This window comes from Pseudomonas sp. GW821-FHT02B10, assembly GCF_059421865.1.
Genome location: NZ_JBWKVU010000012.1, coordinates 55278 through 170620 on the forward strand (window position 1 = coordinate 55278; position 115343 = coordinate 170620).

79 protein-coding genes, 1 tRNA gene and 3 pseudogenes (2 of these 83 cut by a window edge) are annotated in these 115343 nt (G+C 65.3%); 46 read left to right on the top strand and 37 right to left on the bottom strand.

The window, feature by feature from the left end:
• The 5 genes and pseudogenes from AC07VU_RS23235 to qhpG form a co-directional block, all read left to right on the top strand.
• Positions 1-158, top strand: a pseudogene (locus AC07VU_RS23235) (hypothetical protein); it begins 230 nt to the left of the window's first position.
• Between the two features lie 501 nt (positions 159-659).
• Positions 660-2576 carry a sigma-54-dependent Fis family transcriptional regulator gene (locus tag AC07VU_RS23240; protein WP_495030550.1) on the top strand — a complete coding sequence of 639 codons (1917 nt, stop codon included), beginning with the start codon at positions 660-662 and terminating at the stop codon, positions 2574-2576.
• A complete protein-coding gene (locus tag AC07VU_RS23245; protein WP_495030551.1) occupies positions 2576-4294 on the top strand; it encodes an ABC transporter ATP-binding protein in 1719 nt (572 codons plus the stop codon). Before AC07VU_RS23240 ends, AC07VU_RS23245 begins: the two co-directional genes overlap by 1 nt.
• On the top strand, positions 4284-4961 hold the full coding sequence (qhpE, locus tag AC07VU_RS23250; RefSeq protein ID WP_495030552.1) for a subtilisin-like serine protease QhpE: 678 nt from the start codon (positions 4284-4286) through the stop codon (positions 4959-4961). Before AC07VU_RS23245 ends, qhpE begins: the two co-directional genes overlap by 11 nt.
• Positions 4958-6265 (top strand): flavin-dependent monooxygenase QhpG, encoded by a 1308-nt coding sequence (gene qhpG / locus AC07VU_RS23255; RefSeq protein ID WP_495030553.1) that lies wholly within the window; start codon positions 4958-4960, stop codon positions 6263-6265. The genes qhpE and qhpG overlap by 4 nt, the downstream gene beginning before the upstream one ends.
• Positions 6266-6486: 221 nt before the next feature.
• Here the strand turns inward: qhpG and AC07VU_RS23260 are convergent, their stop codons facing one another.
• Both AC07VU_RS23260 and AC07VU_RS23265 read right to left on the bottom strand, forming a co-directional pair.
• The gene (locus AC07VU_RS23260) at positions 6487-8388 is read right to left on the bottom strand and encodes an amidohydrolase (protein ID WP_495030554.1); all 1902 of its coding nucleotides are present in this window, start codon (positions 8386-8388) and stop codon (positions 6487-6489) included.
• Positions 8389-8621: 233 nt separating this feature from the next.
• The gene (locus AC07VU_RS23265) at positions 8622-10112 is read right to left on the bottom strand and encodes an aldehyde dehydrogenase family protein (protein WP_495030555.1); all 1491 of its coding nucleotides are present in this window, start codon (positions 10110-10112) and stop codon (positions 8622-8624) included.
• A 231-nt stretch (positions 10113-10343) separates the two neighbouring features.
• Here AC07VU_RS23265 and AC07VU_RS23270 point away from each other — a divergent pair, with 231 nt between their 5' ends.
• Positions 10344-10733: an MliC family protein gene (locus AC07VU_RS23270; RefSeq protein ID WP_007921876.1), complete on the top strand. Its 390-nt coding sequence runs from the start codon at positions 10344-10346 to the stop codon at positions 10731-10733.
• A 211-nt stretch (positions 10734-10944) separates the two neighbouring features.
• Positions 10945-11388: a hemerythrin domain-containing protein gene (locus AC07VU_RS23275; RefSeq protein WP_007921878.1), complete on the top strand. Its 444-nt coding sequence runs from the start codon at positions 10945-10947 to the stop codon at positions 11386-11388.
• A gap of 238 nt (positions 11389-11626) precedes the next feature.
• Here AC07VU_RS23275 and AC07VU_RS23280 read toward each other — a convergent pair.
• The 4 genes and pseudogenes from AC07VU_RS23280 to AC07VU_RS23295 all read right to left on the bottom strand — a co-directional run.
• Positions 11627-12571 (bottom strand): annotated as a pseudogene (locus AC07VU_RS23280) (methyl-accepting chemotaxis protein); the annotation flags it as partial.
• Between the two features lie 354 nt (positions 12572-12925).
• A pseudogene (locus tag AC07VU_RS23285) lies at positions 12926-13192 on the bottom strand (PAS domain-containing protein); the annotation flags it as partial.
• 235 nt (positions 13193-13427) lie between these two features.
• Positions 13428-13832 carry a DUF1090 family protein gene (locus tag AC07VU_RS23290; protein ID WP_495030556.1) on the bottom strand — a complete coding sequence of 135 codons (405 nt, stop codon included), beginning with the start codon at positions 13830-13832 and terminating at the stop codon, positions 13428-13430.
• Between the two features lie 130 nt (positions 13833-13962).
• Positions 13963-14628 carry an HAD family hydrolase gene (locus AC07VU_RS23295; protein ID WP_495030557.1) on the bottom strand — a complete coding sequence of 222 codons (666 nt, stop codon included), beginning with the start codon at positions 14626-14628 and terminating at the stop codon, positions 13963-13965.
• Positions 14629-15062: 434 nt separating this feature from the next.
• On the opposite strand from AC07VU_RS23295, the gene peaA reads away from it, so the two are divergent.
• The 4 genes from peaA (at position 15063) to peaD (ending at position 19630) form a co-directional block, all read left to right on the top strand.
• Positions 15063-16643 (top strand): quinohemoprotein amine dehydrogenase subunit alpha, encoded by a 1581-nt coding sequence (gene peaA, locus AC07VU_RS23300; protein WP_495030602.1) that lies wholly within the window; start codon positions 15063-15065, stop codon positions 16641-16643.
• Positions 16644-16723: 80 nt separating this feature from the next.
• A complete protein-coding gene (gene peaB / locus AC07VU_RS23305) occupies positions 16724-18157 on the top strand; it encodes a quinohemoprotein amine dehydrogenase maturation protein (RefSeq protein WP_495030558.1) in 1434 nt (477 codons plus the stop codon).
• A gap of 1 nt (position 18158) precedes the next feature.
• Positions 18159-18482: a quinohemoprotein amine dehydrogenase subunit gamma gene (gene qhpC, locus AC07VU_RS23310; protein WP_007921889.1), complete on the top strand. Its 324-nt coding sequence runs from the start codon at positions 18159-18161 to the stop codon at positions 18480-18482.
• Between the two features lie 23 nt (positions 18483-18505).
• Complete coding sequence (gene peaD, locus AC07VU_RS23315) at positions 18506-19630, top strand: quinohemoprotein amine dehydrogenase subunit beta (protein WP_495030559.1); 1125 nt, start codon at positions 18506-18508, stop codon at positions 19628-19630.
• An 87-nt stretch (positions 19631-19717) separates the two neighbouring features.
• On the opposite strand, the gene AC07VU_RS23320 is transcribed toward peaD, so the two are convergent.
• A complete protein-coding gene (locus AC07VU_RS23320; protein ID WP_274304178.1) occupies positions 19718-20119 on the bottom strand; it encodes a lysozyme inhibitor LprI family protein in 402 nt (133 codons plus the stop codon).
• A 192-nt stretch (positions 20120-20311) separates the two neighbouring features.
• Here AC07VU_RS23320 and AC07VU_RS23325 point away from each other — a divergent pair, with 192 nt between their 5' ends.
• From AC07VU_RS23325 to AC07VU_RS23335, 3 genes are read left to right on the top strand one after another with little or no spacing between them, the layout of a single operon-like run.
• Positions 20312-20767 (top strand): SRPBCC family protein, encoded by a 456-nt coding sequence (locus tag AC07VU_RS23325; RefSeq protein ID WP_274304177.1) that lies wholly within the window; start codon positions 20312-20314, stop codon positions 20765-20767.
• A gap of 52 nt (positions 20768-20819) precedes the next feature.
• Complete coding sequence (locus tag AC07VU_RS23330) at positions 20820-21116, top strand: ArsR/SmtB family transcription factor (protein ID WP_007921897.1); 297 nt, start codon at positions 20820-20822, stop codon at positions 21114-21116.
• Between the two features lie 15 nt (positions 21117-21131).
• On the top strand, positions 21132-21938 hold the full coding sequence (locus tag AC07VU_RS23335) for an aminoglycoside phosphotransferase family protein (RefSeq protein ID WP_492571941.1): 807 nt from the start codon (positions 21132-21134) through the stop codon (positions 21936-21938).
• A 222-nt stretch (positions 21939-22160) separates the two neighbouring features.
• On the opposite strand, the gene AC07VU_RS23340 is transcribed toward AC07VU_RS23335, so the two are convergent.
• Entirely contained in the window at positions 22161-22565 is a 405-nt protein-coding gene (locus tag AC07VU_RS23340; protein ID WP_495030560.1) for a GFA family protein, read from the bottom strand.
• 508 nt (positions 22566-23073) lie between these two features.
• On the opposite strand from AC07VU_RS23340, the gene darA reads away from it, so the two are divergent.
• From darA to darC, 3 genes are all read left to right on the top strand, one after another.
• Positions 23074-24015, top strand: coding sequence for a 2-hexyl, 5-propylresorcinol biosynthesis aromatase DarA (gene darA, locus AC07VU_RS23345; protein WP_495030561.1), 942 nt, complete (start codon positions 23074-23076; stop codon positions 24013-24015).
• A 7-nt stretch (positions 24016-24022) separates the two neighbouring features.
• Positions 24023-25174, top strand: coding sequence for a beta-ketoacyl synthase DarB (gene darB, locus AC07VU_RS23350; RefSeq protein WP_274304173.1), 1152 nt, complete (start codon positions 24023-24025; stop codon positions 25172-25174).
• A gap of 80 nt (positions 25175-25254) precedes the next feature.
• A complete protein-coding gene (gene darC, locus AC07VU_RS23355; protein WP_146021800.1) occupies positions 25255-25512 on the top strand; it encodes a 2-hexyl-5-propylresorcinol biosynthesis acyl carrier protein DarC in 258 nt (85 codons plus the stop codon).
• Between the two features lie 89 nt (positions 25513-25601).
• Here the strand turns inward: darC and inhA are convergent, their stop codons facing one another.
• Positions 25602-26288, bottom strand: a complete 687-nt coding sequence (inhA, locus tag AC07VU_RS23360) for an isonitrile hydratase (RefSeq protein ID WP_007921933.1) — start codon at positions 26286-26288, stop codon at positions 25602-25604.
• A gap of 114 nt (positions 26289-26402) precedes the next feature.
• On the opposite strand from inhA, the gene AC07VU_RS23365 reads away from it, so the two are divergent.
• Positions 26403-27395: a GlxA family transcriptional regulator gene (locus AC07VU_RS23365; RefSeq protein ID WP_274304172.1), complete on the top strand. Its 993-nt coding sequence runs from the start codon at positions 26403-26405 to the stop codon at positions 27393-27395.
• Here AC07VU_RS23365 and AC07VU_RS23370 read toward each other — a convergent pair.
• From AC07VU_RS23370 to AC07VU_RS23390, 5 genes are all read right to left on the bottom strand, one after another.
• The gene (locus AC07VU_RS23370) at positions 27381-28283 is read right to left on the bottom strand and encodes an alpha/beta fold hydrolase (RefSeq protein WP_495030562.1); all 903 of its coding nucleotides are present in this window, start codon (positions 28281-28283) and stop codon (positions 27381-27383) included. The genes AC07VU_RS23365 and AC07VU_RS23370 overlap by 15 nt on opposite strands.
• A gap of 124 nt (positions 28284-28407) precedes the next feature.
• Positions 28408-28878, bottom strand: coding sequence for an isochorismatase family protein (locus AC07VU_RS23375; RefSeq protein WP_007921939.1), 471 nt, complete (start codon positions 28876-28878; stop codon positions 28408-28410).
• A 102-nt stretch (positions 28879-28980) separates the two neighbouring features.
• Positions 28981-30801, bottom strand: coding sequence for a glycoside hydrolase family 15 protein (locus AC07VU_RS23380; RefSeq protein WP_495030563.1), 1821 nt, complete (start codon positions 30799-30801; stop codon positions 28981-28983).
• Positions 30794-31594, bottom strand: a complete 801-nt coding sequence (locus AC07VU_RS23385; RefSeq protein WP_102680836.1) for a glucose 1-dehydrogenase — start codon at positions 31592-31594, stop codon at positions 30794-30796. Before AC07VU_RS23385 ends, AC07VU_RS23380 begins: the two co-directional genes overlap by 8 nt.
• Before the next feature lie 96 nt (positions 31595-31690).
• A complete protein-coding gene (locus AC07VU_RS23390; protein ID WP_495030564.1) occupies positions 31691-32548 on the bottom strand; it encodes a hypothetical protein in 858 nt (285 codons plus the stop codon).
• 114 nt (positions 32549-32662) lie between these two features.
• Here AC07VU_RS23390 and AC07VU_RS23395 point away from each other — a divergent pair, with 114 nt between their 5' ends.
• On the top strand, positions 32663-33856 hold the full coding sequence (locus tag AC07VU_RS23395; RefSeq protein ID WP_274304166.1) for an MFS transporter: 1194 nt from the start codon (positions 32663-32665) through the stop codon (positions 33854-33856).
• Positions 33857-33859: 3 nt separating this feature from the next.
• Here AC07VU_RS23395 and AC07VU_RS23400 read toward each other — a convergent pair whose 3' ends face one another.
• Positions 33860-34996: a cupin-like domain-containing protein gene (locus AC07VU_RS23400; protein ID WP_495030565.1), complete on the bottom strand. Its 1137-nt coding sequence runs from the start codon at positions 34994-34996 to the stop codon at positions 33860-33862.
• A 195-nt stretch (positions 34997-35191) separates the two neighbouring features.
• On the opposite strand from AC07VU_RS23400, the gene AC07VU_RS23405 reads away from it, so the two are divergent.
• A complete protein-coding gene (locus tag AC07VU_RS23405) occupies positions 35192-35932 on the top strand; it encodes a thioesterase II family protein (protein WP_053262023.1) in 741 nt (246 codons plus the stop codon).
• A 345-nt stretch (positions 35933-36277) separates the two neighbouring features.
• Here AC07VU_RS23405 and AC07VU_RS23410 read toward each other — a convergent pair whose 3' ends face one another.
• Positions 36278-37261, bottom strand: a complete 984-nt coding sequence (locus tag AC07VU_RS23410) for a siderophore-interacting protein (RefSeq protein WP_495030566.1) — start codon at positions 37259-37261, stop codon at positions 36278-36280.
• A 177-nt stretch (positions 37262-37438) separates the two neighbouring features.
• Between AC07VU_RS23410 and AC07VU_RS23415 the strand changes: the two genes are divergently transcribed.
• Positions 37439-51652 carry a non-ribosomal peptide synthase/polyketide synthase gene (locus tag AC07VU_RS23415; RefSeq protein WP_495030567.1) on the top strand — a complete coding sequence of 4738 codons (14214 nt, stop codon included), beginning with the start codon at positions 37439-37441 and terminating at the stop codon, positions 51650-51652.
• Positions 51653-51655: 3 nt separating this feature from the next.
• Positions 51656-63568: a non-ribosomal peptide synthase/polyketide synthase gene (locus tag AC07VU_RS23420; RefSeq protein WP_495030568.1), complete on the top strand. Its 11913-nt coding sequence runs from the start codon at positions 51656-51658 to the stop codon at positions 63566-63568.
• Positions 63569-63868: 300 nt separating this feature from the next.
• Here the strand turns inward: AC07VU_RS23420 and AC07VU_RS23425 are convergent, their stop codons facing one another.
• Both AC07VU_RS23425 and AC07VU_RS23430 read right to left on the bottom strand, forming a co-directional pair.
• On the bottom strand, positions 63869-66268 hold the full coding sequence (locus tag AC07VU_RS23425) for a TonB-dependent siderophore receptor (RefSeq protein WP_495030569.1): 2400 nt from the start codon (positions 66266-66268) through the stop codon (positions 63869-63871).
• 153 nt (positions 66269-66421) lie between these two features.
• Positions 66422-68074, bottom strand: a complete 1653-nt coding sequence (locus AC07VU_RS23430) for a cyclic peptide export ABC transporter (RefSeq protein WP_150052367.1) — start codon at positions 68072-68074, stop codon at positions 66422-66424.
• Between the two features lie 186 nt (positions 68075-68260).
• Here AC07VU_RS23430 and AC07VU_RS23435 point away from each other — a divergent pair, with 186 nt between their 5' ends.
• On the top strand, positions 68261-69088 hold the full coding sequence (locus tag AC07VU_RS23435; RefSeq protein WP_495030570.1) for a N(5)-hydroxyornithine transformylase PvdF: 828 nt from the start codon (positions 68261-68263) through the stop codon (positions 69086-69088).
• 128 nt (positions 69089-69216) lie between these two features.
• Here the strand turns inward: AC07VU_RS23435 and pvdO are convergent, their stop codons facing one another.
• From pvdO to pvdM, 3 genes are read right to left on the bottom strand one after another with little or no spacing between them, the layout of a single operon-like run.
• Positions 69217-70116, bottom strand: coding sequence for a dihydropyoverdine dehydrogenase (gene pvdO, locus AC07VU_RS23440; protein WP_053262017.1), 900 nt, complete (start codon positions 70114-70116; stop codon positions 69217-69219).
• Between the two features lie 44 nt (positions 70117-70160).
• A complete protein-coding gene (pvdN, locus tag AC07VU_RS23445; RefSeq protein WP_495030571.1) occupies positions 70161-71453 on the bottom strand; it encodes a pyoverdine-tailoring periplasmic protein PvdN in 1293 nt (430 codons plus the stop codon).
• Between the two features lie 30 nt (positions 71454-71483).
• On the bottom strand, positions 71484-72833 hold the full coding sequence (gene pvdM, locus AC07VU_RS23450; protein ID WP_274304157.1) for a pyoverdine-tailoring dipeptidase-like protein PvdM: 1350 nt from the start codon (positions 72831-72833) through the stop codon (positions 71484-71486).
• Positions 72834-73051: 218 nt separating this feature from the next.
• Here pvdM and pvdP point away from each other — a divergent pair, with 218 nt between their 5' ends.
• Positions 73052-74677 (top strand): pyoverdine maturation tyrosinase PvdP, encoded by a 1626-nt coding sequence (pvdP, locus tag AC07VU_RS23455; RefSeq protein WP_274304156.1) that lies wholly within the window; start codon positions 73052-73054, stop codon positions 74675-74677.
• A 223-nt stretch (positions 74678-74900) separates the two neighbouring features.
• Here the strand turns inward: pvdP and AC07VU_RS23460 are convergent, their stop codons facing one another.
• The 3 genes from AC07VU_RS23460 to AC07VU_RS23470 are packed head-to-tail and all read right to left on the bottom strand — an operon-like array spanning position 74901 to position 79449.
• The gene (locus AC07VU_RS23460; protein ID WP_495030572.1) at positions 74901-76295 is read right to left on the bottom strand and encodes an efflux transporter outer membrane subunit; all 1395 of its coding nucleotides are present in this window, start codon (positions 76293-76295) and stop codon (positions 74901-74903) included.
• A gap of 7 nt (positions 76296-76302) precedes the next feature.
• Entirely contained in the window at positions 76303-78276 is a 1974-nt protein-coding gene (locus tag AC07VU_RS23465; protein ID WP_495030573.1) for a MacB family efflux pump subunit, read from the bottom strand.
• A complete protein-coding gene (locus AC07VU_RS23470) occupies positions 78277-79449 on the bottom strand; it encodes an efflux RND transporter periplasmic adaptor subunit (RefSeq protein WP_495030574.1) in 1173 nt (390 codons plus the stop codon).
• Between the two features lie 334 nt (positions 79450-79783).
• On the opposite strand from AC07VU_RS23470, the gene AC07VU_RS23475 reads away from it, so the two are divergent.
• The 6 genes from AC07VU_RS23475 to AC07VU_RS23500 all read left to right on the top strand — a co-directional run bounded on the left by AC07VU_RS23475 (position 79784) and on the right by AC07VU_RS23500 (position 87476).
• The gene (locus AC07VU_RS23475) at positions 79784-80266 is read left to right on the top strand and encodes a sigma-70 family RNA polymerase sigma factor (RefSeq protein ID WP_037004888.1); all 483 of its coding nucleotides are present in this window, start codon (positions 79784-79786) and stop codon (positions 80264-80266) included.
• A gap of 131 nt (positions 80267-80397) precedes the next feature.
• Positions 80398-81732: a lysine N(6)-hydroxylase/L-ornithine N(5)-oxygenase family protein gene (locus AC07VU_RS23480; protein WP_277589288.1), complete on the top strand. Its 1335-nt coding sequence runs from the start codon at positions 80398-80400 to the stop codon at positions 81730-81732.
• Between the two features lie 590 nt (positions 81733-82322).
• The gene (mgtA, locus tag AC07VU_RS23485; RefSeq protein ID WP_495030575.1) at positions 82323-85088 is read left to right on the top strand and encodes a magnesium-translocating P-type ATPase; all 2766 of its coding nucleotides are present in this window, start codon (positions 82323-82325) and stop codon (positions 85086-85088) included.
• A gap of 268 nt (positions 85089-85356) precedes the next feature.
• Positions 85357-86073, top strand: a complete 717-nt coding sequence (locus AC07VU_RS23490) for an MgtC/SapB family protein (RefSeq protein WP_007927856.1) — start codon at positions 85357-85359, stop codon at positions 86071-86073.
• 134 nt (positions 86074-86207) lie between these two features.
• The gene (locus tag AC07VU_RS23495) at positions 86208-86627 is read left to right on the top strand and encodes a hypothetical protein (protein ID WP_457274490.1); all 420 of its coding nucleotides are present in this window, start codon (positions 86208-86210) and stop codon (positions 86625-86627) included.
• 369 nt (positions 86628-86996) lie between these two features.
• A complete protein-coding gene (locus AC07VU_RS23500; protein ID WP_274304149.1) occupies positions 86997-87476 on the top strand; it encodes a hypothetical protein in 480 nt (159 codons plus the stop codon).
• A 4-nt stretch (positions 87477-87480) separates the two neighbouring features.
• Here AC07VU_RS23500 and dkgB read toward each other — a convergent pair whose 3' ends face one another.
• The 3 genes from dkgB to AC07VU_RS23515 form a co-directional block, all read right to left on the bottom strand.
• A complete protein-coding gene (gene dkgB / locus AC07VU_RS23505) occupies positions 87481-88284 on the bottom strand; it encodes a 2,5-didehydrogluconate reductase DkgB (protein ID WP_457274489.1) in 804 nt (267 codons plus the stop codon).
• Between the two features lie 225 nt (positions 88285-88509).
• Entirely contained in the window at positions 88510-89049 is a 540-nt protein-coding gene (locus AC07VU_RS23510; protein WP_053262004.1) for a PaaI family thioesterase, read from the bottom strand.
• Positions 89050-89173: 124 nt separating this feature from the next.
• Complete coding sequence (locus tag AC07VU_RS23515) at positions 89174-90082, bottom strand: LysR family transcriptional regulator (protein WP_274306825.1); 909 nt, start codon at positions 90080-90082, stop codon at positions 89174-89176.
• Between the two features lie 108 nt (positions 90083-90190).
• On the opposite strand from AC07VU_RS23515, the gene AC07VU_RS23520 reads away from it, so the two are divergent.
• From AC07VU_RS23520 to AC07VU_RS23560, 9 genes are all read left to right on the top strand, one after another.
• The gene (locus AC07VU_RS23520) at positions 90191-91057 is read left to right on the top strand and encodes a pirin family protein (RefSeq protein ID WP_457274488.1); all 867 of its coding nucleotides are present in this window, start codon (positions 90191-90193) and stop codon (positions 91055-91057) included.
• A gap of 98 nt (positions 91058-91155) precedes the next feature.
• Complete coding sequence (locus AC07VU_RS23525; RefSeq protein WP_007927869.1) at positions 91156-91839, top strand: isochorismatase family protein; 684 nt, start codon at positions 91156-91158, stop codon at positions 91837-91839.
• A 56-nt stretch (positions 91840-91895) separates the two neighbouring features.
• Complete coding sequence (gene ycaC / locus AC07VU_RS23530; RefSeq protein WP_007927871.1) at positions 91896-92522, top strand: isochorismate family cysteine hydrolase YcaC; 627 nt, start codon at positions 91896-91898, stop codon at positions 92520-92522.
• Positions 92523-92955: 433 nt separating this feature from the next.
• Positions 92956-94395: a mechanosensitive ion channel domain-containing protein gene (locus tag AC07VU_RS23535; RefSeq protein ID WP_495030576.1), complete on the top strand. Its 1440-nt coding sequence runs from the start codon at positions 92956-92958 to the stop codon at positions 94393-94395.
• A 202-nt stretch (positions 94396-94597) separates the two neighbouring features.
• Entirely contained in the window at positions 94598-95038 is a 441-nt protein-coding gene (locus AC07VU_RS23540) for a carboxymuconolactone decarboxylase family protein (RefSeq protein ID WP_007927880.1), read from the top strand.
• Between the two features lie 155 nt (positions 95039-95193).
• On the top strand, positions 95194-95946 hold the full coding sequence (locus AC07VU_RS23545) for a tellurite resistance TerB family protein (RefSeq protein WP_101338593.1): 753 nt from the start codon (positions 95194-95196) through the stop codon (positions 95944-95946).
• A 221-nt stretch (positions 95947-96167) separates the two neighbouring features.
• Positions 96168-96701 carry a DUF3087 family protein gene (locus AC07VU_RS23550; protein WP_037035113.1) on the top strand — a complete coding sequence of 178 codons (534 nt, stop codon included), beginning with the start codon at positions 96168-96170 and terminating at the stop codon, positions 96699-96701.
• 221 nt (positions 96702-96922) lie between these two features.
• On the top strand, positions 96923-97708 hold the full coding sequence (locus tag AC07VU_RS23555; RefSeq protein ID WP_150052354.1) for a sulfite exporter TauE/SafE family protein: 786 nt from the start codon (positions 96923-96925) through the stop codon (positions 97706-97708).
• Between the two features lie 453 nt (positions 97709-98161).
• Positions 98162-98548 carry a hypothetical protein gene (locus tag AC07VU_RS23560; RefSeq protein WP_087091742.1) on the top strand — a complete coding sequence of 129 codons (387 nt, stop codon included), beginning with the start codon at positions 98162-98164 and terminating at the stop codon, positions 98546-98548.
• 77 nt (positions 98549-98625) lie between these two features.
• On the opposite strand, the gene AC07VU_RS23565 is transcribed toward AC07VU_RS23560, so the two are convergent.
• Entirely contained in the window at positions 98626-99180 is a 555-nt protein-coding gene (locus AC07VU_RS23565; protein WP_085533917.1) for a UPF0149 family protein, read from the bottom strand.
• Between the two features lie 182 nt (positions 99181-99362).
• The gene (gene ampC, locus AC07VU_RS23570) at positions 99363-100538 is read right to left on the bottom strand and encodes a class C beta-lactamase (RefSeq protein WP_495030577.1); all 1176 of its coding nucleotides are present in this window, start codon (positions 100536-100538) and stop codon (positions 99363-99365) included.
• Between the two features lie 182 nt (positions 100539-100720).
• On the opposite strand from ampC, the gene AC07VU_RS23575 reads away from it, so the two are divergent.
• Positions 100721-101599 carry a LysR family transcriptional regulator gene (locus AC07VU_RS23575; protein WP_274304141.1) on the top strand — a complete coding sequence of 293 codons (879 nt, stop codon included), beginning with the start codon at positions 100721-100723 and terminating at the stop codon, positions 101597-101599.
• Between the two features lie 114 nt (positions 101600-101713).
• Here AC07VU_RS23575 and AC07VU_RS23580 read toward each other — a convergent pair whose 3' ends face one another.
• Genes AC07VU_RS23580 through AC07VU_RS23590 form a run of 3 tightly spaced genes read right to left on the bottom strand, consistent with a single transcriptional unit; the run spans position 101714 to position 104262 of the window.
• On the bottom strand, positions 101714-102298 hold the full coding sequence (locus AC07VU_RS23580) for an isochorismatase family protein (protein ID WP_102680645.1): 585 nt from the start codon (positions 102296-102298) through the stop codon (positions 101714-101716).
• Between the two features lie 58 nt (positions 102299-102356).
• The gene (locus AC07VU_RS23585; RefSeq protein ID WP_274304140.1) at positions 102357-103193 is read right to left on the bottom strand and encodes a pirin family protein; all 837 of its coding nucleotides are present in this window, start codon (positions 103191-103193) and stop codon (positions 102357-102359) included.
• A 10-nt stretch (positions 103194-103203) separates the two neighbouring features.
• Positions 103204-104262, bottom strand: a complete 1059-nt coding sequence (locus AC07VU_RS23590; RefSeq protein ID WP_495030578.1) for an alkene reductase — start codon at positions 104260-104262, stop codon at positions 103204-103206.
• Between the two features lie 102 nt (positions 104263-104364).
• Between AC07VU_RS23590 and AC07VU_RS23595 the strand changes: the two genes are divergently transcribed.
• Positions 104365-105246 carry a LysR family transcriptional regulator gene (locus AC07VU_RS23595; protein WP_053261993.1) on the top strand — a complete coding sequence of 294 codons (882 nt, stop codon included), beginning with the start codon at positions 104365-104367 and terminating at the stop codon, positions 105244-105246.
• A gap of 35 nt (positions 105247-105281) precedes the next feature.
• On the opposite strand, the gene AC07VU_RS23600 is transcribed toward AC07VU_RS23595, so the two are convergent.
• Positions 105282-106169, bottom strand: coding sequence for a LysR family transcriptional regulator (locus AC07VU_RS23600; RefSeq protein ID WP_102680648.1), 888 nt, complete (start codon positions 106167-106169; stop codon positions 105282-105284).
• Between the two features lie 132 nt (positions 106170-106301).
• Here AC07VU_RS23600 and AC07VU_RS23605 point away from each other — a divergent pair, with 132 nt between their 5' ends.
• Both AC07VU_RS23605 and AC07VU_RS23610 read left to right on the top strand, forming a co-directional pair.
• The gene (locus AC07VU_RS23605; RefSeq protein ID WP_274304138.1) at positions 106302-107288 is read left to right on the top strand and encodes a zinc-binding dehydrogenase; all 987 of its coding nucleotides are present in this window, start codon (positions 106302-106304) and stop codon (positions 107286-107288) included.
• 16 nt (positions 107289-107304) lie between these two features.
• A complete protein-coding gene (locus AC07VU_RS23610) occupies positions 107305-107784 on the top strand; it encodes a YybH family protein (RefSeq protein WP_457274482.1) in 480 nt (159 codons plus the stop codon).
• A gap of 130 nt (positions 107785-107914) precedes the next feature.
• Here the strand turns inward: AC07VU_RS23610 and AC07VU_RS23615 are convergent, their stop codons facing one another.
• Positions 107915-109627 carry an amidase gene (locus AC07VU_RS23615; RefSeq protein WP_277589279.1) on the bottom strand — a complete coding sequence of 571 codons (1713 nt, stop codon included), beginning with the start codon at positions 109625-109627 and terminating at the stop codon, positions 107915-107917.
• A 428-nt stretch (positions 109628-110055) separates the two neighbouring features.
• Here AC07VU_RS23615 and AC07VU_RS23620 point away from each other — a divergent pair.
• Positions 110056-110130, top strand: a tRNA-Gln gene (locus tag AC07VU_RS23620).
• A 126-nt stretch (positions 110131-110256) separates the two neighbouring features.
• Here AC07VU_RS23620 and AC07VU_RS23625 read toward each other — a convergent pair.
• Positions 110257-110919: a glutathione S-transferase family protein gene (locus tag AC07VU_RS23625; RefSeq protein WP_277589278.1), complete on the bottom strand. Its 663-nt coding sequence runs from the start codon at positions 110917-110919 to the stop codon at positions 110257-110259.
• Positions 110920-111024: 105 nt separating this feature from the next.
• A complete protein-coding gene (locus tag AC07VU_RS23630) occupies positions 111025-111630 on the bottom strand; it encodes a LuxR C-terminal-related transcriptional regulator (RefSeq protein ID WP_102680653.1) in 606 nt (201 codons plus the stop codon).
• Between the two features lie 113 nt (positions 111631-111743).
• On the opposite strand from AC07VU_RS23630, the gene AC07VU_RS23635 reads away from it, so the two are divergent.
• Positions 111744-113372 (top strand): ATP-binding response regulator, encoded by a 1629-nt coding sequence (locus tag AC07VU_RS23635; RefSeq protein WP_495030579.1) that lies wholly within the window; start codon positions 111744-111746, stop codon positions 113370-113372.
• 81 nt (positions 113373-113453) lie between these two features.
• Here the strand turns inward: AC07VU_RS23635 and AC07VU_RS23640 are convergent, their stop codons facing one another.
• Positions 113454-114344, bottom strand: coding sequence for a LysR family transcriptional regulator (locus AC07VU_RS23640; RefSeq protein WP_495030580.1), 891 nt, complete (start codon positions 114342-114344; stop codon positions 113454-113456).
• A gap of 141 nt (positions 114345-114485) precedes the next feature.
• On the opposite strand from AC07VU_RS23640, the gene AC07VU_RS23645 reads away from it, so the two are divergent.
• Positions 114486-115343: the 5' portion of an MFS transporter gene (locus tag AC07VU_RS23645; RefSeq protein ID WP_495030581.1), read on the top strand. 567 nt of this gene lie beyond the right edge of the window; only the first 858 of its 1425 coding nucleotides appear in the window; the start codon lies at positions 114486-114488; the stop codon falls past the right edge of the window.

The window sequence follows — 115343 nt, forward strand, 5'->3', positions numbered from 1 at the left end:
TTTATCTCAAAAGGGGGGAGTTGAGTGCCGAGGATTTGAACAATTTTCCCCTGCCATTTAAACGAAAGCTGGCGGTGTTGCAGTGGAGCGTTATCGGGCTTCTGGGCTTTGCTGCTCTCCTATGGGTGATTGGCAAAGTTGTAGGTTGGCACCCATAAATCGTGTGTATTTCGGCCTGCCTGCCTGCCTGCCTGCCTGCAAAGCAAAGCAAAGCAAAGCAAAGCAAAGCAAAGCAAAGCAAAGTGGCAGTGGCCCGTACAAGTGCGCCTGTCTCGGCGAATGCATCTGTAGCCTCGGCCTGGCAGTGCTGATTGCTGTGGTTGTGAGATTGCTTCGCGGGCAAGCCTCGCTCCTACGGAAACAGCAGTATCCGTAGGGCGGCAGGGCGGTGCTCGATGGCCCGCGATGGGCGATAACGCGGGTGTCTCCTTTGCGCCATACGGCTCTTGCCATCCGCTTTACGTTAACGTCAAGATGCTCCGGCGCGGTTTGTCCCGTGGCGCAGGTTTTGCTTCTGTGAATGGCAGGGCTGGCCAGGGGCCAAACTTCCCTTTACTGCCTTCTGAACCGGGTGTAGACATTGCCCATGGCTTGCGTGCCCCTCGCAACCCAAGGGAATGGACCGGGGAGGTGCCGGGCGGACCGATTCGGAGCGCTTGATGACCCTTATAAAAACAACAACCGGCGAGCTGCAGCACCAAGCCGGGCTGGCCCGCAGAAAGCTCCATCTGGAAGGCGCAGTCCCCGATGGCGTATTGCGTGCGGAAATCGATGCGTCATGGCGGCGCAGCCTCAGCCATGGCGTGCACTTCAATGGCCAGCCGGAGTTGACCCTGGAATCCGGCGCCAGCCTCGAGGTGCTGCTGGCGAGCAATCGCCTGCTGCTCGACGCGGCGATACCCGCCATCGACTACCTGGCCGAGCGCCAGGGCCAGGACGGCCTGATTATCCTGGCCAATGCCGACGCCACCATTCTGTCGATCGAAGGCCGGGCCGACCGGCTCAAGGGCAGCGGCGTGCAAGACATCACCCTCGGCGCCTGCTGGAGCGAAGCCACCCGTGGCACCAATGCCCTGGGCACGGCGCTGGTGGAAGCGCGCACCACCCTGATCGACTGCGGCGAGCATTACCTGGACCGCCTGAGCCCTTTTTCCTGCACCTCGGTGCCCATCCACTGCCCCCAGGGCGAGATCCTCGGCGTGCTCGACCTGACCCGCGAAGGCCCGCTCGGCCGCATCCACGACAGCACCGCGCTGCTGAGCATGGCGGTCAGCCAGATCGAGAGCCGGGTGTTCAACAACAGCTTTCCCGAGCAGATTGTCCTGGCGTTCCACAGTCGTCGGCAGTATCTCGAATCGCCGTGGCAAGGCTTGCTCGCGGTCAGTCTCGGCGGGCAGATCCTGGCGGTCAGCGCCCAGGCCTGCCAGTTGTTGCGCGCCGAGCGTTCGGCACTGGTGGGGCGGCGTTGTGAAGAGTTTCTCGGCGTGGATGGCGTGCAACTGCTCGGCCGTTTGCAACAGGGCGGCATCGGCAGCCTGCAGACCGCCAAGGGCGAGTTTTTCTACAAGACCCTGCGCGCCCCGCAACGCTCGATCAACCTCAGCAGCGTGCCGCGCGGCACGTCGAAAAGCGCCCCCAGCCAGGCGCAGCCCGACCCGCAACTCGACACCCTGGCCGGCAGCAACAGCCGTTATGCCCGTGCCTTGCGCATGGCCCGGCAGGGCCTGGCCAATGCCTTGCCGGTGTTGCTGCTGGGGGAAACCGGCACCGGCAAGGAAGTCATCGCCCGCGCCCTGCACCTGGCTGGCAGTCGCGCCGACAAGCCCTTTATCGCGGTCAACTGCGCGGCGATCCCTGAGGGCCTGATCGAGTCGGAGCTGTTCGGCTATCGCGAGGGCGCCTTCACCGGTTCGCGCCGTGGCGGCATGATCGGCCGCCTGCAACAGGCCCATGGCGGCACCCTGTTCCTCGATGAAATCGGCGATATGCCGCTGGCCTTGCAGGCGCGTCTGTTGCGGGTGTTGCAGGACCGCAAGGTAGCGCCGCTGGGCGCCGGCGAAGAGCAGGACATCGATGTGGCGCTGATCTGCGCCACCCACCGCGACCTCAAGCAGCAGGTGGCCGACAAGCAGTTTCGCGAGGACCTGTTCTACCGGGTCAACGGCATCAGTGTGATGCTCCCGGCGCTGCGCGAGCGCGAGGACTTCGACGCGTTGCTGGACGTGCTGCTGGCCAAGCTCGGCAGCCCCGGCGCGGCCCTGGCCGAGGACCTGCGCCAGTTGCTGGCCGGCTATCACTGGCCGGGCAATATCCGCCAGCTGGAGATGGTCCTGCGCACCGCCCTGGCCATGCGCGAGGCGGGCGACGCGGTCCTGGGCCTGGAGCACCTGCCCGACAGCATGCTCGACGATCTCAACGCCAGCGAACGCCCGGCCAGCGGCAGCATCCGCGAGAACCAGCTGGAGCTGATCCGCCAGGCGCTGGACAGCCACCAGGGCAATGTCTCCGCCGCCGCCGATGCCCTGGGCATCAGCCGCGCGACCCTGTACCGCAAGCTCAAGCAGTTGCGCAGCTGATGTCGCGCTTGCTCAGCCGGCTGGTGGACAGCCCCGACCCCGCGGCCCTGCAAGCCGCCTTGCGCTGGCTGTACGGGTTTGTCCGCCCGCAGCGCCTGGCCATCGCCGGGTTGCTGGCGCTGTCGGTCTGCGCCTCGTTACTGGTGCTGGTGCAGCCGTGGCTGACCAAGCTGCTGATCGACGACGGCCTGCTGGCGCGCAATTTCCCGATGCTGGCGTGGATCGCCGGGCTGATGATTCTCGCCGGGCTGCTGGGCACCGCGCTGTCGGGCATCAACCGCTACCTGCACACGCGCCTGTCGGGGCGGATCCTGTTCGCCCTGCGCGACGACCTGTACCGGCATTTGCAGCGCCTGTCGCCGGGCTTCTACGGCCAGCGGCGGATCGGCGACCTGATGTCGCGGCTCGATGGCGACGTCGCGGAGATCCAGCGTTTTGCCGTCGATTCGCTGTTCTCCGCGGTGTCCAGCGTGATCGGCCTGGTGGTGGCCCTGGCGCTGCTGGTGACCCTGTCCTGGCAGCTGTCGCTGCTGGCGCTGCTGCTGATTCCGCTGGATGTGCTCTGGCTGCGCTGGATGCGGCGCAAGGTCGAGCGCGATGTGCGGCAACTGCGCGAGCGTTCGGCGGACATGTCGTCGTTCATGGTCGAGACCCTGCCGGTGATGAAGTTCATCCAGAGCGCCGGCCAGCAACAACGCGAAGCGCGGCGCCTGGAACGGTTGGGGCAGGGCTACATGAGCCAGTTGCTGCGCCTGCAGGTCAGCGAGTTCTTCACCCAGGCGGTGCCCGGCACCCTGACCTCGCTGTCGCGGGCCTGTGCGTTCCTGATCGGCGGTTATTGGGTGGTGCAGGGCACCTGGCAGCTGGGCGCGCTGATCGCCTTTTCCACTTACCTGGGCATGGCCGTGGGGCCGGTGCAGAGCCTGCTGGGGCTGTACGTGGCGATCCAGCGCATGAGCGTCAGCCTGGGCCGGGTCATGGAGCTGCGCGGCGAACAACCGAGCGTGACCACACCGGCGCAACCGCTGCCGATGCCCAGCGGCGGCGAGCTGTATTTTCGTGATCTGCACTTCAGCCACCCGGGGCGGCCGAGCACCCTGCGTGGCATCGAGGCGCGCATTCCCTATGGCCTGAAGGTGGCCCTGGCCGGCGGTTCCGGGGTCGGCAAATCGACCCTGATCGACCTGCTGCAACGCCACCACGACCCGCAGTCCGGGCAGGTGCTGCTGGACGGTATCGACCTGCGCCAGCTCGACCTGTTCGAGCTGCGCCGGCGCATCGCCGTGGTCAGCCAGGACATCGTGCTGTTCCGCGGCAGCCTGGCCGACAACCTGGCCTACAGCGTGCCCGACGCACCGCGCGCGGCGGTGGCCGAGGTGGCGCGGCTGGCGCAACTGGACAGCCTGATCGAATCGCTGCCCGAGGGCCTGGACAGCCCGTTGGGCGAGCGCGGCCAGCAGCTGTCCGGCGGGCAGAAACAACGGATCGCGATTGCCCGCGCGCTGCTCCAGGACCCCTTGATCCTGGTGCTGGACGAAGCCACCTCGGCGGTGGACGAAAGCACCGAGCGCGAAGTGATCGAGGCCATCGACCGGCTGTTCGCCGGGCGCACGCGGATCCTGATCAGCCATCGGCCCTCGACCCTGGCCGACGCCGACCTGCGCTTCGAGCTGGTGGACGGCGTGTTGCACTCCGTGAAGGTGCCCCATGAAGCCTGAGCTGCGGATCGGCGTGGTCGACAGCGGGCATACGGCCGTGCAACGCTCGCAGGTGGTGGCCGGGCGGCGCTTCTACCTGGTGGAAGACGGGATTGGCGAGGGCAACTTGCGCGAAGACCCCCTCGGCCACGGCAGCGCGATCATCGAGGCGATCAGCGCGCGGGCGCCCCAGGCGCGTTTCTGTGTGGCCCAGGTGTTCGACCAGCGCGGGGTGACCAGCGCCCTGCAGATCGCCAGCGCCCTGGACTGGCTGGTGAGCCAGCAGGTGCGGCTGGTCAACCTCAGCCTGGGGCTGCGCCAGGACCGCCGCCTGTTGCGCGAAGCCTGCGCGGCCGCCCTGGCCCGTGGCGTGCTGTTGTGCGCCTCGACGCCGGCCCAGGGCGAGGGGGTGTACCCGGCGCGTTACCCGGGGGTGCTGCGGGTCACCGGCGATGCCCGTTGCACCCCCGGCGAATGGTCGTGGCTCGACAGCCAGCAGGCCGACTTCGCCGCCTGTGTGCAGGGCAGCCACCCCGGCCAGTCCGGCGCCAGCCTGGGCTGTGCGGCCTTGAGCGGGCATATCGCCCGTTACCTCGGCGAACACCGCGACGCCGACAACCCGCAGGTGGTCCAGTGGCTGCGGACTCACGCCCGCTATCACGGCCCCGAACGGCGCGGCTGGACATGAGGCCGATCCTGGTGCTCGGCGCCGGCCCGGCGGGGGCCGCGGTGGCCCTGGGCTTGCGCCGCCTGGGTTACGCGGTGGCGCTGGTCAGTGAGTGGCGGCGTTTCCCGGCGCTCGAAGGGGTGTCGCTGCGGGTGCTCGAAGCCCTGCGTGGCGCCGGCCTGGGGCGTGGGCTGGAGGCGGCGTTGCAGGCGTCCCAGCGTCAGGTGGCGTGGAACGGCCAGAGCCATGGGCAGAACGTCGAATACCTGCTGGATCGCCCGCGCTTCGATCGCGGCCTGCGTGAGGATTTGCGCGAGGCCGGGGTCGAGCTGATCGAGGGCCGGGTGCTGGAGGTGCAGTCGACGGCGAACGGACATCGGCTGCGGATCGAGGGGCAGGCCGAGCGCCTAACGGATTTTCTGGTGGAGGCCCGAGGGCGCCAGGCGCCTGCATTGAGTAAAGAACTGGGCAAAGGCCTGCGGGGCCCGGAAACGCTCAGCCTGCTCAACCGCTGGCAGGGCGCGCCGGGCAGCACCGCCAGCGCCGTGCACAGCCTGGAAGACGGCTGGGCCTGGATGGCGCGCCAGGCCGACGGCCAGTGTTACTGGCAACTGACGGTGGACGTGGCCAGCGCCGCGCTGCCGGGCAAGGCGCAGTTGCTGGATTACTGCCGCCAGCGCCGCCAGGGTTCGGCCCTGGCGCGGGCGTTTTTCGGCGCCGGGCCGGAGCTTGATGTGCAGCTGCACGCGCGCAGCAGCACGGCGATCCTCTGCCCACAGGTGTGTGGCGCCAACTGGATTCGCGTGGGTGATGCGGCCATGGCCGTGGACCCACTGTCGGGCAACGGTATCTTCCAGTCGCTGTCCTCGGCGTTGCAGGCGCCGGCGGTGATCAACACGCTGCTGCAACGGCCCGAACGGGCGGCCCTGGCGCAGCGCTTCCATGCCCGGCGAGTGGAGCAGTTGTTCCTGCGTTTTGCCCGCATCGGCCGCGATTTCTACGCCGACGAGCAGCGCTGGGCCGAACAGCCGTTCTGGCAGGCGCGCCGGCAATGGCCGGACCGCGAGCCGGCGCATCGCGTCGCGGACTTTTCCGCCCTGCGCATCGAGCGCGCCCCGGTATTGCGCGACGGCCTGGTGGACGAAGCCGAGGTGGTGATCACCCCGGACCAGCCGCTGGGCATCTGGCATGTGCAAGGGGTGGAGCTGGCGCCGCTGTTGCGCCGTTTGCCCAACGAGCCGGCGCAACAGCTGCTGGCGGGCCTGAGCACGGAGCAGGACAAGGCCGTGCGCGGCTGGTTGTTGGGGCAGGGCTACCAGCCTTGAGGCGACGGGGCGGCTTTTGTAGCCGCTGCCGCAGGCTGCGATCGACGGCGCAGCCGCCGCAAAGGCACCAGCGATCGATCGGCGGATGTGTGGCGCCTGGGCGAATGATCGCGAGCAAGCTCGCTCCTACAGAAGATGAGACGCCCTTGTAGGAGCGAGCTTGCCCGCGATCCGCGCAGCGGCCATCCAAACCCCGCCGCCCGGCTTGCGACAGCTGACGATCAGCTATCGGGATTGACGTACACCCGGTGGCCGCCTTTCCAGGTTTCACAGACCTTGATGTCCCTGATGCTGGTGGCCGGTACTTTCTCGTCGAGGGGATCCTGCTCGAGAATCACCAGGTCCGCGAAATAACCGTCCTGCAGGGACCCGGTCCAGCCCTCGGCGTGGCACTGCCAGGCGGCGTCATAGGTGATGGCTTTCAGGGCCTGCTTGCGCGTCAGGCATTCGGCTTCATTGAGGATCGGTTGCAGCCTTGGGTCGTGGACGAACCGCCCCTGGGCATCGCGAATGCCTTCCATCTTGCGGGTCACCGCCTGTTCCATGGAGCGCAGCGGCCCCAACGGCGTTACCGAACAGTCGCTGTGCAGGGTCATTCTCAGGTTATGGTCCAGGGCCGACTGGCACAGGTCGAGCATCTGCTCGGCCTTGCCTTCGAAGATCGCCTGTTTGAAGGCATAGCCCCAGTAGCCGACATGACCGATCAGGAAGCTTGGCGACAGGCCCAGGCGCTGCAGGGTCTGCAGGGTGCCCGCGGTCAGCAGCGAGCAGTGCTCGATGCGGTGGCGTTTTTCCAGGGCGCTGCCGCCCTGCAAGGCCGCCTCGTAGGCTTGCAGGGTGAACTCGATGGCCCGGTCGCCGTTGGCGTGGATCATCAGCGGCCAGCCGGTTTCGATGGCATTGCGTACCACGGTCTTGTAGGCATCGGGTGGGGTGACCGGGGTGTGGTCCTGGTCGCAGAAGTTGAAGTTGCCCACCGGCCGCGTCGCCTCGCAGCAGTAGCGCGTGGCCTGATAACCCGTCAGCCCCTGGTTGGAACCGTCCGACACCAGCTTGACCGAGCCCTGGTAGAAGCGCTTGGCCTGTTCCCGGCTGACCGGCTGGTAGCGCGGCAGCTTGCCGATGGCCTCGGGCGTGCCATCGCAGGCGGCGGCGTAACCGATCCGCAGCTTGCGGGGGCGGGTCAGGAAGTAGGCGCCCAGTACCCGCTTCGACTGGGGGTCCATCATCGCGTCGTAGAGCAGGGTGATCCCGCGGCGCGACGCCTTGTCGAAGTAGTCTTCGAGGTGCTTGAAGATATTGAGTATTTCCAGCTGCTGCCTGAGGGGAATGCTCTTGATGGCGGCCAGCACCTGGGCTTCCTGCAGGACACCGTTGTCGGCCCTGACGCCGGTTTTCTCGAACACCGCATCGCTGGCCGCGGTGTTCAGGTAGGCGGTGTGCATGGACGCGCTGATCAGCAGCATCGGATGCTGCTTGTCGATGGTGTCCAGGTTGCCGATGTCGTCGCCGGGGCCGCAGTGGAAGGTGATGAGTCTGTTCAGGCCGTGGGGTACGACCTGGAAGGGCATCAGCGCCGGATCGACCTGATGGCCGAGGATCCAGGTCGAGTTGTCCTTGGGCAGGTTGGCCTGGATGGTGCTTTTCAACCAGAGCCAGTCATAGGTGGGCCGTAGCCGCTGGTTCTTGTGCTCATCGGGGTTGTCGGTATCGATGGCCCCCAGGTTCAGCCAGCCTTCCATGGCGCAGCTCTGCACGATATGGGCGTGGGGTTCGATCAGGCCGGGCAACAGGGTCTTGCCGTTCAACGACTGCTTTTTGTAGGTGATGCCCAGGGCGTTCATGCGGGCTTCGACGGCGGCCAGGGTGCCGGAGGCGACCACGTCGCCGGCGTGGATGCCCAGGGCCTCGACCCGTTCGTCCATGTTGCCGTCGCGCAAGGGGTAGATGGTGCCGTTGGTAAAGATGATGGACTCGCCGGCCGGTTCCTTGGCCAGCTCATTGGCGTCCTGTGGCTGGCTGGCGGTATGGCTGGCCGGGTCGAGTGTGTCCTTCAGAGCGTTCCAGATGGGGTTGTGGCATCCGCATTGGACCCCGTCGTGATCATATCCATTTGATCCCATGATGCTTCCCTCGGGTTTTCGGTGGTGATGAGGTGTGGGTTGAAGGTGGGTGAGCCTGGCTCGCAGGGCCGCTGTCGAGCCGGCTCGGGCTGAGCGTAGCAGCCGTTCGGGGCGCAGGCCGGGCAGCGGGTCGGCGACCCTGAACCAGTCGTCGGGAGACGCCGGGCAGACCCCGGCGCCGCCGTTGAGGAGCGCTTGCGCGAGTGCGAGGCGCTATGGGCTATCGCGGGTCGTCAGAGCTTGATCAGCACCGATTTCAGCTCGGTGTAATGCTCGATCGCCGCGTAACCCATTTCCCGGCCCACGCCAGACATCTTGTAGCCACCGAACGGCAGCGCCGGGTCGAGGGCGCTGTGGCAGTTGACCCAGACCGAGCCGGACTTGATCCGCGGGATCATCCGGTGCACTGCCGCCAGGTCGTTGGACCAGATGCTCGCGCCCAGGCCGTAGGGGCTGTCGTTGGCCAGGCGCAGGGCATCGGCTTCGTCGTCGAAGGGAATGGCCACCAGCACCGGGCCGAAGATCTCTTCCTGCACCAGCGAATGCTGCTGGTCGACGTCGACTATCACCGTTGGCTTGACGAAATAACCGGGGCCGAACCGCTCGCCGCCACAGGCGAGGGTGGCGCCGCTGTCCCGGCCCATTTCGATATAGCGCCAGACCCGCTCCTGCTGCCGGGCGGAGATCAGCGGGCCCATGTCGACACTGGCGTCCAGGCCGCTGCCGAGTTTCATGGCGTTGGCGATGCCGGCGATATCGGCCACCACATTGTCGAAGTGCTTGCGCTGCACATACAGCCGGGAGCCGGCGCAGCAGACCTGGCCCTGGTTGAAGAAGATCGCGCTGGCGGCGCCGGCCGCGGCGCTGCCCAGGTCGGCATCGGCCATGACGATGGTCGGCGACTTGCCGCCCAGTTCCAGGGTGACCCGGGTCATGGAATCCATGGCGATCTTGCCGATTTCCTTGCCCACCGCGGTGGAGCCGGTGAAGGTCAGCTTGTCCACCCGCGGGTTGTGGGTCAGGGCGGCGCCTGCGGTGATGCCGGTGCCGGTGACCACGTTGAACACGCCGTCGGGGTAGCCGGCTTCCTGCACCAGCTCGGCGAGCTTCAGCGCGGTCAGCGGGGTTTCGTCGGCCGGCTTGAGCACCACGGTGCAGCCGGTGGCCAGGGCCGGGCCGAGTTTCCAGCAGGCCAGCAGCAGCGGGAAGTTCCAGGCGACGATGGCGCCGACCACGCCCACCGCCTCGCGGCGGATGAAACTGTGGAACTGCTGGTCGGGCATCAGCGGCACGGAGACCTCGACGCTGCTGCCTTCGATCTTGGTCGCCCAGCCGGCCATGTAGCGCAAAAAGTCGATGGCCAGTTGCACGTCCATGACCTGGGCCACCGCGGCGCTCTTGCCGTTGTTCAGGCATTCCAGTTGCGCCAGCAGTTCGGCGTCGCGCTGCATCAGGTCGGCGAGCTTCCACAGCAGGTTCTGCCGTTCCCGCGGCCGGGCGCGGCTCCAGGGTGAATCGTCAAAGGCCTGGCGCGCGGCCAGCACCGCGCGGTCGACATCGTCCACCGTGGCCCGCGGCACCACGCACAGTTGTTCGCCGGTGGCCGGGTTGTGCAGCGGCATGGTCTGGCCGTCGGCGGCCTCGACCCATTCGGCGCCGATCAGCATGCGCGGGGCGCGCTGGATAAAGGCGATGGTGGCGGGGAGCAGGGTTGCAATAGCCATGACAGAACCTCTTGTTATGCGTGAGGCGAGGGCTTTCGCAACCGCTGTGCCAGTTTTTAATTGTGATTAACTATATGATTTTAATAATGTTTATTTGCGGTGATGGAAGGGCGGCGGATACAAGCTGTCGCAAATTGCGAATGCCTTGAGACACCCCGGCCTGAACTTATGGGGGCCTGCTTCGTCGTAAAGGGGCCTGTCATGAAGGTGCACTGAACAAGGAGCTGTACATTGAAGATTGCAACGATTCTGGGAACCACCTTGCTGCTGGCGCCGTTGTTCGCCCAGGCCGCGACGACCCCGGCCGAGCCGGAACTGCCGGCGTACCAGAGCAGCCTGGCCAGCTACCGCTGCGAGGGTGGGGTAGAGGTGCAGGCGGCGTACCTGAACATCGATAACGGCGCCTCGTTCGCCACCCTGTATTACAAGGGCCAGCTGATACCGATGCATATCGCCCGCGCCGCCTCCGGCGCGCTGTATGTCGCCGACGACGAGCAGAACAGCTACCGCTGGCACACCCAGGGCGACAGCGGCCTGTTGAGCTTCCTGGAAGCCGACCACACCGCCAAGGAACAGCAACTGCTCAAGGACTGCCAGGAGCAGAAGACCGAGGAGCAGTAACGCCTGGCCCCCATCCGCCTGTAGGAGCCAGCTTGCTGGCGAGAGGTCGGCACGGACCCTCTGGTTTGCGCGTCGAACGCCAGTCCGTCATCGCGAGCAATCGAACGTCGACCGGCTGCTCCTACAGAGGGGGGGCGGCCATTATCTGCGGTTGAACTGCCGTCGAACGGCCAGTGTCTAGTCAAGACAAGCCTGCCGTGGAGAGGTGCCCGTGAACATATTCGAAGCCCTGCGTGAGAGCCATGAACGCCAGCGCGGCTACGCTGCCGAACTGATGCGCACCTCGGGGGACAGCCCCGAACGCAGCGCGGCCTACGCCCAGCTCAAGGCCGAAGTACAGGCCCACGAGACAGCCGAGGAGCGCTTCTTCTACCTGCCGTTGATGGAGCACGACAACGGCGTCGACCTGAGCCGGCACGCGATTGCCGAGCACCACGCGATGGACGAGCTGATGGAGGCATTGGACGACACCGAGATGTCCAGCCCGGCCTGGCTGGCCACGGCGAAGAAGCTGGTGGACAAGGTGCATCACCACCTGGTGGAAGAAGAACAGAAGTTCTTCCAGATGGCCGGCAAGATCCTCGACGACAAGCAGAAGGACCAGTTGGCCAACGGTTACGTGAAGGAGTACCGGCAGCAGTTGGCGGCCGACTGAGACGGCCCTCGAAGAATAAAAAAGCCCGCGCATTGGCGTAATGCCGATCAGTTAAGGCCTTTTGTAAGCGCGAGCTTGTCTCCGGGCGGCGTTCCGACGAAGAGCTCCAGCACACCGCGTTAAACCGGGCAATACGCGTTATCGTTGACGTTTTTCGCGAGCAAGCTCGCTCCTACAGGGTTTGCGCATTACTTGTAGGAGCGAGCTTGCTCGCGATAAACCCGTACACACACCGAACCTAGCGGTTGAAACGCTCCACCAGCGAGTACTGGGTGGTGGCGGTCCGGGTCAATTCCTTGCTCAGTTCGGCCGAGTGATGGGCCTGCTCCGAGGTCTGGTCGGCCAGTTGCGCGATGGTGCTGATATTGCGGCTGATTTCCTCGGCGACCGCGCTCTGCTCCTCGGTGGCCGCGGCGATCTGGGTGGTCATCTCGGTGATGTTGGCCACCGCCTCGCTGATGCCCAGCAGCGCCTGGTCCGCCTCCAGTACCCGGGCCACGCCTTCCTCGGCCTGGCGCTGGCCGCTTTCCATGCTCTGCACGGCGTTTTGCGAGGAACTCTGCAACTGGGTGATCAGCTCATGGATCTGCTGGGTGGATTGCGCGGTGCGCTGGGCCAGCTGGCGCACCTCGTCGGCCACCACCGCGAAACCGCGGCCCATGTCGCCGGCGCGAGCCGCTTCGATGGCCGCGTTGAGCGCCAGCAGGTTGGTCTGGTCGGCGATGCCCTTGATCACATCGACCACGGTGCCGATCTCGTCGCTGTCCCTGGCCAGTTGCGCGACGTTCTGCCCGGTTTCGCCGACCACCTGCGACAGGCGTTCGATGGCTTCGCGGGTATCGCGGGCCACTTCGCGCCCACGGCCGGTCAACTGGTTGGCGGCCTGGGTGGCGTCGGCGGTGCGCTGCACATGGCTGGCCACTTCCTGGGTGGTGGCGGCCATCTGGTTGACCGCGGCGGACACCTGCTCGGTTTCCACCCGCTGGCGGTCCAGGCCACGGGAGCTGTCGCTGGCCAGGGTATCGGAGCGGCTGGCCAGGGCATTGAGCTGTTCGGCGCTGTCCTGCAGGCGGGTGAGGCAGGTTTGCAGCCGCGCGTCCTGGCTGACGAAGGCGGTTTCCAGGCATGCCTGGGGGCCGTGGGCGTCGCTGTACATCTGCGCGATCAAGGGGTCGCAGGTGGACGAGTCGGCCAGTTGCAGCAGGCGCCGGGCGGCGTGGTTCTGGCGCTGCATCGCCAGCAGCGCCAGGGGCACGGAGAGCCCGGCGGCCACCGCCAGCGCCAAAGGCGGGGCCAGCCAGAGGCCGCTCAGGCCACCGGCCAGGCCCGTGGCCAGGAACGGCGCCCAGCCCAGCAGGGCCGGTTGCCAGCGATGCCGGCGGGGGATGGCCGGCTGCTTGCGGTTGAGACGCTGGTAGAGGTCTTGCGCGCGGCGGATCTGTTCGGCGCTGGGTTTGACCCGGACCGATTCGTAGCCGACGATCCGGCTGCCCTCGAAAATCGGCGTGACGTAGGCGTTGACCCAGTAATGGTCGCCGTTTTTCGAACGGTTCTTGACGATGCCCATCCACGGCTGGCCCTGTTTCAGCGCCGCCCACATATGGGCAAATACCGCGGGGGGGACATCGGGGTGACGGACGATGTTCTGTGGAGCGCCGATCAGGTCGTCGCGGTCGAAACCGCTGATGTCGACGAAGGCATCGTTGCAGTAGCTGATGACGCCATGGGCATCGGTGGTGGAGATGAGTTTCTGGTTTGACCCTAAAGCCACTTCACGTTGTGTAACGGGCTGATTGTTTCTCATTTCCAGATTGCTCCCTGTGTCCTACAAAATCCATCGGCACGAGTCAGAACAATCTTAGCTAAATATTAGAAAATTCCTTGCATAACAATTAGTTGCATTCCCATTCGCGAGGAGTTCTGAATACTCCCGAACGGATTTCGCAGGTCGTTGAATCTGTTGGGAAAGTCTGGCGCTGAAGCAGGCCCGGGCTCGCCGAAGCGAGCCGGTGACAACGCTTATCGGGCAAGAAACCGCTTCAGTTGCCGTGGGCGCCAAGGGCGTATTGCAGGACCTGCAGGGCGTGGGTCAGCCGGGCCTTGCGTTTGTCGATGATGCGCGGGTCGCCATAACGCTGCGCGGCGTCGAGTTCCATCTGGCGCAATATCACCTGGTATTCGGCCTGGCGCAGGGGCGGGTTGTGCTCGAAGTGCAGGCCGTCGCAATAGTCGCTGAGCGGTTCCAGCGCCCGTTGCAGGCCGGCCAGTTGGCGCTGCTCAGGGTCGGGCAGGAGTTTCTCCAGGCTGCTCTTGATGGCTTCGCCCCGGGTCAGGCAACTGCTGGTGGCTTCCGGCGGGGCCGGCTCGGGGTCTTCCTGGGCGTGGCCTGTGCTGGCTGCAAGGCCCAGCAGGGCCAGCAGGGGGAGGGCGGTGAGGGCGTTCATGAAGGTCCTTGATACGACAGGCGTGCGGGGCGCTATCTTCAAGAGCCAACGCGCGCCGGACCATCAGACACAACTGAAAAAGCCTAGGGATATTTCTGGGTTTGCCGATCGGACCGGGCAGTGCCCGGTCTCAGCGAGGGCCGAGCATCCGCTCGATCACTGCCCACAATCGCGGGTCGTTGAAGTCCTCGACCACCAGATGCGCACCGGCGGCCAGCAGGGCCTCGGGGCTCTGGCTGGTGGCCAGGCCGACGGTGAAGATCCCGGCCCCGACCGCGGCGGTCAGGCCGGGGATCGAGTCCTCGAAGGCAATCCCGGCCTCGGCGCTGGCACCCAGGCATTCCAGGCCGGTGAGGTAGGGCAGTGGGTCGGGCTTGGCCCGCGGCAATTCCTCGGCCACCAGCACGCTGTCGAAGCGATCGCCCAGCCCCAGCACGTCGAGCATGTGCTCGGCATTGGCCCGTGGCGCATTGGTCACCACGCAGACGGCGATGCCGCGTTCCCGGGCGAAATCCAACAGGCGCAGCAGGCCCGGCATCGGCGTCAGTCGTGGCGACAGCTGGCGAAAGCGCACTTCCTTGCGGTCGGCGAAAGCCTCGTGCTCGGCCACCGAGCGCTGCGCAAACAGGTAGCGGCACATATTGGCATTGGCCTGGCCGCTGACATGGGCCGCGAACTCTTCCTGGGTGAACACCCGGCCCTCTTCCTCCAGCAACAACTGCTGCAACGCCAGCAGGTGCAGTTGGTCGGTGTCGGTCAGGGTGCCGTCGAGATCGAAAAGCAGGGCATTGAGCATGGCGCGATTCCTGTCAGGGCCGGTGGCTGAAGCGGTTAAGCCAGGCATCGTAGCAGCTGCCGAGGAGGGCGCCACAGCCATTTCTCGGGGTGATTCAGAATGCTGTCCCGCCGCCAGCCATCTCTCCCTTCCTGTGCTTAGCTCTCAAGACTCCTCTGCTTTTGCGGGTGTAGGCGGGTCTCGTCTCAGAGTGGAACAGTTGTCGCGAAATTAAACGCGGTCGGCCGGCGGTTGCCTGGGGGATGCGTCCTGGTGTTTCAGCAAGTCCTTGATAAAGAACATTATTTATAAGCTGGCACGCTCCGTGTATTGCTCAACCCAGCCGTTTCTCTTGCCTCCGTGCCCGGCGCCACCGGGCATGGCAGAAACCATAAAAACGACGCACAACAATAATAAAGCTCGCTAATAAAAAGCTCCCTGGAGGTCCGACCTTGATCAAGAGAACACTCCGAGCAGGCACGTCCAGCGGCCTGCTGGCGCTGGCGGTCTGCGCCGCCTTGCATGCCCCTCCCAGCCTTGCCGCGCGCGAGGCCCAGGCCATCCTCAAGGAAACCTGCCAGGGCTGCCATACCCCGGAAACGGGAGGCGGCCTGAGCCGCATCAGCCACCAGCGCAAGACCCCGGAAGGCTGGTTGATGAGCATCGCCCGCATGCAGGTCATGCATGGCCTGCAGATCAGCGACGACGATCGCCGCACCCTGGTCAAATACCTGGCCGACACCCAGGGCCTGGCGCCGAGCGAAACCGACGGCGTGCGCTACGCCCTGGAGCGGCGCTTGAACACGGTGGAGAAGTTCGACGAACAAACCAGCCAGATGTGCGGCCGCTGCCACTCCGGCGCGCGGGTCGCCTTGCAACGGCGTCCGGCCCAGGAGTGGGAACGCCTGGTGAACTTCCACCTCGGCCAATGGCCGTCGCTGGAATACCAGGCGCTGTCCCGCGACCGCGACTGGTTCGACCTGGCGCGCAAGGAGATGGTGCCGCTGCTGGCCAAGCGTTATCCGCTGGACAACCCGGCCTGGGCCAAATGGCTGGCTAGCGCGCCCAAGGCCGAGACCCTGGTGGGCGACTGGAGCTTCAGCGGCCACCTGCCGGGCAAGGGCGAACTGGCCGGGGTGATGAGCGTCGCTGCCGATGGCAACGACACCTTCAAGGTCGGCATCAAGGGCCAGTACGCCGACGGCAGCCCGTTCAACGGCGAGGGCAGCGCGATCCTCTACAGCGGCTACGAATGGCGCGGCAATGTCAGCATCGACGGCGTGAGCATGCGCCAAGTGTTCGCTGCCAAAGGCAATGCATTGCAGGGCCGGATGTTCGAGGCCGAGCACGACGAGCGCGGCCTGGACTTTATCGCCGCCAAGCAGGGCAGCAGTCGTTTGCTGGCGGTGCAGCCGGGTTACCTGAAGGCTGGCGGTGAAACCGAAGTCACCCTGATCGGCAGCGGCCTCAGCGGCAAGCCGAGTTTTGGCAAGGGCGTGGAAGTGCTGGAGGTCATCGAGCAGAGCGCGGAGCGGATCAAGGTCAGGCTCAAGGCGGCCGCCAATGCTCAACCGGGCCTGCGCGACGTCACCGTCGGCACGCTGAAAGGCCCGATGCTGTCGGTCTACAGCAGCATCTCTGAAGTCAAGGTGGTGCCGGAGTTCTCGGTGGCGCGGATTGGCGAGGGTGGCGGTTCGACACCGAAAGTCCAGGGCCGTTTCGATGCCGAAGCCTGGGGCAAGGGCGCCGATGGCAAGCCGTATCGCATCGGCGTGTTCCCGGCGCAGTGGAAGGTCGAGGCCTTCGACGAGCGCGCCAGGGAAGACGAGGACGTCAAGTTCGCAGGCCAGATGCAGGCCGACAGCGGCGTATTCATTCCAGGCGATGCCGGGCCGAACCCGCAGCGCAAGATGTCCACCAACAACGCCGGCAACCTCAAGGTGATCGCCGCCGTCGACGACGCTGGGAAATCCCTGACCGGCGAAGGCCACCTGATCGTCACCGTGCAACGCTGGAACAATCCACCCATCCCCTAAGGCGCGGTCCGTGATTGACGACACCCTTTCGGAATGACCGCGGGCCCCCGCCAAAAGGGGGCCAGCACAGGAGGTTTGCAATGGGCGCTATCTTAAATCTGGTCGAACGCAACCTGCACGAAGTGCAAGTCGATGCCGACCGCATGCTGTTCCATATCCCCAGCAGTTCGCTGTTCGCCAGCGATGCCTTGACCGGCAGCATCATCGATGCCCTGCGCGGGCCGGGCTGCTCTTCCACTGACCTGATCCAGCGACTGGCCAGCCAGTACGACGGCGAGGAAATCAACGAGACCCTGTGCGAGCTGATCGCCCTGGAACTGGTCAGCGACGGCTCGCCACGGACTGAGGAATGGACCGTCAAGCGGGTCGAGCGCACGGCGATCAACACCGTGGTGCTCAACGTCAACACCGGCTGCAACCTGAGTTGCACCTACTGCTACAAGGAAGACCTGGACAAGCCCTCGGCGGGCAAGAAGATGGACGTCGAGACGGCCATCGCCTCGGTGGAAATGCTGCTCAAGGAATCCCCCGACGAGGAGCGTTTCACCGTGGTGTTTTTTGGTGGCGAGCCGCTGAGCAACCGCAAGCTGATCGAGTACATGGTCGACTACTGCGAGAAGCGTTTTCGCGAGGCGGGCAAGTTCGTCGAGTTCGTCATGACCACCAACGCCACGCTGCTCACCGAGGAAACGGTGGACTACCTGAATGCCCACCGCTTTGGCTTGTCGGTGAGCATCGACGGGCCGAAGACCGTGCACGACCGCAACCGCATCACCGTGGGCGGGCAGGGCACCTATGACGTGGTGCGGCGCAAGGCGCAGATGCTGCTGGCGCGCTACGACAGCCGCCCGGTCGGCGCGCGGGTGACGCTGACCACCGGGGTCACCGATGTGGAAACCATCTGGGATCACCTGTTCAACGAACTGGGTTTCGCCGAAGTCGGGTTTGCCCCGGTGACCTCGGGCGACATCAGCAGCTTCAACCTCACAGGCGAAGAACTGATCGAAGTCTTCGCCAGCATGAAGCGCCTGGGCCGGCGCTACCTGGAGGCGGCCCTGGAGCATCGCAATATCGGTTTCTCCAACCTGCACCAGCTGATCACCGATATCCACGAAGGCCACAAGAAGGCGCTGCCCTGTGGCGCCGGGCTGAAGATGCTGGCGGTGGACCACAAGGGTGAGCTGAACCTGTGCCACCGCTTTACCGGCTCATCGCTGCCGACCTTCGGCAACGTGCGCGAGGGCGGGGTGAAGCAGATGGAGCTCAACGACTTCCTGTCCCAGCGCCTGGACCGCAGCAACACCGGCTGCGACAGCTGCCGCATCCGCAACCTGTGTTCCGGCGGCTGCTACCACGAGAGCTACGCCCGCTACGGCGACCCGGCGCACCCGACCTATCACTATTGCGAACTGATGCGTGATTGGGTGGATTTCGGCATCGAGGTCTACAGCCGGATCATGGCCCGCAACCCTGCGTTCATCAGCAGTTACATCACTCCGCGCAAGGCCCACTGATATGAAACATCTCAAGCCGATCAATAACAAAGCCCAGAAGCTGGAACAGGCCGCCGACGAGAACCGTATCGAAGAGGTGGTCGCCATGAGTTCGGTGGCCGGTTGTGCCTCGACCACCGACCCGGGCTGGGAAATCGATGCCTTCGGTGGCGTGTCGTCCTTGTGCCAGCCGATGGAGGCCGACCTCTACGGTTGTTCCGACCCTTGCTGGTGGCCGGCCCAGGTACCGGACATGATGAGCACCTACCCCGACTGGAACAAGGACGCCCAGGCCTCCAACGAGAACTGGCGCAACCTCGGCACCGTGTTCCCTAAAGACAAGTAATCGGTCAGTAGAAGGATTCCAGCATGCGCTTGATCAATGCCTGCGGCCTGGCCGCTTCCGCCGTCCTGGGGGCCTGTTCCCTCAGCGTCCTGGCCGATGACAACAGTGACAAGGCCCTCAACGCCGGCCATGAATACATGGTCACCACCAACTACCCGAACAACCTGCACGTGATCGACCTGGCCAGCGACACGCTGTACAAGACCTGCAAGATGCCCGACGCCTTCGGCCCCGGCACCGTGCAACTGGCGCCGGACCGCAAGGTCGCCTACGTGCTGAACAACCACTACGCCGATGTCTATGGCGTCGAGCTGGACAGCTGCAAGCAGGTGTTCCATGCCAGCATCACCCAGCAGCCGGGGGAGAAGGCGCGCTCGATGTTCGCCTTCACCGTCAGCCACGACGGCAAGGAGCTGTACACCGTGGCCAACCCGACGCTGATGCTCAACGACCGTTATGAGGTCAAGCAGCCGCGGTTGGATGTGTATGCCACCGACGCCGGGCTCAAGGCCAAGCCGGTGCGCAGCTTCCCGGCGCCGCGGCAGCTGACCATCATGCAGAGCGGTGACGACGGCTCGCTGTATGTGGCCGGGGCGGATGTGTACAAGGTTGACGTCAAGACCGGCAAGTTCGATGTACTGATCCCCAGCCGCCACTGGAAACGCCCGAACTACAGCGCGCCGGACGTGCTCTACGTGTGGAACCAGCAGACCTGGCGCCATGATTTCTCGCTGCTCTACACCGCCGCCAAGTTCAAGGATAAGAAACAGGACCCGGCCAGCGCCGAGTACCTGTACGGCCTGTTCAGCATCGACTTGAAAACCGGCAAGAGCGAAACCACCGACTTCGGTCCGCTGACGGAAATCTACTTCAGCGGCATGCGCTCGCCGAAGGACCCGAACCTGATGTTCGGCGTGCTCAACCGCCTGGCCAAGTACGATATCCGGCAGAAAAAACTGCTCCAGGCCGCCACCCTGGAGCATTCCTACTACTGCATTTCCTTCAACAAGGCAGGCAGCAAGATCTACCTGGCCGGAACCTTCAACGACGTGGCGATCTTCGATGCCGACAGCCTGAAGCAGATCGGCAGCATCAAGCTGCCGGGCGGGGACATGGCGATCACCACGGCCCAGGTGTTCGAGCGCTAGCCATCGCGAGCAAGCTCGCTCCTACAGGAACGGCGACGCCCTGTAGGAGCGAGCTTGCTCGCGAAAAATCTAAAGATCGCCGCCGATTCAATTCCCCGGCACCGGGCAGCCGAGGTCGCCTTCCTGGCACTTGAGGTAGGTCTTGAACGCCTCGACCCGGGCCTTGGTCAGGTCGGTGGTGCAGTTGCTGTAGATCAACGGGTAGACGCTGCCACCGGCCACCCCGGAGGCGGCGAACCCGCATTCCGCATCCCGAAAAGCCACCCAGGCGCGCTGGGCGCTGACCAGCAGCTTCTTGCCGTCCGGGTTGTCCTTCAGGCGCTGGGTGATGCGCTGGTAAAGCGTATTCAGTTCCTTGTCCGCCGCCTGGTGCTGCTCGGCGGCGCACTGGTTCATGGCGGCCTGGGTGCTGGCGTTGGCACAATCGGCGGCCTGGGCCAGCGGGGTGAGCAGCAGCGGCGCCAGGGCCAGGAAAATACGTGGGTTCATGCTGATTCTCGCGATGGACGATCAAGGGGGCATCAAGGACGTTTTGCGGGCCGCCCGGTTCTGGTTGGCGACAGCTCTTTGGCCTGCATCCTAGCCCTGACGACGACCGCGTGTCCGTCTTTGCGGAAAAATGCAACTTAAAGGTTGCTCTTCTGCCAGAGCGAGCTAGGGTGTGATCACTGGAGGTGACCCATGAACTCATCAGATCGCATCGAAAGAAAGATCCTGCTCAAGGCAACCCGTGCCCGTGTCTGGGCCGCGCTGGCGAATGCCGAGGCGTTCGGCAGCTGGTTCGGCGTGGCGCTCGCTGGCCAGCGTTTTGTCGTCGGGCAACGCACCCGGGGGCAGATTACCTATCCCGGGTATGAACACCTGGTCTGGGATGTGCTGGTGGAGCGGCTGGAGCCCGAACACCTGTTCGCCTTCAGCTGGCACCCGTACGCGGTGGAGCCTGGAGTCGACTATTGCGCCGAGCCCAGCACCCTGGTGCAATTCGAGCTCGAAGACCTGGACGGCGGCACCTTGCTGCGGGTGGTCGAGTCGGGGTTCGATGGTATTCCACCCGAGCGGCGGCTCAAGGCGTTTCGCATGAACAGCCGCGGCTGGGATGAGCAGATGAACAATATCGAGACCTACCTTGGCCCCTGATACCCCTTCCACATCCCTGCTGCCAGTGGCGGCATCGCTGGACGGCTTGGCCATGATCTTTGCGGCACTGGGCGACGAGACCCGCCTGCGGCTCGTCGCCATTCTGTGTGGCGGCGGCGCCCTGTCGATCAGCCAGTTGACCCTCGGCACCGACATCAGCCGCCAGGCGGTGACCAAGCACCTGCGGGTGCTGGCGCAGGCCGGGCTGGTGCGCGACGCCAAGCTGGGGCGCGAGCGCCTGTGGGCCTTCGAACCGGGCCGGCTGGCCGAGGCTCGGCGCTCGCTGGAGGTGATCAGCCAGCAATGGGATCATGCCCTGGGTCAATTGCAGGCCTTTGTCGAGTCATAACGGAAAGAGTCACGGATGTTCGAGTTTTACCTGAAACGCTGGAACCTGCAGGTCGATGGCGCGCCCATCGTCACCCCTGGCAGCCACTTGTTGCCGGTGCGCCTGGACGATGCGCCGGCGATGCTGAAGATCGCCCTCGACGACGAGGAAAAATACGGTAACCGCCTGATGGTCTGGTGGGCCGGCGAGGGCGCCGCCCGGGTCTACGCGCACCATGGCGATGGTTTGTTGATGGAGCGGGCCATGGGCCGGCGTTCGCTGATGCAGATGGCCCTGGCCGGCGAAGACGACGAGGTCAGCCGGATCGTCTGCGCCAGCCTGGCACGCCTGCATGCGCCACGCGCGACGCCCTTGCCGCCGCTGTTGAGCCTGCAGGAATGGTTCAAGGCCCTGCGCCCGGCCGCCCGGCGCGAGGGTGGGGTTTTCCTGCGCTGCCTGGCCACGGCCGATGAACTGCTGGCTACCCCTCGGGAGCAGGTGGTGCTGCACGGCGATATCCATCACGACAATGTGCTGGACTTCGAGGAACGCGGCTGGCTGGTGATCGATCCCAAGCGGGTCATGGGCGAGCGCGGTTTCGATTTCGCCAACCTGATCTGTAACCCGGACCTGGCGACCAGCAGCGATCCGCGGCGCTTCACCCGCCAGGTTGAGGTCATCGCCCAGGCCGCCGGGCTGGAGCGCAAGCGCCTGCTGCAATGGGTGCTGGCCTATACCGGGCTGTCCGCCGCCTGGTTCCTGGAGGACGGCGACGTACCCAGCGCGGAACACCAACTGCAAGTGGCGGAATTGGCCACCCACGCTCTGGAAGGCGCGGCCTAGGGGTTTTGGCAGGTCGATCTATGGCGAAAGGCTTACATGCGCTGGCTGCTATCTCGCCTGTTGCCGATTGGGCGACAGGCTTAATCTTCACCCACCAACTGCAGCGCAGGACGCGCTCAGGGTCATGGATGACCGACCATGTGCAAGGATGCAGCGACAGGATGTCGTAATGGTCTTGAAAAAACCCCGCTTCGGCGGGGTTTTTTTTCGCCTGTGGAAAAGCTAGAGGTAGCGGGTTTCCTCCGGCACGTTGCCCCAGTTGTCATGGCGCCCATCGGCGTAATGCACCGGGGCCGCAAGCAGCTCCTGCAGGTCGATGTCATCCAGGGTCATCACTTGCACCGCGACATAGTCGCCGCCGATCTCCTGCACATGACCGCGCCCGAAGGGGCGTACGCCGCAATGCTTGCAGAACAGATGATGGGTATTGCCGCTGTTGAACCGATAGTCGCTCAGCGCCTGTTCGCCACTGAGCAGGCGAAAGGCCTTGGGAGCGATGATCGCGTTCCAGTTGCGGGTCTTGCTGCAGATCGAGCAATTGCACTTGTTGGTGCCCTGGCTCAAGTCGATCTCGGCTTCATAGCGCACGGCACCGCAATGACAACTGCCGGTGTAAGTCTTGTGCATGGCAAGGCTCCTGAGGGAAGGCTGGGCCAGAGTGTAGAAGCTGCCCGGACATTAGCGGGAAAACTTTTTGATTAAGGCCAGTAGCCAGTATTGAATGTGCCCTGCTTAGATTAAAAAAGTTCCGATAAGAGCATGTAAGTTCGTCCGTTGGGTAGCACGAAGGGCCTACCAGAGTTGGTAGGTTTACAAGCGTCCGATTGCAGATACAGTTTCAACCAGAAGACGGGTTCTGTCCCACTACAGGTTCTTTCTGTCAAAAACAGGCAGAAAGTATTTGTCATGCGGGGTGGGCGATTTCCGGGTTCAGTTCGTCATCAGGCAGCTGCTCCGGGTGCTGCTGTTTTTGTCGTGCAGCATGTTTTGTTTTTTAAGTTCGACCAGCCACGAATACAGTGCGCGTCTTTCTCGTCGTGCCCAACTTATAAAAACTGCCTTTTATGCTGAAGTTCACATTCAAGTGAATCTCTGGCGTGTCTGTGTGGTTGAAAAGCCAAAGGTCCCCGCACTTATGAAGCATGTTCTTGTGGTTCGTTATTCGCAAAGCGGTCAGTTGAACGACGTGGTCGAAAGCCTGATCTCGCCCCTGAGTTCGACGCGGGAGGTCAAGGTGCATGAGATGGTGCTCAAGCCCCGGGTCGCCTATCCGTTTCCCTGGCCGGTGGGCCGGTTTTTCGACGTGTTTCCCGAGACCGTGCAGCTCAGCCCGCCGGCCATCGAACCGCTGCATACCGATCATCGCGGGCCCTTCGACCTGGTGATCCTGGCGTATCAGGTCTGGTACCTGTCGCCGTCGCCGCTGATCACCGCGTTTCTCCAGAGCGCGGAAGGCAAGCGCCTGCTGGCCGGGCGCCCGGTGGTCACGGTGATCGCCTGCCGCAACATGTGGCTGATGGCCCAGGAGGCGGTCAAGCGCCTGCTGCACGAGGCCGGCGCGCGGTTGCTCGACAACGTAGTGCTGACCGACCGGGCCAATACCTTCGCCACCCTGATTACCACGCCGCGCTGGATGTTCACCGGCAGCCGCGAGTCCTTCCTCGGCCTGCCCAAGGCCGGGATCAGCGCCGAGGATGTCCAGGGCGCCGCACGTTTCGGGCGGGCATTGAATGCCGCCTTGCAGGCCAATAAAGAGCAAGCCGAAGGGCCGATGCTGGCAGGGCTGGGGGCGGCGACCGTCAACCCCGGGCTGATACTCAGCGAGCGGGCGGCCTATAGAGGCTTCACGTTCTGGTCGGGAATAATTTGCCGTTTCGGCAAGTATGGGCAATGGCTGCGGCGACTCTTGCTGTGCCTGTTCATCGTTTATCTATTGTTGGTCATCTTGACTGTCCTGCCTGTTTCACTGGTGTTACGCCGTTTGCTTCATCCCTTTATCCGGACGCGGCTCGATAAGTTACAGCGTTATTACGAGCAGCCGTCCGGTTCGCAACTAAATCTTGAATCCGAAGGGTGAAATCATCATGAGTGAATTGTTTGTCTATATCACGAAAACATCCACTTATATGCCGGGAGAGGCAGTGGATAACGATACGATGGAGAGCATTCTCGGGTATGTAGGCGGGCGACCTTCACGGTCTCGGCAAGTAGTGCTGCGTAATAACGGAATCAAGCAGCGCTATTATGTGCTGGACCCGCAGACCGGTATTCCCCGTTTCACTAACGCGCAAATAACCGCCGAGGCGATCAAGGGCCTGGTGGGCGACGGCTTTACCCTGGACGCCATGGAATGCCTGTCCACCGGCACTACCATGCCGGACCAGTTGATGCCCAACCATGGCGTGATGGTGCATGGCGAACTGGGCAACAAGCCTTGTGAGGTGGTGTCCACCGCCGGTATCTGCCTGGCTGGCCTCACCGCGCTGAAATATGCCTACCTGTCGGTGCTTGCGGGGGCCAGCCGCAATGCCGTGGCCACCGCCTCGGAGGTGCCTTCGCCGGTGCTGCATGCGCGCAATTTCGATGCGGAAAACGAGGCGCTGGTGGCGCAGATGGCAGCCCGCCCGGAAATCGCCTTTGATAAGGATTTCCTGCGCTGGATGCTGTCCGACGGGGCCGGGGCCTTCCTGCTCGAGAACCAGCCACGGGCCGGAGGTTTGTCGCTGCGCATTGACTGGATCGACATCTTCTCCTACGCCAACGAATTGCCGACCTGCATGTACGCTGGCGCGGAAAAGGCCGAGGACGACAGCCTGATCGGCTGGAAGCTGCTGACTCCGGAGGAGTGGGCCTCGCGCTCGATCTTCGCGATCAAGCAGGACGTGCGGCTGCTGAACGAGAACGTGGTGAAGTACACCCTCGGCAAGCCGCTCAAGGAGGTGATGATCAAGCGCAACCTGTCGCCCGAGGCCATCGACTGGTTCTTGCCGCACATGTCATCGGAATACTTTCGCCAGCCGATTGCCGAGTGCCTGGAAAACACCGAACTGGCGATTCCCCAGGAGCGCTGGTTCACCAACCTGTCCGAGCGCGGCAACACCGGCTCGGCGTCGATCTACATCATGATCCACGAACTGCTGGAGTCCGGACGCCTGCACAAGGGGCAGCGCGTGCTGTGTTTCGTCCCGGAAAGCGGGCGCTTCTCCGGCGGCTTCATGCACTTGACGGTGGTCTGAGGCGCCTCGCCAAGGCGCAAGAACCCGGTGGCCGGCGCGGGTCGGCCACTGTTTCGTGGTACGCATCCAACTGCAAGGGAATGAATATGGAAACCCTCGAACAACGCGTGAAAAGAGTGGTGGCGAGCGAACTGGCCGTCGACCTGGCGCAGATCGGCAACCAGGACTCGTTCGTCGAGAACCTGGGAGCAGACTCGCTGGCCCGGGTGGAACTGGTGTCGGCCCTGGAGGCCGAGTTCGACCTCACGATCCCGGACGACGCAGCCGATGGCCTGCAGACCGTGCAGCAGGCGATCGACTACCTCCGACAGGCCAGTGAGCAAGCAGTCCCGGCCTGACGTCGGTTCGTCGAAGATGCGGCCAGGGCTCAGCTGGCCGATAAGGTTGCCCTGGTCCGCATCTTTCTTCAGCTTCTGTAAGCGCCGTCTCAGGCCTGCTGCCACTGCGCCACGACCCTGTCGACGATCTCGCCGCGCTGCTGGATGGAGTTCGCCGCGAGCCGCTGGGCTTGTTCCACCACCGCTTTGGGCGCTGTCTCTGGGCTACCGGCCGCGAACGGCGGAGCCGGGGCGTATTCCAGTTGCAGTTGGACCCGCTGCGCCGTTGCATCGCCGAACAGTTCGCCGGCCAGGGTCAGGGCGAAATCGATCCCGGCGGTAATCCCGCCACCGCTCAACAGGTTGCCATCGCGCACCACGCGTTCCTGTACCGCGATCGCTCCCAGCGCCTCCAGCAAATGGTGGTAGGCCCAATGGGTGGTGGCGCGCCTGCCCCGCAGCAGCCCGGCGGCGCCAAGCACCAGGGAGCCGGTGCAGACCGAGGTGACATAACGCGCCTGCTCCGCCTGCTGGCGGATGAAGTCGAGGGTCTGCGGGTCTTCCATCAACGGCCCGACACCGGCGCCACCGGGGATGCAGATCACGTCCAGTGGCGGGCAATCGGCGAAGCTGGTGGTCGCCTGCAGCACCAGGCCGGTGCTGGCGGTGACCGGCCCGCGCGCCTTCCAGACCAGATGCACCTGCACGTCCGGCAGCGACGCGAGCACATCGTAGGGGCCGGTCAGGTCGAGTTGCTGGACGTTGGGGAACAACAGGAAACCGATCTGCAGCGTCATGGGGTATCTCCCTGGAGAAGTTCGAAGGTGTCCGCTCTTATGTGGCTGGACGGTTCGACTCTAGCGCCCTAGGCTTTGGCGAATACGCCAACCTACCCACGATTTACGCCAATCATGTCCCAGACCGCCAGAACCGTTCATGTACTGACTTTCGCCAACGCCCAGGTACTCGACGTCACGGGCCCGCTGCAGGTGTTTGCTTCGGCCAACGACCTGGCGCGGCACAAAGGCCTGCCGCTGCCTTACGCGGTGAATGTGATCGCCGCGGGCGACGGGCCGGTGACCACCTCGGCCGGGCTGACGCTGCTGGCCGAGCCCTTGCCGGCGCCGGGCACGCCTTGCGACACCCTGGTCATCGCCGGCGGCTGGGGCGTGTACGCCGCGGCGGAAGATCCGGCGCTGGTGGCCTGGGTCCGCCAGCAGGCGGCGCTGGCGCGGCGGGTGGCGTCGGTGTGCACCGGGGCGTTCCTGCTGGCCGCCAGCGGCTGGCTCGACGGGCGCCGGGTGGTCACCCACTGGACCCGCTGCGAGCAACTGGCGCGGCAATATCCGCAGCTGCGGGTGGAAGCCAACCCTATCTTCATCAACGAGGGGCCGGTCTGGACCTCGGCCGGCGTCACCGCCGGTATCGACCTGGCCCTGGCGCTGGTGGAGGCGGACCTGGGGCACGCCATGGCGCTGGACGTGGCCCGGCAACTGGTGGTGTTCCTCAAGCGCCCGGGCGGCCAGTCGCAGTTCAGCGCGACCCTGGCCCTGCAAAAACAGGGCAGCCGCTTCGACGACCTGCACGCCTGGATCGCCGAAAACCTCGGTCGCGACCTGAACATCCCGGCCCTGGCCGAGCGGGCCGGCATGAGCGAACGCAGCTTTGTCCGCCACTACCGCGCCGACACCGGCCAGACCCCGGCCCGGGCCATCGAACAGATCCGCGTGGAAAGCGCCCGACGCCTGCTCGGCGACAGCGGCGTGGCGATCAAGCGCATCGCCGTGCAGTGCGGCTTCGGCAGCGAAGAAACCCTGCGCCGCAGCTTCCTGCGGGTCGTCGGCGTGACGCCGCAGGCCTATCGGGAGCGCTTTTCGCCAGAGGGGGAGTCAGGCTTCCAGTAGTTCCAGCAATGCCTGCAAGGTGGCGTGCGGCGCTTCCTGCGGCACGTTGTGGCCGACCCCGGGCAAGACCCGGCGCTGGTAAGGGCCGGTGAACAGGCCGATGTCTTCGTCCTCTTCGCTCGCCGGGCCGACCCCGTCATCGCCGCCGCACAACGAGAGGGTCGGCACGCGGATCGGCGGCTGCTGCGCCAGGGCCTGCTCGATGTGTTCCAGGTTCGGGTCGCCCGGCGCGTACATGAAGCGATGCCGGTAGGAGTGGATCACCACCTCGACGAAGTCCGGGTTGTCGAACGACGGCGCGCTCCGGTCATAGAGTTCGCGGCCGCGATCCCAGGTCGGCGACCACAGTCGCCACAGCAGTGCGCACAGTTCGCGACGGTTGGCGGTCAGGCCGTCGACCCCGCGTTGGGTGTGGAAATAATACTGATACCAGAGCCGGTGCTCGGTCTCGGGCGGTCGCGGCTGGGTCGAGCGGGCAATGTCCTGGATGTTGTAGCCGTCGGCGCTCACCAGGCAGCGCACCCGCTCCGGCCACAGGGCCGCGACGATGCAGGCGGCGCGACCGCCCCAGTCGAAACCGGCGAGGGCGGCCCGGGGGATCTCCAGGGCGTCCATCAGGTCCAGCAGGTCCTGGGCCAGCGCCGCCTGTTGCCCGGAACGCAGGATGTCCGGGCCGGCGAAGCGGGTCGGGCCGTAGCCGCGCAGGTACGGCACTATCACCCGATAGCCGCGCACCGCCAGCTCGGGGGCGATCTCGTCGTAGCTGCGAGGGTCGTAGGGAAAGCCATGCAACAGAATCACCGGCTCGCCGTCGGCGGGGCCGTGGTGTTCGTAGGCGATGCGCAGGGACGGGGTCTGGATGTACTGGACAGAGAGCGAGCTGTTCATGACGGATCCGGCGACAGGGAAAACAGCAACCTTAGCTCAAACTGCATGCCTGGCCAGTGTCGCGCCAGGACCTCGTTCGTGGGCTTTGCCCTGGCTGACGAATGCTTCAGACATCAGTCAGCGGCTACAGGAAGGCGAGCTCGGCGCTGGTCGTGAGGTGCTTGAAATGGTGCTGCCACAACCGCACGCCCAACTGCCCGCTGCGGTCCAGTGACGAGCCCACGGTCAGGTCGGTGATCAGCGTCGGTTGCAGGCCGGCGTCGAACAGGGCGAAGCCGGCGGCGAGCACGCAGGTGTCGGTCTGGATGCCGCAGACCAGCACACGGTCCGGGGCCAGGCTGCGCAGGTAGGCGATGGTGTCCGGCGTGGGGGCGTAGCCGTGCTTGATGAACACGCGGTCGGCGGCGACCAGGCTGTGGTCATCGGCGGCGGGGCACCAGCCGAGTTGGCGGACGAAGGGCGTGCGACTTTCGTCATGACGCTCGACGGTGGCCACCGAGGGTAACTGGCCGAGCAGGGCGTTGATGCCGTTCACCAGCCAGTCCGGCGGGTTGAACGAGGGTTGCACGTCGATGATCAGCAGCACCTGGCGCATGGGAATCCTTGAGGGAACCGGGCGGCCTATTCTGCCCGCAAACTGCCGTTGCCGTGAACGGCTTGTCTTCTGTAGGCGCGAGGCGATGGGGCGTATTGCGAGTCAAGGCTGCCAGAGGATCTTCTCGCCACTGAGCCGGCGATCGAGAAAACTCGCGGCGCTGATCAAGGCCAGGTGGGTCAGTGCCTGGGGGGTGTTGCCCAGGTGCCGGGCATGGCTGTCGAACTCTTCGGCGTATAGCCCCAGCGGGTTGGCGTAGCGCAGCAGTTGCTCGAACTCCAGGTGGGCCTGGTCCAGCCGGCCGGCGCGGGCCAGGCATTCGACGTACCAGAACGAGCAGGCGGCGAATGCGCCTTCGGTGCCGGCCAGGCCGTCGATCTGGCTGTCTTCGTTGCGGTAGCGGTAGACCATGCCGTCGCGCACCAGGGTCTTCTCGATGGCTTCCAGGGTCGCCAGCCAGCGTGGGTCGCGGGCGCCGACGAAGCGCACCAGCGGCATCAGCAGCATCGAGCCGTCCAGCGCGGTGCCGCCCCGGTACTGGACGAAATGCCCGCGTTCCGCGTTCCAGAAGTTGCTCCAGATATCGTCGTAGATTGCCTGGCGGGTCTGGTCCCAGAGGGCGAACGGCGCCGGCAGCGAGCGCTTCGAGGCGAGGCGGATGGCCCGGTCCAGGGCGACCCAGCACATCAGCCGCGAATGCAGGAAGTGATGCTGCTCGCCGCGCATTTCCCAGATGCCCACATCCTCGCCGTCCCAGCTGCTGCAGACCTGGTCCACCACGTCCACCACGTGTTTCCAGCCTTCGTGGGAAATCGCCTCGCCGTATTTGTTGACCAGGTACACCGCGTCCAGCAGCTCGCCGAAGATGTCCAGCTGGACCTGTTCATAGGCCTGGTTGCCGATACGCACCGGCGTCGCGCCGCCATGCCCGGACAGGTGCGGCAACCGGGTTTCCGGCAGCTGCTGGCGACCGTCGATGGCGTACAGGATATTCAGCTTGGTCGGCTGGCCACAGCAGTCGCTGACCCGCCCGCGCAGCCAGCGCATATAGGCGTTGGCCTCCGCGACGAAGCCCAGGCGCATGAAGGCGTAGACGGTGAACGACGCGTCGCGGATCCAGGTGTAGCGGTAATCCCAGTTGCGCTCGCCGCCCGGGGTTTCCGGCAGGCCGAAGGTGGCGGCGGCGAGGATCGCCCCGTGCTTGCGCGAGGTCAGCAGCTTCAGCGCCAGGGCCGAGCGGTTGACCATCTCGCGCCAGCGGCCGCGGTAGTTGGACTGGCCGATCCAGTCGCGCCAGAACTTCAATGTGCGTTCCAGGCACAGACCGCTGCCACCGGTGACCAGCCGCGGATCGTCGATGCCGCCCAGCATGAATTCGGCGCTCTGCCCCTGTTCCAGCTCGAATTCGGCCACCGCCGCCTGCCGGTCGATGCGCAGGGGCTGGCTGGCGATTAGGCGCAGGCCCGGCTGCCGCTCGGCCTCGAAGCACACGGCGTCGCCGTCCAGCCGCGCGCGGGTGGTGGCGCGGGCATAGTCATGGCGCACCGAGCAGCGCAGGCGCAGGGTGGCGCGGCCGCTGACCACCCGCACCCGGCGGATCAACAGCGGCAGGTCATCCTCGCTGTCGCCGATCGGAAGCAAATCGGTGACTTCCACCACGGCCCGTTCGCTCAGCCAGCGGGTCTGCAGGACGTTGCTGTCGGGCAGGTAGATCTGTTCGCGGCGGGCGTCGGGCAGGTCCGGCGCCAGCTGGAAGATGCCGGCGTCCGGGGTGTCGAGCAGCGAGCAGAAGATCGACGGGCTGTCGAACTCCGGCCAGCAGAAAAAATCCACGCTGCCCTTGTCGTTGACCAGCGCGGCGCTGCGCAGGTCGCCGATGATGCCGTGGGCGTCGATCGGCGCCTGTCGTTCCGTGTCAGCCATGGTCGCGAAACTCCGGGTACAGGCTCATGCCGCCATCGATCACCAGGGTGCTGCCGAGCACGTAGTCGGACGCATCGCTGGCCAGCCAGACCACGGCGTTGGCCACGTCCTTGACGTCGCCGATGCGCCCGTAGGGAATCAGCTCGAGCAGCTTGCGCTCGGCCGCGCCCTCGGTGGCCTTGCGATTGAGCGGCGTGGCGATCGCGCCCGGGGCAATGGCATTGACGCGGATGCGCTGGTGGCTGACCTCCTGGGCCAGGCTGCGCATCAGCATGTCCACGCCGCCCTTGGACGCCGCGTAATTGACGTGCCCGGCCCAGGGTATCCGCTGGTGCACCGAGCTCATGTGGATGATCTTGCCGGCGGCGCGCGACACGCCGGTGCGGATGCCCTGGCGGTTGAAAATGCGCAGGGCGGCGCGGGCGCAGAGGAACTGGCCGGTGAGGTTGACGCTGATCACCTGGTTCCAGTCCTCCAGGGTCATGTCCACCGTGGCGGCGTCTTTTTGCAGGCCCGAGTTGGCCACCAGGATATCGAGGAAACCGAAGGCTTCCAGGGCCCTGTCGAACAGGTGCTGGACCTGGTCTTCCTGGGAGATGTCGGCGCCCACGGCAATGGCCCGGCCGCCGCAGGCGTTGATGTCGGCGGCGAGCTTTTCCGCGGGCGCCGCCTGCCGATGGTAATTGAGCACCACCGAGGCCCCGGCCGCGGCCAGGGCGGTGGCCGCCGCGGCGCCGATGCCGGAACTGGCGCCGGTGACCAGGGCGACTTGTTGGTTGAGGGAGATCTGCATGATTGGTCAACCTGAAAAACTGTCGTTGACTGGTTGACTGACCTTGCAGGACAAGAGTTCAGCGCAGAATGATCACTCTTGTTTTGAACGGGATCGCTACTCGGGCTTCGAGTTCGAGGCGGTGGCCGCGGCGGCATTCAACTCTGCAAGTATCTTCTGGTGATCCATGAACTTTATATTTGGAAAACGCTTCTTTGCTATTTCCAGGATGCGAGGCTGTATATCAGCGTAGTTTTTTATTGTGCTATGGAACACCAAGTAGCAGCTGTCAGTTGCCTTGCTCATGATTTGATAGATGTCAGCATCCACGAATTCTTTCAGGCGACTATATCCAAGTTGATTTTTGTCGCCTTCGGCCAGTGTGGCTTTGAACCTTTCCTGAGCAGTTTTTTGCGCGGGCTCAAGCTTTTCTGAAACTAGTCTTGAACGCTCATTAATGGCGTTGACAGCTGCAATGTAGCTTTCTTCCGCGACAGATAACTCGAGTAGGGCCTTGCCGTGCTCTTCATGAAGAAAGCCCAGTTCGTTGAAATCAATTTCCACAATGTTCAGAGCAATCGGGCCTGCTGCCGGGGTACATGCCCAACGGTGTTCGTTTAACTCGTTCTCTTTAAGGAAACTGTTATAAATTCCAGCGATCTTGTTCAGCTTTATTGCTATGCAGAACACGGCTTTTCTCAATGCCCTGACTTCAGAGTCCTCGAGTTTCTTGTTCTCGATGCGGGTGTTGTAGCGATAAGCAAGATAGGCCGCTATCAATACGCCAATGAGTGCGCTTGAGCCTGAAGTGAAAGAACTTACTGCGAGCTCATGAAGCCGTGGCACCTCTTTTTTCTCAATGGCCAGTTGCAGGAAGTACCAAAGATTCAATGCCAGCAGGGGCAGGATCAATCCTATGGCAATGAAAATGGAATTTTTGTTAATGAACGTGAGGGCGGACTTTATCGGACGCATGCTCTAAAAGGCTTTCTGTTATTTGTTTGTGATTGTGTGGTCGTTTTTGGGGCGGAGTACGTTCTCATGTAGAGGTATCTGTGGCAACGTGCACGATTTTGCAGAGACCTCGCAATGGCAAACCCTTACCGCGAACTGTTCAAGGCCCCCGGCAGTCGCGCTTTCGTGGTGGCGGGGATGATTGCGCGGATGCCGATGTCGATGACCGGCATCGGCCTGATCACCATGTTGGCCCAGCTCAAGGGCGGCTACGCGCTGGCCGGTGCGGTGGCGGCGACCTTCGCCCTGGCCACGGCCTTCTGCGCGCCCCAGGTGTCGCGCATGGTCGACCGCTTCGGCCAGGGCCGGGTGCTGCCGATTGCCGCCGGTGTGGGCGGCGGGGCACTGCTGGCGTTGCTGCTGTGCACCCGGTTGCAGGCGCCGCACTGGACGCTGTTCCTGTTCGCCGCCCTGGCCGGCTGCATGCCGAGCATACCGGCCATGGTCCGCGCCCGCTGGACCGAGCTGTACCGCGGCCAGCCACAGTTGCAGACCGCCTATGCCCTGGAATCGGTGCTCGATGAGGTGTGCTTTATCGTCGGTCCGCCGTTGTCGGTGGGGCTGTGCGTGGCGGCCTTCCCCGAGGCCGGGCCGCTGGCGGCGCTGCTGATGCTGGCGATCGGCGTCACCGCGCTGGTGGCGCAACGGGCGACCGAGCCGCCGGTGCATCCCCATGAGGCCCGGCACGACGTATCGATCATCCGCTCGCTGGAGTTGCAGCTGCTGGTGCTGCTGATGATCGCCATGGGCATGATCGTCGGCGTGGTGGATGTGGTCAGCGTGGCGTTCGCCCAGCAGCAGGGGCAGCCCGCGGCGGCGAGCATCGTGCTGTCGGTGTACGCCATCGGTTCCTGCCTGGCGGGCATCGCCTTCGGCGCGCTGAAACTGAATATCCCGCTGCCGCGGCTGTTCATGTACGGCGGTATCGCCACCGCCGTGACCACCCTGCCATTGCTGCTGGCGAGCAATATCTTCGGCCTGTCCCTGGCGGTATTCGTCTCCGGCCTGTTCTTCGCCCCGACCCTGATCGTCGCCATGGCCCTGGTGGAAAACATCGTGCCGCCGGCCAAGCTCACCGAAGGCCTGACCTGGCTGGTCACCGGGGTCAGCATCGGCGTGGCCATCGGCGCCGCCAGTTCCGGCTGGCTGGTGGATGCCTTTGGCGCGCGCAGCGGCTTCTGGGTGGCGCTGGCGGCGGGGGTGGTGGTACTGGGAGCGGCGGTGCAGAGCTGTCGTCGGCTGACCCGCAGCCAGCCGGCGGTCGCCTGAGCCTTACCAGCCGCGCCCGGAGTTGACCCAGAAATTCACCGACAGCGAGGTGGACACCGACTGCACCTGATGGAACCAGCCTTCGGGCAGGAACAGCAGGTCGCCGGCTTCCAGGATGACCCGCAGGAAGGTCACGTTCCGCGAGGCCGGAAAACGCTCGTAGTCCGGCGCGTCCGGGTTGACCTCGCAACCGTCGAGCCCGCCCTGGGGCGCGGTCGACCAGGTGCCCAGCGCCTCACGGTGGTGGGGCGCGGCGAGGATGAAGGACTTCTGGCCCCAGACCTGGGCGAACAGGTTGTCGGTGTCGTCGCGGTGCAGCGGGGTCAGGGTGCCCTTGGGTCCGATCCAGATCCGTGGCGGGATGAACAGCGAGCGGTCGAAGTAGGGCGGGTACTGGATCTGCTCCAGCAACTGCGCCGGCAGGATGTTGTTGCCCATGTAGGCGGGCGGTTCGCCGTCGGCGTTTTTCGGCGCCGGGTTGTCCAGCGAGGCGATGAACCCGGCCATGGAGGTGGAGCGAAAGTCGCGCTCGGTGGAAAAGGTCTTCTTCACGTAGTCGCCGTGGCGGGTGATGCCTTGCAATTCGGCGAAATGCACCAGCGATTCTTCGCGGCTGAGCTGGAACAGCGGCCAGTCCTGCAGGGCATCGCTGATCACCACGGGAATGCCCTGGGGCAGGTAACGTGTCCTGAACTCCTCCACCGAGAGCCCGCTGCGCGGACGCCGTTCCACCGTGCGCTGGGTCGGCAGGCCGGCCGAGACTGTCTCGCTGTAGCGCGGCGGGGTGGGGTAGCGGGTGTTCATCTCGACTTTCTTTTCCAGCGCGCCACCGCCATGCCGGGCATGGTCGATGATCTGCGGCAGCAGCGTGGCCAGGCCCATGTTGCCGCCGATCTTCAGGCGGCCGCTGGCGAACAGCTCCTCGACGTTGGCGCTGCCGCCCATGATCCCGAGAAAGTCGGCCTGGGCGACCTCGATGGTGACGTCGGGCGCCGGGTGCCGGCCGGCTTCGGTGCGGCTGTGCGCCTTGACCTCTGACCAGAATGCCAGCTGTGGGCCGAACACGAATTGAAAGGTGCCTTCGATTCCCACGGCACCGGCATTGGCGAACAGCTTTGACAGAATGGTCTGCAAGTCCACGGCGATCTCTCTTGTTGGTTGGTTTGATCTGCAGCAGGGAACGAAGGCTGTATCGGGAAATTTATGGGGACGACTGACTCAATGACGACCGGTCAAGCGAAGGGGAGCTACTGTAGGAGCAGCCGGCTGGTGCACTAATTTGCCGGCCAGGTGGCACGTCCAGTCTTTACCATCATTTTTTTCAAGGGGAACACCGTGACCCAGCTGACGTTGCTGTGCCTGCCGTATTCCGGAGCCAGCGCCATGGTCTACAGCCGCTGGCGGCGCAAGCTGCCCGAATGGCTGAAATTGCAGCCGGTGGAACTGCCGGGGCGGGGCGCCCGTTATGCCGAGCCGCTGGCCACCGACATGCGCGAGCTGGCGCGGCAACTGGCGGTGGAAGTTCGCGCGGGCCTGCGTGCGCCCTATGCCTTGTTCGGCCATAGCCTGGGGGCGCTGCTGGCCTGCGAGCTGGCCCACGCCCTGCGGGCCCTGGGTTGTCCGGAACCGGTGGCGCTGTTCGCTTCGGGAACCGCGGCGCCGACCCTGCGCACCGACTACGACCGGGGTTTTGCCGACCCCAAGACGGACGAACAACTGATCGAACAGTTGCGCACCCTCAATGGCACCAGCGAAGAGGTATTGGCCAACCAGGAATTGATGAGCCTGACCCTGCCGATCCTGCGCGCCGACTTTCTTTTGTGTGGCCGTTTTCGCCCGCTGCAGCGACCGTTGCTGAACTGCCCGGTGCATGTCCTGGGAGGCAAGGCCGACCGGGCCACCACCGAACAGTTGATTGGCTGGAGGAAGGAGACCCAGGGCAGCTTCTCCGTGGACATGCTGGCGGGCGGGCACTTCTTCATCCACGAACACGAGGCCAGGGTCCTGAGCCTGATCAAGGGCCACCTTGAGGTGCATCGTCGGCGTCACCTGCAAGCCGAAACCGCGGTTTCCTGAGCCAGGCAATGTAGCCGCTGCCGCAGGCTGCGATCGGCCGGTACGGCCGCGGCGCTCTCGGTGGCCCCATCGCAAGATCGTCAAGCAAGGCCCTGCGGGCCTTATCGCAGCCTCGCGGGCTCGGCAGCGGCTACAGGAGTGGGTGTAGCCGCTGCCGCAAGCTGCGATCGGCCGGCACGGCCGCGGCGCTCTCGGTGGCCCCATCGCAAGATCGTCAAGCAAGGCCCAGCAGGCCTTATCGCAGCCTCGCGGGCTCGGCAGCGGCTACAGGAGTGGGCGTAGCTGCTGCCGCAGGCTGCGATCGGCCGGCACGGCCGCGGCGTTCCCAAGGTCCAGGCAGATTTATCAGCCCAACGACGTGCCCAGGCGCCAGTAGCCCATCAGCGCCAGGTTGCGGCGTTCCAGGCCACGCTCGTTGATCAGGTGCCGGCGGATCTTCATGACCGTGCCCGACTCGCCGGCGATCCAGGCATAAAAGCCGTTGTCCGCAGGTTTCGCCGAATCCCAGGGGCGCAGGTCGTCGGCGTTCTCCTGGGGCTTCAGGGGGCGTGGGTGCTTGCCCGGCGCGGGCAGCTCGGCCAGTTCCCGGGCGGCATGCATCAACGCCTCGCCATGGCTGGCGCCCAGCACATCGCGGGGCAGCCAGCTCAGGCGGGTCTGGTGGTTGTGGCGCAGCGCCAGGCAATCGCTTTCGTGGGGCACTTCGATGAACGCCTGGACATCGGGCGGCGTCGGGTACTCCATCAGGTCTTCGAGAATCCCGGCGATGGCCGGCAGCGCGGTTTCGTCGCCGATCAGCAGGACCTTGCGGATCCCTGCCGGCGGTTGCCATTCGTAGCCGCCGGGGTCGCCGCTGAAGGCTTTGTCGGGCACGGCCATTTGCAGGCGGTCGCCGACCTTGGCCTGAGTCGCCCAGCGCGACGCCGGGCCGGTGACTCCGTGCAGCACGAAATCCACGTCCAGCTCCGCGGGCTCGGCGCGCAGGGCGCGGATGGTGTAGGTGCGCATCGGCGGTTGTTGCGCCGCCGGCAGCTTGCGCCGGGCCGCGTGCCAGTCACCGATGCGCGGCAATTCGGGCGGCAGGCCGTCGGCAGCGGGAAACAGCAGCTTGATGCGCTGGTCCGGCGCCAGGGTGCGGGTGTGGGCGACGTCCTCGCCGGTGAACACGAAGCGCGCCATGCAGGGGCTGAGGCTGATCCGTTGCTTGAGTTGGACATCGATCAGGCGGTAGGCGCGCGGCTGCTGGTTGCCTGCGCCGACCAGTTTGCGCAAGCCGTTTGCCAGCGAGCTGTTTGACAGGAAGTTGGCCAGTGAGGTTGCAGAGGACATGATCGCGACCTTGTGTGGAAAGTGATGGTCCTCTTTTGACGAGTCGCCATCCGTGGAATTTAACGGCGGGCCGCGGTCTGGCGCGCTGGGGCGGGGGTTAATTTTTCCTCCTGCCCATCCGTTCCGTAGGGATAGCCGAGCCAATGCTCGATACCCAACATGTACGGATGAAGCCAGATGAATGCTGAAAAGTCCCTGAAACTCGCCAGTCGATTTATCGAGCTGCCGCTGGAAAAGCGGCGGGTGTTCCTCGATGGTCTGCGGGCGGAAAACATCGACTTTTCGTTGTTTCCGATTCCCGCCGGGATCGCCGCCGAGGATCGCCAGGCGCTGTCCTATGCCCAGCGCCGCATGTGGTTCCTCTGGCAGATGGACCCCCACAGCGGCGCCTATAACCTGCCGGGCGCGGTGCGCCTGCGTGGCGTCCTGAACCTGCCGGCCCTGGAGCAGGCGTTCGCCAGCCTGGTGGCGCGCCACGAAACCCTGCGCACGGCGTTCAAGCGCCATGCCGACGAGCGCCTGGAGCAAGTGGCGGTCGAGACCCTGGTGCCCGTGGAGTCGGTGGACCTCAGCGCCCTGGCGCCCGACGCGCGTGAGCAGGCGGTCGCGGAGCAGGCGCAGCGCCAATCGCTGCAACCGTTCGATCTGGGCAGCGGGCCGCTGCTGCGGGTCAAGCTGCTGAAGCTGGCGGACGAGGAACATGTGCTGCTGTTGACCTTGCACCACATCGTTTCCGACGGCTGGTCGATGAATGTGCTGATCGACGAATTCATCCGTTTCTATGACGCCCATGAGCGGCAGCAAGCGCCGCAACTGCCGGCCTTGCCGATCCAGTACAGCGACTACGCCCTGTGGCAGCGCCGTTGGCTGGAAGCCGGGGAGCAGGCGCGGCAACTGGAGTACTGGCAGGCACAATTGGGTGACGAGCACCCGGTGCTGGAGTTGCCCACCGACCATCCGCGCCCGGCGATGCCCAGCTATCGCGGCACCCGCTATGACTTCGTCATCGAGCCGGCCCTGGCCGAGCAACTGCGCGCCACCGCCAGGCAGCACAACGTGACCCTGTTCATGCTGCTGCTCGGGGCCTTCAACGTACTGCTGCATCGCTACACCGGGCAGGACGACATCCGCGTCGGCGTGCCGATCGCCAACCGCAACCGCGCGGAAGTCGAAGGGCTGATCGGTTTCTTCGTCAACACCCAGGTGCTGCGTACCCGGCTGGACGGGCAGGCGCCGGTCAGCCAGTTGCTGCAACAGGTCAAGGAAGCGGCCCTCGGCGCCCAGGCCCATCAGGACCTGCCGTTCGAGCAACTGGTGGAAGCGCTCAAGCTGGAGCGCAGCCTGAGCCATACCCCGCTGTTCCAGGTGATGTACAACCACCAGCCGCAGGTCGCCGACATCAGCGCGGTCAGCACCGCCTCGGGCCTGGAGCTGAGCCTGGTGGAGTGGCAAAGCCGCACCACCCAGTTCGACCTCACCCTGGACACCTTCGAAAAGTCCGGCAAGCTGCAGGCCGCGCTGACCTACGCCAACGACCTGTTCGACGCCGCCACCATCGAGCGCATGGCGCAGCACTGGACCCGCCTGTTGCAGGCGATGGTCGCCGATACTGCGCAGCGGGTCGGCGAGCTGCCGATGCTGGCCGCCGCCGAACGGCAGCAACTGCTGCTGGAGTGGAACCAGACCGAGGCCCGCTATCCGGTCGAGCGCTGCCTGCACCAGTTGATCGAAGAGCAGGTGCAGCGCACGCCGCACGCGCCGGCCCTGGTGTTCGCCGAGCGCGAACTGAGCTACGCCCAGCTCGACGCCCGCGCCAACCAGCTGGCGCACCTGCTGCGCGAGCAGGGTGTGGGCCCGGACGTGCTGGTGGGTATCTGTGTCGAGCGCTCGATCGAAATGGTGGTCGGCCTGCTGGCGATCCTCAAGGCCGGCGGCGCCTATGTGCCGCTGGACCCGGAATACCCGCTGGACCGCCTGGCCTACATGATCGAAGACAGCGGCATCGCCCTGTTGCTCACGCAAAGCGCGTTGCTGCCGGTGCTGCCGACCGAGGCGGTCAAGGTCATGATCCTCGATCAGGGCCAGGACCAGGAGCGGGACTGGCTGGACGGCTACAGCGAAGCCCCGTTGATCCCGGCCGCCGGGCCGCTGAACCTGGCCTACGTGATCTACACCTCGGGTTCCACCGGCAAGCCCAAGGGCGCCGGCAACAGCCACGCCGCGCTGGTCAACCGCCTGTGCTGGATGCAGGACGCCTATGGGCTGGATGGCAGCGACGCGGTGCTGCAAAAGACCCCGTTCAGCTTCGACGTGTCGGTCTGGGAATTCTTCTGGCCGCTGCTGACCGGTGCGCGCCTGGTGGTGGCCGCGCCGGGCGCCCATCGCGAGCCGGCGCTGTTGATCGAGACTATCGTCAAGCACGGCATCAGCACCCTGCATTTTGTGCCGTCGATGCTCCAGGCGTTCATCCACGAGCCGGGCGTACAGGCCTGCGCCAGCCTCAAGCGCATTGTCTGCAGCGGCGAAGCCTTGCCCCTGGATGCCCAGCAGCAGGTGTTCGCCAAGCTGCCGGACGCCGCGCTGTACAACCTCTATGGGCCGACGGAAGCGGCCATCGACGTGACCCACTGGACCTGTGTCGACGAGGGCGCTTCTAGCGTGCCGATCGGCCGTCCGATCGCCAACCTGCGCACCTATGTGCTGGACGCCGAGCTGTCGCCGGTGCCGGCCGGTGTCGCCGGCGAGCTGTACCTCGGTGGCGCCGGCCTGGCCCGCAGTTACCATCGCCGTCCGGGGCTGACGGCCGAGCGTTTCGTCACCAGCCCGTTCGAGGCCGGCACGCGCCTGTATCGCACCGGCGACCGGGTGCGCCAGCGCGCCGACGGGGTGATCGAATACCTCGGCCGCCTCGATCACCAGGTCAAGTTGCGCGGGCTGCGCATCGAACTGGGCGAAATCGAGACCCGCCTGATGCAGCACCCGCTGGTGCGCGAAGCCGTGGTGCTGGTGCAGGGCGGCAAGCAGCTGGTGGGTTATCTGGTACTGGAAGACGCCGAGCCGGCCGCCACCTGGCAGCAGGAGCTCAAGGCCTGGCTGCTGGGCAGCCTGCCGGAATACATGGTGCCGGCTTACCTGATGCCCTTGGCGAAACTGCCGGTCACCGCCAACGGCAAGCTCGATCGCAAGGCGTTGCCGCTGCCCGAAGCCACAGCGCAGCAGGCCTTCATCGCTCCCGAGGACACCACGCAGAAAGCCCTGGCGGCGATCTGGTGCGACGTCCTGGGCCTGGAACAGGTCGGCCTGGAAGACAATTTCTTCGAACTGGGCGGCGATTCGATCATCTCGATCCAGGTGGTCAGCCGCGCCCGCCAGGCCGGCATCCGCCTCAGCCCGCGGGACCTGTTCCAGTACCAGACGGTGCGCAGCCTGGCGCTGGCGGCGGTGTTCGAGAGCCCGAGCGTGATCGACCAGGGCCCGGTCAGCGGCGAGGCGATCCTGACCCCGGCCCAGGCGTATTTCTTCGAGCAGGCGATTGCCGAACGTGGCCACTGGAACCAGTCGCTGCTCCTGACCCCGCGCCAGAAGCTGCAAGCGCAGTGGCTGGAAGGCGCGCTGACGGCAGTGCTCAATCATCACGACGCCCTGCGCCTGCGTTTTGTCCAGGGCGCCGACGGCTGGCAGCAAAGCCACGCCGCACCGCTCGCCGAGAGTGGCCTGTGGCAGTGCCAGGCTGAAAACACCGAAGCCCTGGCTGTGCTCTGCGACGAGGCCCAGCGCAGCCTGAACCTGCAGCAGGGGCCGCTGTTGCGGGCCGCGCTGGTGGATCTGGCCGATGGCAGCCAGCGCCTGTTGCTGGTCATCCACCACCTGGTGGTGGACGGCGTGTCCTGGCGCATCGTGCTCGAGGACCTGCAGCGCGCCTACGGCCAGCTGGCGGCGGGTAACGCAGTGGCCTTGCCGGCCAAGACCAGCGCCTACCAGGCCTGGGCCGAACAACTGCAAAGCCATGTCCGGCAAATGGAGGCGCAACTGCCTTACTGGCAGGCGCAGCAACAGGCCGGGCTCGACCTGCCGTGCGATAACCCGCAAGGCGGCCTGCACAATCGCCTGGAGCGCAAGATCGAATCGCGGCTGGACAGCGAGCTGACCCGGCAACTGCTGCAAAGCGCGCCGGCGGCCTATCGCACCCAGGTCAACGACCTGCTGCTGACCGCGCTGGCCCGGGTGCTCTGCCGCTGGAGCGGGCAGGACGCGGCACTGATCCAGCTCGAAGGCCATGGCCGTGAAAACCTTGCTCGCGAAGAGCTGTCCGCTGATCTCGACCTGAGCCGCACCGTCGGCTGGTTCACCAGCCTGTTCCCGGTCCGCCTGCAACCCCAGGACGAACTGGCGAGCGCGATCAAGGCGATCAAGGAACAACTGCGCGCCGTGCCGGGCAAAGGCCTGGGCTATGGCCTGCTGCGTTACCTGGGCGAGCCGGGCAGCCGCGAGCTGCTGCAGGCGTTGCCGGCGCCGCGCATCACCTTCAACTACCTGGGGCAGTTCGACCGTCAGTTCGACGACACGGCGCTGCTGGTCCCTGCCGTGGAAAGCAGCGGCCGCGCCCAGGACCCGGATGCGCCGCTGGCCAACTGGCTGACCCTGGAAGGGCAGGTCTACGGTGGCGAGCTGGCGCTGCAATGGGGTTTCAGCCACGAGATGTTCGAGGACGCCACCGTGCAGCGCCTGGCCGACGCCTATGTCCTGGAGCTCAAGGCGCTGATCGCCCATTGCTGCACGGTCCCGGCCGGCCAGGCCACGCCGTCGGACTTCCCGCTGGCGACCATCGGCCAGGCTCAGCTGGATGCGCTGGCTCCGGACAGCAGCGCCATCGAAGATATCTATCCGCTGTCGCCGATGCAGCAGGGCATGCTGTTCCACACCCTGTACGAGCCCCAGGCCGAGGCCTATATCAATCAGATGCGCCTGGATATCCGCGGCCTGGATATCCAGGCCTTCGCTCGCGCCTGGCAAGCCGCGCTGAACCGCCACGCGATCCTGCGCAGCAGCTTCCACTGGCTGGGGCTTTCGGTCGCGCACCAGGTGGTGCACCGTCAGGTCGAGCTGCCATGGCAGGTCATCGAGGACGCCGCCGCGGACCTCGAAATCCTGGCGAGCGCCGAGCGCAAGCGTGGTTTCGAACTGAGCGGCGCGCCGCTGCTGCGTCTGCAACTGGTCCGCCGCGGCGACGATGCCTGGCACCTGATCTACACCAGCCACCACATCCTGATGGACGGCTGGAGCAACGCGCAGCTGCTCGCCGAAGTGATCCAGGACTATGCCGGACAGGCCCCGGGCCAGCCCTTGAGTCAATACAGCGACTACCTGGGCTGGTTGCAGCAGCAGTCGAGCGCTGCTGGCGAACAGTTCTGGAAGGCCGCGCTGGCCCCGCTGCAAGCCCCGACATTGCTGGCCGAGGCCTTGCGCCCGCCGGTCGACGGCAGCGGCAGCGCCGAGTACCGAGTGGCTCTGGACGCAGCCGCGACCCAGCGGCTGGAGGACTTCGCCCGGCGGCACAAGGTCACCCTCAACACCCTGCTGCAAGCGGCCTGGGGCCTGCTGCTGCAACGCTATACCGGGCAGGATTGCGTGGTCTTCGGCGCCACGGTGGCCGGGCGTTCGGCGGCCTTGCCGGGTATCGAGCAGCAACTGGGGCTGTTCATCAATACCCTGCCGCTGGTCTGCGCGGCGCCGCCGGACCAGCCGCTGAACCAGTGGCTGGCCGCGCTGCAGAACCTCAACCTGAGCATGCGCGAGTACGAACATATACCGCTCTACGACATCCAGGGCTGGGCGGGGCAGCAGGGCACGGCACTGTTCGACAGCCTGCTGGTGTTCGAGAACTTCCCGGTGGCCGAGGCCCTCAAGGGCGGCGCGCCGGCCGGACTGGCGTTCGGTGAGCTGCACAACCACGAGCGCACCCACTATCCGCTGACCCTGGGCATCGAGCTCGGCGCCGGGCTGAGCCTGGAGTTCAGCTATGACCTGGCGCGCTTCAGCGCCGCCCAGGTCGCGCAATTGAGCGCCGACCTCCAGCACCTGCTGGCGCAGATGGTCGCCTTGCCGCAGGCGCCGCTGGGCGAACTGCGCCTGCTGGATGGCGCCGGGCAGGCCGCGGTCCTCGCCGTGAGCCAGCCCCAGGCGCTGCACCTGCACAGCGAACAGCTGGTGCACCAGCGTTTTGCCGCGCAGGCCGCCGCCACCCCGGACGCGCTGGCGCTGCAAGCCGGCGACCAACGCTTGAGTTATGGCCAGTTGAATGCCCTGGCCAACCGCCTGGCGCACCGCCTGCTGGAGCAGGGCGTGGCGCCCGGCCAGCGGGTCGGCCTGGCCATGGGCCGAGGCCCGCAGTTGATCGTCAGCCTGCTGGCGGTGCTCAAGAGCGGCGCGGCCTATGTGCCGCTCGACCCGAAATACCCGGCCGAACGCCTGGCCTACATGATCGAGGACAGCCGCCTGGACCTGCTGCTGTGCGCAGCCGGGCTGCTGGAAGATCTGGTACTGCCGGCATCGTTGCCGCGACTGGGCTTGGCAGCGTTGCGCCTGGACGATCTGCACACTGAGCTGGCGGCGTATGCCGACAGCGATCCGCAGAACCGCGCCGCCGCCAGCGACCTGGCGTATGTGATCTACACCTCCGGTTCCACCGGCCTGCCCAAGGGCGTGGCCATCGATCACGGCGCGCTGCGCGAGTTCTGCCAGACCGCCGCCGAGTATTCGCGGCTGACGGCCGAGGACCGGGTGCTGCAGTTCGCCACCGTGAGCTTCGACGGTTTTGTCGAGCAGTGCTATCCGCCGCTCTGCGTCGGCGCGGCCCTGGTCATGCGTGGCGACGAGCCTTGGGATGTCGGGCAACTGGCGGACGAGATGGTCCGCCATGGCGTGACCCTGGCCGACTTGCCGGCGGCTTACTGGTACCTGCTGGCCCGCGAGTGCGCGATCGACGCCAAGCGTTCCCTGGGCCGCCTGCGCCAGGTGCATGTGGGCGGCGAAGCCATGTCCGTCGAAGGCCTGCGCCTGTGGCACGAGGCTGGCCTGGGGCATGTGCGCCTGCTCAATACCTACGGCCCGACCGAGGCCACGGTGGTCTCCAGCGTGCATGAGTGTCGCCTGGAAGACGCCAGCGATGCCTTTGGCGTGCCGATCGGCCGGGCCATTGGCGGACGCACGCTCTATGTCCTCGACAGCGCCGGCCAGCTGTTGCCGGCCGGTGGTGTCGGTGAGCTGTGCATTGGCGCGTCGTCCGGCCTGGCGCAGCGTTATTTCGATCGCCCCGGCTTGACCGCCGAGCGTTTCCTGCCCGACCCCTTCGCCGCCGAACCGGGGGCGCGGCTCTATCGCAGCGGCGACCTGGCCCGATACAACGGCGCGGACCTGGAGTACGTCGGCCGTATCGACCATCAGGTGAAGATTCGCGGTTTCCGCATCGAAACGGGCGAGATCGAAGCCTGTCTGCAAGCCCTGGAACAGGTGCGCGAGGCGGCGGTGATCGCCCAGGACAGCCCGGCGGGCGCGCAACTGGTGGCGTATGTGGTGGCCAGCGATCCGGCCCTGGCGACCCCGCCATCGCAGGACGCTTATCGCGCGCAACTGTTGCAGGCGCTGGCCCGTTCGTTGCCGGACTACATGCTGCCGAGCCACCTGCTGTTGCTCGACCGCCTGCCGCTGAACAACAACGGCAAGCTGGACCGCAAGGCTCTGCCCAAACCCGACCTGACTCAGGGCGGAGAGGCTTATCAAGCGCCGCAAACCCGCTTGCAGCGCCAGCTCGCGGCGATCTGGGAAGACGTCTTGCAAAGCGCGCCTGTCGGCCTGGGCGAGCACTTCTTCGCGCGCGGCGGGCACTCGCTGATGGCCACCCAGGTCATCTCCCGGGTCCGTCATGAGCTGCACCTGGAAGTGCCGCTACGGACCTTGTTCGAGCAGCCGACCCTGGGCGCTTTCGCCGCCGCCTGCGCCGAGGTGCAAGGGGCCGGCACGCCGCCGATGCAGGTCCTGGAGCGTGGCCAGCCGCTGGCGTTGTCCTATGCCCAGGAACGCCAGTGGTTCCTCTGGCAGCTGGAGCCCGACAGCGCCGCCTACCATGTGCCCAGCGCCCTGCGCCTGAAGGGCAAGCTGGACCTGGACGCCTTGCAGCGCAGTTTCGATGTCCTGGTGGCGCGCCACGAAAGCCTGCGCACCCGTCTGTTGCAGGACGGCGAACGCACCGTGCAGGTGATCGACGCCGAAGGGGCCATCGCGATCCGCCGGATCGATGCCGACGAAGCCCGGCTGGAAAGCCTGGTGGACGAGGAAATCGCCCGGCCGTTCGACCTGGAACAGGGCCCGCTGTTGCGGGTCAGCCTGCTGCGCTTGAGCGCGCAGGAGCATGTGCTGGTGCTGGTCCAGCACCATATCGTCTCCGACGGCTGGTCGATGCAGATCATGGTCGATGAGCTGGTGCAGCTGTACGCCGCTTACCGTGAGGGCCAGGACCTGCAACTGCCGGCGCTGCCGATCCAGTACGCCGACTACGCCCAGTGGCAGCGCAACTGGATGGAAGCAGGGGAGAAGGCGCGCCAGCTGGATTACTGGCAAACCTTGCTGGGTGGCGAACAGCCGGTGCTGGAGTTGCCCCTGGATCGTCCACGCCCGGCGCTGCAGAGCCATCGTGGCGCGCGCCTGGATCTGGCGCTGGAGCAGGAATTGGTGCAGCAGCTCAAGGCCCTGGCCCAGCGCGAAGGCGTGACGATGTTCATGCTGTTGCTGGCCGCGTTCCAGACCCTGCTGTACCGCTACAGCGGCCAGGCGGATATTCGTATCGGCGTGCCGATCGCCAACCGCAACCGGGTGGAAACCGAACATCTGCTCGGCTTCTTCGTCAACACCCAGGTGCTCAAGGCCGATATCGACGCTCAGATGACCTTTGCCGGGCTGTTGCAGCAGGTCAAGCAGCGTGCGTTGCAAGCGCAGAGCCATCAGGACCTGCCGTTCGAGCAACTGGTGGAGGCACTGCAACCCGAGCGTAGCCTGAGCCACAACCCGCTGTTCCAGGTGATGTTCAACCATCAGAGCGACGCGCGTAACACCCGGCAACTGCCCGGCCTGCTGATGGAAGGCTTGCAGTGGAACAGCCACACCGCGCAGTTCGACCTCAACCTGGACACCGAGGAGACCGCCGAAGGTCTCTGGGCCTCCTTGACCTATGCCAGCGACCTGTTCGAAGCGGCCACCGTGGAACGCCTGATGCGGCACTGGCAGAACCTGCTGCAGGCCGTGACCACCCAGGCCTCGGCGCGCCTGGATGATTTGCCGCTGCTCAGCGAACCGCAGTGGCAGCAGATCGTGCATCACTGGAACGCCACGGCGACCGCTTATCCACAGGACCAGGGCGTGCATCAGTTGTTCGAGGCCCAGGCGTTGGCGCAACCGCAGGCCATTGCCCTGCACTGCAACGGCGAGGCGCTGACCTATGCCGAACTGAACCGCCGCGCCAACCGCCTGGCCCATCGCCTGATGGACGCCGGGGTCGGCCCGGATGTGCTGGTGGCGGTGGCGCTGGAACGCTCGGTGGAAATGGTCGTCGGCTTGCTGGCCACCCTCAAGGCCGGCGGCGCCTATGTGCCGCTCGACCCGCAATACCCGGCCGAGCGCCTGGCCTTCATGCTCGAAGACAGCCGCGCCCAGGTGCTGCTGACCCAGGAGCGTCTGCGCGAGCGCCTGCAACTGCCAAGCGGCCCGCGGGTGCTGCTGGTGGACGGACAGGGCGCCGACGCCGGGTTCAGCACCGAGAACCCGAATGCAGTGCAGTCGCCTGAGCATCTGGCGTATGTGATCTACACCTCGGGCTCCACCGGCAAGCCCAAGGGCGTGATGATCCGTCATCGGGCGCTGAGCAGCTTCACCAGCGGCATGGCCGCTACCCTGGAGATCGGCCGTGACGAGCGGATGCTGTCGCTGACCACCTTCTCCTTCGACATCTTCGCCCTGGAACTCTATGTACCGCTGAGCGTGGGCGCGACCGTGGTGCTGGGCGACCAGGCGCTGGCGCTGGACCCGCAAGCGATCCTCGACCTGCTGCAGGCCCGGGCGGCCAGCGTGGTGCAGGCCACGCCATCGACCTGGCGCATGCTGCTCGACAGCGAGCGGCATTCCCTGTTGCGCGGCGTCAAGTGCCTGTGCGGCGGCGAGGCGCTGCCGAACGACCTGGCCCAGCGCATGCTCGACCTGCAAGGCACGGTGTGGAACCTCTACGGCCCGACCGAAACCACCATCTGGTCGGCGGCCTATCGTCTGTGCGACGCCCAGCCCTTTGTCGGTCGACCGATTGCCAATACCTCGCTATTCATCCTCAATGCCGACCTGGCGCCGTGCCCGGTAGGTGCCGCCGGCGAGCTGCTGATCGGCGGTGTCGGCCTGGCCCGTGGTTACCACGGCCGGGCGGCGCTGACCGCCGAACGCTTCGTGCCCGATCCGTTCGGCGCGGCGGGTGAGCGTGTGTACCGCACCGGCGACCTGGCGCGTTATCGCGCCGACGGCGTGGTCGAGTACATCGGCCGGGTCGACCACCAGGTGAAGGTGCGCGGTTTCCGTATCGAGCTGGGTGAAATCGAAAGCTGCCTGCGGGACCAGGCCGAGGTCCGCGAAGCGGTGGTGCTGGCCGAGAACGATCGACTGGTCGCCTATCTGGTCATCCAGGACGTGACTCGGGACGCGACCACCGAGGCGGATCAGGCAGTGCTGCGCGAGCGCTTCAAGGCGGCCCTGCGCGAATCGCTGCCGGACTACATGGTGCCGGCCTACCTGCTGTTCCTCGAACGCATGCCGCTGACCCCCAACGGCAAGCTGGACCGCAAGGCCCTGCCGAAACCGGACGCCAGCCTGTTGCAGAAACGCCATGTGCCGGCGGTCAGCGAGAAAGAACAACAGGTCGCGGCGATCTGGGCGGATATCCTGGGGGCCGAACGCATCGGCCTGGAAGACCACTTCTTCGAGCTGGGCGGCCACTCCCTGCTGGCCACGCGGGTGGTCTCGCGGGTACGCCAGGTGCTGGGCATCGAGGTCGCGCTGAAGACCCTGTTCGAGCAACCCCTGCTGGGGGATTTCGTCAACGCGCTGGGTAACGTGGCCAGCGAGGTCCCGGCGATCCACAGGATCAGCCGCGACCTGCCGTTGCCGCTGTCCTATGCCCAGGAGCGCCAGTGGTTCCTCTGGCAGCTGGAGCCGCAGAGCGCCGCCTACCATATCCCCAGCGCCCTACGCCTGAAGGGCCGGCTGGACCCGGCCGCGTTGCAGCGCAGCTTCGACACCCTGGTGGCGCGTCATGAAAGCCTGCGCACCCATCTGCAGCAGGATGGCCAGCGCACGGTGCAAGTGATTCGCGCCGAGGCAACCCTCAACATCGCTCTGGCGACAACCGACGAGGCCAGCCTCAAGGCCCGGGTGATGGAAGAGATTGCCCGGCCGTTCGATTTGCAGCAGGGGCCGCTGTTACGGGTCAAGCTGCTGCGCCTGGCCGAGGACGAGCATGTGCTGGTGCTGGTGCAGCACCACATCGTCTCCGACGGTTGGTCGATGCAGGTCATGGTCGATGAGCTGGTGCAGCTGTATGCGGCCTACAGCCAGGGCCAGGACCTGCACTTGCCGGCGCTGCCGATCCAGTACGCGGACTACGCCGTATGGCAACGCCAGTGGATGGAAGCCGGCGAGAAACAGCGCCAGCTGGACTACTGGATGCAACAGCTGGGCGGCGAACAGCCGGTGCTGGAATTGCCGTTCGATCACCCGCGTCCGGCGGTGCAAAGCCACCGTGGCGCGCGCCTGGACCTGCGGCTGGATGCGCAGCTGCTGGCGGACCTCCAGACCCTGGCCCAGGGCGAGGGCGTGACCCTGTTCATGCTGTTGCTGGCTTCGTTCCAGGCCCTGCTGCATCGCTACAGCGGCCAGGAAGACATTCGCGTCGGCGTGCCGATCGCCAACCGCAACCGGGTCGAGACCGAGCAACTGATCGGCTTCTTCGTCAACACTCAGGTGCTCAAGGCCGATATCGACGGGCAGATGACGGTTGCCCAGCTGTTGCAACAGGTCAAGCAGCGCGCGCTGCAAGCCCAGGCCCACCAGGACCTGCCGTTCGAGCAACTGGTGGAGGCGCTGCAACCCGAGCGCAGCCTGAGCCTCAGCCCGCTGTTCCAGGTGATGTTCAACCACCGCGTGACCTCGGCCGACAGTCAATTGCAGTCCATGGCGCAACTGGATATCGACGTGGTGACCTGGGACGAAGGCGTGGCCCAGTTCGACCTGGCCCTGGATATCGAGGAGGCGCCGGCCGAGCTGCGGGCGTCCCTGAATTATGCCACCGACCTGTTCGAGGCCGCGACCATCGAGCGCATGGCCCGGCACTGGCAGAACCTGTTGCAAGGCATGGTCGCCGACCGGCAGCAGAGCCTTGCCCAGGTGGTGCTGCTCGACGATAGCGAACAGCAGCAGATCCTGACTCTGTGGGATCGCACGGGCTCCGGCTTCTCGGCCAAGCGTCTGGTGCATGAGCTGGTGGCCGATCAGGCCCGCAACAACCCGGATGCGGTGGCGGTGATCTTTGGCGAGCAGCAACTGACCTACGGCGAGCTGGAGCGCAGCGCCAACCGCCTGGCCCGGGCCCTGATCGCCCGTGGCGTCGGCCCGGAAGTGCGGGTGGCGATCGCCATGCCGCGCAGCGCGGAAATCATGGTGGCCTTCCTTGCGGTACTCAAAGCTGGCGGCGTGTATGTGCCGCTGGACGTGGAATACCCGCGCGATCGCCTGCTGTACATGATGCAGGACAGCCGCGCCAAGTTGCTGCTGACCCACACCGCGGTGCAGCAACAGTTGCCGATTCCGGACGGGCTGGACAGCCTGGCGGTGGACCGCACCCAGGATTGGGCGGGGGAGGACGACAGCGCGCCGAACGTGGCGCTGGACGGCGACAACCTGGCCTACGTGATCTACACCTCCGGCTCCACCGGCATGCCCAAAGGCGTGGCGGTGTCCCACGGGCCGCTGGTGGCGCACATCATCGCCACCGGCGAACGCTATGAAATGACCCCGGCCGATTGCGAATTGCACTTTATGTCCTTCGCCTTCGACGGCTCCCACGAAGGCTGGATGCACCCGCTGATCAACGGCGCCCGGGTGCTGATCCGCGACGACAGCCTGTGGCTGCCGGAACACACCTACGCGCAGATGCATTGTCACGGCGTGACTGTCGGCGTGTTCCCACCGGTGTACCTGCAACAGCTGGCCGAGCATGCCGAGCGCGATGGCAACCCACCGGCAGTGCGTGTTTATTGCTTCGGTGGTGACGCGGTGGCGCAATCCAGCTACGACCTGGCCTGGCGTGCGCTGCGGCCAACCTACCTGTTCAACGGCTACGGCCCGACCGAAACCGTGGTCACGCCGCTGCTGTGGAAAGCCCGCAAAGGCGATCCATGCGGCGCGGCCTATGCGCCGATTGGCGAGCTGTTGGGCAACCGCAGCGGTTATGTGCTGGATGCGCAACTGAACTTGCAACCGATCGGCGTGGCCGGTGAGTTGTACCTCGGCGGCGAAGGCGTGGCCCGCGGTTACCTGGAGCGTCCGGCACTGACCGCCGAACGCTTTGTCCCGGACCCGCTCGGTGCACCGGGCAGCCGCGTGTACCGCAGCGGCGACCTGACCCGCGGTCGTCCGGACGGCGTGGTGGATTACCTGGGTCGAGTCGACCATCAGGTGAAAATCCGCGGTTTCCGTATCGAGCTGGGCGAGATCGAAGCGCGTCTGCGCGAGCAGGACTCGGTGCGTGAAGCGGTGGTGGTGGCCCAGGCCGGGCCGAGCGGCAAGCAGTTGGTGGGTTACATCGTCACCCTGGACCCGACAGTGGCCACGGATGCTGCCGCCCAGGCGACGTGCCGCGAGAACCTGCGCCGGGCGTTGAAGGCTCGTCTGCCGGACTACATGGTGCCGACGCACCTGATGTTCCTCGAACAGATGCCGCTGACCCCCAACGGCAAGCTGGACCGCAAGGGCCTGCCACTGCCGGACGCCAGCCTGTTGCAACAGGAATACGTGGCGCCCGAAAACGAACTGGAACAACAGATCGCGGCCATCTGGGCCGAGGTCCTGGGTTTGCCGCGGGTCGGTTTGAACGACCACTTCTTCGAGCTGGGCGGTCATTCCCTGCTGGCGACCCAGATCACCTCGCGGGTGCATGCCGAGCTGGGGCTTGAAGTGCCGTTGGCCGCGCTGTTCCAGACCGAATCGTTGCAGGCCTATGCCAAGGCCGCCGGCGATTGCCGGTCGGGCAGTACTGCCGATTTTGATGATCTTAGAGATTTCTTGAGCGAACTTGAGGCGATTTGAACAATGCTTTCCAATGAAAATATCGATCTGGTGTCTCGCTTCGTTCGCCTGCCTCTGGAACAACGCAAGCTGTTTTACAAACGGCTGCAAAGCCGTGGCATGAGCTTCGCCCAGCTGCCGATTGCCCCGACCCGTATGGAGGTCGACAGCCTGCCGCTGTCCTATGCCCAGGAACGCCAGTGGTTCCTCTGGCAGTTGGAACCGGACAGCGTCACCTATCACATACCCAGCGCCCTGCGCCTGAAAGGCCGGCTGGACCAGGCCGCGTTGCAGCGCAGCTTCGATGCTCTGGTGGCGCGCCATGAAAGCCTGCGCACCCGTTTGCAGATGGATGCCGAGCGCACGCTGCAGGTGGTCGATGCCCAGGCCAGCGTCGAGATCGTGCGGGTCGAGGCCGAGGGCGCCGACGACGCGCGGCTCAAGACCCTGGTGGAAGCGGAAATCGCCCGGCCCTTCGACTTGCAGCAGGGCCCGCTGCTGCGGGTCAGGCTGCTGCGCCTGGCCGAGGACGAACATGTGCTGGTGCTGGTGCAGCACCATATCGTTTCCGATGGCTGGTCGATGCAGGTGATGGTGGCCGAGCTGGTGCAGTTGTACGCCGGCTACAGTCAGGGGCAGAGCCAAGGCCAGGATCTGCAATTGCCGGCGCTGCCGATCCAGTACGCCGACTACGCGCTGTGGCAACGCAGCTGGATGGAAGCGGGGGAGAAGGAGCGCCAGCTGGATTACTGGTGCGCCCTGCTGGGGGGCGAGCAGCCGGTGCTGGAGCTGCCTCTGGACTATCCGCGCCCGGCGGTGCAGAGCCAGCGCGGCGCGCGTCTCGACCTGAAGCTGGAGGCGTCGCTGGCGGCGGGTCTCAAAGGCCTGGCGCAGCGCGAAGGCGTGACAATGTTCATGCTCCTGCTGGCCTCGTTCCAGACCCTGCTGTACCGCTACAGCGGCCAGTCGGATATCCGCATCGGCGTGCCGATCGCCAACCGCAACCGGGTCGAGACCGAGCACCTGATCGGCTTTTTCGTCAACACCCAGGTGCTCAAGGCCGATCTCGACGGGCAGATGACCGTTGCCCAGCTGTTGCAACAGACCAAGCAGCGCGCGCTGGAGGCCCAGGCCCACCAGGACCTGCCGTTCGAGCAATTGGTCGAAGCGCTGCAACCCGAGCGCAGCCTGAGCCACAACCCGCTGTTCCAGGTGATGTTCAACCACCAGGCCAACGCCCGTGGCGCCCGCGCCGAACAGCAGTTGCCCGGTTTGCGCGTGGAAGGCCTGGAGTGGGACAGCCACACCACCCATTTCGACCTGAGCCTGGACACCCAGGAGTCCGGCGACGACCTCTGGGCGTCCCTGACCTACGCCACCGACCTGTTCGAACCGGCCACCGTGGAGCGCCTGGCGCAGCACTGGCAAGGGCTGCTGCGCGGCATGCTCGATAGTTCGCAGAAACTGATCGGCGAGCTGCCGCTGCTGAGCGCGGACGAACAGCAGCGCATGCTCCGGGAATGGAATGCCGGCGCCACCGTCGCGGCGCAAGAGCCTGTGCATCGGCTGTTCGAGGCGCAGGCCCGGCAGCGTCCCGATGCCGTGGCCCTGCTGCTGGACGAGCAGCGCATGAGCTATGCCGAACTGAACCGCCAGGCCAACCGCCTGGCGCATTACCTGATCGGCCAGGGCGTTGGTCCGGAAGTGCTGGTGGGGGTCGCGGTCGAGCGTTCCTTCGCCATGGTGGTCAGCCTGCTGGCAGTGCTCAAGGCCGGGGGGGCCTATGTGCCGCTGGACCCGCAATACCCCCGCGAGCGCCTGGTGCATATGCTCGAAGACAGCGCCGTGCGCCTGGTGCTGACCCAGTCTCACCTGCGCCAGCGCTTGCCATTGCCGGCCGACCTGGCGGCCCTGGATATCGACCTGGCGGACGGGCAATTGGCGCAGTGCGCCGAGAGCGATCCAGGGCTGGCGGTCGATCCGCACAACCTGGCGTATGTGATCTACACCTCGGGTTCCACCGGCAAGCCCAAGGGCGTGGCCATCGATCACGCCGCCCTGAGCGAGTTCGCCGGAATCGCCGCGGATTATTCGCGGCTGTCCCGGGATGACCGCGTCCTGCAATTTGCCACCCTGAACTTCGACGGTTTCGTCGAGCAGCTGTACCCGGCCCTGACCCAGGGCGCCAGCGTGGTCCTGCGCGGTCCCGAGCTGTGGGACAGCGCCCGCCTGTACAGCGAAATCATCCGCCAGGGCATTACCCTGGCCGACTTGCCGACCGCCTACTGGAACCTGTTCCTGCTCGATTGCCTGGCGGCCGGCCCGCGCGCCTATGGCGCCTTGCGCCAGGTGCATATCGGCGGCGAAGCGATGCCCCTCGACGGTCCTGCCCAGTGGCGCCGGGCCGGCCTGGAGCAGGTGCGGCTGCTCAACACCTATGGCCCGACCGAGGCCACCGTGGTCTCCAGTGTGCTGGACTGCTGCGCGGCCGACCCGGTCATGAGCGCCACGGCCAGCCCGATCGGCCGCTCGTTGCCGGGGCGGGCCCTGTATGTGCTGGACCGCGACCTCAACCTGTTGCCGGTGGGAGCCGTGGGCGAACTCTATATCGGCAGTGCCAGCGGCCTGGCGCGGGCCTACCTGCAGCGCCCGCTGCTGACGGCGGAGCGCTTCATGCCCGATCCGTTTGCCGGTTCGGGCGAGCGGCTGTACCGCACCGGCGACCTGGCGCGCTACCGCGCCGACGGGGTGATCGAGTACATCGGCCGGGTCGACCATCAGGTGAAGATTCGTGGTTTCCGTATCGAGCTGGGGGAAATCGAAGCCTTGCTGCTGGCCCAGGCCGAGGTGCGCGAAGCCGTGCTGCTGGCCGCCGACAGCCAGCTGATCGGCTATGTGGTGGCGACGCAGCCGCTGACATCGCCAGAGCAGCAACAGGCCCTGGGCGAGCGGCTCAAGGCCGCGTTGCGCGAGCAATTGCCGGACTACATGGTGCCCGCGCACCTGCTGTTCCTGGAGCGCATGCCGCTCAACCCCAACGGCAAGCTGGACCGTCAGGCCCTGCCGCAACCGGACGCCAGCCAGGCGCAGCAGGCCTGGATCGCGCCGGTGAGCGCGCTGGAGCAACAGGTGGCGGCGATCTGGGCGGATATCCTGGGGGCCGAACGCGTCGGCCTCACCGACCACTTTTTCGAATTGGGCGGTCACTCGCTGCTGGCCATGCAGGTGGTCTCGCGCCTGCGCCATACCCTGGGGCTGGAAGTGCCGCTCAGGACCCTGTTCGAGCAGCCGCGCCTGGAAGGTTTCGTCCGCGCCTTGCCGGCCGGCGATGCCGAGGGCGCCCAGGCGCCGGCCATGCTGCCGGTCGAGCGCGGCCAGCCCCTGGCCCTGTCCTATGCCCAGGAGCGCCAGTGGTTCCTCTGGCAGCTGGAGCCCGAAAGCGCTGCTTACCATGTGCCCAGCGCCCTGCGCCTGAAAGGCCGCCTGGACCAGGCCGCGCTGCAACGCAGCTTCGACACCCTGGTGGCGCGTCATGAAAGCCTGCGTACTCATTTGCAACAGGACGGTCAGCGCACGGTACAGGTAATTCGCGGCGCAGCGTCCGTTGATATCGCACTGGCCGAGGCCGATGAAGCCCAGCTTAAAACCCTGGTGGAAGCGGAAATCGCCCGGCCGTTCGACCTGGAGCGGGGCCCGCTGTTGCGGGTCAAGCTGCTGCGCTTGAGCGAGGAGGAGCATGTGCTGGTGCTGGTGCAGCACCACATCGTCTCCGATGGCTGGTCGATGCAGATCATGGTCGATGAGCTGGTGCAGCTGTATGCGGCCTACAGCCAGGACCAGGACCTGCAGTTGCCGGTCTTGCCGATCCAGTACGCGGACTACGCCGCATGGCAGCGCGGGTGGATGGACGCTGGCGAAAGAGAACGCCAGCTGGATTACTGGATGGACCAACTGGGCGGCGAACAGCCGGTGCTGGAATTGCCGTTCGACCATCAGCGTCCGGCGGTGCAAAGCCATCGCGGCGCGCGCCTGGGCATCGCCCTGGACCCGCTGCTGGCCACCCAGCTCAAGGCTATGGCCCAGCAGCAGGGCGTGACCCTGTTCATGCTGTTGCTGGCTTCTTTCCAGACCCTGTTGCATCGCTACAGCGGCCAGGAAGATGTGCGCGTCGGCGTGCCGATCGCCAACCGCAACCGGGTCGAGACCGAGCGCCTGATCGGCTTCTTCGTCAACACCCAGGTGCTCAAGGCCGATATCGACGGGCAGATGACGGTTGCCCAGCTGTTGCAACAGGTCAAGCAGCGCGCGCTGGAGGCCCAGGCCCACCAGGACCTGCCATTCGAGCAACTGGTGGAGGCGCTGCAACCCGAGCGCAGCCTGAGCCACAACCCGCTGTTCCAGGTGATGTTCAATCACCAGACTGACGCCCGTGGCGCTCGTGCCGAGCAACAGTTGCCCGGCCTGCGGGTCGAGGGCCTGGAGTGGGACAGCCGCACCGCGCACTTCGATCTGGACCTGGATATCCAGGAAGCCGAGGAGGGCATCTGGGCGTCCCTGGGTTATGCCCTGGACCTGTTCGAGCCGGCCACCGTGGAGCGCATGGCCCGGCACTGGCAGAACCTGTTGCAGGCCATGGTCGCCGATCCACGGCAGAGCATCGGCCAGTTGAACCTGCTCGACAGCGCCGAACGGCAGCAGATCCTGACCCTGTGGGATCGCACGGGCTCCGGCTTCTCGGCCAAGCGTCTGGTGCATGAGCTGGTGGCCGATCAGGCCCGCAACAACCCGGATGCGGTGGCGGTGATCTTCGGTGAGCAGCAACTGACCTACGGCGAGCTGGAGCGCAGCGCCAACCGCCTGGCCCGGGCCCTGATCGCCCGTGGCGTCGGCCCGGAAGTGCGGGTGGCGATCGCCATGCCGCGCAGCGCCGAGATCATGGTGGCCTTCCTCGCGGTGTTGAAAGCTGGCGGCGTGTATGTGCCGCTGGACGTGGAATACCCGCGTGATCGCCTGCTGTACATGATGCAGGACAGCCGCGCCCAACTGCTGTTGACTCACACGGCGGTGCAGCAACAGCTGCCGATTCCGGACGGGCTGGACAGCCTGGCGGTGGACCGCACCCAGGATTGGGCGGGGGAGGACGACAGCGCGCCGAACGTGGCGCTGGACGGCGACAACCTGGCCTATGTGATCTACACCTCCGGCTCCACCGGCATGCCCAAAGGCGTGGCGGTGTCCCACGGGCCGCTGGTGGCCCATATCATCGCCACCGGCGAACGCTATGAAATGACCCCGGCCGATTGCGAATTGCACTTTATGTCCTTCGCCTTCGACGGCTCCCACGAAGGCTGGATGCACCCGCTGATCAACGGCGCCCGGGTGCTGATCCGCGACGACAGCCTGTGGCTGCCGGAACACACCTACGCGCAGATGCATCGCCATGGCGTGACTGTGGGTGTATTCCCACCGGTGTACCTGCAACAGCTGGCCGAGCATGCCGAACGCGACGGCAACCCACCGGCGGTGCGTGTTTATTGCTTCGGTGGTGACGCGGTGGCGCAATCCAGCTACGACCTGGCCTGGCGTGCGCTGCGGCCAACCTACCTGTTCAACGGCTACGGCCCGACCGAAACCGTGGTCACGCCGCTGCTGTGGAAAGCCCGCAAAGGCGATCCATGCGGCGCGGCCTATGCACCGATTGGCGAGCTGTTGGGCAACCGCAGCGGTTATGTGCTGGATGCGCAACTGAACTTGCAACCGATCGGCGTGGCCGGTGAGTTGTACCTCGGCGGCGAAGGCGTGGCCCGCGGTTACCTGGAGCGTCCGGCGCTGACCGCCGAACGTTTTGTCCCGGACCCCTTCGGTGCACCGGGCAGCCGTGTGTACCGCAGCGGTGACCTGACCCGTGGCCGGCCGGACGGCGTGGTGGATTACCTGGGTCGGGTCGACCATCAGGTGAAAGTCCGCGGTTTCCGCATCGAGCTGGGCGAGATCGAAGCGCGCTTGCGCGAGCAGGACTCGGTGCGTGAAGCGGTGGTGGTGGCCCAGGCCGGGCCGAGCAGCAAGCAGTTGGTGGGTTACATCGTCACCCTGGACCCGACAGTGGCCACGGATGCTGCCGCCCAGGCGACGTGCCGCGAGAACCTGCGCCGGGCGTTGAAGGCTCGTCTGCCGGACTACATGGTGCCGACACACCTGATGTTCCTCGAACAGATGCCGCTGACCCCCAACGGCAAGCTGGACCGCAAGGGCCTGCCACTGCCGGACGCCAGCCTGTTGCAACAGGAGTACGTGGCGCCGCAGAGCGAACTGGAACAACAGATCGCCGCGATCTGGGCCGAAGTCCTGCGCCTGCCCCAGGTTGGCCTGAACGACAACTTTTTCGAACTGGGCGGCGACTCGATCATCTCGATCCAGGTGGTCAGCCGCGCCCGTCAGGCGGGCATCCGCTTCACGCCCAAGGACCTGTTCCAGCACCAGACCGTGCAGAGCCTGGCCGCGGTCGCGCGCCAGGGGGCCGAGGGGCTGTCGATCGATCAGGCCGCGCTGAGCGGCGAGTTGTTGCTGTTGCCGATCCAGCAGGCGTTCTTCGAGGACGAGATCGCCGAGCGTCATCACTGGAACCAGTCGGTGGTGCTGCAACCCCATGAGCGCCTGGACCCGGCAATCCTCACCCAGGCCCTGCAAGCGCTGATCGTGCAGCACGACGCGCTGCGTTCGCGGTTCGTGGCCGATGCCTCCGGCTGGCACGCGGCCTATCGTCCGGCCGAGCAGCATCAGGCCGAGCAGGTGCTGTGGCAGAGCGCGCTGCAAGGCGTCGAGGAACTCGCCGCCCTCGGCGAAGAAGCCCAGCGCAGCCTGGACCTCGGCGCGGGCCCGCTGTTGCGCGCGGTGCTCGCCGAGCTGGCCGACGGTTCCCAGCGCTTGCTGCTGGTGATCCATCATCTAGTGGTGGACGGGGTGTCGTGGCGCATCCTGCTGGAGGACTTGCAGAGCGCCTATCGCCAGCTGGCCCGTGGCGCCGCCGTGGTGCTGCCGGCCAAGACCAGTTCGACCCGCGACTGGGCCCTGCGCTTGCAGGGTTATGCCCAGGGCGCGGCCCTGGAACGCGAGCTGGCCTGGTGGCAGGCGCAATTGCAGGGGGCCCGGGCCGAGCTGCCGTGCGCCAACCCGGACGCCAGCCTGAGCAACCGCTATGTCCTGAGCGTGACCACCCACCTGGACCAGGCCTTCACCCGCAAGCTGTTGCAGGATGCGCCGGCGGCCTATCGCACCCAGATCAACGATCTGCTGCTGACCGCCCTGGCGCGGGTCATCGGGCGCTGGAGCGGCCACGAGTCGACCCTGATCCGCCTGGAAGGCCACGGTCGCGAAGAATTGTTCGACGACATCGACCTGACGCGCACCGTGGGCTGGTTCACCAGTCTCTATCCGGTGAAGCTGGTACCGGCACCGACCCTGGCCGACTCGCTCAAGGCGATCAAGGAGCAACTGCGGGCGATTCCCGACAAGGGCATCGGTTTCGGCGCCCTGCGTTACCTGGGCAGCCCGCGGATCCGCGAAGCGCTGGGCCAGCTGCCGCGACCGCGGATCACCTTCAACTACCTCGGCCAGTTCGATGCCAGCTTCGAGGGCGGCGAGGCCGAAGGGCTGTTCGCGCCGTCCGGCGACTCCGCCGGTGCCGAGCAGAGCCCGGAGGCGGCGCTGGGCAACTGGCTGGAAATCAACGGTCAGGTCTACGGCGGCGAGCTGAACCTGAACTGGAGCTTCAGCCAGGCAATGTTCGACCAGGCGACTATCCAGCAACTGGCCGACGACTATGCCGAAGAGCTCAAGGCGCTGATCGAGCATTGCTGCCAGAGTGAGAACCGTGGCGCTACGCCGTCGGACTTCCCGCTGGCCAGGCTGGGCCAGGCACAGCTTGATGGCTTGTTATTGCCGATCCCGCAGGTGGAGGACATCTACCCGTTGTCGCCGATGCAACAGGGCATGCTGTTCCAGTCCCTGTACGGGCAGGGCTCGGGCGACTACATCAACCAGATGCGGGTCGATGTGCAGGGCCTGGACGTCGGGCGCTTCCAGGCGGCCTGGCAGGTGGCGCTGGAGCACCACGATATCCTGCGCAGCGGTTTCCTCTGGCAGGCGGAGCTGGAGCAGCCGCTGCAAGTGGTCTACAAGCAGCGGCAAGTGCCCCTGGTCGAACATGACTGGCAGCACCGCGCGGACCAGGCGCAAGCCCTCGACAACCTGGCCGAAGCGGCCAGGACCCAGGGCTTCGTCCTGGAGCAGGCACCCCTGCTGAGCCTGGTGGTGGTGCGCACTGGCGCCGACAGCCATCACTTGATCTACACCAACCATCACATCCTGATGGACGGCTGGAGCGGTTCGCAGCTGTTCGGCGAGGTGTTGCAACACTATGCCGGCGAGACCTTGCGCGCGCCTGTCGGGCGTTATCGCGACTACATCGCCTGGCTGCAGGCGCAGGACCGTTCGATCAGCGAAACCTTCTGGAAAGGCCAGCTGGCTGGCCTCGAGGAGCCGACGCGGCTGGCTCGCGGGGCTCATGATGGCAGGGCTCATGATGACAAGATCCGGGACGCGAGTGTCGCGCTGGTCAACGGCGCCCACCGCCTGAGCCTCGACCGGGACCAGACCGAGCGCCTCAAGGCCTTCGCCCAGGGCAGCAAGGTCACCCTCAACACCCTGGTGCAAAGTGCCTGGCTGTTGCTGCTGCAACGCCATACCGGCCAGCGCACCGTGGCCTTCGGCGCGACGGTGGCGGGGCGTCCGGCGGAGTTGCAGGGGATCGAGCAACAGGTCGGCCTGTTCATCAACACCCTGCCGGTGGTGGCCACGCCAAGCCCGCAGATGTGGGTGGGCGAATGGCTGCAACAGCTGCAGGAGCAGAACCTGCGCCTGCGCGAGCAGGAACACACGCCGTTGTTCGAGATCCAGCGCTGGGCCGGGCTGGGTGGCGAAGCGCTGTTCGACAGCATCCTGGTGTTCGAGAACTACCCGGTGTCCGAGGCGCTGGAGCAGGGCTCGCCAGCGGGCCTGCGTTTTGGCGCCATCGAGAGCCTGGAGCAGACCCACTATCCATTGACCGTGTTGCTGGCCATCGGCGAAACCCTGGCGCTGGAATTCAACTATGACCGCCAGGCCTTCGGCGCGCAGGATATCGAGCAACTGGCCGAGCACTTCCAGCAACTGCTGTTGGCCCTGGCCACGCCTGAGCCGCAGCGCCTCGCGGACCTGCCGTCGCTGCCGGTCGCGCAGCGTCAGCGGATAGTCCGTGACTGGAACGCCACGGCCCGCGATTACCCGCTACAGCGCGGCGTGCACCAGCTGATCGAAGAGCAGGTGCTGCGCAGCCCGGATGCGCCGGCCCTGATCTTCGGCGAGCAGCAGCTGAGTTATGCCCAGTTGAACCGCCGCGCCAACCGTCTGGCCCATCGCCTGATGGCCGGCGGTGTCGGTCCCGATGTGCTGGTGGGGCTGGCAGTGGAGCGTTCCATCGAGATGGTGGTCGGCTTGCTGGCGGTGCTCAAGGCCGGTGGCGCCTATGTGCCGCTGGACCCGGAATACCCGCGTGAACGCTTGGCCTACATGCTCGAAGACAGCGCGGTGAAGCTGCTGCTGACCCAGGATCACCTGCTGCAACGCTTGCCGATCCCGCACGGCCTGGAGTGCCTGGTGCTGGATCAGGGGCAGGTGCAAAGCCGCCTCGAAGGCTACCGCGAGGACAATCCGCAGGTGGCGCTGGACGGCGAAAACCTCGCCTACGTGATCTACACCTCCGGTTCCACCGGGCAACCCAAGGGCGCGGGCAACCGTCATTCGGCACTGACCAACCGCCTGTGCTGGATGCAGGAAGCCTATGGCCTGGATGCGCGCGACACGGTCTTGCAGAAGACCCCGTTCAGCTTCGACGTCTCGGTGTGGGAGTTCTTCTGGCCGCTGATGACCGGCTCGCGCCTGGTGGTGGCGGCGCCGGGGGATCACCGTGATCCGGAAAAGCTGGTGCGCCTGATCAACCGGCAGCAGGTCACGACCCTGCACTTCGTGCCTTCGATGCTGCAGGCGTTTCTTCAAGATCCGGCTGTAGCCTCGTGCCACAGCCTGCAACGGATTATCTGCAGCGGCGAAGCCTTGTCGGTGGATGCCCAGCAACAGGTCTTCGCCAAGTTGCCGGCTGCCGGCCTGTACAACCTCTACGGTCCGACCGAGGCGGCGATCGACGTCACCCACTGGACCTGCGTCGACGAGGGCCGGGACGCGGTGCCAATAGGGGTACCGATCGCCAATCTGGGCTGCTATGTGCTGGACAGCAACCTCGAACCGGTGCCGGTGGGCGTGCTGGGCGAGTTGTACCTGGGCGGGGTCGGCCTGGCCCGTGGTTACCACCGGCGGCCGAGCCTGAGCGCCGAGCGTTTCGTGGCCCATCCGTTCGTCAGCGGCGAGCGTATGTACCGCACCGGCGACCTGGCCCGCTACCGCGCCGACGGGGTGATCGAATACGCCGGCCGTATCGACCATCAGGTCAAGCTGCGCGGCTTGCGCATCGAGCTGGGCGAGATCGAGGCCCGCCTGCTGGAACACGCCCTGGTGCGTGAGGCCGCGGTGCTGGCGGTGGAAGGCAAGCATCTGGTGGGCTACCTGGTGCTGCGGGAACAGCCTGACGACTGGCGCGACACCCTGGCCGCGCACCTGGCGGCCCAGTTGCCGGACTACATGGTGCCGGCGCAATGGGTGGTGCTGGAGCAGATGCCCCTGAGCCCCAACGGCAAGCTGGACCGCAAGGCGCTGCCGAAGCCCGACGCGCAGCAGGGCGCGCAGGATTACGAAGCGCCGCAAGGCGAGCTGGAGCAACAGCTCGCGGCGATCTGGAGCGAGGTGCTGGGCGTGGAGCGTGTCGGCCGGAGCGACAACTTCTTCGAACTGGGCGGCCATTCGCTGCTGGTGTTGATGCTCAAGGAACGGATCCGCAAGGCCAGTGGCATCAGCCTGTCGGTCAGCCAGCTGATGCTCAACCCGACCGTGCGCGGCCAGGTCAATTGCCTGCAAGGCAATGCGCGCAGCTCGTTGATCGTCAAGCTCAACAGCCAGACCCAGGGCACCCCGCTGTACCTGTTCCACCCAAGCTACGGCTCGGTGCATTGCTACAAGGCCGTCGCCCTGGCGCTGCGCGAGCAGCGGCCGGTGATGGGCGTGATCTGTCGGGCCCTGGCCGAACAGGGGGCCGAAGTGCCGAGCTGGGAAGCCATGGTCGAGGACTACAGCAGGCAACTGCTGGACGCCCAGCCACAGGGCGCCTTCCGCCTGGCCGGATGGTCCCTGGGCGGCAACCTGGCGCTGGCAGTCGCCTATGCCCTGGAGCAGGCTGGCCGGCAGGTCGAGATGGTCGGCTGGATCGACTCTGCGCCGCCTTTCTGGCTCAAGCAGTACTGGGACGCGGCAGTGATCAGCGATGAGCGCGAGGTTTCGGTCAACGAACGGCGGGTGGCCTTGCTCGGGGTGATGTTCGGCGCATTCGCCGAGCCGATCCGCCAGTCCTGGCTGGACTGCCAGGCGGGATCGGCGGACGAGGCCGAGCAATGGAGCCGTTTCTGCGCCTGGGCCGAACAGACCCTGGGCGACGCCTTCCGCGAGATCAAGGAAGAGTTGCTGCGAGGCAACGAGGCCGAGATCTCCTGGGAAGTCGACCGGACCCTGACCGAGCGTCTGGAACAGGCCGACTTCAAGCCGATCAAGGCGCCGATCAGTTGCTGGTGGGCAGGCCTGAGCCGGGCCGGCCAGCACAAGGAGCTGATCGAGTCGAGCATGCGGCAGGTCATCGGCCAGTCCTGCGTGGCGCGTTCGGTGGTGATCGATACCGACCATGACCGGATCATCGACAATGCCGAGTTCGTGCAGAGCTTCGTCGCCGCGATGGAGTAAGCCCCAGCAGGAACAAAAGCGCCCCCGGCCACACCCGTGACCGGGGGCGTTTTTGTTTATACGGCGGGGCAGGGACGCGATGTAGCCGCTGCCGAGCCTTGGCGAGGCTGCGATCGACTGCGTAGCAGTCGCCAAACCCGGTGCCGGTGCAGGTCAGGCCCATTGCTTCGTCAGCTTTACGGGGCTGCGCCCCGATCGCAGCCTGCGGCAGCGGCTACAGGGGGACAGGGAATTCGGGGCAAACAAAAACGCCCTGGGAAGGCAGAACCTTTCCAGGGCGTGGGGGACGCGGGGGCAGTATCAGAAGTCCCAGCGGGTGGTGACCATCACGTTGCGTGGCTCGCCGTAGATGGCCGAGTTATAGAAGCCGACATTGGTGTAGTAGTACTTGTCGAAGATGTTGTTGACGTTGAGCGTCGCCGACAGGTTCTTGGTGATCTGGTAGCGGGTCATCAGGTCCACCACCCAGTAGGATTCCTGGGTGATGTCTTCATTCACGCCCTTGGGGCTGTTCCAGATTTGCTGCCAGGCCTTGTTCTGCCAGCGGGCACCGCCGCCGATGGTCATCTTGTCCAGGTCGCCAGTGAGCTTGTAGGTGGTGTAGAGGCTGAGCTGATCTTCGGGCTCGAAGGTCGAGAGCTTCACATCGTTGTCGTCGCGCACCACCTTGTGGGTGTAGCCGCCCTGCACCTGCCAGCCCGGGGCGAGCTCGCCGGACACTTCCAGCTCGTAGCCCTTGGTGGTCGCCTTGCTGCCCTTGAACGCGTAGTTGGGCGGCGTCGGCGTCTGGTTGTTGTAGGCGTCGTCCGGTACCGAACGGTTGGTTTCCTTGACCTCGAAGTAGGCCAGGCTGGCGTTCAGGCGACCGTCGAAGAATTCGCTCTTGATGCCGATTTCGTAGTTCTCGCCTTCATCCGGCTCGATCAGTTTGTTGTCGCGGTCGCGGTTGAAGTTCTCCTGGGGCATGAACACGTCGGTGTAGCTGGCGTAGACCGAGAAGTTCTCGTTCAGGTCGTAGATGGCCCCGGCGTAGGGAATGAAGCGCCCGGATTCGGTGTAGGTCGGGGTCAGGCCGGTCAGGCTGTAGTTGACCACGCGGCCGCCCAGCAGGACTTTCAGGTCGTCGGTCACGTTCAGGCGGGTGGTCATGTAGACGCCGGTCTGGCGGATTACGTCATCGGTGCGTTGCGACACCGGGCCCCAGTCGGGCTTGGGCAGGTTGCCGTGCCAGTTGTTGTAATCCACACGGTTGGGTACCGAGAAGGTTTCGTCCCAGTAACCCTTGCCTTTCCAGTGGGCCTTGCTGATCGAACCGCCGAGCACCAGGTCGTGGTCGCGGCCCAGCAGGCTGAACGGGCCGCTGACATAGAGGTCGGCCGAGTCGCTGGTGGTGTCGCCCTTGTAGCGTTGCGCGTTGATTTCGGCGCTGCCGTCGGGCTGCGGCTGGTTGAACTGGATGGAGCCCATCTGGGCGTCGTAGCCGTTGTACTTGTGGTCCAGTTGCAGCTTGGTCACCCAGCCGTCGCCCAGGTCGTGTTCCAGGGTGGCGAAGACCGTGCGCGTGTACTGCTGCCAGCTGCTCCAGTCCGTGGCGTTGCTGAACGAGCGCTTGGCGTCGTTGCGCTCGCCCTTGGAGTTGAGCAGCGGGAAGCTGCCGGACCAGGTGGAGCCCCTGGGGTCGTTGTCCTGATAGTCGGCGCCCACGGTCAGCAGGGTGTCGGGCGACAGGTCGAACTCGACGATGCCGTAGAACACCGAGTTCTTGGTCGAGTAGCGGTCGATGAACGAGTTCTTGTCCTGGTAGGCGGCCACGGCCCGGCCGCGTACGTTGCCGGTTTCGGTCAGCGGGCCGCTGACATCCAGTTCGCTGCGGTAGTTGTCCCAGGAGCCCGCGCCCAGGGTGGCGTGGCCCTGGAAGTCGGCGGTGGGCTTCTTGCGCACCAGGTTGATGGTGCCGCCCAGGGAACCGGCGCCGCTGAGCAGGCCGGATGCGCCCTTGAGCACTTCGATGCGGTCGTAGATCGCCATGTCGCTCAGGGTGTTGCCCGCCGAATAGGCGACGTTGCGCACGGCGGAGGGAATGCCGTCGTACTGGAAGTTGTTGATCGAGAATCCGCGGGAGTAGTAGTTGGTCCGGTCGGTGTCGAACGCCGACACGGTGATGCCCGGGGTATGGCGCATGACGGCATCGACGCTGTTGAGGGCGAAGTCATCCATGTGCTGGCGGGTGACCACGCTGATCGATTGCGGGGTTTCGCGCAGGGTCAGTGGCAGGCGGGTGGCGGTGGCGATGGTGCCCGGGGTGTAGGAGCCGGTGCCTTCGGTCACGTTGCCCAACTGGTTGGCGGTCACTTGCGTCGGGCTCAGTTCGAGGCCCTCGGCGCCGGCACTGGTGGCGCTGAGGGTCAGCGAGTTGCCCTGCAGGCTGTAGCGGATGCCACTGCCGGTCAGCAGGATGCCGATGGCCCGTTGCGTGTCCATCTTGCCCTTCACCGCGGTGCTCTGCTTGCCTTGCACGTCCTGCGGGCTATAGAGCACCTGCAGGTTGGTCTGCCGCCCGAACTCCTGCAGGGCAGTGCCTAGCGATTGCACGGGAATATCCAGCTCGATCTCTTGGGCCTGTACATAGCCGGCTACCGGCAGCGACACCGCAAGGGCCAATGCGCTGGGGAGAAGCTTGATGTTCAGGGCCTTTCGCATGGATAGCGCTTTACTCAGGGGACTGAGACCGAGTACTGCTGGCATGGATGCGTTCTCTTCTATGTATAGGTTGGCAGGTGCTGGTATTTATTGCGGTTAATTCTCATTACCGATAGTGAGACGTTCATCCATGGACAAACCGGAAAAAAAGATTCAGGCCGGTTGCATTTCGCGCACCACCTTGCCCGCGCGCAGACGGACCAGTTGGTCGGCGATATCGAAGTAGCGATCGTCGTGGCTGATGACGATGATGGTCTTGCCCAGGCGCTTGAGGTCCGGCAGCAGCTCGGTGTAGAAAATCCGCCGGAAGGCCGGGTCCTGGTCCGCCGCCCATTCGTCGAACACCAGCACCGGGCGCCCTTCGAGCCAGGCGTTGACCAGGGCCAGGCGCTTGCGCTGGCCGGTGGAGAGGTCGGTGGTGGTGAAGGCACCGTCCTTGATGCTGACCTTGTGCGCGATTTCCAGGCGGTCCAGGTATTGGCTGGCGCTGTCCAGTGACTGCTGGCCGCCGCCCTGGACCAGGTCGTCGAACAGGTAGTAGTCGGCGAACACGGTGGTGAACAGCTGGCGGTAGTCGTCCCGGGCCAGGTCGGTCACGGCCTCGCCGTTCAGGCGTATTTCCCCGGCCTGGGGTTGGTACAGCCCCAGCAGCAGTTTGATCAGGGTGGTCTTGCCGCAGCCGTTCTCGCCGACGATGAACACGATATCGCCTTGCTTGATGTCCAGGTCGATCGGCCCCAGGTGGAACGGCTCGCTGCCTTCCACCGGCGGCGGGCTGTAGCTCACGCCACGCAGTTCGAGGCTGTGCACCACGGGTTTCGGCGCTTCGGTAGCGTCCAGCAGCAGATGGGGTTCGGGGGAGGAGAAGCGCTCGGACAACTCGCTGATGCGGCCAAAGGCGATCTTCGCCTTGCCCACCACCGGCAGGTAGGCCACCAGGTTTTCCAGCGGGCCTTTCATGTACAGCAGCACCAGCACGAAGCCGGTGATCACGGTCGGGTCCGGGTTCGGGTTGTAGGCCTGCATGGCCAGGGCCAGGCCGATGACCACGAAGAACAGCATCGAGCCGAAGGTCTTGGCCAGGATATAGATGTTCACCGAACGCACCTGGATCGAGGCGATGCGATCCGCGGTTTCCTGGATGCGGTGGGTGTTCATGCGGTAGCGGCGCGGCCGGTGCATGCGCAGTTCCTTGGCGCCCGAGGCAATGGCGTTGTAATAGCGCTGCAACTCGTCTTCCTGGTCGCGGGCCAGGTCGAAGCCGCGGATCCCTTTGCCGCCGGCCACGTACTGCACGCTGGTGCCGATGATGATGGCCACCACCATCATCAGGAACATCGGCACCGACAGGTACGCCAGGTAGCCCAGGCAGCCCAGGGTGACGGTGGCGGCGATGGCCAGCGGGGTGAAGGCGAAGGAGAAGTCGCTGATGGTGTCGACGTCGTGGGTCAGCACCGGGATCAGGCGGTGGGAGCGGTAGCGTTCGATCTGGGTGATGGGCGCCGAGAGCACTTTTTCCCCCAGGTCCTTGCGCAGGGCGGCAATGATGCGCTGGCCCACATAGTTGGTGCCGATATCCGAGACGATCGAGCTGGTCAGCGCCAGCAGGCACAGGGCGGCGAAGGTCAGGACCACGCCCTGGGTCATGCCGGTCGCCGAGTGCAGGGCGTTGTTGATGGTGGCCAGCAGCAGGGTGATGGCCAGGCCGCCGACCATGCCCAGGGCAACGGAAATCACGACAGTGGTACGAAAGGGTCTGAGCAGGGCGAGCAATCCGTGGAAGGCTCCGCGCTTGGGGTCGGTCATAAGGGGTTCCCGGCAGTGAATGAAGGGTCGAGGCAGAAAGACCCGTACTCATGACAGACGAACCGTTGGCGGCAGTATTTAGCGCGGCCGCGGGCGTGGATAAATTGCCCGGCGCCTGTTTCGTTCTTGTTTTGCAGGTGCACGCGTAACGACGTCGTGCCTGGCCCATTCAGCGAGAGCGAGCAAATGACGAAAAAGAATCTGGTGTATGTCTGGTCCCTGAGGAACGCGGCGGCCGACAAGGCCGGGCAACCGGTGGCCTACAAGGATCACGAGCGCTACATGAAGTCGGTGCTGGAGTTCCTGGTGGAGACGCTGAACCAGACGCCCCTGGGCGACGCTTATAACCTGGTCGGGGTGGTCTATGACGATGACGAACAGTCGCCACGGGACCGGCAACTGGTGAGCGACTACGGCTTTGCCTATCAGCCCGGCCGGCAATGGTTGTACCCGGCCGACCTGCAGGTGCAGGGGCGCCTGGTCAACGACCTGCTGCTCAGCGTGCCGTCCACCTATCGCCGCCATCCGCGCGGCTCGGCCGAGCACATCGCCGGCAAGCAGGATTTCGAACGTCGCCTGCATGACACCCTGGTGGAGCTTGCGGCCGATATCGTAGTGCTCGACGGCCTGCTGGTGATCCTCGACGAGCTGGTGCGTCCGGGCGCGCCTTTCGCGCGGCGGATCATGAATATCCATCCGGGCATCACTCGCCTCGAGTCGCCCTATGAGCGTCGCGGTGCCTATGCCACCTGGAATGCGCTATACGGTGCCCGTGGGCAGAAGGTGGTGGACTGGACCACCCGGGAAACCGAGCCGGTCGAGCCGCTGTACATGACCGGTGCCTCGTTCCACTACGTGGACAACGGCATCGATTCCGGCGAGGTGTTCCATGACGTGCTCAACACCGAGATCGCACCTGAGGACACCATCCTCGAACTGCGCTGGAACAACTTCAACAACAGCCTGTTCCCGGCCTTGCATGAAGGCTTGGCGTTGCTGGCCCAACAGGGCTGAACCCATTGGCGGGCGCTGCACCTGGCGCCCGCTGTCTCGCAAGCCCCCCGGGTCGATCGCAATCTGTAGCCGCTGCCGCAGGCTGTGATCGGGGCGCAGCCCCGTAAGCCTGCGACGCGGGCGCGGGGTTACAGTTCGCGCACGACGCGGAAGCCGATCCAGTCGCCGCGGGTGCTCGGGTAGATATTGTTGCGATTACCCGAACGCGAGAACACCGGAGCCTCGCCCCAGTCGTTGCCACGGATCTGCAGCGATTCGCAGCCCGGCTCTACCCAGGCACTGCCATCGGTAGGCGCGCCGACATAGTTGGCGTGTTCGCAGTCGGCGATCCATTCATAGACATTGCCATGCATGTCGTACATGCCGAACGCATTGGGCGGGTAGCTGCCCACCGGCGAGCTGAAGCTGTAGCCATCGGCCGGGCCATAGGTATTGGCGTGCTTGGCGATGCTGTAGCCCTTGCCTTCATCGAACGGAAACGGGAAGGGCCCCTTGGAACCGGCGCGGGCGGCGTATTCGCGCTGGGCCTCGCTGACCATCGAATAGTTGTGCCCGGTCTTTTTCGACAGCCAGGCGACATAGGCCTTCACGTCGGCGAAGTCCATGCACACCGCCGGCTGACGTGGGCCTTGCGGGTAGCGCGGCTTGCTGGCGACGCATTCGCGGCCGGGGCGGGTGTCGCCATTGGCGATGACCACGCCGGTCTGCTTGACGTAGCTGTCCCATTCGCCGGCGGTGATCTGGAAGCGACTCATGGCAAAGGGCTTGGCGAAGGTCACGTCATGCATCGGGCCTTCGTCGGGCTCGCGGCCGACCTCGTCGTCCGGAGTGCCCATGGTGAAGGTGCCGGCGGGCAGCACGACCATTTCCGGGCAGTCCTTGCAGTCCTTGAACACCTGGCCCGGTTGCGGTGTGGCGGCTTGTGCGCCCTGGCACAGCAGGCCGCCGAACAGGGCGAGCAGGGAGGTGGCGCAGAGTTTTTTCAGGGCCAGTGGTGGGGTGGCGGGGTGAGTCGGTTCAATGGTCATGAGTCATCTCAAGGGTAGGAAGGTGGATCGCCAGTGGCGCGCGCTCAGAGGGTGCGCGCCAGCAGGTCCATGAAGCGGTCGATCTGCGCTTCGTCGTTGAGCAGCCCGGGCGCGGTGCGGATCACCGGGCCGACGTCGCGGTCCACGGCATCGGCCACCACGCGGTTTTTCATCAGGTAGGCGGCGACCGCGTCGCTGTCCTTGCCCTTGACCCGGAAGAAGGTGAAGCCGGCGGACAGCTCGCTGCTCAGCGGCGTCACCAGTTCGATCTGCGGATGTTGCTGCAGGCGTTGTTTCAGGTAGCTGTTGAGGCTGTGAATGCGCGCCTGGACCTCGGCCTTGCCCAGTTCCAGGTGCAGCTTGAAGGCTTCGTCCAGCGCCCAGCGGTGCTCGAAGGCGTGGTAGCCGCCGGGCGACATGGAGGTGGCGAAATTGTTGTCTTCGGAGAAGGTCGGCGTCATCGGGGTGACGTCCTTGAGTTCCTCGGAGCGGGCGCAGACGATGCCGGTGCCGCGCGGGCCGAACATCCACTTGTGGGTGCCGGCGATAAAGAAGTCGCAATGCATGTCCGGGAAGCTCAGGTCTTCCACGCCGAAGCCGTGCACGCCGTCGACCACGTAGAGGATGCGCTCCTGCTCGGCGCGCTCGCGGTTGAGTTCCTCCACCAGCTGGCCGATCTGCCCGATGGGCAGTTTCACGCCGCTGCCGGACTGCACCCAGGTCATGCCCAGCACCCGGGTGTTGGGGCGGATGCTGCGCTTGATCGAGCCCAGCACTTCGTCCACCGACACGCTGTGCGCGTTCTCGAACAGCTTGATCTTGCGCACCTGGGTGCCTTGTTTTTTCACTCGAAAGTCCAGGCTGTACTCGGTGGAGTAGTGTTCGTGGACCGTGGTGAGGATCTCCTGGTCCGGGCGCACATGGAGGCCGCCGTAGATCATCGCCAGGCCTTCGCTGGTGCTGCCGGTCAGGGCGATCTGCCCGGGCTTGGCGTCCAGGTAGCGCCCGGCCCATTTGCGCACCTCGGCTTCGCGCTTCCAGGTTTCCTCCAGGTCCCAGTCCATGGCCAGGCCGGGGTTGCGGTCGATGCTCGCGCGGTGGCGCTCGATGGCGTCGCGCACCGGCTTGGGGTGGGAGGTCACCAGGAAGTTGGAAAAGTGCAGGTAGTCCGGGTCCTGGTTGAACAGTTGGCGCAGTTGCAGCCATTTGTCCCCGGGCGCCGGGGTGCTGTCGCGGGCTTCGTCGGCCCGGGCCAGGGAGGCGAGGGCGGCATTGCCCAGCGGCAGGCTGGCGGCGAGGACGCCGGCCTGTTTGAGAAAGGTACGACGGTCAGTCATGGGGCGGTTTCACTTGTCGGCAAAAGAGGTTCAACGGTTGGCTACGGGGCGCGCGGCCTTCTGCACCTGGTCCCAGACCCGCAGGAAGTTGCCGCCCCAGAGCTTGGCGATATCCGCCTCCGAGTAGCCGCGCGACAGCAGTTCGGCAGTGACGTTGCGGATCTCGCCGACGTTCTCCCAGCCCTTGACCCCGCCGCCTTCGTTGAAGTCCGAGCTGATGCCGACATGGTCGATGCCGATCTTGCGTACGGTGTAGTCGATGGCGTCGCCCAGGTCCTTGAGGGTCGCCTTGGGTTCCTCCTCGAGGATGGCGTACAGCTCGCCGGCGTACTGGCCGAACTTCTGCTCCGGCCAGGCCGAGATGATCGGGTCGCCCGGCATCAGGGCCATGGCCAGGTTCGGCAGCGGCGGCAGGTCGAAGCGCGCGCGCAGGGCGTTGAGCTTGTCCTGGGTGGCCTGGGTCAGCGGGCGCAGGTACTGCGAGAAGCCGACCACCTGGACCACGCCGCCGCTGTTCTTGATCAGTTGCATTTCCTTGTCGCTGAGGTTGCGCGGGATATCCACCGAGGCCCGGGGCGCCGAGTGCGAGGCCACCATCGGCGTGCGGCTTAGCTGCGCCACCTGCTCCAGGGCCTTGGTCGACATCTGCGAGACATCGATGATCACCCCCAGGTCGTTGAGGCGGTGCACCGCCTGCTTGCCGATCTCCGACAGGCCATCGAGGGCGTCCGGGGAGTCGTTGAAGAACGGCAGCGGCCGCGAGGAATCGGCCCAGGCGTTGTTGCCGATGTAGCTGAAGCCGAACATGCGCATGCCGCGGGCGGTCCACAGGTCCAGCAGGTTCAGGTCGTTGCCCAGGGGGTAGGCGTTGAGCATGCTGATGAAGATCGCGAACTTGCCTTCGCCGTGCAGGCGGCGGAAATCGTCTGGGGTATAGGCGATGCCGACCTGGTTGGGGAAGTCGCGGACCATGCCGGAGATGATCTTGTAACGGACCTCCTGCTGGTTGCGCGCTTCCTCGACAAAGCCCTCGGTGGGGCGATGCGGTGCGTTGGGGCCATTCCACATTTCCGGCCAGCCGAAGAGGGTCAGGGCCGCGCCGGACAGGCGCCCGCGATTGGCCTTGACCAGGTCGAACTGGCCACCACCGTCCTTGTCGAACTCGTTGCCGGCGGCGCCGAAGTCCAGCGGCAGGCTGATGTGGCTGTCGAACGACAGGATGCGCTCCTGCAATTCATCGGCCTGCTTGATCACCTTGACCGGGTAGCCGGGGTTGCCGCGCAGCCAGTAGTCCCAGGCCAGAAAGCCTGCTCCGGCAGCGATGGCCAGGGCCAGCGGCAGACCGATGTAAAGAGCCTTTTTCGAACGTGGTTTTGTCATTGCCATCTCAGTCGGGTTCGCCGTCAAAGTGCAGGCGTGCCGGTACAGGTGCAGCGCCTTTGCTATCTGGGAAGAACGAGTGAGGTCGGGGGAAAATTAGGCTCCGTGGCCGGTCTACGCGGCGGGCGCGGACCTTTGTTGGCGCCGCTTAAATTTCCCCCTACTGCAAACGTCCTAGCTGGGATAAGGCCTGCTTCAGGGCTGACACAGGTAGGGCAATGACGATTTCTCGACGAGGGTTTATCGCAGGCTTGGCGCTCACTGGAGCTGCGGTGCCCGCGGCCATTTATGCGCACCGTGAATTGACGCGTGAGGAGGAGCCGGAAACTCCCGGCGAAGCGACGGTCGATCTGGCTGACACCGCCGGCCAGCAATTGGCGGACAAGCTGCGCGGGGTCTGGACCCTGCGTTTCGAGGGCGCGGACGGCGGCCTGGCGGGCTTGCCGCGCGAGGGGTTGGAACTGTTTCTCGACATTGCCCAGCGCGGGCGCGGCCTGCGCGGCTACCTGGACCGTGCCGAGGCCTTGCGTGGCGAGGGCGAGCCGCGTTACCGGGTAGTCGGCGATCTGCTGGCGCCCGACCCAAAGCAGCTTTACTGGCGCCTGGTCAGCGCCGATGCCGGCGACGGCGCGCCCTGTTATGAGTTCAGCGTGGCGCTCGACGAGGTCTGGGCCGATTTCGGCAACGCCGGCAGCGGCACGCTCAGCGGGCGCATCCTGCGCCTGGACCGGCCGTTGGTGCTGCCCGAGCAGGACAATCGCTTTGTCGCCACCAAGCAGCTGTTTCCCGAAGCCCGCCAGCGTATCGGCCTGAATCCGACGCTGCTGGCCTGGCTGATTTCCCCCGAGCACCGGCTGTTTCACCAGCTGTGGCATGCCTCGCGGGACAAGTGGCACACCCTGTCCGAAGAAAAGCGCGACGCCCTGCGCGGTATCGGCTGGCAGCCCGGCCCGCGTGGCCAGGAGCGTGACGCCCGAGGCAAGCGCAAGGATCGCAATGGCTCGGGTATCGACTTCTTTTTCATGCACCGGCACATGCTCGGCTCCGCGCGTTCCATGCAGGACCTGCCGTCCTGGCTGAACTTCCCGACCCCGCAGCCGGAGCTGGAGCGCGATCGCCAGGGGTTTGCCCGCTATTTCGACAACCATGACGGCTTCGCCCTGCCGCCGACCTGGCTGGCCAGCGACGACGCCGAGTACACCCAGTGGGTCAGCGACATCAAGACCGCCGAGACCTACCACAGCAACTTCCAGGTCTGGGAATCGCGTTACCGCGACCCGCGCTACCTGTCGACCCTGACCCTGGGGCAGTTCGGTTCCGAGGTGGAATTGGGCCTGCACGACTGGCTGCATATGCGCTGGGCCTCGGTGCCGCGCGACCCCTCCAACGGCGCGCCGGTGCCGTTCGCCCGCGATCCGGCGGATTTTTCGGCGCGCTGGTACGCCGCGGAAAACGATTTCCTCGGCGATCCGTTTTCTTCCCATGTGAGCCCGGTGTTCTGGCATTTCCACGGCTGGATCGACGACCGCGTGGAGGACTGGTTCCGCGCCCACGAGCGCTTCCATCCGGGTGAAGTCAGCCGCCTTGAAGTCAACGGCGTGCCCTGGTTCGCCCCCGGGCGCTGGGTCGAGGTCGACGACCCCTGGCTGGGCCCGGACACCCACGGTTGCAGCACCACCCCGGGCCTGCAGCTGGGGCGCTCGGTGGAGATGGACCCGGAAACCATGAAGCTGGCGCTGCGCATCACCTTCGCCGAGGAAGACAAGCTGGCCGAGCTGTTTCGCAAAGTGCCCAAGCGGCCCTGGTATGCCCGCCACCTGAAGGTGCGTGAGCGGTTGCTGTAACAATGCTCACCGCCCGTACAGACAGCCAGGCCCGGTAGCCGCTGCCGAGCTTGCGAGGCTGCGATCGAGGTGGGCGGCATTGCGACACAGTCCTCGCAAAGCCTGTGCACGGGATTTGTCTGCAACACCGTGTTGCCTGATTCACGGCCGCTTCGCGCCCGGTCGCAGCCTCGCTGCGCTCGGCAGCGGCTACAGACGAAGCAGCGGTGCGCAATCTACATTTTCAGAGGGCTTGCCAGCCGCCCCCCAAAGCCTTGTACAGGGCGATGCTGGCTTGCAGGCGCGACAGCCGCAGTTGCACGTTCTGGTCCTGTGCGGCGTACAGGGTGCGCTGGGTTTCCAGGACCGTCAGCAGGTCGGCGGCGCCGGCCTGGTAGCGGCTCTGGGCGATGTCGAAGGCGATCTGTGCCTGGCGCAGTTCTTCGCTCTGCCATTGCCGCTGCTGATCGAGGCCGCGGATGCTGGCGAGGGCCTTTTCCACATCGGCGAAGCCGTTGACGATCGCCCCGCGATAGCTTTCCAGCAGCTCTTGCTGGCGCGCCCGCGCCTTGTCGCGTTCGGCGCTCAGGCGGCCGGCGTTGAAGATCGGCGCCGCCAAGGCGCTGGTGAGGTTGTAGAAGGGGCTGCGCAGGATATCCGAAGCGGAATTGGCCCCCGAACCGAGGCTGGCGCTCAGGGTGACAGAGGGTAGCATCGCCGCCCGCGCCACCGTGACGTCGGCCTGGGCGGCGGCGAGCCTGGCTTCGGCGCTGGCGATGTCCGGGCGGCGGCTCAACAGGTCGCTGGGCACGCCGGCGTCGATGCTGGGCCAGCTCAGTTGGGCGAAGGGTTGCCGGCCGAGGTCGAGGCTCTGCACCGGCTGGCCGAGCAGGGCGGCGAGGGTGATCCGCGCGTCCTCGGCCTGTTGCTGCACCAATGGCAGCTGGCGCTGCTGGGCGGCCACCAGGCTCTTCTGCTGGGCCAGTTCCAGGGCAGTGGCCGAGCCTGCGTCGTAGCGGGTCTGCACCAGCCTGAGTACGCTCTGCGCATTGGCCAGGTTGAGTTCGGCGATGCGGCTCTGCTCGCGCAGCGACAGCACCTGGGTGTAGCTGTTGGCGACGCCGCCGAGCAGGGTCAGCTCGACGGTGGCCTGGTCGAATTCACTGGCCCGCAGGCTTTCCACGGCGCTGTCGCGGGCCGCGCGCTTGCCGCCCCAGAAGTCGATTTCATAGCTGGCGCTGAGGCTGGCGTCGAAGTAGTCCACGGCCTTGTTGCTGCTGTCGGCGTCCAGTTGGCTGTAGCCGTTGCCGCGCAGCAGTTTCTGCCGGTTGGCGTTGAGCGCTCCCTTGAGCTCCGGCAGCAACGGCGCGCCGGCGATCACCGCCGAGGCCTGCGCCTGGCGCACCCGGGCCATGGCGGCGGCCAGGTCGTGGCTGCCCAGGCGGGCCTGTTCGATCAGGCGCTCCAGTTGCGGGCTGCCGAAGCGGGTCCACCATTGGCGATTGTCCTGCTGTGCGGCCGCGGTATGGGGCGAATGCCAGGCGGGCGGGGCCTGCAGGCCGCTGTCCGGGCGCGGCGCGGGGCTGCTGCAGGCCGCCAGTAACAGGCTGGCGGCGATAAGGCTGAGGGACGCTTTCATAGGTCGATCATTCACTGGTGAGGGCCGTGACCGGGTCGAGCCGGGCAGCTTTGCGGGCCGGCATGAAGCCGAAGATGACGCCGGTGACCAGGGCGCAGGCGAAGGCGCCCAGGACCGCCACCAGGGAGAAGGCCACGGCCACTTCGCTGAGGATCAGCACGCCGCCGATGATCAGCGCCACGCCGATCCCGGCCAGGCCGCCGACCACTGAGAGCATCACCGCCTCGGTGAGGAACTGGCGCAGGATGTCGCGCTGGCGGGCGCCGGTGGCCATGCGGATGCCGATCTCGCGGGTGCGTTCGCGCACGGTCATCAGCATGATGTTCATCACCCCGATGCCGCCCACCAGCAGCGAGATCGCGGCGATGGCGCCGAGCATCAGTGACAGGGTGTTCTGGGTGCGGGCCTCGGCCTGGATCATCGCCGCGTTGTTGGTCAGTTCGAAGTCGCGCTTGCCGCCGTGCATGCGCAGCATCAGCTGGTCGATGGCCTGCTCGGCCTCCTTGACCTTGCGTGCGTCGCTGGTGGCGATCGCCACGTACTCCGGGTTGTGGCTGCCGAACAGGCGGATGCTCGCGGCGGAGTAGGGGATGGCGATGCGGTCGTCGCTGTCCTGGTCGCCGGAGCTGGCGCCTTTTTCCGCCAGCACGCCGACCACCTGGAACGGTACGTTCTCGATCAGGATGTATTGGCCGATGGGGTTGGCCACGTCCTTGAGCAGCTTGTCGCGGACCTTCTTGCCGATTACCGCCACGGCCGCCGCGCCACGCTCGTCGGCCTCGGTGAAATAGCTGCCCTCGACCACCGGCCAGTTGAAGATCGCCGGGAAGTTAGTGTCGTTACCGCCGACGTAGCTGGTGTGGTCGACATTGCCGAAGCGCACGCCGGCCTCGGAGCCATTGACCGGCATGATGCGCTTGACCTGCGGCAGGGCGGCCAGGGCGGCGACATCGTCGAGGGTGATGATGCCGGGCGGGGTGCGCGGGTTGGGCATGTAGCCGCCCAGGTAAATGATGTTCGAGCCAAAGGCGCCCATCTGCGCCATGACCTGGCGCTTACTGCCTTCGCCCACCGCCAGCATCACCACCACCGAAGCCACGCCTATGACGATCCCCAGCAGGGTCAGGGCGGTGCGGAAGCGGTTGATCCACATCACCCGCCAGGCCGCTTGCACGGCGTCCACCAGTTCGCCTTTCCAGGCACCGTTGTGTTCGCTGCCGTCGGCCAGGCGCTGGCGCAGATCCACCGCCTGCAGGGCGCCGCTGTTGGCGCTGGCCTGGACCTCGGGGTGGTCGTCGGCGGTGTCGCTGATGATCTCGCCGTCGCGGATTTCGATGATGCGCTTGGCCCGGGCCGCGACTTCGCGGTCGTGGGTGATGAGGATCACCACATGGCCTTGGCTGGCCAGTTCGTCGAGCAGGCTCATGACCTCGGCGCCGCTGTGGCTGTCGAGGGCGCCGGTGGGTTCGTCGGCGAGGATGATATGGCCGCCGTTCATCAGCGCGCGGGCGATCGACACCCGCTGCTGCTGGCCGCCGGACAACTGGTGCGGGCGGTTGCCGGTGCGGCTGGCCAGGCCCAGGCGGTCGAGCAGGGCGGCGGCGCGGGCATGGCGCTCGGCCGCCGGGGTGCCGGCATAGATCGCCGGCATTTCGACGTTCTCCTGGGCCGAACCGGACGGAATCAGGTGGTAGCCCTGGAACACGAAGCCGAAGGCTTCGCGGCGCAGCCAGGCCAGTTCGTCGCTGCCCAGCCGGGCGACGTTTTCCCCGGCGAACAGGTACTCGCCCGAGGTCGGGCGGTCGAGGCAGCCGAGGATGTTCATCAGCGTCGATTTGCCGGAGCCGGAGGCGCCGACGATGGCGACGAACTCGCCGGCGTGGATCGACAGGTCGATGCCACGCAGCACGTCCACTTGCGGCGTGTCGCCGCCGCCATAGGATTTGCGGATGCCCTTGAGGTCGATCAGCGGGGTTTGCATTCAGCCTCCGCTGCTTTGCGCGGGACCGATCAGCAAGTGATCGCCTTCGGCGAGGCCGTCCAGGACCTGGATGCGCAAGCGGTCGCTGATGCCGACCCGTACCTTGCGCTCCTCGATCGAGCCGTTTTTCGCCACCACCCGGGCCAGCTGGACGCCGCTCTCGGTGCTGCCCTGCAGGGCGGCGATCGGCGCGGTGAGAACGTCCTGCGCGCGCTCGGCGACAAAAAACACCTGGGTGGTCATCTCGGCCATCAGCGCGTTGTCGGCGTTATCCACATCCAGCAGCACGGTGTAGAGCACCACCCGGCCGCTGCCGCTCTTGCTTGAACTGTTGGGGCTGCCGCTGCCCTGGCTGCTTTCGTTCAGCGGCTTGGGCGGGATCGGCAGGATCTGCCGCACGGTGCTGGTCCAGCGCCGGGCGCCGCCGCTCAAGGTGGTGAAGTAGGCGCTCATGCCCGGCTTGACGTGGCCGATATCGGCTTCGGAGACCTCGGCCCAGACGGTCATCGGCGACAGCCGGGCGATGCGCAGGATCAACGGCGTCTGTTGCTGGGCGTTGAGGGTCTGGCCTTCGCGGGCGTCCACCGCGACCACGGTGCCGGACATCGGCGCGTAGATCCGCGTATAGCCCAGCTCGGCCTGGTCGCTGCGCAGGCTGGCCTGGGCCTGGCGGATCTGCGCCTGGATCATGTCGATCCGCGCCTGGGTGGCCTTGAGTTCGGCGCGGGCGGTCTGCACGTCTTCGTCGCGGGTCGCACCGCCGGCGGCGAGGTTCTGCTGGCGCTGGTATTTCTGCCGGGCCAGCTCGTTCTGCGCCCGCTGCTCTTGCAGCTGGGCCTGCAGGTTCTCGATGGAGAAACGGCTGGCGTCGAGCTTGGCCTGCTGGGTGGCGGGGTCGATCTCCACCAGCAGCTGGCCTTCCTTGACCGGGTCGCCGGCCTCGACGTGGATCTTGCGGATCTGCCCGGACGCCTGGGCACCGACGTCGACATAACGCCGCGGTTGCAGGGTGCCCAGGGCGGTCACGCTGCTTTCGATGGTGCCGCGGCTGACCTGCACGGTGGCGAACTGGTCGCGCCCCGGCGGCAGGAACTGCCAGGCGGCGAAGGCAACGACAGGAATCAGACACAGGGTGACAAGCAGGGCGCGTCGGGGATGACGGGGACGTTTCATGCAGGGTTCCGGCCAATGGAAGTCGGCCCGTCGTCCGGCCTGGCCCGTGGCATGGGCGCTGGCTGGAGGCTGTCGATGGAGCGACAGATACGGGGAGCTGTCAGGTAGACGAGAAGCGCCGGAGGGAATTTAAGTCATGACACATGGCGTTACAGGTGCGGGGTTACAGGTTAGGCGACGAAAATAAAACCGGCGAATCGACGCAGCACTTTAAATCTATATGAGAATTACTATAAATTACACCACTTCTAAACTGCCATCATCGAATCGCCTGCCCAGGGGCGGAGTGCCAGTTGTGCTCAAGGACAAAAGCCGCGTATCGCGGTCGGGAGTCATGTTGGAAAACTACTATCGCGAGCTGGTGTGTTTCCTCAACGCCAAGCTGGGCAACCTGCAGGTGGCCGAAGATGTGGTGCATGACGCTTATGTGCGGGTGCTGGAGCGTTCCAGTGACACGCCGATCGAGCAACCGCGGGCCTTCCTCTACCGCACGGCGCTGAACCTGGTGATCGATGGCCATCGGCGCAACGCCTTGCGCCAGGTCGAATCCCTGGATGTGCTGGACAACGAAGAGCGCTTCTTCAGCCCCTCGCCACACACCAGCATCGACCACGGCCAGCGCCTGGACATGCTGCAACGGGCGCTGGCGGAGCTGCCGGCGCTGTGCCGGGAAAGTTTCCTGCTGCGCAAGCTCGAAGGCCTGTCCCACCCCGAGATCGCCGAGCGCCTGGGGATTTCCCGCAGCCTGGTGGAGAAGCACATCGTCAATGCGATGAAACATTGCCGGGTGCGGGTCCGGCAGTGGGACGCCCATTGATCCTTCTTTGTTAAATTTTTTTTCACTGTCCTCGTTCCTACTCAACAGACGACCTGCTGCCTCGCCATGGGCCGATCAGGTCACCGTCGATTTCTCCCCGCGTTGAGGGATTTATCCAGAGGACACTGGAAATGACACAGGCAATTGCATCGACCATCGTTCACGACCTGATCGGTATCGGTTTCGGCCCCTCGAACCTGGCGCTGGCTATCGCGCTGGAAGAACGTGGCCAGATTCAGGGTCCGCTGGACGCGCTGTTTCTCGACAAGCAGGCCGACTACCGCTGGCACGGCAACACGCTGGTGGCCCAGAGCGACCTGCAGATTTCCTTTCTCAAGGACCTGGTGACCCTGCGCAACCCGACCAGCCCGTACTCCTTCGTCAACTACCTCAAGCACCACGGCCGCCTGGTGGACTTCATCAACCTGGGCACCTTCTATCCGTGCCGCATGGAGTTCAACGATTACCTGCGCTGGGTCGCCGGGCACTTCCAGGAACAGAGCCGCTACGGTGAAGAAGTACTGGCCATCGAGCCGGTGCTGCACAACCAGCAGGTCGAGGCGCTGCGGGTGATTTCCCGCGACAGCCAGGGCCAGGAATTCGTCCGTACCAGCCGTTCGGTAGTGGTCAGCCCTGGCGGCACGCCACTGATCCCGGACACCTTCAAGGCGCTCAAGGACGACGGCCGGGTGTTCCACCACGCGCACTACCTGGAGCGCATGGCCAACCAGCCGTGCACCAGCGGCAAGCCGATGAACGTGGCGATCATCGGGGGCGGGCAGAGCGCCGCCGAAGCCTTCATCGACCTCAACGACAGCTTCCCTTCGGTGCAGGTGGATATGCTGATGCGCGGTTCGGCGCTGAAACCGGCGGACGACAGCCCGTTCGTCAACGAAGTGTTCTCGCCGGCCTTCACCGACCTGGTGTTCCAGCAGCCGAGCGGCGAGCGCGAACGCCTGGTCCATGAGTACCAGAACACCAACTATTCGGTGGTGGATGTCGACCTGATCGAACGCATCTACGGGATTCTCTACCGGCAGAAAGTCTCTGGCATCGCGCGGCATGCCTTCCGCACCCTGACCACCGTGGAAAAAGCTACCGCCACCGCCCAGGGCGTCGAACTGGTGCTGCGCAACACCTCCACTGGCGAGCTGAGCACCGGCCACTACGACGCGGTGATCCTGGCCACCGGCTACGAGCGCCAGACCCACCGCGCATTGCTGGCGCCGCTGGAAGCCTACCTGGGCGACTTCGAAGTGGACCGCAACTACCGGCTCATCACCGACGAGCGCTGCAAGGCCGGCATCTACACCCAGGGCTTCAGCCAGGCCAGCCACGGTCTGAGCGATACCTTGCTGTCGGTGCTGCCGATCCGCGCCGAGGAGATCGCTGCCTCGCTGTATGAGCACGACAAAGGCCGCCACAGCCGTTCGGTGCGCGACCTGCTGCTGGCCACCGCCAGCTGATTGCCCGGGTAACTTTGTAGGAGCGAGCTTGCTCGCGAAAAAATGGCCCGGCTTGCACGCTCCGTCGACTACTCCGACGCCTCGCGAGCAAGCTCGCTCCTACAGGATCGCCTTATCGTTGTAGGCGCGAGCTTGCCCACGACAGGGGGCAGACGTCCCCGCATTTCCTGCCTTTGGGGCCTGTCCGTAGCCCCTTCCTGAACCTTCGCTGAAGAACTTTTCGATTCCCCCGTCCGGGCCTTTGCCGCCGATTTACTCTGCAAAAACCGCGGCGTAAGCTGCGCGCGTTTTCCATCAAGCGGAGACCCACAGTGGGTACTTGTTCGAGTGACAGTAGTCGGCCGGTTTCGATAACCGGCACCTTCCCGGCAAGATAACGCGCCCGCCTTGTGTGCCGTTGTCTCGCCATGACCGCGAGCGGCGGCTTCCCGATCGTGGCCTTCAGGGCCCGTTCCCGATGTCCTTCTCATCGACACTGCAACAGTGGGTGATGCCTGGCGCATCGCCGCGCTACGGCTGCGCCTGTTCGCGCGGCCGGCGAACCAGACCTGGCTGTGAGTTTCCCGGCGCCGACCGTTAGGGGACACACCATGAATCTCACCCTGCTCAAAGAGTTTTTTGTCGGCTTCCTGCGGACCCGGCACTTCGCCCGGCACTTTCGCCGCCTGGCCTTGCTGGAGAGCTTCAGCGACGCCAGCGTCAGCCGCGACCTGCCACCGAGCCTCGCGCACACCCTGGTGGCCGCGGCCAACGACGATGCCACGGACCTGCTGCAACGCCTCGGCAGCCACACCGATGGCCTGAGCGAGGCCGAGGCCCAGGCCCTGCGCGAGCAGCATGGCCTCAACGAGGTCGAGCACGAGCAGCCGCTGCCGTGGTGGACGCACCTGTGGCATTGCTACAAGAACCCCTTCAACCTGCTGCTGACCCTGCTGGCGGTGATCTCCTGGCTGACCGAAGACATGAAGGCGGCCACGGTGATTTTTTCCATGGTGGTGCTCTCCACGCTGCTGCGCTTCTGGCAGGAGGCCAAGTCGAACAAGGCCGCCGATGCCCTCAAGGCAATGGTCAGCAACACCGCCACGGTGCTGCGGCGCAACGTGGTCGACGCCGCGCCGTCGGTGTTCGCCCGGCTGCATGGCGCGGCGGTTGCGCACCAGGGCCTGCAACGCCTGGAACTGCCGATCCGGCAACTGGTGCCGGGCGACCTGATCCAGCTCTCGGCCGGCGACATGATCCCCGCCGATTGCCGGGTGCTCAGCGCCAAGGACCTGTTCGTCAGCCAGGCGGCGATGACTGGCGAATCGATGCCGGTGGAGAAATTCCCGCGCCAGCAGGACGCCGCCACCCTCAATCCGCTGGAGCTGGACAATATCCTGTTCATGGGCACCAACGTGGTGTCCGGCGCGGCCACCGCGCTGGTCCTGGCCACTGGCAACGCCACCTATTTCGGCGCCCTGGCGCAGCGGGTCGGGGCCACCGACCGGGCGCCGACTTCGTTCCAGAACGGGGTGAACAAGGTCAGCTGGCTGCTGATCCGCTTCATGTTCGTCATGGCGCCGCTGGTGCTGTTCATCAACGGCTTCACCAAGGGCGACTGGATGGAGGCGCTGCTGTTCGCGCTGTCGATCGCCGTGGGCCTGACTCCGGAAATGCTGCCGATGATCGTCACCTCGACCCTGGCCAAGGGCGCGGTGTTCCTGTCGCGCAAGAAAGTCATCGTCAAGCGCCTGGACGCGATCCAGAACTTCGGCGCCATGGACGTGCTGTGCACCGACAAGACCGGCACCCTGACCCAGGACAAGATCTTCCTCGCCCGGCATGTGGATGTCTGGGGCGAGGAGTCCGACGATGTGCTGGAAATGGCCTACCTGAACAGCTACTACCAGACCGGCCTGAAGAACCTGCTGGACGTGGCGGTGCTGGAGCACGTCGAAGTGCACCGCGAGCTGAGGGTCGGCACGGCGTTCCAGAAGGTCGACGAGATTCCCTTCGACTTCAACCGGCGGCGCATGTCGGTGGTGGTGGCCGAGAAGGAGCGGGCGCACCTGCTGATCTGCAAGGGCGCGGTGGAGGAGGTGCTGGCGGTGTGCACCCGGGTGCGTCATGGCGCCGCCGAGGAAATGCTCAGCGACGAGCTGCTGGCGCGGATTCGCCAGGTCACTGCCCAATTCAATGGCGAAGGCCTGCGGGTGGTGGCCGTGGCCGCCCGGCCGATGCCCCGGGGCCGCGACAGCTACAGCCTAGCGGACGAGCAGGGGCTGACCCTGATCGGTTACGTGGCCTTCCTCGACCCGCCCAAGGAAAGCACCGCGCCAGCCCTTGAGGCCCTGGCCGCCCATGGCGTGGCGGTGAAGGTGCTGACCGGCGACAACGAGCTGGTCACGGCGAAGATCTGCCGCGAAGTCGGCCTGGAACAGCAGGGCCTGCTGCTGGGCAACGACATCGAGCGCATGAGCGACACCCAGCTGGCCAAGGCCGTGGAAACCACCAATGTCTTCGCCCGGCTCACGCCCTCGCACAAGGAACGCATCGTCCGCCTGCTCAAGGGCAACGGCCATGTGGTCGGCTTCATGGGCGACGGCATCAACGACGCGCCGGCGCTGCGCACCGCGGACATCGGTATTTCGGTGGACAGCGCCGTGGACATCGCCAAGGAGGCGGCGGACATCATCCTCCTGGAGAAAAGCCTGATGGTGCTGGAGGAGGGCGTGCTGGAAGGCCGGCGGACCTTCGCCAACATGCTCAAGTACATCAAGATGACCGCCAGCTCGAACTTCGGCAACGTGTTCTCGGTGCTGGTGGCCAGCGCCTTCATTCCGTTCCTGCCGATGCTGCCGATGCACCTGCTGGTGCAGAACCTGCTGTACGACATTTCCCAGATCGCCATTCCGTTCGATAACGTCGACGAGGAAATGCTGGCCCGTCCGCAGCGCTGGCAGCCGGCGGACGTCGGGCGCTTCATGCTGTTTTTCGGGCCGATCAGTTCGATCTTCGACATTAGTACCTTTGCCCTGATGTGGTACGTGTTCGATGCCAATACCCCGGACCACCAGACGCTGTTCCAGTCCGGCTGGTTCGTGGTCGGGCTGCTGACCCAGACCCTGATCGTGCACATGATCCGCACGCCGAAGATCCCGTTCCTGCAAAGCCGCGCAGCCATGCCGCTGCTGGTGATGACCGGGTTGATCATGGCCATCGGCATCTTCCTGCCCATGGGCCCGCTGGCGCACTACTTCAAGCTGCAGGCGCTGCCGTCGCTGTACTTCGTGTTCCTGCCGATGATCCTGCTGGCGTACATGGCGCTGACCCAGGCGGTGAAGGGCTTTTATATCCGCCGGTTCGGCTGGCAATAAGCTGCGGCTCGCGGCCGACGTTGCACAAAACCCCTGTAGCCGCTGCCGCAGGCTGCGCCAGGACCGCAGGTCCTCCGGCGTTGGCACGACCGCCACGGCCCTTCGGGCCAACCGGCGATCGCCATCTGCTCGTAATGCCAGCCGGTGCAAGATACCCGGCACCCTGGCCGGCCTCATCGCGGACCCGTCGGATCGCCGCCCGCTCGCACCGGCAAAGTGCACCTATCCTTAACGGCAGCCGACCGCCGCGTACTCAAGGACTCCCTTCATGCAAGCACTCCAGAACATCAACCTGACCTCCCTGGTGGACACTCTGGTCAGCCTCAGCGCGGCCTTTATCCTCGGTGGCCTGATCGGCTTCGAGCGCCAGTACCGGCAACGCACCGCCGGCCTGCGCACCAACGTGCTGGTGGCGGTGGGCGCGGCGATTTTCGTCGACATGGCCAACCGCCTCGGCGGCGCCGAGGGCGCGGTGCGGGTGGTGGCCTATGTGGTGTCCGGCATCGGTTTTCTCGGCGCCGGGGTGATCATGCGCGAGGAGGGCAACGTGCGTGGCCTGAACACCGCGGCCACCCTCTGGGCCTCGGCGGCGGTGGGTGCCTGCGCCGGCGCGGATCTGATTCTCGAGGCCTTTCTCGGCACGCTGTTCGTGCTGGCGGCCAACACCCTGCTGCGGCCGATCGTCAACAACATCAACCGCCAGCCGCTGGATGTGATCTCCGCCGAGGTCACCAACATCGTCTATGTCATCGCCCATCGCTCCAAGCAGAAGGCCGTGTTCGCCCTGCTCGAAGCGGAACTGGAACGCAGCAACTACCCGGCCAGCGATATCGACGTCCATGCCTTCGGCAACGACGATGTGGAGATCGAAGCCACCCTGGCCACCACTTCGGTGGACGGCGACGAACTCGACGCCCTGGTGGCGCGGCTGTCCACCTCGGCCCTGGTGGAACAGGCGTTCTGGAGCCCCAGCACCACCGAATAAAGCGTCCGTGCAGGGGGCTTTCCTGGGAGAAAATTCTCGTGCGCGGCAATTTTTGGGAATTGTCTTAAAGAGTTGGCCTGGGGCCATCGGATAGTCTGTCGGGCCTCTGTGTTCAACCGATAGTTGCCACGCCGATGCCCAACAAACGCTTGAGAATACTGATTGCCGATGCGTCCCGGGAGCAGTGTGGGCGCATCCAGCGTTTGTTGAATGGCCTGGGGTATTTCCGCATCGCGGCGGTGGAGTCTTTCCGCGAACTGGTGACCCTGACTCACTATTCCTGCGAACCCTTCGAGAACTTCGACCTGTTGCTGCTCAGCGGCGAGCTGGCGTTCGCCGCCGGGGTGGACGCCGGCGCGTTCTGCCAGGGCAACCCGCAGATCCGCCATGCCATGATCTATGGCGGTCGTACCGAACAGGCATTGCCGATGGTCCTCGGCGCCTCTGCGCTACAGGAGATCCTCTGGGTGCAGGGCGCCACGCAGGAGATCCTCCAGCGCTTCATTGCCCATATCAATCCTCCCGCCTCCTCGGGCAAAGACCGAACCTTCTGAACACTGGAATAGCCCCCGCAGTTGCTGGGAACAGGGCTTGCGTCGCGCTACTGGAGGTGGAATCACCACCTGGCCAGCGGTTTACTGATGGCCGCTACCGGGGCCGGGCGGGGTCTTTTGTCTCCATCCGGAGCGGACAAAAAGCAGGATTCATGACCGCCCATGGATAGCCGATGAGTGCCGCCGATGTGGGCGGAAATACCAGGGAAACGAGCATTTCGGGCTCGAAAAGTAGGGGAAAGCCGCATTTTAGTAATTCGGAGTAGGGCTTTTCAGAAAACCCTTAGAGAAAACTATCGGCTGCTCCCCTAGCCTTTATTCATAGGCTTGGAGCCTGTCATCTCAGACTTTTTTCATGGTCGCGAACAAATGCCGAATAAAACGTTACGAATCCTGATCGCCGATGAACAGCATTTTCATCGAATGAAGATCGAGCGGGTGCTGAACCAGCTGGGCTATTACCGGATTGCACCGATGTATCGACTCGTCGAGGTGTTGAACGTCGTGGAATATGGCAGTGAGCCAATGGACCTGCTGATCATCAACGCTTCGCTGGGGTTGCAGGCCCGGCTCGATATCGTGGCGTTCTGCATGGATAACCCGCAGATCCGTCACGTGCTGGTCTATGACTCCGAGCTTCTCGGCGTGCCTTCGATTCCACTCGGTCCGCAGCGCAAGCTGTATATCAGCAGCCTGTCGCTGCCGGACCACGAGACCATCAGCCGCTTGATGGCGGCCATCGACACCGGCCACCGGAGCAAGATTCCGGCGGCCGGAAAGTTTCCCAGCAGTTCCAATGAGGAAGAGATCGCGTCCGACGGCATTCGGTTGAATGCCGTGGTGCGTTAAGGCCTCAGTCCCACGCCGGCGCAATGCCGGCGGGGCTGGTCAGACGATGACCGCGCTCCAGATCGGCGATGCGCCGCATGTCTGCCTCGCTCAGGGTCAGGGCACAGGCCTTGAGGTTGCTTTCCAGGTTCGCGCGCCGGGTCGAGGAGGGAATCACCGCATGACCCGATTGCATGGCCCAGGCCAGGGTCACTTGGGCCGGCGTCGCCCGATGTTGCTGGGCGATCTGCTGGATGACCGGGTCCTCGAGCACTTCACCGTAGGCCAGCGTCATGTACGAGGTGATGTGAATCCCCTGGCTTTGCGCAAACTCCACGACCTTGCGGTTCTGCAGGTAAGGATGCAGTTCGATCTGATTAGTGGCGATGTGCTTGGCACCGACCGCGGCGATGGCCTGCCGCATCAGGTCGATGGTGAAGTTGGAAACACCGATCTGCCGGGTCAACCCCAGTTGCCTGGCCTCCAGCAGCGCCGCCATGAACTCTTCGACCGGTACCTGGTTGTCCGGTGACGGCCAGTGGATCAGGGTCAGGTCCAGGTAGTCGGTCCGCAGCTTGCGCAGGCTGTCCTTGAGACTGGGGATCAGCTTGTCGCGGGCGAAATTGGCAACCCAGATCTTGCTGGTGACGAACAGCTCGTCGCGGGGGATGCCGCTGTCGGCGATGGCCTGGCCGACCTCGGCTTCGTTCTCGTAGATCTGTGCGGTGTCGATCGCCCGGTAGCCCAGCTCGAGCGCGGTGCTGACCGAGTCGATGACCACCTGGCCTTGCAGGCGAAAGGTGCCGAGGCCGAAAGCAGGTACAGACATGGATGACTCCAGATGACAGTAGAAAGGCCACGAGTATCCCGGTCCGTACCCTTGAGAAAAACCGCCGGACAGGCAAAGCAATCTTTACCGCGAATCACGAATGCGCGGGCAGGCACGATCCCTGGTAGGCGCGAGCTTGCTCGCGAGACGTCCTTCCGGCCACCGCTGAGCGCAAGCCGTAGTTTTTTCGCGAACGAGCCCGCTTCTACAGACGTAGAGGCGGTTTCAGCCACGCGCTTCAAGAATCATGCAGGTGGTGGAGCCGGTGGCGTACAGGCGGCCATCGACGTCGTAGATCCGCCCTTCGGCCAGGGCGGTGGAGCGGCCCAGGTGGACGATCTTGCCTTCGGCACGGATCGGCCCGCTGCTGCCGGTCAGGGCCCGCACATAGCTGATGCGCAGGTCCAGGGTGGTGTAGCCCTGGCCCTTGTTCAGGCGGGTGTGGATCGCGCAGCCCATGCAGGAGTCCAGCAGGGTCGCGGCATAACCGCCGTGCACGCTGCCCAGCGGGTTGTAATGGCGGGCATCCGGGGTGCCCTGGAACACGAAGTGCCCGGCGGACCATTCGATGGGGATGAAGTCCAGCAACGTGCCGATGGGCGGCGAGGGCAGTTCGCCGTTGCCGATGCCGTCGAAAAATTCGGCAGGGGAGAGGGCGCTGACCTCGGCCAGGGACAGGCTGCCCGGACCGGCCAGGCGCGCGCGCATGGCCTGTTCCTGGGCGATCCATTGGGCCAGGGTGGCCTCGCGGGATGGGCTTTGCATGGGCGTTTCCTCACTGGGCGGAACAAGATGACGAGGAAAATATTATGTTCGAAATATTATTTCGGCCAGTGTCAAAAACGCCACAGGTCGGAAGATTCGGCCAGGCTTCACCTTGAGCGCATCCTCAGGTGATATCGCTGCGGCTGAACTCCTCGCCGAGAAAGTCGATCAGCGTGCGCACCGACGGCAGCAGGCCACGGCGCGACGGGAAGATCGCATGGACGATCCCGCACTTGGGCGCCCAGTCCGGGACCAGTTGCACCAGGCGCCCGGCGGCCAGGTCGTCGCGCACCACCACGCTGGGCAAGTGGGCGATGCCGATTCCCGCCAGCGCCGCCTGGCGCAGGGCAATCAGGTCGTCGGTGACCATCCGCGGCTTGTGGCGAATCTGCGCGAGCGTCTCGTCCGGGCCGAACAGCTCCCACTGGTATTCGCGTTGCGCCGCGCCCCAATGCAGGCTCGGCAGGCCGCTGAGGTCGGCGGGCGAGGCGGGGCTCGACAGGCGCGCGAGAAAGTCCGGGTGGCCGACCAGGCACTGGGTGCTGTTGCCCAGCACCTTCATCACCAGGTCGCTGCTTTCCAATGGCGGGAAGCGCACCCGCAGGGCGATGTCATACCCTTCGTGGATCAGGTCGACCCGGCGGTTGGTGCTCTCGATGAACAGCTCCACCAGCGGGTACTTGAGCATGTAGCGGGTCAGCATCGGCCCGACCCAGGAGTTGAGCAGCGCGGTCGGGCAACTCAGGCGCACCAGGCCCTGGGGCTCGGAGCGGTTGCGCTCGATGACTTCCGCGGCGCTTTCCGCTTCCACGCGCATGGCCAGGCAACGCTGGTAGTACTCATGACCGATCTCGGTGAGCGAACAGTGGCGGCTGGTGCGGTGAATCAGGCGCACGCCGAGGCGTTCCTCGAGCTGGGCAATGCGCCGGCTGAGCTTGGACTTGGGCATGTCCAGGGCGCGTCCGGCGGCGGCGAAACCACGGTGTTCGACGACCTGGGTGAAGTAGTAGAGGGTATTGAGGTCTTCCACCATCGTTCTCCAGATAGAACGCTAAGAGTGATTTTTGCAGTCTAGTGCATCAAAGGTATGGGTTTTAAGGTGTATCCAACGAAATAACTCACCCATTTCGGAGGCACCCACATGAAAAACATCATCGGTATCTACACCAGCCCACGGGCCCATTGGGTGGGCGACGGCTTCCCGGTGCGCACGCTGTTTTCCTACGACAACCTGGGCAAGCACATCAGCCCGTTCCTGCTGCTCGACCACGCCGGCCCGGCTGAATTCACCCCGACCCAGCAGCGCCGTGGCGTGGGTCAGCATCCCCATCGCGGCTTCGAAACCGTGACTATCGTCTACAAGGGCGAGGTGGAGCACCGCGACTCCACCGGCAGCGGCGGCAAGATCGGCCCTGGCGACGTGCAATGGATGACCGCGGCCTCGGGGATTCTCCATGAGGAGTTTCACTCCGAAGCGTTCGCCAAGTCCGGCGGCACCCTGGACATGGTCCAGCTGTGGGTCAACCTGCCGGCGCGGGACAAGATGGCCGCGCCCGGTTACCAGACCATCCTCGATGGCGACATCCCGGCCATCGCCCTGAAGGACAAGGCCGGCACCCTGCGGTTGATCGCCGGCGAGTACGACGGCGTCAAGGGCCCGGCCCGCACCTTCACGCCCATCGACGTCTGGGACATCCGCCTGAATGCCGGCAAGCCCCTGACCCTCGACCTGCACGAGGGGCGCAACACCGCCCTGGTGGTGCTGCGCGGCACGCTCCAGGTCAATGGCCAGGAAGTAGTGCGCGAAGGCCAGCTGGTGCTGTTCGAGCGCGACGGCGACCAGCTCAGCCTGGAGGCCAACAACGACGCGGTGGTGCTGCTGCTCAGCGGCGAACCGATCGACGAACCCATCGTCGGCCATGGTCCGTTCGTGATGAACAGCGAGGCCGAGATCCACCAGGCTTTCGTCGACTTCCAGTCCGGTCGTTTCGGCCAGATGCCTGGCTGACCCCCACTTACCGACTTGCACAGGACGTGTCGGCCGGTTTCAGGGCCAGGGATGGCTGTTGCCTTCAATAAATGCCCTAAACGGAAGAGGAACTGCACATGAACAACTTCAATGCTGCCAACTTCAATGGCGCCAAACCGACCATCGACCCCAACGACGCGGCGATGCTGCTGATCGACCACCAGAGCGGGCTGTTCCAGATCGTCAAGGACATGGACGTGCCGCAATTGCGGGCCAATGCCATCGCCCTGGCAAAAGCCGCGACCTTGCTGAAGATGCCGGTGATCACCACGGCCTCGGTGCCCCAGGGCCCCAACGGCCCGCTGATCCCGGAAATCCACCAGGAGGCGCCCCATGCCCAGTACGTGGCGCGCAAAGGCGAAATCAACGCCTGGGACAATCCCCAGTTCCGGGCGGCGGTAGAAGCCACCGGCAAGAAAACCCTGGTGATCGCCGGCACCCTGACCAGCGTCTGCCTGGCGTTTCCGTCGATCGCCGCGGTGCATGAAGGCTACAAGGTGTTCGCGGTGGTCGATGCCTCGGGCAACCATTCGCGGCTGGCCACTGACCTGACCATCGCCCGCCTGGCCCAGGCCGGGGTGGTGCCGATCGACATCATGGCCACGCTTTCCGAGCTGCAGGGTTCGTGGAACCGCCCGGACGCCGAGCAGTGGGCCGCGGTCTACGCCCAGGCCATGCCGCATTACCAGTTGCTGATCGAGAGCTACCTCAAGGCCCAGCAAGTGGCGAACGAGCACGAAGTGCTGGATTCCCAGCGCTGAAGCTGCACCCCCACGCCGACGTCCAGTCGGTATCGACAAGAAGCGAGGACTACCCCATGACTACCGCCTACAAGCGTCTCGACAAAGACAACGCCGCCGTGCTGCTGGTGGATCACCAGGCCGGCCTGCTGTCCCTGGTGCGTGACATCGACCCGGACAAGTTCAAGAACAACGTGCTGGCCCTGGCCGACCTGGCCAAGTACTTCAAGCTGCCGACCATCCTCACCACCAGCTTCGAAACCGGTCCCAACGGCCCGTTGGTGCCCGAGCTCAAGGCGCTGTTCCCGGACGCGCCGTACATCGCCCGGCCCGGCCAGATCAACGCCTGGGACAACGAAGACTTCGTCAAGGCGATCAAGGCCACCGGCAAGAAGCAACTGATCATCGCCGGCGTGGTGACCGAGGTTTGCGTGGCCTTCCCGGCGCTGTCGGCCCTGGAAGAAGGCTTCGAGGTGTTCGTTGTCACCGACGCCTCCGGCACCTTCAATGCCCTGACTCGCGATTCTGCATGGAACCGCATGTCCACCGCCGGCGCCCAACTGATGACCTGGTTCGGCCTGGCCTGCGAGCTGCACCGCGACTGGCGCAACGACATCGAGGGCCTGGGCACCTTGTTCTCCAACCACATCCCGGACTACCGCAACCTGATCACCAGCTACACCACTTTGACTCAGGGCAAGTGACCTGCCAGCGGCGGCTACACAAGGCAGCGAGCACGACCGGGCTATCGGAGGTGTCGCCATTCCCTGTAGCCGCTGCCGCAGGCTGCGACAGGACCGAAGGTCCTCCAGCGGTTTCAAGACCCTGCGCCTGCTGCGCAGTCGATCGCAGCCTCGCAAGCTCGACAGCGGCTACAGGGTTAGCGCCGATCGGTAGGTCACAACCCCTGTAGCCGCTGCCGCAGGCTGCGATAGGACCGAAGGTCCTTAAGCGATCTCAAGATCCCGCGCCCCTTGCGGGGTCGATCGCAGCCTCGCGGGCTGCAGCGGCTACAGAGTGAGCGACATCGTTGCAGGCAGGGGCCTCCCATGAGGCCCCTGTTTTTGTTTCTCCGGCTATACCTGCAAGGTCGCTTGTGTGAGATTGTCGCGCCTCTGACCGTGCTGGAGTTGCTTGATGCCGAACCTGTTCGCCGACCACCCGCTATTCGCCGCGCTGATCCTGATCCTGCTGGACATGCTGCTGTGGCGCCTGATCGGCGCGCGGGGCGGTTACTGGAAGCTGCTGGTGCGGGTGCTGATCTTCACCCTATACAGCGTGCTGCTGTTCAACCAGGGCCTGAACCCGATGCAGGCGGCGCCCTGGCCGGAGGACGTGCCGCTGCACCTGGCCGCCACCGGGTTGCAGATCGGTTGGTGGCTGTTCGGTGCGCGGACCCTGACGGTGTTGCTCGGCACCCTGATGATGCAGCGGGTCGGGCATACCGGGCGGCTGTTGCAGGACTTGATGGGGGCGGTGATTTTCCTGATCGCCATCATCGCCGCCATGGCCTATGTGCTGGAGCTGCCGGTCAAGGGCGTGCTGGCCACCTCCGGCGCGGTGGCGATCATTGTCGGCCTGGCGCTGCAAAGCACCCTCAGCGACGTGTTCTCCGGCATCGTGCTGAACACCACCAAGCCGTATCAGCTCGATGACTGGATCTCCATCGACGGCACCGAAGGCCGGGTCACCGACATCGACTGGCGCGCCACCCGGCTGCAGACCTCCCAGGGCAGCATGGCGGTGATCCCCAATTCCCTGGCGGCCAAGGCCAAGATCATCAACTTCAGCCGTCCCGCCGATATGCACGGGCTTTCCATCAGCCTCCAGGTCAGCCCCCATGCGCGGCCGCAAACGGTGATCGAGGCGCTGGAACGGGCCATGCTCGGTTGCCGTTTCCTGCTCTCCAAACCGGCCCCCAGCGTGGCTCTGAAAAGCTCGGGCAATGCCGGGGTGGAGTACGAAATCAGCGGTTTCGTGGCCTCCATGGGGCAGAAGCGCGAAGTACGCAACCAGTTGTTCGACCTGGCCTTCCGGCACTTGCAGGCGTCCGGCGTCAGCCTGTTGTCCAGTGGTGAAAGCAGCGTGGCGGCCCACCTGTCGCGCCCGCGGGCACTGCTGGACAGCTCGAGCATCTTCTCCACCCTGCGCCAGGAAGAGAAGGAAACCTTCAGCCAGAACATGACCCTGCAGACCTTCCGCGCCGGCGAGACCATCCTGCCGGCGGGCGAGGTCAGCGATCACCTGCTGATCATCGAATCGGGGGTGGTCTCGGTCAGCCTGATCCGCGATGGCAAGCCCTTCGAGGCCGGGCGCATGGGGCCGGGTGAAGTGATAGGCGAGGCGGGGGTTGCCGATCAGGCGACCGCGGCGGACTTCTCGGCCAAGACCTTCTGCACCCTGTACCGCATCGAAAACGAATACCTCAAGCCGTGCCTGGACGCGCGGCGCGACATCAGCGACGCGATGAAAAATCTCCTGGATTTCCGCCAGCACATCGCCCAGACCCTGACCCAGGAAAGCCCGCGGCCGGCGGTGAAAAAAGGCTTTATGCAGTGGCTGCGCCGGCGCGCCTGAGCGTCCATGCACGCCCCCAGCAGGCGCGCAGCTTGCGCGCGATAGCGTCATCGGTGAATGGCCGCTGCGCGGATCGCGCGCAAGCTGCGCTCCTACGCAAGAGGGGGGCATTGGTCACCTGGTCTTAGTCGGAATTGGTTATTGGTAGGGACCGGGCCCGGGCTTAACGTAGCGCCACATTCATTTGATCTGGAGCCACACCATGCAACCGCGTATCGACTTCTACACCGCCTCGCCGGACGCCCTCAAAGCCATGATCGCGCTGGAAACCGCGGTATCGAAACTGCCCCTGGAAAAGTCGCTGATCGAGCTGGTGAAGCTGCGTGCCTCGCAGATCAACGGCTGCGCCTTCTGCGTCGACATGCACACCGCCGACGCGCGCAAGAGCGGGGAAACCGAGCGCCGCCTGTACGCGGTCTCGGTCTGGCGCGAAGCGCCGTTCTTCACCGACCGCGAACGGGCCGCCCTGGCCTGGACCGAGTCCCTGACCCGGGTCAGCGAAACCCATGCGCCGGATGCCGACTACGAGCTGCTGAGCAGCCAGTTCAGCCCCAGCGAACAGGTCGACCTGAGCCTGGCCATCGCCACCATCAACAGCTGGAACCGCCTGGCGGTGGGTTTCCGCAAAATGCCCCAGGCCTGATTCCCGGGCTCACTGGCCGTCGGCTGGCGGATGGAATGGGCCGCCAGCGCGGCGTTTGGCGAGAAGGGATCAGGGCCCAAGCGGAAGCAGTTGGCGCAATGCGTGGCGAAGACTATTGTTGGCAATCTGAATAACTGCCCGAAGAGAGCGATGCCATGAACACCAGTGATTTGCTTGAACAGTTGCTGCGCGCCGGCCAGGCCTCGATGACGCAGCAGGGTGGCGGGGCCTCGGCACCGCAGGATGGCCTGGGAGGCCTGGGTGGCTTGCTCGGCGGCCTGTTGGGCGGTAACAGCGGCGGCGGAGCGCCGGCCGGCGGGCTGGGCGGGCTGGGTGGTCTGCTGGGCGGCTTGCTGGGCGGTTCCGGGTTGGGCGGCGCGGCTTCCGGTGGAGCCCCTCAGGGCCGCTCCGGCGGTGGTGCGAACTACGCGGCGCTGGCCTCCCTGGGGATGATGGCGTTCCAGGCTTATCAGGCCTGGCAGCGCCAGCAGCAATCGGCGGCGCCGCAACAGGCGTTGCGCACCGTCGACCAGCTGGCCGGCCCGGAAGTCGAAGAACACAGCCATGCGATCCTCCGCGCCCTGATCGCCGCGGCCAAGGCCGATGGCCGTATCGACGAGCAGGAAAAACAACTGATCAGCGCCGAGATCGGCCGTCACACCGATGACCCGCAATTGCAGCAATGGCTCGACGACGAAGTCGCACGTCCCCTGGACGCCGCCGACGTGGCCCAGTCGGCCGCGGGCGAGCCGGGCATGGCGGCGGAAATGTACCTGGCCAGCGTGATGCTGGTGGACGATCAGCAGGACGCCGAGCGCAGTTACCTGGACGAACTGGCGGCGGCGCTGCGGATCGACCCCGAGCTGCAACTGCACCTGGAGCAACAGGCCAAGGGCCAGGTGGCCTGAGCCACGAGGACCGGCTCCGCCAGGGGCCGGTCCATTTGTCCGCGTCGGGCATGCCATTCGACGCCCGGCATGCTCGATCCGCGTCTCTCCCAATCTCTGCTTTGGTTCCGCCGGCGCCCCCGTGGCCGAGGTGGATTGTCGCAGCGTGGATTTATTCGCCATCTCCGGGGGCGGGCAGGGTGATAATGCCGGCCTGTCCATCATGCGAGCGCACCGTCGCCATGTTCGAGATCCAGCCGCAGAACCCCGAGCTTTTTCGCCAGCAGACCCGCCGCAGTACCCTGTTCATTGCCCTGATTTTCCTGTCCCTGGCCATGCTGCTGTCCAGCGCCGCGGTGCTGCTGTTCGGCACGCCGGGCGGCGATAACTTCAAGCTCAATGTCGCCGGCGTGCTGGCCGGGCTGGTGCTGAGCATGGTGCTGATGCGCGTGCGCTTCTGGTCGCAGCCGTGGATGGCCGCGGCGGTCTACGGCTGGCAGCTCAAGCGCAGCCTGATGAGCGTGACCAATGTCATGCACCATGTCACCGCGGGCGTCGAGGCCCAGGACCCGACAGCGATGAAACTGCTGCGCTTCTACCACCTGGGCCTGACCCAGATGCACCAGCTGGATGCCAACTCCAGCGCGTTGAGCCAGGCGGTGCATGAGATCGACCGGCACAAGGAGCGGATGCAAGCCCTGGGCATGGACACCGAGCAGAAGCGTTTGAATCCGGACTGGATCGAAGCGGTGAAGCGGATTCCGCTAGCAAAGTGACCTGCAAAGGGCGCGCGGTTTCGAAGGTTTCCCCCGGCCGTTTCCGAGCCGATTTCGACATGTGATGGGTGCATGTAATCCGCGGGTTATATGCGCCGAATACATGGCAAAAAGGCAAAGAGTTATAACGTTAGATTTTATTTATATAAATGGACATAAGCATTAGCGCTATGCTGCCGCCAGTTTTTTACCTGGCCGCGGTTGATGCGTAGGGCTTATTGATGGATGTGGGTAATTTTGGTTTTGTAATCGCGGGCCTGTTGGTGGGTTTCATCGTGGGGATGACGGGGGTGGGAGGCGGTTCGCTGATGACCCCGATCCTGTTGTGGTTTGGTATCAATCCGGCGACCGCTGTCGGCACCGACCTGCTGTACGCCGCCATCACCAAGTCCGGTGGTGTGCTGGTCCATCAGAAAAACCGCAACATCGACTGGAAAATCACCGGCTGGCTGACCCTGGGCAGCGTGCCTGCGGTGTTGCTCACCCTGTGGTTCCTCAAGAGCCTGCACACCGACCCGCAAGCGCTGAACAGCGTGATCAAGCAGGCCTTGGGTTTTGTGCTGCTGCTCACCGCCCTGGCGATCCTGTTCAAGAAAAAGCTCCTGGCGTTTGCCCAGAAGCACGCCGGCGATCACTACCACCTGAAGGATTCCAGCCTCAACGGCCTGACGGTGTTCACCGGCGTGGTCCTCGGCACCATGGTCGCCCTGACCTCCATCGGCGCCGGCGCCCTGGGCACCGTGGCGCTGTTCATCCTTTACCCCTTCCTGGCCACCAAGCGCCTGGTCGGCACTGAAATCGCCCACGCCGTGCCGCTGACCCTGGTCGCTGGCCTGGGGCACGCGAGCATGGGCAACATGGACTGGCAACTGCTGGGCTTTCTGCTGATGGGCTCGCTGCCGGGGATCTGGCTCGGCAGCCACATGACCGGCCGCGTCTCGGACGAACTGCTGCGGCCGTTCCTGGCGGTCATGCTGTTTTCCATCGGCTACAAACTGGCGTTCTGACCCCGCGCTGGCGGGCCGAGCCAAGAGCCTCCTGCGGGAGGCTTTTGTGTTTTTGCGGTGCGCCTTTTCTGTTAGACCAGCACTGGCGTCCCGCATAACTGAAGCGAGTACTGTGGATGGGATTGCTCCCTGGATGGCATTCGCGCGTGGACTTCTTCAGTAGGAGCGAGGCTTGCCCGCGATGGCGTCAGTGGCTACGCCCAGATCTTCGAATTTCAGGATCGCCTGATTCAGAAGCTTGATACCCGTCGCTACGTTCGAGGCCCATCCCTCAGCAGGAACGTACCCCCATGACTTTTGTAATCAGGAAAGGCAACCCCCCACAACGGGCGACAAGGTCATTGCCGGCTCGACAACAAGCTTTGCGGAACGGTGGTAGTCCTATTTCGTCAGTGAAGGTGAAGAACCAGCCGGAGAGTTTCTGGGGAAGCTGATTTATGAAGGAAGGAACGCATGGTAATCACTACGACACATATCGTACTGGGTGCTTTTGGTGGGATAACTTTTCTCGGCATGTTCACCATGCTGGGTGTCTACCTGTATTGGGGATATACCCGGATGGACGAGATGCTCGGGTATGTCAAAAATTGCCAGATGATTACCGGTAACAGGTTCTATCTGTATATGGGGGCCTGGGGGCGGATGATGATGGTGGGGGTGGTGGCGGGTTATCTGGCATGCCCCGGCTTCTTCATTAGGAGGGGACTGTTGGATGCTGATGAGATAAACAACTTTCCTCAGCCTCTTAAAAGAAAACTGATTATTTCGCATTGGATCATGGGCGGGCTGCTGGCGAGCCTGGGCCTGGAGTACATAGCGATGACGATAATAAGAAACTAGTCCGCACTATTTACGATGGAGCCTGGCTCGCTGGCCTGGAACCTGAGGGCAGGCGAGTGACCCGCCCCAGGCCTCTCTCAACGTTGCGCCAACCAGTAATCGTGCAGCCCACGGGCGGCCTGTTCGACGCTGGCCACCGTCTGGCGATGTTGAGCCAGATCGAGGTCGGCCGGCAGTTCGAAGTTGTCCTGTTCGGCGCAGGTGACGATGGCTTGCAGCTGGGCGGCCTGGGCAGCGGGTAGCTCGGGCCAGTTGCTCACGGCCATGGCGCGGATGTAGCCGAAACACCATTCTTCCGCCAGCGTCAGCGGCTGGTCCTGATGCTCGGTCTGTTCGAAGCGCGGCTGAAAGCTCGCCGAGTCGCTCGCCAGCGCCGTGGCGAGGGCGTTCAGATGGCGCACGCTCAGTTCGATGAAGCGCTTGCACTCCTCGGGGTCCTGCCAGTCCGGGTTCTGCCCGCCCCAGATGGCCGGGAACCATTCGGCGATGTCCACCTGGGTCGGCCCGGACACCAGGGCGGTGCAAAAACCGTCGAGCTCGGCCAGGTTGAGCACGGAGTGGTCGTCGCCATACTTGAGCAGGGTGTCTTCGATGAATTCGAACTCGGCGGGGCTGAGCGGCTGGTTGTGCATGGAGGGTTTCCTTGGAAAAACGTGCAGCCCCAGGGGCTGCGCGGAAAAAAGACGCGGAGGATGGCGCGTTCCGCCGGTTTTATCCAGCGCCGATCATCGTTGCGGAGTGCGTTGTCATAGCTGCGACGCGCTCCTGGTCGCTCCAGCGACCGGCCCGTCAACCGAGCCGGTCGCTGTTGTTCTCAGGGTTGCGCGTCATCCAGTGCCTTGAGCAGGGCGTGGGCGACCTTGACCCGTTCGGCGTTGGGGTAGTTCTTGTTCGCCAGCAGCACCAGGCCGATGTCCTTGCCGGGCACGAACAGCACATAGGCGCCGAAACCGCCGGTGGAACCGGTCTTGTTCAGCAGGGTATCGGCCTGCGGTGCCTGGGGCGGGGTGAACCAGCGGGTCGGGTGCGGTTCGAAGGCCATCTGCGACGAGTTACCGGCCAGCAGGGCGTCCAGGCTGAGCGGGTAGGGGTAGAGCTCCCAGCCCAGGCCCTGGGTCATGCCCTCGACCTGGTAATAGCCGGTGTGGGTGAGGGCGATGGCCTGCGGCCAGGGTTGCGCCAGCGACTCGGGCTTGAGGTTGGCCTGGACGAAACGCAGCAGGTCGGCGGCGCTGGTCTTGACCCCGTAGGCCTCGGCATCCAGGGCGCCGGGGCTGACCCGCACTGGCTTGCCGTCCTTGCCGTAGCCCTGGGCGTAATTGTCCATCTGTGACTTCGGTACCTGGATATAGCTGTGCTGCAGGCCCAGTTGCGGGAACAGCCGCTGCTCCATCAATTGCTCGAAGGGCTGCCCCAGGCTTTGCGCGGCCAGGTAGCCGAACAGGCCGATACTCGGGTTCGAGTACAGGCGCTGGGCGCCGGGGGTAAAGGCCGGTTTCCAGCCCTGGTAGTAGCCGAGCATCTTGTCCTGGCTGTCCCATTGTTCCGGGAACTGCAACGGCAGGCCGCCGGCGCTGTAGGTCCCCAGTTGCAACAGGCTGATGTGCTCGAAGGCGCTGCCTTTCAACGCCGGCAGGTAGCGGCTGGCCGGGTCGTTCAGGGACAGTTTGCCGCTGGCCTGGGCATAGGCCCCCAGGGTCGCGGTGAAGAGCTTGCTCACCGAGCCGACCTCGAACAGCGTGTCGGCGTCGACGGCCTTTTTCCCCTCTTTGGAGGCCAGGCCGTAGTTAAAGTAATGGGGCTGGCCCTTGAGAGTGATGGCCACCGCCATCCCGGCGATGTCCTGTTGCTGCATCAAAGGGCGGATCGCCGCGTCGACCAGGGGCTTGAGCGCGCTGTCCGGCTGGCTGGCGGCCAGGCAGGCGCTGGCGCCGGACAGCAGCAGGGAAATGGTGAAAAATCCAGATAGGGCTAGGTTTTTGTTGTGCATGATGGGCTGGCATTCCATGATTTTGCAGGGTGATGGCCGCTGCACTCCGAGCGGCTTTTGCCAGCGCCTGCCCTTGCAGTCAGGGAGCAGCGCGCTGCGAGCCGGCTCAATGTAGGCGGTCGACGAAGGATCGGCAAACGACGATATTTCGCAGGAGCCATTAGAAAAACTAGGGAGTGGTCATGATCCGACCCCATCTGCCGCTGAATGCCCTGCGCGCCTTCGAGGCCTCGGCGCGGCATTTGAGTTTTACCCGCGCGGCCATCGAGCTGTGCGTGACCCAGGCGGCGGTCAGTCATCAGGTGAAAAGCCTTGAGGCCCAGCTCAACGTCACCCTGTTCAAGCGCCTGCCCCGCGGGTTGATGCTGACCAGCGAGGGCGAAACCCTGCTGCCGGTGCTGTGCGAGTGTTTCGACCGCATCGCCGAAACCCTCGGCCGCTTCGAAGGCGGGCACTACCGCGAAATGCTCAGCGTCGGCGCGGTCGGCACCTTTGCCGTCGGCTGGTTGTTGCCGCGCCTGGAGGACTTCCAGGCCCGCCACCCGTTTATCGACCTGCGCCTGTCGACCCACAACAACCGGGTCGACGTCGCCGCCGAAGGCCTGGACTACGCCATCCGCTTCGGTAACGGCGCCTGGCACGGCACCGATGCTGTCCAGCTATTGGAAGCGCCGCTGTCGGTGCTCTGCGTGCCGGAACTGGCGCGGCAACTGCACAGCCCCGCCGACCTGCTCGGCCAGACCCTGCTGCGCTCCTACCGCACCGACGAATGGCCGGAATGGTTCAGCGCCGCCGGCCTGCCGGCCAGCACCCTGCCTGCGCGCAGCATCGTCTTCGACTCGTCCCTGGGCATGATGGAAGCCGCGCAGCAGGGTATAGGCGTGGCCCTGGCGCCGCCGCTGATGTTCTCCCGGCAGTTGCACACCGGCAGCATCGTCCAGCCGTTCGCGGTGGGCATCACCACCGGCAGCTATTGGCTGACCCGCTTGCAGTCCCGGGCGCAAAGCCCGGCGATGCTGGCGTTCAAGGAGTGGCTGTTGGGAACCGTGCAGGAGGGCTGAAGACGGTCTGAAGACCAGGTGTTTCCCTGGGCGCAGAGCGTGCGGACGGGGAGGGCGCCAATGCGGATCGCCAGAACCGCCTGGCGCCGTTCTGGTGATCGTTTTTCGCGCGACTCAGCCTTGCAGCGCGGTCATCAGTACCTGCACCAGTTGACCGCCTTGTGGCGTCGCCCAGCTTCCCGCGAGTTCGGCGATCAGCTGGTTGGTACTGGTCAGGGTCACGCCGCCCTTGTCCATCCGGCGCAGGGCGATGTCATCGGCCATGGCGCTGGGTGAACCGCCGGCGTCAGCCACCACCTGCACCTCATAGCCATCGCGCACCAGGCTCAGGGCCGGGTACACCGTGCAGACGTCATTGGTGACCCCGGCAATGATCAGTTTCTTGCGGCCGGTGGCCTGGACCGCCTTGGCGAAGTTGTCATCGTCCATGGCGTTGACGATCCCCAGGCGCTTGACGCGGGCGGCGAACTCGCCGGGCAGGATCTGTTCCAGTTCGCTCAGCAGTGGCCCCTGGGCGTATTCCTCCATGCTCGAAGTCAGGACCACCGGCAGTTGCAGGATACTGGCGGCCTTGGCGAGCATCAGCGCGTTGCGTTTCATCTCTTCGAAGGGAATGGATTTCACCCAGCCCATGGTCCCCACTTGGTGGTCGATCAACAGTAGGGCGGCATTTTCGGCACTGAATCTTTCGTAGGACATGATGGTGCTCCTGGTAGGTGAGATTGGGCGCTTGCGCCCCGGGGTTGATCTAGGGCGATCAGCGCGCTTGCAGCGTGCCGAACGCGCCGCGCTGGTAGGCCTCGACGGCCGCGGCCAGCGCCTCTTGCGAGGCAAGGGCCAGCGGCCCCTGCCAATACACCGGTTGCCCCAGGGGGCGACCGGAAAACAGCACCGCCTTCGCCGGCCCCTGGTCCGCCCGCAGGCTGAGCTGGCGTTCTTCGGGTTGTGGCAGGCTCACTGGCAGTCGGGCGTGCATTAGGTCGAAGGGCTGGCCATCGACCGACAGTTCACCGTCGATCGGCATCACGAAGGCGCCATGGCCGGCCGCGATCGGCACCGTCACCTGCGCGCCTGGCTCCAGGGAGATGTCCAGCAAGCTGACCTCGGTGGGCAGCGACAGCGGCGAATGGATATCCGCGAAGCGGCCCAGTGGCACCCGGACTTTCACCCCCGGTAACTGCACCACCGGCACGTCCTCGGCTTCGAGGCTGAAGACGAATGGCGCGCCGCCCTGCAGGTGCAGTGGCAGGTTGATGAACACCTGCAGCATGTGCACGGTCTTGCCTGTCTCGGTGGGCACTTCTTCATGCACCACGCCCGTGCCCGCGGCGGTCCAGTGCAGGCCGCCGGGCTGGATCAGGTTGCGGTTGCCCAGGGAGTCGCGGTTGTCGATCCCGGTCTCGGAGTCGAGGAACAGGTAGGACACCGCGGAAAAACCGGCATGGGGGTGCGGCGGGAACGTCGGCCCGCTGGTCCAGGCGTGGTCGACCGCGAGGAAGGGGTCGATGGACGTGGCGGGCTGGCCACCGCGCAGGGTGAAGGCACGGAAGTGGCTGCCGTGGTTCATCCGTTGCAGGCGTGCGATATGGGTCATGGCGGTGTCCTCAGGCGCCCAGGTTCGGGTAGTCGGTATAGCCTTGCGCGCCCGGGCTGTAGAAGGTCTCCTTATGCGGTGCATTCAGCTCGGCGCCCCGGCGGAAACGCTCGGGCAGGTCCGGGTTGGCGAGGAAGGCCGCGCCAAACACCACGGCGTCGGCCCGGCCATCGGCGGGCAGCGTTTCAGCGGCCTGCTGGTCGAGCCCGCCACCGATCAGGTAGCGGCCGTCGAACAGTGGGTGCAACAGGGCGTGGTAGTCGACGCTGGCGCCGAACAGGGCCACGTGCAGGTAGGCCAGGTCGAGTCCGCGCAACTGCTCCACCAGGTAGCGGTAGGTCTGTTGCGGGTTGGCATCGGTGATGTCGTTGAAGTTCATTTGCGGCGAGATCTTCAGGCCAACCCGGTCACCGCCGATTTCCGCTGTCACCGCCGCCAGTACCTCGAGGACAAAACGCGCGCGGTTCTCCACCGAGCCGCCGTAGGCATCGCTGCGCTGGTTGCTGCCGGACGAGAGGAACTGTTCCGGCAGATAACCCGAGGCGCCATGCAGCTCGACCCCGTCGAAACCCGCCTCGATGGCCAGGCGCGCGGCCTGCCGATAGCCCGCGACCACTGTGGCGATTTCTTCCACGCTCAGTGCATGGGGGGTGACGAAGTCCTGCAGGCCGGTCGCGGTCCAGGTCTGGCCCGCCGGCCTGATCGCTGAAGGGGCCAGGGGCAGGGCGCCTTCAGGCAGCAGCGAAGGGTGAGAGATGCGCCCGCAGTGCATCAGTTGCATGAAGATCTTCCCGCCGCGCGCGTGCACCGCCGTGCTGACCTGCTTCCAGGCCGCCACCTGTGCCGCGGTTTCGATCCCCGGGGTACGCACGTAGCCCTTGCCCAGGGCGGCGGGGAATACCCCCTCGGAAACGATCAGGCCGGCGCCGGCGCGCTGGGCGTAATAGGTTACCGCCAACTCGCTGGGCACCCCGGCATCATCGGCGCGGGAACGGGTCATGGGCGCCATGACCAGGCGGTTGGACAAGTGGTGGCGACCTACTTGGACGGGGGAAAAAAGCGAACTCATGGCAGTGCTCCTCAATGGGCGATGTGGTTATCATCGATCAATCCAAAGGCGGGATAAATCCGTCTAAATTGAAATGACTGATCCATTGGTGGAGCAATCGGCGTGGAGTTTCTGAACGATATGGCGCTGTTCGTCGAGGTGGTGAAAGCGCGCAGTTTCCGCCGCGCGGCGCAAGCGATGGAGATGCCGAACTCGACCTTGTCGCGGCGCATCAGCGGCCTGGAGAAGGCCATCGGCCTGCGGCTGCTGCACCGCACCACCCGCAAGATCGAACTGACCGAGGCGGGGCAACTGTACTTCGAGCGCTGCAAGCGCATCGTCGAGGAGGCCCGTCTCGCCCACGAGCAACTGGGGGAAATGCTGGCGCGGCCCAGCGGCCTGTTGCGCGCCTCGCTGCCGGTGGATTTCGCCACCATCTACCTGGCGCCGCTGATCGCCGAGTTCGCCGGCCGTTACCCGGGCATCAGCTTCGATTTCGACCTGACGCCGCGCCAGGTCGATTTGATCAGCGAGCCGGTCGATGTGGTCATTCGCATGGGCGAGCCGCCGAGCTCGAATCTGATCGCGCGCAAGCTCGCCAGTCTGCCGCGCTTTTTGTACGCCTCACCGGCTTATCTCGAACGGTTCGGCGAGCCGGCTCATCCGCAAGATCTGGCGGGGCATGAATGCCTGCGCCTGCGTTCGCCCAAAGCCGACAACTGGACGCTGTCCCGTCCAGGCGAAACGCTGGAGATCGAGGTGGGCGGGCGCTTCCAACTCAACAGCGTGGGCCTGATCCGCCGCCTGGCGACGCTCGACCTGGGCATCGCCGTGCTGGCGCAAGGCATAGTCGCCGAGGAACTGGCCAACGGCAGCCTGTGCAGGGTAATGCCGCAGTGGCAAGCCAGCCCCATCCCTGTCTACGCCCTCACCGAAACCCGCCTGCTGCCGGCGAAGACCCAGCGCTTTATCGAGTTCCTGCGGGAGCGGCTGGAGGAGGGCTGATCGATTCGGCTCGTGCCTGGGGCCCTCAGGATCGATCACTGCTGGGTGGACGATACCTCTGTCAGATAGCCCATGTACCCCTGGGAGAAGTCCAGGTACGCCCGCACGATGGCCGAGGGGTGACGGTGGGACGGGTAGAGCAGATTGATTTGCTGCTCGGGCAAGGGATAGTCGGGCAGCAGCGCCAGCAGCCGGCCTTCGCGGATGGCACGCGCCGCGAGGAAGGGCGGCAGTTCCGTCACCAGGTCACCGGCCAGCGCCCGGCTGCGCAGGTGCGCATAGTCGTTGGTGGCGAGCATGGCCCTGGGCTTGAAGGCCACCTCTCCCAACTGCCAGGTCCCCGGGCTGCCCTGGCTCCAGACTCCGCAGGGGTAAGCATTCAGCGCCTCGACGCTGCGGGGCGGGCCCAGCCGCTCAAGCAACGCCGGGCTGGCTACCAGCAGGTGGCGATAGCTCAGCAGGCGGCGGGCGACCATGGTCTCATGGGTAATCGCGCCGACCCGTAACGCCACATCCACGCCGTCTTCGATGAGGTCGATGCGTCGCTCCGTGGTATGGACGCTGACCTCGACCTGCGGGTAGCGGCGCTGGAACGCCGACAGCACATCCCACCAGGGTTCGAACGAGGGCGGCAACGACAGCCGCAAGCGGCCTTTCAACAGGGCCTGATCGCTGATCACCGCCTGTTCCCCTTCGATCAGCGCCTCGATACCGCGGCTGGCGTGTTCGTACAGGCGCGCCCCCGAGTCGGTGAGCTTGGTGCCCCGTACCGAGCGTTCGAGCAGTTGCACTTTCAGCTGCTGTTCGAGCTCGCGAATGCGTCGGCTCAAGGTGGGCAGGGGAATCTCCAGGCGCTCGGCGGCGGCAGAAAGGCTGCCGGCCTGCGCCACGCTGACAAACATCCGGACGGCGTTGAAGTCCATGGCTGATCCTCTCGTTTATGAGAGGAAGCCTATCTATTGTGTGGATTATCTTCCAGTTTCGCTTGAAGGATAGTGACGCCACTGCCTTGACGGCAATCGCTCCGACCCACAGCGTACTTGAGGAATTCCAGCATGAAAGCTTATGTGATCGAACAGACCGGTGGCCCGCAAGTCCTGCAATTGCGGGATATCCCGTCCCCCGAGCCGACGGCCGACGAAGTCCAGATCCGCGTCCGCGCCTTTGGTCTCAACCGCGCCGAAACCTATCTGCGCGCTGGCAAGATGGGCGCCATCAGCGCACCTCGGGTGCCGGGCATCGAGGCGGTAGGTGAAGTCATCCAGGACCCCTCGGGTCTGTTGCGCACGGGCCAGCGGGTGGTCACGGCCATGGGCGGCATGCAGTTCACCCGCAATGGCAGCTACGCCGAGCAGGTGACGGTGCTACGCAGCAACGTGATTGCGCTGGATGACACTTCTTTGTCCTGGGAACAACTGGCTACGCTGCCGGAGGCCTACCTCACGGTATGGGGTGCGCTGGACAAGAGCCTGGGCATCCAGGAGGGCCAGACCTTGCTGGTTCGCGGAGGCACCTCATCGGTTGGCCTGGCCGCCATCACCTATGCCAAGGCTCGTGGATTAAAAGTCATCGCCACCACCCGCAACCCGGAAAACAGCCAGCGCCTTTACCAGGCAGGGGCCGATGTGGTGGTGGTCGACAACGGCGATATCGCCCCGCGCATCCGCGAAATTGCGTCTGCTGGGGTCGATGCGGCCCTGGAAGTCGTTGGCGCGCCCACACTGCGAGATACCCTCAAGACCCTGCGCCCCTTCGGTGCGGTGAGCGTGATCGGGCTGCTCGGCGGCGCGCCGATTCTGGAGCAGTTCCACCTGATGCAGGACCTGCCCGCGGGCGTGCGTCTGAACTTCTTCCCGAGCGGCTTGTTCGGTACGCCGGCCCTACCCCTGCAGGACACTCCGCTGCCGTGGCTGGCCAAGGAACTCGCCGCCCAGCGCATACCGTCCATCCATACCCGAACCTTTGCCTTTGACGAAGTCCGCGAGGCGCATCGCCTGATAGAAAGCGATCGCGCACTGGGCAAGCTCGTCGTCGTGCTTTGATCTCAAGGAGAACATCATGGGTATTCGATTGATCACATTGGTGCTTGCCAGCCTGTTGCTGCCCCTGGCGGCCCAGGCTGCCCAGCCAGCCGCCGAGGCAGGCGTGACGGCGGCGGTCACCCAACAGCTCAAGCGCTATGAAACGGCGTTGAACGCATCCGACCTCGACCACGTCATGACCCTGTATGCCGGCGACGCGGTGTTTATGCCGCAGAACAGCCCGCCGGCCGTGGGAAGTGACGCGATACGCGCGGCGTATCGGCAGATCTTCGACCTGCTCAGGCTCGACGTGCGTTTCACCATCGATGAAATCCAGCCGCTGTCACGGGACTGGGCGTTCGCCCGGACCCGTTCCAACGGTACGGTGAAGTTGCTGAAGGGGGATCAGCCTGCCAGCAGTGAAGGCAATCAGGAGGTTTTCCTGTTGCATCGAGAAAGCGATGGCCAATGGCGTTTTGCACGCTATATCTTCTCGACCACCCAGCCACGCAAGTAGCTGAAGGAAGCAGAGGCGCGGCGCTGCCTTGGAACAGGCCACGGATGGGGCTCGGTGTTCAAGCGCGCTGTTAGCGGGTGGGATTGGAACTGGTCATGCTCCATCCCGCCCTTGCTTGTTTACCCGCCGATTACTTGCCCGCCAGCAACGCCGGAGTGCGCGGCGGAATCAGGCGTTTGCTGCCGGTGGACTCGTAGGCCGCCGCCAGGCGCAGCAGGTTCGAATCGTCGTAGGCGCGGCCGGCGAAGGTCAGCCCGACAGGCATGCCGATGTCTGGCATGACGCCCATCGGCACGGTGACCGTGGGCACGCCCAGGTGGCGGATGGCGAGGTTGCCGTTGGCCACCCAGACGCCATTGCTCCAGGCGATGTCCGCGGACGCCGGGTCGACATCGGCATTGGCCGGGCCGACGTCGGCCACGGTGGGGAAGATCACCGCATCAAGGCCGAGACGGTCCATCCAGTCCTCGAGATCGAGCTTGCGGGTTTTCTCCAGGCCGCGCAGGCCGTCGGGCACGGTGGGGATCTGGTCCCAGGGGGTGATGCCGCGCTCGGCCATCTTCACGTACTCGTCCATGCCGGCGGCGAGGTCGCCTTCGCGGTTGGGCAGGGTGCCCGGGTCGTGAGGGAATATCAGCGGGCCGTCGACGTCCACCAGGCGATTGAGCTGCGGGTCGCCGTTGGCTTGCAGGAAGTCATCGAAGGCCCAGGCGGTCAGGTCCCACAATTCATGGTGCAGGAACTCCTTGGACACCAGGCCGCGGTTGAACACCGTCGGCGCGCCGGGGCGATCGCCCTCGCAATTGGACACCAGGGGGAAATCCACTTCGAGCACCTCGGCGCCGGCGGCTTCGAGCGCCTGGCGCGTCTGCTGCCAGAGGCCGATCACCGAAGGGCGGGTGTCGATGCGTTGCCCGGTCGGGCCACCGATCCCCGGCGCCTCGCTGGTGCCCGCCTCGGGGTCGGCGTTGATGTACATGCGCGGCACGCCGAAGCGCTTGCCGGCCAGGGCGCTGCCGGTGGCGGCCAGTTCCTGATAGGAAGCCGGGCGCACCGAGGCCACGCTGGGAATCGGCACCCAGGGTTGCAGGCGCCACAGATCGCCACGGGTGTCCGAGTCCTCGGCGACCACCACGTCGAGCACTTCGAGCAGGTCGGCCATGGTCCGGGTATAGGGCACCACCACGTCCATGGTCGGGGTCAGCGGCCAGTTGCCGCGCACCGAGATCACCCCGCGCGACGGGGTGTAGGCACACAAGCCGTTGTTCGAGGCAGGTCCCCGGCCGCTGGACCAGGTTTCCTCCGCCAGGCCAAAGGCGGCGAAGCTGGCGGCGGTGGCAGTCCCGGCGCCGTTCGACGAGCCTGAGGCGAAGGGCGCGGTGAGGTAGGCGGCGTTGTACGGGCTTTCCGCGCGGCCATAGACCCCGCGCTGCATGCCGCCGTTGGCCATGGGCGGCATATTGGTCTTGCCCAGGCAAATCGCCCCGGCGGCGCGCAGCCGTTCGATGGTGAATGCGTCGCGATAGGCGATCAGCCTGGCGAAGGCGGGGCTGCCGGAGGCCGCGGTGAGGCCCTTGACCAGATAGCTGTCCTTGGCGGTGTAGGGAATGCCATCGAGCGGACCCAGGGTTTCGCCCCTGGCCCGGCGGGCGTCGGAGGCCTGGGCTTCCTTGAGCGCGTCGGGGTTGCGTACCACTACCGCATTGAGGGCGGTAGGCGTGTCGGGGCCGTCGTAGGCATCGATCCTGGCGAGATAGGCCTGGACCAGTTCGACCGCCGTGGTCTGGCCAGCTTCGAGCGCGGCGCGCAGTTGGGCAATGGAAACCTCGGTGACTTCGATCATGCTGTTACCGCCGGCTGCTGAGGGGTGATGTAGTGAAAGTTGCCATCACGCTGGCGCTGGGGTTGGGGCGGCTTGGGCACATCGCTTATCTCACAATGGGTGTTCATATCGGTTCTCGTTGCGCGGCACGACGCGACTGGGGCTGGGCTACAACCTGAGCGGGGTATTTTGCACCAAGTTGCCGGCGGGGAATCGTTAAAGGTTTCGCCGTCGTTGTTGGCGGCTGATCGGCGACTGGCGCCCGCCGTATAGCGGTTGCCGGGCATCGGCGGTTTTTACCTCACTCAGGCCCCAAAAAGTAAGTAGCTGTTTTAAAAACAAATTTATGCATCTTTGACTTCACAGACGACGAAAAAGTTGATAGATTTCCGCGCGTTCTTGCAGAGGCCCCCACGGGGCTTGCAGTGAAAGCAAGCAACAGCAGAGATAGGGGCGTCGCCAAGCGGTAAGGCAGCAGGTTTTGATCCTGCCATGCGTTGGTTCGAATCCAGCCGCCCCTGCCATCTCTCATCCCTCCCTCTATTTATCAAACGCTCCCCCAAGGCACGGCCTCGGCTCCATCCGGATGCTCAAGCGGCCCGTTTTTGTGTGCCCGGAATATCCCCATCACCTCAGCTCTGGTCCGGCGGCTAGCGAAAGCGCGGCGCGATGGCCTCGGCAAACGGGTAATGGACAAAGTAGGGCCGGGCTTCGTCGATGACCCGCTGGAACGAGGGGCGCTGTAGCAGCCGCTCGAAATAGGCGCGCAAATGGCGATGGTCATCGGCAAAGGCCACCAGCGTGCTGGCATAGAACAAGGCCGGGGCGGCGGCGCAATCGGCCAGGCTGAAGTCCGGGCTGGCCACCCAGATCCTCGAGGCCAGGCGCCGTTCGAGCATGGTGTATGCGCTCAGCAGGGCTGCGCGTTCCCGGCTCAGGTCGCCATTGGTGCCATACAGGCGATCGGCGACTATCCGCTGCATCGGCCCCTGGACATGGCAATCGAAAAAACGGTCCCACAGCCGGACTTCCAGCGCGCTGTCCCAATCATCCGGAATCAACGGCTGCCGGCCGCGATAAAACCGGTCCAGGTACTCGATGATCACACTCGATTCCGGCACATCGCGCTGCCGGGCGTGATCGCGGATGACCGGGAACTTGCCCAGCGGCCACAGGCTTTGCAGCTCGGCCCGGTCGGCGTCGTTGGCCAGGTCGATGATGCGTTTTTCAAAGGCGCTGCCGTGTTCGTACAGGGCGATCAGCACCTTGTGGCAGAACGACGACAGGGGATGGAAATACAGGGTCAGCGGCATGTTCCGGTTCCTCGATGAAGGGTGGGGCGCACGACGTGCCAGCAGGGAAACCCACACATTATCGGCCGACCCTGGCGGCCACGCGCTGGCAGGCGACGAGCCGGGCTACAGCCCCCCTGAATATTTCACCGCCGCCGCGGCCCGTGATGGCACATTGAGGATGCGCAGCAGCGACGACACATGGATGCGCACGGTGAAGGGCGAGATCTCCAGTTCGCGGGCGATTTCCTTGTTGGTCTTGCCCTGGGCGATCAGGCGCAGCACCTCGTGCTGGCGCGCGGTCAGGGTGGCGCCGGTGCCCAGCGGCAGCAGGCCGGAAGGGGCGAACTTGACCAGCACTTCGCCTTGGCGAATGGCCAGGACCGCCTGGCCGATCTCGTCCGGGGCGATGTTCTTGCCGATAAAGCCGTCGACGCCGGCGGCCATGACCTCGCCGATCAGCGCCTGGTCGTCGACCATCGACACCACGATCAGGGTGGTGCGCGGCAATTGCTTGCGCAGCTCGGCCAACTGGCTGACACAGGTCAGGCCTGGAAAACGCAGGTCGAGGATCAGCGTGTCCAGTTCGTCACCGGCCCGGGTCAGGGCGAGTACCCTGTCCAGGTCGCCGGCCTGTTCGATCAGAGCATCCGGCAGCAGGCGCTGGACCGTGCGCAACATGCCCTCGCGAAACAGCGGGTGATCGTCGGCTATGATAATCCGGCATGCCATGGGGTGACTCTCCTTGGGTCGAGCTTTCCTTGAGGCAGCTACTTTAGCAGCGGGCCAGGCAACTGCCTGTGGTTCGTGTCGAGTACGACGACTGGCGCACAAGGATGTTCCCCATGAAATTCGAGAAAAACACCGAGCTCGACCAGGCCAACCTGCGCATTATTGTCGGTTCCTGCGCCGTGGCCTATATCGGCGTGCTGGGTTTCCTGCCCGGGCAGCGAGTCGATACCTACCTGCCGATCGTGATCTATATCGTCCTGTTCCTGCTGCTGTCGATCGTCCTGCGCCAGGCCATCGTGCACTGGCCCGGGCATTATCCGGCGCGACGGATCCTGAGCATGGTCCACGATTACACCGGCACCTCGTTCGGCCTGGTGGTCGGCGGGGAGGCGGCGTTGCCGCTGTACGCGGTGATGGTCTGGGTCAACCTGGGCAACGGCATGCGCTATGGCTCGCGCTACCTGGCGATTGCCACGGCCCTGGCGCTAATGGCGCTGTTGGTGGTCTATCGCCTGACGCCGCTGTGGCAGGCGCAACCCTTCATGGTGCTGATGCTGCTGATCACCAGCACGGTGATCCCGGTCTACGCCCATATCTTGCTGGAGCGCACGCGCAAGGCTTCGGAAGAGGCGATTGCCGCCAACCTGGAAAAGTCGCGTTTTCTCGCCCAGGCCAGCCACGACCTGCGCCAGCCGATCCACTCCATCGGCCTGTTCACCGCCTGCCTGCGCGAGGCGCGCCTGGGCGACGAAGAGCGGCGCCTGGTGGATAACATCGACCGCTCGCTGCTCAACGTCTCGCAATTGTTCCGCTCGATTCTCGACCTCTACACCCTCGACAACGGGCGGGTGCAACCCCGTTTCCAGACCCTGCACCTGGGCGAATTCCTCGCCGACCAGATGCGGCAGAACGCCGAAGCCGCGCGTTGGGCCGGGGTCGAGCTGCGCCTGCGCCCCTGTTCGCACTGGGTCCGGGCGGACCCGGCGCTGCTCGCCACCATGGTCCAGAACGTGCTGTCCAACTGCTTCAAGTACGCGGCGCGGCGACCGGTGCTGATTGGCGTGCGCCAGCGCGGCGCGGGGCTGGCCATCGTCATCTATGACCAGGGCCGGGGGATTGCCGAGGAACACCTGCCGAACCTGTTCGAGGAGTTCTATCGGGTGCGCGAGCTACGGGACAAGGACGTCGAAGGCGTGGGCCTGGGCCTGTCCATCGTCAAGCGCCTGGGGCAGTTGATGGGGCTCGAAGTGGCGATCCGTTCGCGGCTGGGCCACGGCACCGCGGTGAGCCTGTACGGGTTGCCCCTGGCGCCACCGCAGTTGCAAGCCGCCAGCCTCGACGAGGCGCGGCAGGCGGGGCTGCTGACCGGCTTGAAAGTGTGCCTGGTGGAGGATGATCGCAATGTGCTGCTGGCCACCTCGGCCTTGCTCGAGCGCTGGGGCTGTGTGGTCCAGGCCGAGCTTTGCGGTAAGGATCTGGTCAGCGACTGCGACATCATCATCGCCGACTATGACCTGGGCAACCACGCCACGGGCATCGAGTGCATCGACAGCCTGCGCCGGCAGCGCGGCTGGGCGGTGCCGGCGCTGATCCTCACCGGGCATGAGGTGGAGAAGATCCAGGCCGCGTTGCACGACCGCAATATCGCCATCCTGTCCAAGCCGGTGCGCCCGGCGGAACTGCGCGGCAGCTTGCGGGCGCTGCGCCAGCATTCTGCGCCGGCGGTCATGCCCGAGGCGTGACAGGACGGTTCAGCGGGCAGCGGCCACTCCCCGTGCCGAGGCAAGGGGAGTGGCGGTACATGACTGCCCAGGTTTTGCCGATCACTGCGCGCACACCTCCCGCACACAGTCGCGCAACCAGCGATGCGCCGGGTCGCTGTTCATGCGTGGATGCCAGAGCATGGACACGGTGATTTCCGGCGTGTCCAGCGGCAGGGCGAAGCTGTGCAGGCCGCTGCGCAGGTTGTGGGTGTGACGCTCGGGGACGGCGGCGATCAGGTCCGAAGCGCGGACCAGGGCCAGGGCGGCGGAGAAACCGCCAACGACGCTGGCGATATCGCGCGCCAGGCCCGCCGCCTGCAACGCATCGTCCACCAGCCCGCGACCTGGGCCCTGGCGCGATACCAGCACATGCTCGCCGGCGGCGTAACGGGCAGCGCTGATCGGCCCGCGGCTCAGCGGATGGCCGTTGCGTACCACACCGATAAAACGATCGCGGAACAGCGCGCGGGTATGGATTTCCGGGCTGGCGTTGGCGTCCACCACGCCGGTGTCGAGGTCGACCGTGCCGTCGCGCAGGGGCGTGCTGTCCTTGCTGGTTTTCTGCATGAAATGCAGGCGCACCCCAGGGGCTTCGGCGCGCAGGCGAGCGACCAGGGCCGGGCCAAAGTTCTCGACGAAACCGTCGCTGCTGCGCAGGGTGAAGGTGCGCGCCAGGCGCTGCAGGTCGAGCCGTTCGACGGGGCGCAACATGGCTTCGGCGTCCTGCACCAGGTGGCCGACCCGCTCGCGCAGTTCCAGGGCGCGCGGGGTCGGCACCAGGCCGCGGCCGGCGCGTACCAGCAGCGGATCGCCGGTGGTTTCGCGCAGGCGCGCCAGGGCCCGGCTCATCGCCGACGGGCTTAGCCGCAGGCGCTGGGCGGCGCGCGCCACACTGCCTTCGGCGAGCAGCACGTCGAGGGTGATCAGCAGATTGAGATCGGGTGTGGACATGGCGGCGGCCCCGTCTGGCGTAGAAAGTGATATGGCGTCAGACGCACGAATAACCTGCAAAGGCTGCGCCTTCCGCCATGTTAGACCGCGGGCTAGATTGGCGACAGCGCCGTTTCGCGCGGGTCAGAGCGGGAGTGCAGAGTGAAGCCAGTCAGTAGCGGAACAGAACCGGACGTTGTGTCAGTCGGCTGGGCGTTGGCCAGCCTGTCGCTGTCGATGTTGCTGGCGTCGCTGGGCACCAGCATCGCCAATGTGGGCTTGCCGACCCTGGTGCAGGCGTTCGGGGCGAGCTTCCAGCAGGTGCAGTGGGTGGTCCTTGCCTACCTGCTGGCGATGACCGCGCTGATCGTCAGTGTTGGCCGGCTCGGCGACCTGTTGGGACGGCGGCGCCTGCTGCTGGTGGGGATCCTGCTGTTCACCCTGGCCTCGATGCTCTGCGCCGCCGCCCCGACGCTGGGGATGCTGATCGGCGCCCGGGCACTGCAGGGCGTCGGCGCGGCGATCATGATGGCGCTGACCCTGGCCCTGGTTGGCGAGACGGTCAGCAAGGCCCGCACCGGCAGCGCCATGGGCCTGCTGGGCACGATGTCGGCGATCGGCACCGCCCTCGGCCCGTCCCTGGGCGGGGGATTGATCGCCGGGTTCGGCTGGCAGGCGTTGTTCCTGGCCTGTGTGCCGTTAGGCGGGCTGACCTGGGTGCTGGCTTATCGGTATCTGCCGGCTGCTGGTCAGGCGCGGGCCCTTGAACGAGGCGCGTTCGATCCGCTGGGCACCTTGCTGCTGGCCCTCACGCTGCTGGCCTACGGGCTGGCCATGACCCTGGGCCGCGGCCATTTCGGCCTGCTCAACGCCGGGCTGCTGTTGGCGGCGCTGATGGCGGCCGGCCTGTTTGTCTGGGTGGAAGCGCGGGTGGCCGCGCCGCTGATACGCCTGGCGCTGTTTCGCGATGCGGCCTTGAGCGGCAGCCTGGCCATGAGTGCGCTGGTCTCGACGGTGATG

What these genes read in the sequence shown, in the direction of transcription:
- AC07VU_RS23240 (WP_495030550.1), top strand. Translation starts at nt 660, where the DNA reads ATGACCCTTATAAAAACAACAACCGGCGAGCTGCAGCACCAAGCCGGG.
- AC07VU_RS23245 (WP_495030551.1), top strand. Translation starts at nt 2,576, where the DNA reads ATGTCGCGCTTGCTCAGCCGGCTGGTGGACAGCCCCGACCCCGCGGCC.
- qhpE (WP_495030552.1), top strand. Translation starts at nt 4,284, where the DNA reads ATGAAGCCTGAGCTGCGGATCGGCGTGGTCGACAGCGGGCATACGGCC.
- qhpG (WP_495030553.1), top strand. Translation starts at nt 4,958, where the DNA reads ATGAGGCCGATCCTGGTGCTCGGCGCCGGCCCGGCGGGGGCCGCGGTG.
- AC07VU_RS23260 (WP_495030554.1), bottom strand. Translation starts at nt 8,388, where the DNA reads ATGGGATCAAATGGATATGATCACGACGGGGTCCAATGCGGATGCCAC.
- AC07VU_RS23265 (WP_495030555.1), bottom strand. Translation starts at nt 10,112, where the DNA reads ATGGCTATTGCAACCCTGCTCCCCGCCACCATCGCCTTTATCCAGCGC.
- AC07VU_RS23290 (WP_495030556.1), bottom strand. Translation starts at nt 13,832, where the DNA reads ATGAACGCCCTCACCGCCCTCCCCCTGCTGGCCCTGCTGGGCCTTGCA.
- AC07VU_RS23295 (WP_495030557.1), bottom strand. Translation starts at nt 14,628, where the DNA reads ATGCTCAATGCCCTGCTTTTCGATCTCGACGGCACCCTGACCGACACC.
- peaB (WP_495030558.1), top strand. Translation starts at nt 16,724, where the DNA reads ATGGGCGCTATCTTAAATCTGGTCGAACGCAACCTGCACGAAGTGCAA.
- qhpC (WP_007921889.1), top strand. Translation starts at nt 18,159, where the DNA reads ATGAAACATCTCAAGCCGATCAATAACAAAGCCCAGAAGCTGGAACAG.
- peaD (WP_495030559.1), top strand. Translation starts at nt 18,506, where the DNA reads ATGCGCTTGATCAATGCCTGCGGCCTGGCCGCTTCCGCCGTCCTGGGG.
- AC07VU_RS23320 (WP_274304178.1), bottom strand. Translation starts at nt 20,119, where the DNA reads ATGAACCCACGTATTTTCCTGGCCCTGGCGCCGCTGCTGCTCACCCCG.
- AC07VU_RS23325 (WP_274304177.1), top strand. Translation starts at nt 20,312, where the DNA reads ATGAACTCATCAGATCGCATCGAAAGAAAGATCCTGCTCAAGGCAACC.
- AC07VU_RS23330 (WP_007921897.1), top strand. Translation starts at nt 20,820, where the DNA reads ATGATCTTTGCGGCACTGGGCGACGAGACCCGCCTGCGGCTCGTCGCC.
- AC07VU_RS23335 (WP_492571941.1), top strand. Translation starts at nt 21,132, where the DNA reads ATGTTCGAGTTTTACCTGAAACGCTGGAACCTGCAGGTCGATGGCGCG.
- AC07VU_RS23340 (WP_495030560.1), bottom strand. Translation starts at nt 22,565, where the DNA reads ATGCACAAGACTTACACCGGCAGTTGTCATTGCGGTGCCGTGCGCTAT.
- darA (WP_495030561.1), top strand. Translation starts at nt 23,074, where the DNA reads ATGAAGCATGTTCTTGTGGTTCGTTATTCGCAAAGCGGTCAGTTGAAC.
- darB (WP_274304173.1), top strand. Translation starts at nt 24,023, where the DNA reads ATGAGTGAATTGTTTGTCTATATCACGAAAACATCCACTTATATGCCG.
- darC (WP_146021800.1), top strand. Translation starts at nt 25,255, where the DNA reads ATGAATATGGAAACCCTCGAACAACGCGTGAAAAGAGTGGTGGCGAGC.
- inhA (WP_007921933.1), bottom strand. Translation starts at nt 26,288, where the DNA reads ATGACGCTGCAGATCGGTTTCCTGTTGTTCCCCAACGTCCAGCAACTC.
- AC07VU_RS23365 (WP_274304172.1), top strand. Translation starts at nt 26,403, where the DNA reads ATGTCCCAGACCGCCAGAACCGTTCATGTACTGACTTTCGCCAACGCC.
- AC07VU_RS23370 (WP_495030562.1), bottom strand. Translation starts at nt 28,283, where the DNA reads ATGAACAGCTCGCTCTCTGTCCAGTACATCCAGACCCCGTCCCTGCGC.
- AC07VU_RS23375 (WP_007921939.1), bottom strand. Translation starts at nt 28,878, where the DNA reads ATGCGCCAGGTGCTGCTGATCATCGACGTGCAACCCTCGTTCAACCCG.
- AC07VU_RS23380 (WP_495030563.1), bottom strand. Translation starts at nt 30,801, where the DNA reads ATGGCTGACACGGAACGACAGGCGCCGATCGACGCCCACGGCATCATC.
- AC07VU_RS23385 (WP_102680836.1), bottom strand. Translation starts at nt 31,594, where the DNA reads ATGCAGATCTCCCTCAACCAACAAGTCGCCCTGGTCACCGGCGCCAGT.
- AC07VU_RS23390 (WP_495030564.1), bottom strand. Translation starts at nt 32,548, where the DNA reads ATGCGTCCGATAAAGTCCGCCCTCACGTTCATTAACAAAAATTCCATT.
- AC07VU_RS23395 (WP_274304166.1), top strand. Translation starts at nt 32,663, where the DNA reads ATGGCAAACCCTTACCGCGAACTGTTCAAGGCCCCCGGCAGTCGCGCT.
- AC07VU_RS23410 (WP_495030566.1), bottom strand. Translation starts at nt 37,261, where the DNA reads ATGTCCTCTGCAACCTCACTGGCCAACTTCCTGTCAAACAGCTCGCTG.
- AC07VU_RS23415 (WP_495030567.1), top strand. Translation starts at nt 37,439, where the DNA reads ATGAATGCTGAAAAGTCCCTGAAACTCGCCAGTCGATTTATCGAGCTG.
- AC07VU_RS23420 (WP_495030568.1), top strand. Translation starts at nt 51,656, where the DNA reads ATGCTTTCCAATGAAAATATCGATCTGGTGTCTCGCTTCGTTCGCCTG.
- AC07VU_RS23425 (WP_495030569.1), bottom strand. Translation starts at nt 66,268, where the DNA reads ATGCGAAAGGCCCTGAACATCAAGCTTCTCCCCAGCGCATTGGCCCTT.
- AC07VU_RS23430 (WP_150052367.1), bottom strand. Translation starts at nt 68,074, where the DNA reads ATGACCGACCCCAAGCGCGGAGCCTTCCACGGATTGCTCGCCCTGCTC.
- AC07VU_RS23435 (WP_495030570.1), top strand. Translation starts at nt 68,261, where the DNA reads ATGACGAAAAAGAATCTGGTGTATGTCTGGTCCCTGAGGAACGCGGCG.
- pvdO (WP_053262017.1), bottom strand. Translation starts at nt 70,116, where the DNA reads ATGACCATTGAACCGACTCACCCCGCCACCCCACCACTGGCCCTGAAA.
- pvdN (WP_495030571.1), bottom strand. Translation starts at nt 71,453, where the DNA reads ATGACTGACCGTCGTACCTTTCTCAAACAGGCCGGCGTCCTCGCCGCC.
- pvdM (WP_274304157.1), bottom strand. Translation starts at nt 72,833, where the DNA reads ATGACAAAACCACGTTCGAAAAAGGCTCTTTACATCGGTCTGCCGCTG.
- pvdP (WP_274304156.1), top strand. Translation starts at nt 73,052, where the DNA reads ATGACGATTTCTCGACGAGGGTTTATCGCAGGCTTGGCGCTCACTGGA.
- AC07VU_RS23460 (WP_495030572.1), bottom strand. Translation starts at nt 76,295, where the DNA reads ATGAAAGCGTCCCTCAGCCTTATCGCCGCCAGCCTGTTACTGGCGGCC.
- AC07VU_RS23465 (WP_495030573.1), bottom strand. Translation starts at nt 78,276, where the DNA reads ATGCAAACCCCGCTGATCGACCTCAAGGGCATCCGCAAATCCTATGGC.
- AC07VU_RS23470 (WP_495030574.1), bottom strand. Translation starts at nt 79,449, where the DNA reads ATGAAACGTCCCCGTCATCCCCGACGCGCCCTGCTTGTCACCCTGTGT.
- AC07VU_RS23475 (WP_037004888.1), top strand. Translation starts at nt 79,784, where the DNA reads ATGTTGGAAAACTACTATCGCGAGCTGGTGTGTTTCCTCAACGCCAAG.
- AC07VU_RS23480 (WP_277589288.1), top strand. Translation starts at nt 80,398, where the DNA reads ATGACACAGGCAATTGCATCGACCATCGTTCACGACCTGATCGGTATC.
- mgtA (WP_495030575.1), top strand. Translation starts at nt 82,323, where the DNA reads ATGAATCTCACCCTGCTCAAAGAGTTTTTTGTCGGCTTCCTGCGGACC.
- AC07VU_RS23490 (WP_007927856.1), top strand. Translation starts at nt 85,357, where the DNA reads ATGCAAGCACTCCAGAACATCAACCTGACCTCCCTGGTGGACACTCTG.
- AC07VU_RS23495 (WP_457274490.1), top strand. Translation starts at nt 86,208, where the DNA reads ATGCCCAACAAACGCTTGAGAATACTGATTGCCGATGCGTCCCGGGAG.
- AC07VU_RS23500 (WP_274304149.1), top strand. Translation starts at nt 86,997, where the DNA reads ATGCCGAATAAAACGTTACGAATCCTGATCGCCGATGAACAGCATTTT.
- dkgB (WP_457274489.1), bottom strand. Translation starts at nt 88,284, where the DNA reads ATGTCTGTACCTGCTTTCGGCCTCGGCACCTTTCGCCTGCAAGGCCAG.
- AC07VU_RS23510 (WP_053262004.1), bottom strand. Translation starts at nt 89,049, where the DNA reads ATGCAAAGCCCATCCCGCGAGGCCACCCTGGCCCAATGGATCGCCCAG.
- AC07VU_RS23515 (WP_274306825.1), bottom strand. Translation starts at nt 90,082, where the DNA reads ATGGTGGAAGACCTCAATACCCTCTACTACTTCACCCAGGTCGTCGAA.
- AC07VU_RS23520 (WP_457274488.1), top strand. Translation starts at nt 90,191, where the DNA reads ATGAAAAACATCATCGGTATCTACACCAGCCCACGGGCCCATTGGGTG.
- AC07VU_RS23525 (WP_007927869.1), top strand. Translation starts at nt 91,156, where the DNA reads ATGAACAACTTCAATGCTGCCAACTTCAATGGCGCCAAACCGACCATC.
- ycaC (WP_007927871.1), top strand. Translation starts at nt 91,896, where the DNA reads ATGACTACCGCCTACAAGCGTCTCGACAAAGACAACGCCGCCGTGCTG.
- AC07VU_RS23535 (WP_495030576.1), top strand. Translation starts at nt 92,956, where the DNA reads ATGCCGAACCTGTTCGCCGACCACCCGCTATTCGCCGCGCTGATCCTG.
- AC07VU_RS23540 (WP_007927880.1), top strand. Translation starts at nt 94,598, where the DNA reads ATGCAACCGCGTATCGACTTCTACACCGCCTCGCCGGACGCCCTCAAA.
- AC07VU_RS23545 (WP_101338593.1), top strand. Translation starts at nt 95,194, where the DNA reads ATGAACACCAGTGATTTGCTTGAACAGTTGCTGCGCGCCGGCCAGGCC.
- AC07VU_RS23550 (WP_037035113.1), top strand. Translation starts at nt 96,168, where the DNA reads ATGTTCGAGATCCAGCCGCAGAACCCCGAGCTTTTTCGCCAGCAGACC.
- AC07VU_RS23555 (WP_150052354.1), top strand. Translation starts at nt 96,923, where the DNA reads ATGGATGTGGGTAATTTTGGTTTTGTAATCGCGGGCCTGTTGGTGGGT.
- AC07VU_RS23560 (WP_087091742.1), top strand. Translation starts at nt 98,162, where the DNA reads ATGGTAATCACTACGACACATATCGTACTGGGTGCTTTTGGTGGGATA.
- AC07VU_RS23565 (WP_085533917.1), bottom strand. Translation starts at nt 99,180, where the DNA reads ATGCACAACCAGCCGCTCAGCCCCGCCGAGTTCGAATTCATCGAAGAC.
- ampC (WP_495030577.1), bottom strand. Translation starts at nt 100,538, where the DNA reads ATGCACAACAAAAACCTAGCCCTATCTGGATTTTTCACCATTTCCCTG.
- AC07VU_RS23575 (WP_274304141.1), top strand. Translation starts at nt 100,721, where the DNA reads ATGATCCGACCCCATCTGCCGCTGAATGCCCTGCGCGCCTTCGAGGCC.
- AC07VU_RS23580 (WP_102680645.1), bottom strand. Translation starts at nt 102,298, where the DNA reads ATGTCCTACGAAAGATTCAGTGCCGAAAATGCCGCCCTACTGTTGATC.
- AC07VU_RS23585 (WP_274304140.1), bottom strand. Translation starts at nt 103,193, where the DNA reads ATGACCCATATCGCACGCCTGCAACGGATGAACCACGGCAGCCACTTC.
- AC07VU_RS23590 (WP_495030578.1), bottom strand. Translation starts at nt 104,262, where the DNA reads ATGAGTTCGCTTTTTTCCCCCGTCCAAGTAGGTCGCCACCACTTGTCC.
- AC07VU_RS23600 (WP_102680648.1), bottom strand. Translation starts at nt 106,169, where the DNA reads ATGGACTTCAACGCCGTCCGGATGTTTGTCAGCGTGGCGCAGGCCGGC.
- AC07VU_RS23605 (WP_274304138.1), top strand. Translation starts at nt 106,302, where the DNA reads ATGAAAGCTTATGTGATCGAACAGACCGGTGGCCCGCAAGTCCTGCAA.
- AC07VU_RS23610 (WP_457274482.1), top strand. Translation starts at nt 107,305, where the DNA reads ATGGGTATTCGATTGATCACATTGGTGCTTGCCAGCCTGTTGCTGCCC.
- AC07VU_RS23615 (WP_277589279.1), bottom strand. Translation starts at nt 109,627, where the DNA reads ATGATCGAAGTCACCGAGGTTTCCATTGCCCAACTGCGCGCCGCGCTC.
- AC07VU_RS23625 (WP_277589278.1), bottom strand. Translation starts at nt 110,919, where the DNA reads ATGCCGCTGACCCTGTATTTCCATCCCCTGTCGTCGTTCTGCCACAAG.
- AC07VU_RS23630 (WP_102680653.1), bottom strand. Translation starts at nt 111,630, where the DNA reads ATGGCATGCCGGATTATCATAGCCGACGATCACCCGCTGTTTCGCGAG.
- AC07VU_RS23635 (WP_495030579.1), top strand. Translation starts at nt 111,744, where the DNA reads ATGAAATTCGAGAAAAACACCGAGCTCGACCAGGCCAACCTGCGCATT.
- AC07VU_RS23640 (WP_495030580.1), bottom strand. Translation starts at nt 114,344, where the DNA reads ATGTCCACACCCGATCTCAATCTGCTGATCACCCTCGACGTGCTGCTC.